An 83,137-nucleotide genomic window follows, 5' to 3' on the forward strand; every position below is an offset into this window, starting at 1 on the left:
GATACCTTTGTCAACTCGGTCTACGTCTTTGATGACCGGGTCGTGCTCAATTTCAACTTCACGGACGATTCCAAAACCATCTCCCGTGAAGAGGCGTTAGGTTCGAGTGCTGTGGACAATGCTCCACCAAACGAAAGCCTCTAACGAAAGTTAGGGGCTTTTTTCTTGTGTCTGCCACTGTCTCACGTCAGAGCAGGACGGTACAGGACTCGAACAGGGCGGCTCTGACGACGCCAAGTCGGCAGAGTAAGCAATCAGCCCGTTGGGCTGTTGCTTAGCCCGCGGTTCCTGGACCCGTAGGAATGTCTACCAAGGTCGTACGAACCCGATTCTCTATGAGAAAGGGTTCGGGTACGTTTTTTGTTTACAGGAGGTTTTGAGAAAGGGCTACTCGGCCCATAAGCCGGAATGTGAAAGGATGAGAAGATGATCTTTTTAGAAACAAATCGGCTCAGACTAAGAAATGTAAGTCCTAAAGATGCGATTCAGATGGTTGATTATCGAAATAACGAGCGATGCTCGAAATATCAACGAGGCCAGACGAAAGATTATAAGGATATTGTTGCTTTGATCGAGCGTAATAAAGACAATGCCCTGAATATCGCATCGCCGACTATGATTAGTGTTGCATTAAGAGAAACGGATGTCATGATTGGCGAAATTGTCGTTATGCCTAACGAGGGCACAATTTCTTTAGGGTACACATTTTCTTATAAAGTTCACCGAAACGGTTACGCCTATGAAGCCTTGTCCTCTTTAATTGAGTATTTACACAAGCACTATCCTCAGTGGGATTTTATCTGTTTTACTGGAAGAGAGAACATTCCAAGTATGAGCCTTTTGAAGAAGCTGGGATATACGAATTTGGGTTATCTGCCGTCAAAGAATTCTCAAGTATTTGGAAAGTGGCTTCGCCAGGACACATTAGAAGAAATCACAAGTGCGGTTCGATAACTCCTGGTTTATCGCAACCTCAGAAGCAGGGTTTGGGGCACCGCACGCCCCAACAAGAAGCTGTTCCAAAGGGAGCAAGAATTTTCAACAACTGAAAATTTGTGGCCACGGGACGGTTCTTGCTCTCACGCTTTCACTCTCTTTGCGATTTTCTTTCTTGAAAGTCTATCGTTCTTTCGTTATAATAAAACTGAAAGAAGGTGGGCATTATGACTTTGCAATATTTTGTCACAGCATCCGATACGGGCAATAGGATTCCGATTGAGGTTGACAAGTCAACTCCCGCTGACCTTGCTGCAACCAAAGAAAGCTGGCAGACCGACTGGACAAGTGAGTTCATCGGTGACCCCGCACTGGAAAAGTACACGGCTAAAACCGAAAACGGCGAAATCGTAGCATTGGGTGCTTACCGCGAAACAGAATCCAGCATGTTCGTTTATATTGAGTACATCGAAAGCCACCCGGAGAGCAACCCGACGCTGACCATTCAGAAAAAATATCTGGGCATCGGGCGTATGATGATCGCGTTCGGCATCCAGCTTTCCATTGATTCCGGTAAAAACGGCGTCGTCACTTTTGAAGCTAAGACGGATGAACTTGCAAAACATTATATCCGGGATTTTGGCGCGATCCGGGTCTTTGCCAAACAGTCCGGCGGGCCGATCATGCTGATGCTTGCCGACAATGCGGCGCTTTCGCTCTTCAATACGTATCTTTCCTGAAAGGTGGTGCTCCCATGGATATTGAAGTCAAACGAATGTCCCCTACTGCTATTGAAATGCTTGACCAACTCAGCGCAGTCTGCAAACGGTTCGGCGTTGATTACTATGCAGCTTCCCAAAATCAGCGTGATCTGCTGGACAGCATTGCCCTGCACGAATATCAACTGAAAAAAGCACACGAGCAAGGGCTGAAGCGTTCCGAAGTGCCTCCGTTTCTCGGTTTGAAGCGCTCTGACCGCAGCAACGATATGCCTGCCTAAAGGTTCGACTGCTGCTGACAATGCTCCACCACAAAAATCCCGAGTCAAATGACTCGGGATTTTTTGCGTGGGCGGGACAGGACTCGAACAGGGCGGCGGCACGAAGTGCCGTAAGCAATCAGCCCAGTGGGCTGTTGCTTAGCCCGCGGTTTCCACCGGCTAGGAATGTCTACCAAGAAAGCACCGCCTGCCGGAGCACCGTTTGTACTGCCTCAGTTGGACGGTACAGGACGAGAACAGCAAATCAAAATTTATGGAGGAAACCATGGGCGATTTTACGATAGAAGATATGCTTGCGATGCAGCAGGCCCTGCAGGAAAAATATAAAGACAAGTGGGAGCCGATCGGCCCGGAGGCCGGCAAGCACAAACTGTTATGGATGCTCGGTGAAGTAGGCGAAGTTATCGACATTATCAAGAAGAACGGAGACTAAAAGGCTGTTGAGGATGCAGAAGTCCGGCAGCATCTCGTGGAAGAAATGGCGGATGTGCTCATGTATTACAATGACGTCCTTCTGTGCTATGGAATCAGCGAGCAAGAACTGAAAGAGGCATATACCGCCAAGTTCAAGAAGAACATGACCCGCTGGTAATTCCCGTTTATCACGCTCTTCCGCAGCAGGGGTGGCCTCCTATCCAAACCTCCAATTTTCCGCACCAAAGGGGCAAAATCTTGGCCAGTATTGCCGTTGCGCCGCAGGGATTTTTGGATTATACTGTTGACTTGTATTTTATTTTGTATTTTCCTGTTCAGTCGAGCCAAAGGAGGCATCCTTACGAACTATCTGTTTCAATTTGCGCGTATTCTGGCATTCTGCTTTTTGGGCGAGATCTGCCACGCAGTGCTCCCGCTCCCCATCCCGGCCAGCATCTACGGCCTGCTGCTGCTCCTGGCCGCGCTCCGCTTCGGCATCGTGAAGCTCGAGCAGGTCAAGGAAGTGGGCCTGTTCCTCACCGGCATCTTCCCGCTGCTGTTTGTGCCTGCCGCCGCGGGCGTCATGGAGCTGTGGGCAGAGATGGGCGAGATGCTGCTGCCCATCGTCATCGCCATCATCCCGGTGACGGTGCTGGTCCTTGTGAGTGCAGGCCGCACCACCCAGGCCCTCACCAGCCGCCGCGCTGCAAAGAAGGAGGCTGAACATGACTGATCTCTTACAGGGCTTCCTCTCCGGGTCCGCCGCGTGGGGCGTACTGCTGACGCTGGCCGCTTTCGCGCTGGGTACTCTCCTCAACAAAGCCACCGGCAAGGCCATCTTCAACCCGCTGCTGCTGGGCAGCATCTTCGTCATCATCCTGCTGAGTGTGCTGAACATCCCCTACGCCGACTACAAGGCCAGTGCCGCCCCGGTGAACTATCTGCTGCTGCCGGCCACCATCAGCCTCGCTATCCCGCTCTATGAAAAGTGGGATTTGCTGAAAGAGAACGCCGCCGCCATCATCGCGGGCATCTCAGTGGGTACGCTGGTGAGCCTCGGCAGCGCTTTGGCTCTGGCCCTCGCGCTGGACCTCACTCGGGAGCAGTACGCCACCCTCCTGCCGAAGTCCGTCACCACGGCCATCAGCATGGACGTCGCCGCTGAGCTGGGCGGCATCGCGGCCCTGACGGGTGCCATCGTCATCCTCACCGGCATCGCAGGCAACCTGCTGGCCGAGGTGGTCTGCAAGATCTTTCACATCACTGACCCCATCGCAAAGGGCGTCGGCATCGGCACCTCGGCCCATGCCGTAGGCACCAGCAAAGCTCTGCAGATGGGTGAGGTCGAAGGTGCCATGAGCGGCCTGTCCATCGCCGTGGCCGGCGTCCTCACCGCCGTGCTCTGCCCCTTCTTCGTCGGCTTCATTCAGTAAAGATAGACAAAAAATCGCCCTCTGTACCGGCACAATGCCAATACAGAGGGCAATATTTTTTGCTTTTTAAGACCCGGCTTCTTTCCGCTCGGCTTTCTGGCGTTCCACCTCGGCGATGACCTCGGCGGCCTTTTCGTCGATGGCCCCCGGCTCTGCAGCCGGAGGGGCCAGACGGTAGCCCTGCAGCAGGTCTACACCCATCTCGAGCACCTTGCGCAGCTCCGACAGCGTTTCCACGCCCTCAGCCAGCACCTGCACACCGCGCGGGTGGGCGTAATCAATGAGCGTCATGAGGAACTGCTGTTTGTCGGCATCGGTATCAATGCCCCGGATGATGGCGATGTCCACCTTGACATACTTGGGCGCGATCGTCAGCAGGCTGTTGCCATTGCTGTAGCCGCTGCCGTAGTCATCCAGCGCAAAGACGCCGGACGAACCGGGGGCATTCCGCTTCCGTTCCAGCTCTCGCTCGTTCATCTCTTCCTCTTCGGTGATCTCCACCACCAGCTTCGGAAGGATGGCACTGTGGGCCTCGCAGTAGCTCGCCCAGTCCTCATCGCTCAGGCTGACACTGGCGATGCTGTTGACGAAGATGAGAGCGTCGGCGTCCAGTTTACCGGCAGCCTCCAGCTCCTCGTAGCACTCGCAGGCCCGGAAGAAAGTCAGCTTCTCAATATCATACAACCGGCCCATTTCGCTGGCCAGCTGCATTACCGTGAGCGGCGAACGCAGGGTCGGCAGCTGAGGCCGCATCAGGGCCTCGTAGGCCACCACATGGCCGTCGTGAGCCGAGACGATGGGCTGGAAGTGGTAGTCCACCCGCCGCTGCCGGATGAGCTTTTCAAAGTCGCTGCGCTGCTCCATCGCATAGACACCGGCGCGGTAGCGCTCCATGTCGAACTCCCGTACCTCGCCCTTGGTCGAGTGCTTGACTTCATACATTGCAAAGTCCGCATACTTCTTGAGGGTTTCGAGGTCCAGTGCATCCTCCGGATACCATGCCACGCCGCCGGACATCCGGATGCACAGTCTCTTGCCGTCCGGCAGAGTAGCACTGCTCTGGGCAAAGTTCTCTTCCAGCTTTTTGATGTCCGCCCGCAGGGCCTCCCGCGTCTCATAGCCGTAGAACAACAGCAGGAACTCGTCGCCGGAAAGGCGGGCCACCACAGTGCCGCTGGGCGAGCCCTGCTGTAAGCTGTGGGCCGTCTGCCGCAGATAAACGTCACCCCAATCGTGGCCATAAGTGTCGTTGATGGTCTTGAGGTTGTCGAGGTCGGTCATCATCAGGGCCGCGTGACGGAGAGTATCGGGCTTCTCGAACAGCTCCCCGCAGACCCGGAAGAAGGCCTGACGGCTGTACAGCCCGGTCAGGGCGTCGTAATCGCGCTCATGCTCGATGCGGCTGCGCTCGGCCACCGCCGCCTTGTAGTTGTCGGTGCTCAGGGTCACGATGGCTTCCGCCAGCTGGTCCAGCTCCCGGATGCCGGTGCGGGAAAATTCCGGCACAGCCTTGCGCTGTTCCTGTGCGTCCACCAGCTCTTTTGAGAGCTGTGCAACGGGCTGTGCCAGACCATAGCTGACGAAGAAGGCGCAGGCCAGACCGATGCCCAGTGTCAGCAGTACGGCAAGGCCCAGCAGCTTCGTCACCGACTGGGAGAAGCTGAACAGATCGTTCCCGCCCACCACGCCGACGAGCAGCCACCGCTCACCCGAGAAGGGGGCGTTGCGGCTGTACAGGCCGATCTGCCGGATGCTGGCGATCTGCTGCTTACCGTCCATCATGTAATACCAGCAGTTGTTGCTGCGCTGGAGCGTCAGTTCCCATTTCGCATTTCGCAGCGGTACGCTCTGCTCGCCGGTGTTGGAGGTGACATGAAGAGCCAGCACCTCGCCCCGCAGGTCGGAGGTGGTGGAGGCCAGCAGATAGCTGCCGTGATGGTCGTTCTGCAGCTCGTCCCACGGGAGTTTGGTGTCCATGTAGCTTTCCAGAAGCTCGACGCCCAGAACGCCGTAGACTGTGCCGTCGTCCAGGATAAGGGGCTGCGCGTAGGCGATGGCCTCGTGGTCGTCGCCCAGCAGCTTATACGGCAGAGTCGTCCAGCGGCCATAGTTTGCCGCCCCCATACGCTCGTCGTCTTCGTAGGCATTCTGGAAGGGACGGACATAAAACACATCCTGCTCTCCGTCCAGATACTGCAGTGCAGGCGACCACGCCTTATCCGTAGTGATGTCAAAGGTCTGCACCAGCTCCGACGGAGCGCACTCAAGCAAAATATCCGAGTTTACCACAGAGGGGACTGCATCCGGGTCGAGGTCGCGCAGGTAAACGCAGGGCAGGCGGTCTCCGGAGGTGCGGTCCGTGAAGTCGTGGGTATTCAGGATGAGGAAGATGCCCGAAATGCGCTTGGAGCGCAGCGTCTCAAGCATCCTGGGGGCTGCAGCCTGCAGCAGCGGCAGGCTGTCGCTGCTGCTGGAATCCAGCGTCTTGAGGGAAAGCGTTTCGTCGTCCAGCATCTGCTGGGCGGTCTCATTGATGTAGGTCGAAAGATCCGTCAGTTCCTGTGCCTGCTGGAGCTGGTCCTGAATGTAGCCTGCACGGTTCTCCACCTGCTTGTCCAGGATGTCCACCGCGTTCTTATCCAGTTGGAGGGTAACGCCGCTGACCGCAGTGGCCGAAGCCATCAGCATGACCACGATGGCCAGCATGACCATCAGCGCCGAGAAGATGGTAACGAAAATCGTATGCTCTCTTCCCTTCGCTTCATCCCGCATCAGCAGTTTCATGCTCTCCCCCTCCTTCCGCTCGTTTTTGTAAGATGCCTCAGCCCTCGTACTGGCTCAGTGCGTCACAGAGGCTCTGGTACCATGCCTCAAAATACTCATCCGTCAGGAATTCCGCCTCGGCCTCTTCCGCACTCTCGCCTGCTGCGAGACGCTCTTCCACCGTGGCGCGGTCTGCCGTGGCAAGGTCGCTCATGCTGTAGTTCAGCTTGCTGCGGGCGTCGGTGCCGCCCTCAAAGGCTTTGGTCGTGTACAGTTCATTGGTATTCACTGCGTCCACGGCCTCCATCAGGACGTTTTTCATGTTGTCGGTCAAGGCGAGGCCGCTGCTGTGGATAGCATCCATATCGTTGGCGGCATGGGTCACGGGCAGATAGCCGGAACCCACTGCAAATGCGATGTTGTTTTCCGGCTGGGTGAACCACTTGAGGAAGACCACGCTGGCTTCCACCTCGGCATCGGTGGTCTTTGCCACGGCCATACCGGCACCCTGCTGGACAGAGACTTTCTCGCAGCCCTCAAAGTGCGGCGTGGGCAGGACTTTCAGCTCGATGTCGTGGCTCTCGGTGTCGCTCAGCATCACCTGCGTCGGGAAGTAGGTCGCGCTGGAGTTGGAGCCGATGTAGGCCAGAATGCTGCCGATTTTAATATCGTCGCTGCGGAAGTGGCCGCTGGCGGCGGCCCAGCCCTTGATGTAGGGAACATAGTAGTTATCCCACAGCTTGCGGGCCACGTCCTCGCTCATGCCCATGGTCATCTTGCCGTCCTTGACGTCAAAGATGGTCTCGCCCAGCTCTTTTGCGCCGATGAGCATATAGTTTGCCATCGCGTCGCGGCCAAACAGGGCTTTGCCGTCGTTGGGCGTATCGGTCTGGGCATCCGTCCAGTTGTAGTAGGCTTCGGCGGTCTTGACCAGACCCTCCACCGTCTCAAGGTCGGAATACCGTGCGCCGGTGGCGGCAGCGAAGAGCTTCCAGTCGGTATCATTCAGGAACAAAAGCTCCGTGGACTTTGCCACCGGGAAGATCTTGATGCTGCCGCTGTCGTCGAAGTCGCCCTCGGTCAGGTAGCTGTCCACATAGGCGGCGCGCTCCTCGTCAGTGAAATAGGGAGCAAGGTCAGCCAGCTCGCCCATCTGGTCCATGGCATAGGCGGTGTCTGCATAGGCCATAAAGATGTTGGGCATAGCAGAAGCGCCCACCTTGCCCTGTGCCGCAACCATCACCTGCGTCTCGAGGTCGTTGACGCTGCCCTGGCTGTAGCTTTCCACGGTAATGTTCTTTTCCTTGCCGACGGTATTGTTGAAGGTATCCACCAGCTTATTGAAGCTCTCCAGCTGGTCGCCGTTGTAATATGTCCAGACGCTCAGATTCACCGGCTCGGTGTTACCCTGTGCAGTGCTCTGAGCGCCCCCGCAGCCCACGAGGCCCAGCACCAGAGCTGCAGCCGCTGCAAACGCGGCCAGACGGCGCATTCCGATTCGTTTCACCATGAACTTTCTCCCCATTATGAAGATTTGTTTATTCCCAAAGATATTTTTATCATACCACCACGCGGCCAGAGATGTAAACATATTCCGTCAAAATCAGCAATATCACAACAGCTCTTTTCGGATTTTGTCGATTTTTACGTTTTCCTTTTTCCACAAAAAAGCAGGGCAGGCCCGCGCCGTCCAAAGCTTCCAGCTTTTGGCAAAGCGCAGGTCTGCCCTGCATCGGATATTCAGATTACAGCTTGCTCAGCTGGGGACCCTGAGCGGTATCCTTCACGGCCCAGCCCATCTCGGTGAGCTGTGCGCGGATGGCGTCGGCGGCAGCCCAGTCCTTGGCCTTCTTGGCGGCGGCACGCTTCTCCACCAGTTCGGTCACCTCAGCAGGAACTTCGTCCTTCTTGCGGTTGTACATCAGGCCCAGCACGCCGGTGATCTCGTCGAAGGCGGCAGCGCCGGCTTCGAGAGCAGCCTTACTGGAAGCGGCAGACAGGGTGTTGATGTCCTTCACGAGGTCGAAGACAGCAGCCAGGGCATCGGGGGTGTTCAGGTCGTCGTCCATGGCGGTGCAGAATTTCTTCTTTGCTTCCTCGGCCTTCTCCTTCAGCGTCTCGTCGGTGCCGAACTCGGTCTTGCTCAGGGCAAAGTCGAGGTTCTCGCGGCAGGTGTAGAGACGCTCGAGGCTGTTCTTGCAGCTCTCGATGAGGTCCACGGTGTAGTTCAGCGGCATCCGGTAGCCGGCGGTCAGCATGAAGTAGCGGATGGGCTCGTAGCCGTAGAGGTTGGCCACGTCGCGGACGGTGAAGAAGTTGTGCAGGCTCTTGGACATCTTCTGATTATCCACGTTGATGAAGCCGTTGTGCATCCAGTAGCGGGCGAACTCGCAGCCGTTGGCGCACTCGCTCTGGGCGATCTCGTTCTCATGGTGGGGGAAGATGAGGTCCTGACCGCCGCAGTGGAGGTCGATGGTCTTGCCCAGATGGGTGCGGCTCATGGCGCTGCACTCGATGTGCCAGCCCGGACGGCCCATGCCGTAGGGGCTCTCCCATGCGGGCTCGCCGGGCTTTGCGGCCTTCCAGACGGCGAAGTCGGCGGGGTCTTCCTTCAGGTCGTCCTCCATCTGGCTGCGCAGCTCGCGGTTGCCGCTCTCGAGGTCGTCCAGCTTGAGGTGGCTCAGCTTGCCGTACTCGGGGTCGCTCTTGACGCGGAAGTAGACGTCGCCGTTCTTGGCGACATAGGCGTGGCCGCTCTCGATAAGGTCTTTCACGATGTCGAGGATCTGCTGGATATGCTCGGTAGCGCGGGGCTGGACGGTGGGCTTTTTGCAGTTCAGACCGGCGGCATCCTTGAGGTACTCGGCCTCGAAGCGCTGGGCGACTTCCTTCATGGAAGTACCCTCTTCCTGGCCCTTCTTGATGAGCTTGTCATCGATGTCGGTGATGTTGGAGACATAGATGACCTTGTTGCCGCGGTACTCAAGGTAACGGCGCAGGGTGTCGAAAACGATGAGCGGGCGGGCGTTGCCGATGTGGATATAGTTGTAGACGGTGGGGCCGCAGACGTAGATGCGGTACTCGCCCGGCACCTGCGGCACGAACTCTTCCTTCTGGCGGGTCAGGGTGTTGAAGATCTGCATAGTTGAATACTCCTTTTTGTGGGACAGACCGGAGCCGTGATTATAAACCTCTCCGTCTCGCTTTCGCTCGACAGCTCCCCTATCGAGGGGAGCCCTTGGCAAAGAGGGCCAGCTCCTGCGAGCCTGCCCGAAAAAGCAAAAGCCTCCAACGCCATGCCAAAAGCACAGCATCGAAGGCGGTCTTTTCTCAAAATCGCGGTTCCACTCCGGTTTGTCGCTCAAAGCCGATAACGGCGGCCATCCGCGCTGCGATACTCAGCTTCCCGCAGCGTGCTGTCCGGGCGCACTTCACGCAGCGGTCTGCAAACAGGCTTCCAGCCAACGGCCCGTTCTCTCTGCCCAGACGATGCAGCGCTACTCTGCCCGGATAAACGCATTTATCCTTTTACAAACTTATTATAATAGCCGCCGGGGCGTAAGTCAAGCGTTTGACTCCCCTGCCCGGCTTGTGCTACACTGGGCAAAAATGCAGCCCGGAGGTTTTATCATGCAGCTTATCACCGAACGTCTTTTTCTCATCCCCCTGCAGTCCGATGGGATGCGCGCCCTTCTGGCCCGCACCACCGACCCGGAACTCATCCAGCCCTACACCGATATGCTGGACCTTTCCCTCGCCCACCCCGAGCAGTGGGTCTGGTACACCGCATGGGGGCTTTACCAGAACGATTCCGGCGACTGGGTAGGCGACCTCTGCTTCAAGGGCCTGCCCGAAAACGGCCAGCCGGAAATTGGCTACGGCCTTCTGCCGGAATATGAACATCAGGGCTACGCCACCGAGGCTGTCCGCGCCGCCTGCCGCTGGGCCTTCGAACAGCCCGGCGTCACCGCCGTCGAGGCCGAGACCGCCCCCGATCATGCTGCCTCGCAGGCGGTGCTGCACCGGGTGGGCTTTGTTCCGACCGGGACTGTGGGCGCGGAAGGGCCGAGGTTTATTTTGCGCCAAAAGCCTTGACTCCATCGCCAAATCAGCGCTTTCCCCTTTACATCTCCCTCAACTTGTGCCATAATTTATTCTAATATAGCAGTTTGCGTTTTCAATGGTCTGGCAACATCCGCAAACTGCATATCGCAAATATGCTGTTACCCATAGGCATATCTGTGGAACTTGCGATTAAGGGAAGCTGTCCTCGGCGCGGCGATTCGGCGGCGCGGGGCAGCAAGAGAGGGGTAATCTGCTATGAGTAAGATCATCATTCCGGCAAACTACACGCCCGCGCTGAACCTGTACGACACCCAGCGCGCCATCGGCACCGTGAAACGGCTGTTCGCCGACACCCTGTGCGCCACGCTGAATCTCTACCGCGTGTCGGCACCGCTCTTCGTCGAGGCTTCTACCGGCCTGAACGACGATTTGAACGGCGTTGAGCGGAAGGTCACCTTCGACACCAAGGACAGCGGCATCGAGGTGCAGGTCGTTCAGTCGCTGGCCAAGTGGAAGCGCAAGGCCCTGAAAGATTACGGCTTCCGCGTGGGCAAGGGCCTCTACTGCGACATGAACGCCATCCGCCGCGACGAGGACATGGACAACCTCCACTCCATCTATGTGGACCAGTGGGACTGGGAGAAGGTCATCCGTGAGGAAGACCGGAACGAGACGTATCTGAAGAACGTCGTGCGCTCCATCGTGTCGGCGGTCTGTGCCACCGAGATGAACCTGCACGCCATGTTCCCCCAGCTGCAGGACCTGCCGCTCCACACCCCCAACGTCACCTTCATCACCACCCAGGAGCTGGAGGATAAGTACCCCGACCTGACCCCGAAGGAGCGGGAGAATGCCATCGTCAAGGAGAATGGCACCACCTTCCTGATGAAGATCGGTGCTCCCCTCAAGAGCGGCAAGCCCCACGATGGCCGCGCCCCCGACTACGACGACTGGGATCTGAACGGCGATCTGCTGTTCTGGAACGAGCCGCTGCAGTGCAGCTACGAGCTGAGCAGCATGGGCATCCGCGTCAGCCCCGAGAGCATGGACCGCCAGCTCACCGCCGCCGGCTGCGACGACCGCCGCGAGCTGCCCTTCCACAAGGCTGTGCTGAACGGTGAGCTGCCCTACACCATCGGCGGCGGCATCGGCCAGAGCCGTCTGTGCATGTTGCTGCTGGGCAGCGCCCACATCGGTGAGGTGCAGGCAAGCGTCTGGGACAACGCCACCCGCGAAGCCTGCGAGAAGGCAGGCATCCCGCTGCTGTAAGACTGTATACAAAAAGGACTGATGCATCCGCAGCAGTCCTTTTTCTTATGTCCTGAATTCCAGACCCACCTTGCTTTTTCTCCCGTTTCCGCCCAGCCACCAGAGCAGGAAGGCGTACAGCAGGTTCGTGACGAGGATGATGGTAAACCACATCAGCGTCTCCTGAATGGTCTGGTCGTATACCCGCATGAAGGGGTAGGGGCCGTCGATGGCTCCTGTAATATTGCCGTGCAAATCATACAGACCGTATAGGATCGTCGGTACCAGCGCCCACCAGACCTGCCGCAGCGGCAGGCGGGGCAGACGCTCGAAGAGCACCAGCGACAGAATCGCCAGCACCGGGTTGAGGAAATGGTGGTAGAGCATCGAGCCCGTGAAAAGCATGATGTACCAGCCGTTGCCGTCCTCGTACATGGGGGCCAGAATGATGACCACCGTCAGAAGGGTCATGGCGAGGCAGCTGGTGGAGATGAACTTGAGCCGCTTGAGCCAGAGGGGCAGTTCCCGCCCGGTGAAGATGCAGCCCAGCTGCCACAGACCCACCAGCAGACAGACCGCGCCATTGAAGATGTTGGACAGCTCGGTGTACATCGTAAACATGATGGTCCCGCCCATGGCCCAGCTCATGGGGACGGCGATGGTCTCGAAGTACACGATAAGGAAGTTCATTGCCGCCGAGGCCAGCTTCCGCAGGACAGTCAGGATGTTTTTCAGCACCGTTTCACTCTCCTATCTGTAATTTTTTGTTGGAATATCAAAGAAACGAGCGTTTTTTTCCGCTCGTTTCTTTTTTACACCCGGACGGGCGCTTATTTTGCCGTATTGATGAAGCTGCGGTTATCCCACAGGTACTTGATGCCGGAGATGGCGGTGACAGCGGCCACGACCCAGCACAGCACAGAGGCGATGTCTGCACACTGCTGGCCCAGCACATTGCCGGTCAGGGAGACCGTAAAGTAGTAGAAGATGATGGTCAGCATCTGAAGTACGGTCTTCACTTTGCCCCACATATTGGCGGCGATGACCTTGCCGTCCTTTGCACCGGCGGCCACCATGCGGAGGCCGGAGACGGCGAACTCGCGGGCCAGAATGATGCAGAGCACCACAGGACTGCACACGCCGTCCCGCATCATGTAGATGAAGGCTACCGTCGTCAGCAGCTTGTCGGCCAGCGGGTCGGCGAACTTGCCGAAGTCGGTGACCATGTTCCACTTGCGGGCCAGATGGCCGTCGAGGAAGTCGGTGAAGCTGGCCACGGCGAAGATGAGGCCGGCGATGAGGTAGTACCGCGGGTTGTAGCTCGGCGTGATATACTGGCCGAGCGAGACGAAGATCATGAACACCGGCACCAGCAGGATGCGGGTCAGAGTGAGTTTATTGGGCAGATTCATACAAAATTAACCTCCAATCTGTTATTTTGCAACAGTACCATACAAATCGTAAAGGTCGCTGTCGTCCACCAGCACATCATAGAACTCGCCGGGGTAGAGCGGCTCTTCGCTGGACACGCAGACGTTGCCGTCCACTTCGGGGGCATCGGCAGCGGTGCGGCAGAGGTAGAGGCCGCTCTCGTCGTCCACACCGTCGCAGAGGACGCGGACAGTCTGGCCCACCTTTGCGGCCTGCTTCTGGGCCATGATGCCGGTCTGGATCTGCATCACCAGCTCAGCGCGCTTGTCCTTGACTTCCTGATCGATCTGGCCGTCCATCTTGGCGGCAACGGTGTTCTCCTCGGCGGAGTAGGCAAAGCAGCCCAGACGGTCGAACTGCACTTCCTTCACGAAGTTGCACAGGTCCTCGAACTGCTCTTCCGTCTCACCCGGGAAGCCCGCGATGAGGGTAGTGCGGAGGGTGATGTTCGGGATCTCACGGCGCAGCTTGCCGATGACATCCAGCAGCTCGGCGCGGTTGGAGCGGCGGTTCATGTTTTTCAGGATCGTGTCGTTGCAGTGCTGGATGGGCAGATCGAGATAAGGCAGGACCTTCTCGTTCCGCTTCATGGCGGCGATGAAGTCGTCGGTGATGCGCTCCGGGTAAGCGTACATGATGCGGATCCACTCGAGGCCTGGGATCTTGTTCAGCTTGTCCAGCAGCTCACAGATGCTGCCCGGCTTGCCCCAGTCCTCACCGTAGGCGGTAGGGTCCTGGGCCACGATGATAAGCTCCTTGACGCCCTCACCGGCCAGCCAGCGGGCCTCGGCCACACAGTCGGCCATCTCGCGGCTGCGCAGCGGGCCGCGGATGCCGGGGATCGCGCAGTAGTGGCAGCGGTTGTTGCAGCCCTCGGCGATTTTTAAGTACGCATAGTGGGCAGGCGTACCGATGACGCGCTTGCCGCCCAGAGGAAAGTCCTTCTTGAGGCCGTAGCTCTCCAGATGTTCTTCACCGTTGAACAGACGGGCCACGATGGAGTCGATGGCCTTGTTGGAGGCACAGCCGACCACGGCGTCCACCTCGGGGATCTCTTCCTCGATCTGGCTGCGATAGCGCTCGGCCAGACAGCCGGTGACGACCACCTTCAGGTTGGGGTTTGCCTGCTTGTAGGAGCAGGCTTCAAGGATGTTCTCGATGGCCTCGGTCTTGGCGCTCTCGATGAATCCGCAGGTGTTGACGAGAATGACGTCCGCATCTGCGAGGTCAGCCACCGTCTCGTGGCCCGCCGACAGCAGGATGTGGACCATCACGTCCAAATCGACCTGATTCTTCGGGCAGCCAAGGGAAATACACGCAATTTTCATATGGGGTAATACTCTCTTTCTCTCTTGAGGGTCAATTTAACGATATAATTTTGAATGACTTTCGCCATCAGCAGAAACTTAAAATCTGCCGCAAAGCGGCGCTTTTCTGGTTCTCTTTTGGCGCGCAAAAGAGAACTAACCGTCCTCTTCCACTCGCCGAATCGCTTCTTTAATAACCAGATATGCAAACCCCCGCCGGGCCAGCGCAGCCACCACAAGGTCTTTCCGCCCTGCGGCCAGCTTGCCGCGGTACCGCCCTTCCACGAGGGCGGCGGCGGCTTCCAGCTCCGGGTCTCCGCCCGCTTCGTCCGGGGCGTAGACCTCTTCCAGCGCAGCCGAAATTTGCTGTGCGTCCAGTCCCTTCTGCCGCAGATTCTGCGCGGCAGCGCGGCGGCTCTTGCGGGCGGCCAGCAGGCCGTGCGCCCGGGTCCGGGCGTAGCGCTCGTCGTCCACATACTGCCGCTCCACCATCTCCGCCACCACAGCGGCGGCGGTGGGCTGGGTAAACTTCCGCCCCAAGCGCTCATAGAGCTGCCCGGAGGAAAGCTCCTGCCCGGCCAGAAGCTCCATGGCCCGGGCGCGGGCCTTGGCGGCGTCGGTGGACTTTTCTTCTTCGGCCAGCGGATGGCCTCTTCTCGAAAAGGACATTTAGTCCTCCACCATGATGTCCAGCTCGCTCTCGCTGCTGCGGGCCGGGGCCTTGACGACAGGCTCCTTGGAGGCAGAATCGGTCTCGCCGCCCTCTTCCTTCTCTGCCGCAGCGGCAGCAGCTTTGCCCACCGGGCGGCGGGTGGCGTAGAGCTTGTCCGCGTTGGCGCGGATCTGGCCCTCGATGTCGTTGGCGATCTCGGGGTTGTCCTTGAGGAACTGCTTGGCGTTGTCACGGCCCTGACCCAGACGGATGTCGCCGTAGTTAAACCATGCGCCGCTCTTCTGGACGATGCCCAGCTTGACACCCACGTCGATGAGCTCGCTCATCTTGGAGATGCCCTCACCGAACATGATGTCAAATTCAGCCTCACGGAACGGAGGAGCCACCTTGTTCTTGACGATCTTGGCGCGGGTGTGGTTGCCGATGAACTGGCCTGAAGAGTCCTTCAGGCCCTCGACGCGGCGGATGTCGATGCGGACAGAAGAATAATACTTCAGGGCGCGGCCGCCGGTGGTAACTTCGGGGTTGCCGTAGACGATGCCCACCTTCTCGCGCAGCTGGTTGATGAAGACACAGACTGTGTTGGTCTTGCCGATGACGCTGGTCAGCTTGCGCATAGCCTGACTCATCAGACGGGCCTGCAGGCCGACGTGGCTGTCACCCATCTCGCCCTCGATTTCGGCACGAGGCACCATAGCAGCGACGGAGTCCACGACGATGGCGTCGATGGCACCGGAGCGCACCAGCGCCTCGCAGATCTCCATGGCCTGCTCGCCGGTATCCGGCTGGCTGACCAGCAGCTCGTCGATGTTCACGCCCAGTGCGGAGGCATAGGCCGGGTCGAGGGCGTGCTCGACGTCGATGAAGGCCACCTCGCCGCCCTTTTTCTGGGCCTCGGCGAGGATATGGAGGGCCAGCGTGGTCTTACCGCTGGATTCCGGTCCGAACACCTCGATGATACGGCCGCGCGGCACACCGCCCACGCCCAGCGCCAGATCGAGGCCGAGGCTGCCGGTAGAGATGGCGTCCACCTGCATGGCGGTGTTATCGCCCAGCTTCATGATGGCGCCCTTGCCGAACTGCTTTTCGATTTGGGCCAGCGCAGTTGCCAGCGCATCCTTCTTTGCGCCCGGCTCCGTCTTCTGAGTGGCGGGGGCGACGTTGTTGTTCTGATTCTTTGCCATAGCGTGCTGCTCCTTTATCACATGGCCTGCGGGGTGCAGGCGGTACTATACAGATTCTTTCCTCTATAGTATATCACAGATTCCAAATATTACAACAGATAGTTGTAGATATTTTCACTTTTTCTCACGCTTATTTGGGTCTCCGGGCCGTCACGCAGCGGTCATTGCCGCCGAAGTCCTTCCGGCAGGCAATGTCTGCCCAGCCGTTTGCTTCCAGCAGGGCGGTCACGGCCTCCCGCTGCTGCCAGCCGATCTCCAGCGCCAGCGCACCGCCGGGGCGCAGAGCTTTCTGGTAGTGTTCCGCGATGGCCTTATAAAATACGAGACCGTCTTCCCCGGCTTCCAGTGCCATGGCCGGCTCTTTGGCCACTTCGGGCTGCAATTCGCTCATCTCCTGCGCTGTCAGGTAGGGCGGGTTCGAGACGATGAGGTCGAGCTGACCCTCCGGCAAGCTTTCCCAGTAGGTGAAGAGGTCACCCTCCACCGGCTCTGCGGCGCGGGTAGGCTTCATGCCCCAGTCGAAGGCCGGCTCTTCAAAAGGCGAGGCATCCAGCACGTTTTCGGTGCTGCCGCCCCGGCCTTTCAGGGCCAGACGGGTATTTTTCTCGAGATAGACGTAGGCTTCCGGGCTCTTTTCCACGCAGACGACCTGCGCCGCCGGGCAGAGCCGCTTGACGCCAAGGCCCAGACAGCCGGTACCGGCGCAGAGGTCCAGTGCCCGGGGCGCTTCCACGCCCGCCAGCATCTCGGCAGCCGTCTCAGCCACCACCTCGGTATCAGCACGGGGACAGAGCACGCCCGGCCCCACGGCCAGTTCAAAGTCGAGGAAAGGCCAGCTGCCGCAGAGGTATTGCAGCGGCTCCCGGGCCGCACGGCGAACGGTAAGTTCTTCGAGTTTTGCCGCTTCGGCGGCGTTCAATGGACGGTTTGAAAGGCGGACGTCCCGGCCTGTCGCCAGCCGGAACAGCTCCCGGGCGTCGAAATCTGCGTCCGGACAGCCCGCCGCCGTCAGCCGCGCTTCCACCTCTTTGACCGCTGCCCGGGGCAGCATCGCTTCGCTCACCATTTGCCATCCTCCGGGTCTTCGGGCAGCACCGGCGTCACGGCGGCGATGGCCACCTCAATCATGCTGTCGTCGGGTTCAAAGACAGTCAGCCGCTGCACCCAGAGGCCGGGCTGACGGATGATGCGGGTGGCGATGTTGTCCGAGCGGCCGCACCACTTGAGCAGCTCGTAGCTGATGCCCATGACCACCGGCAGGAGCAGCAGCTTGAACAGGACGCGGAGGCTGGTGCTGCTCCAGGGCAGCACGCTGTAGAGGAAAACACTGACGATGACCACCAGAATGAGGAAGCTGGTGCCGCAGCGGGGGTGGAAACGGGTGTACTTGCGGACATTCTCCACGGTCAGCTCGTCGCCGGCCTCGTAGCAGGCGATGGTCTTGTGCTCTGCGCCGTGATACTCGAAAACGCGGTGGATCTCCTTCATTTTGGAGATGGCCACCATGTAGCTGAGGAAAATGGCAACTTTCAGCACCGCCTCGAGGATGACTCTCGGCCAGCGGGTCAGGGTGACCACCTTGCCGAGGCCGCCCACAAGCACCGTCGGCAGAACGGTGAACAGCAGGATAGCGAACAGGCCGCCCACGAGGGCCGCACCGGCCATCAGGATGTCCTCGGCCTTCTTGCCCAGATGGTCGCCCACCCATTTTTCAAAGGCAGACTCTTCCTCTTCGGCGTCGTACTCGTCGCCCATGCTCACCTGGGCAGAGTACATCATGTAGCGGTAGCCGGTGATGAGGCTCTCTATCATCGAGATGGCTCCCCGCACGAGAGGGATCTTGGCCCAGATGCCGTGTTTCGGGGTATCTTCTATCTTCGTTTCGATGGTGCCGTCAGGCTTGCGCACAGCGCAGCAGATGTGCTCCGGGCCGCGCATCATGATGCCTTCCATCAGGGCCTGACCGCCCACACTGGTCTTGAAGCATTCCTTCTTGGGTTCGTGATTCATAAAATGGATTTCTCCTGTCAGTTTTTGACCTTTATTCTATCATATAAATATGACAAAATCTTATTTTTTATAGAGCGGCAGCCCCAGAGTGACCACCGTACCCCGGCCCAGAGTACTCTTGATGTCCATCGTGCCGTCGAGGGCGGTCATGATGGAGTCCACCAGCGCCAGACCGATGCCGCTGCCGCGCACCGAGTTGCTGCCCTTGTAGAACTTGGTCTTGACGTTCTCGAGGTCTTCGGGCGGGATGCCGCGGCCCTGGTCGATAAATTCGATAAAGGCTTTGTACTCGCCCGCCCAGAGCTTGACTGTGATGCGCCCGCCGGGGGCGGAATACTTGATGGCGTTGTCCAGGATGTTGATGAACACCTGCCGCAGACGGTCGGGGTCGGCGTAGACCGGGATCATCTCCTCCGGCTCATTGTACACCAGCACAAGCCCCTCCCGCTGGATGCGGGCCTCGCAGAAAAGCACCGCATCGGTCAGCTCGGCCACAAGGTCGAGGGGGCGGCAGGTCATCTTGAGACGGCCATTCTGCAGGCGGCTGAAATCCAGCAGCTCCTCCACCATGTTGTAGAGGCGGGCCGTCTCGTTGTTGATGATCTCGAGGCCCTTGCGGTAGTTCTCGTCGGAGGGGTCGTCCAGTGTGCGCAGCGTCTCCACCCAGCCCCGGATGGAGGTGAGCGGGGTGCGCAGCTCGTGGGAGACGGAGCTGATGAACTCGTTTTTCATCTTTTCCGTCTCTTCGAGGCCCTCGGCCATTCGGTTGATGGTGCCGCGCAGGCGGTCCACCTCATCCCGCTCGTCGCCGGTGACGGGCAGACGGACGTCCAGCTCACCCCGGGCGATGCCGGCGGCGGTGCGCTCCACCTGTCCCAGCGGCACCACGATGCTCCGCACGAAGTACAGGCCCGACATGATGGTAAAGGCCAACACCGCCGCACCCATGATGAGGGCCACCACCACGGTGCGTTTGAGCTGTTCTTCCACCAGTGTCAGACTGGTGACGAGACGCATGGCAGCCACATCTTCGGCTGCATAGGGTACGAGACAGCAGGCCGCCATGACCATCTCTCCGCTCTGGGTGCGGTAGATGGCGATGCCCTGCCCGTCCACGGCGTCCTGCGCCTGCTCAAAGTCGGTGCGGGTGACGATGCCCTCGGCATCGGTGCCGCTGGACGAGGCGATAACGCCGCCGTAGCTGTCCAGCAGCATAAATTCGTATTTGTCCTTATCGGAGAACTGCTCCACCATCCGACGCAGCGCCACGCTGCGGCTGGCGGCGGTCTTCTGGCTCGTTTCGCCGGTGTACATTTTGAGCTGACCGGTGATGGACGAAAAGCGACGGTACATGGTCTGCTGGACGCCGTTGTAGTAGCTGCGGGTGGCGCTGTAGAGGAACATGACCTCCACCAGCAGCACCAGCAGTACCGTAATGAGCAGACTGCCCCGCAGCCATCGCCGGGTGATACCGCTCCGCATGTCACTCCTCCCACCGATAACCATATCCCCACACGGTGAGGATATGTGCCGGATGGCTGGGCTCATCCTCCACCTTCATCCGCAGACGGCGGATGTTCACGTCCACGATCTTGACGTCGCCGAAGTAGTTTTCACCCCAGACACCTTTGAGGATGCGCTCGCGCACCAGCGCCACACCGGGGTTGCGGAAGAACAGCTCCATGATCTGGAACTCCACCTGAGTCAGCTCGATGGGCTTGCCCGCCTTGAGCAGGACGCGGCGGTTCTCGTCCAGCACGAAGCTGCCGCTCACCAGTGAGGCCGGTGCCTGCTCCCCTTCCTCGGCGCTGGCCGAACGGCCCACGCGGCGGCAGAGCGCCTCCACACGGGCCAGCAGCTCACTGACGCTGAAGGGCTTGGTCATATAGTCGTCGGCACCGATGGACAGGCCGCGAATTTTATCCTGCTCCTGCCCCTTGGCGCTCAGGATGATGATGCCGATCTTCTGGTCGGTGCGGCGGATGGTCTCGCAGAGCGAGAAGCCATTCATGCCCGGCAGCATCACGTCCAGGATGGCCGCGTCACAACCCGGGCGCTGCTCCAGAAGAGGCAGGGCCGCTTCGGCGCTGTCTGCCTCCACAGCCTCCATCCCGGCCAGACGCAGGTTCAGTGCTATCATCTCACGAATGCTGGCCTCATCTTCCACTACCAGAACCTTGACCATTTATCGTTCCTCCGTTTCTATCCGGTTTGCCTTATGCGCAAGGCCCGGCATGTTACGAAAAATCATTTTTATTCAGTCCGCTCAGACTCACCCTGCCTGCCAATGGCTCTCCCCTTGGGAGCAACGGCGACGACCGCCGCCAGTGGCGGAAACAGGGAGGAACTGTTGGGGCAGCGGCCAGCAGGATGCGAGCGAGAGCGAAGCAGATGCTGGGAGCCGCAACCCGACCTTGGCGCGAAGCGCCTGAGAGGGCTAATTCAGCCGGTACAGCGACCGGGAAAGCCGGTAATCCGGGTCCTCTATGGTCACATCCGGGCCGAGTTTTGCCTGCATCTGGCGGGACGCCACCACACCAAGGCGGGTCCATCCCACAGCATTCTCGCTGGACGAAGCCAGCCGCAGGGTAAGCACCAGCTTGTTCTCGTCTACGGTCCGCAGCTCCACGGCGTCTTCCTCGTCCGTGCTGTCCGTCAGCATCAGGTTGCCCTCCCACTCGATGGGCAGAGCGATATAGCAGCCGGTCTCCTCATCCAGCAGGCCGAAACTCTTTTCCGGCGCTGACGCCGTGTAGTCCATCCAGACGATAAAATCCATCCGTCGGCTCTGGCTCATGTTCAGCAGACCCGCTTCGTCGGGCTGGGTCGGTATCTCCACGGTGCCGTCGCCGTCCAAATCGCGGCTCACGAGGCTTGGGACATTGCGCAGCGAGGCATTGTACAGCTCCTCGCTGGCGATTTGTGAGGCCGGCACCATCTGCTGGCTCTCATCGTCGAACCGCAGCAGCACCGAGGCCAGATTATTGCCCGAGATGCCCGTCCAGCCGTCCAGCACCAGATAGTGCTTTCCGTCCGCGCCGAGGCCCGCCGCCACCGAGGCGCAGCCCGAGAACTTATCGCCCGACAGTGCCATAACGGCCACCTGCTGGAAGCTTCCGTCCTTATCGACGGTCAGCAGCTCGATTTGGACGCCGCTGTCTTCCAGCGTGGACATCAGGATAAGGTCTTCGCTGCCGCCGCCGGTGATGTCCTCCACGAGGTACTGCTCATAGGCCTGCTCAAGGATAGCCGACACCTCACCGTTCTCATAGGAGTAAACGGCCAGATAGTGGTCATCCTGCGAAGCCGCATAGCCCACGACGAGCTGGGCCGTGCCGCCCGCCTGAAGCTGAGCCAGCCGGACATTGTCCACCGAATCGGCCAGGCCCTCTACGGTCTGGCTCACCTGCCAGGCACCCCCGCTGTTCTTGCGTAAGAAAGCAACGCATACATTGGAGGTGAGGGCCGTGGTGTAGAACACCGCTGCGTCCTGTTCGCCGTCGCCGTCGAAATCCTGCAGCACAAAGGGCGACAGCAGGTCGCCCTGCAGCGGATATTTCAGCTGGGCGCTCTCCCCCAGCCAGTCGTTCAGGGCGGTCTGCAATGCGCCGTAATCGCCCGCAAGGCGGGGCGCACGCAGCAGTTCCTCCACCTGCACCGTTTCTTCCTGCATGGGGATGCTGCACCCGGTCAGCAGCAGGCAGAACGCCACGCACAGCGCAGCCGCCCGCAGCCATCCTTTGATTTTCAACATGTTCCCTCCTGCTCGTGGAAATCTGCATACCATAACAGTATCAGTATATCACGCAAGGAGGGCTCTGCCAAGCGGCGAAAACAGAAAAAGCCCTCTCCCAGACGGGAAAGGGCTTTTTGATACTGATTTATTCAGTCAGAGTCGATCAGACGAGCTCCAGAACTGCCATCTCAGCAGCGTCGCCGCGGCGAGCGCCGATCTTGATGATGCGGGTGTAGCCGCCGTTGCGGTCAGCGTACTTGGGGCTGATCTCATCAAACAGCTTCTTTGCAACATCTTCCTTGGTGATGTAGGCGTAGACCTGACGCTTGGTGTGCAGGTCGCTGGCCTTACCCAGGGTGATCATCTTCTCGGCCATGGAACGAACGTCCTTGGCGCGAGTGACAGTGGTCTCAATCTTGCCATTCTCTAACAGGTAGGTAACCATAGCGCGCATCATAGCGTTGCGGCTGTCGCTGGTTCTACCGAGCTTTCTGGTACCGGGCATCCCGTTTCACTCCTTAACTTTAATATTACTCATCGTCTGTGTTCAGCTTGAAGCCGAGAGAGTCCAGCTTAGCCATGACTTCCTCGAGGCTCTTGCGGCCGAGGTTACGAACCTTCATCATTTCGTCCTCGCTCTTGCTGACCAGATCCTCCACCGTGTTGATGCCGGCGCGCTTGAGGCAGTTGAAGGAACGGACGCTCAGATCCAGCTCTTCGATGGTCATCTCCAGAGCCTTCTCCTTATCGTCGTTGGTCTTCTCCACCATGATCTCAGCGCCAGCGGCCTCGTCGGACAGGTTGACGAACAGGTTCAGGTGCTCGGTCAGCACACGGGCAGCCAGAGAAACGGCCTCCTGTGCATTGATCGTGCCATCCGTCCAAACCTCGATGGTCAGCTTGTCGTAGTCGATGGCCTGGCCAACACGGGTGCTCTCGACATTATAATTCACCTTGAGCACGGGGGTGTAAATGCTATCAACGGGAAGAGTGTTGATGTCATTCTTCTCGATGATGGCCTGCTTGTTGCGCTCAGCGGGCACATAGCCGCGACCCTTATCGAAGGTCAGCTCCATGACGAGCTTGCCGCCCTCGCCCAGGGTTGCGATGTGCCACTCAGGGTTCAGGATCTCAATATCATCGCCCTGCTTGATGTTGTCGGCGGTGACCTCACAGGGGCCAACTGCCTCAACACGCACTGTCTTCGGACCGTCGGTGTACAGCTTTGCAGCGATACCCTTCAGGTTCAGGACAATCTCGGTAACGTCTTCCTTGACGCCCTCAATGGTGGAGAACTCGTGAACCACGCCGTCGATCTTGACGCTGGTCACGGCGACACCGGGCAGAGAGGAAAGAAGCACACGACGCAGGCTGTTGCCCAGTGTGATGCCAAAGCCACGCTCCAGAGGCTCTGCCACGAACTTGCCGTAGCGGCCGTCGGGAGACAGGCTTGCCGTTTCGATTTTGGGACGTTCAATCTCCATCATATCTATGCCCTCCTTGTCAAACCGATGTTGCCATCGGCCCATTATTAAATTCTTTCAAAGAAAAGAATGCGAAAACCGGCCATCCACACGGAAGGCCAGGCCTTCTTAATGGATTACTTGGAGTACAGCTCGACGATGAGGTGCTCTGCAACTTCGTAGTCGATGTCGCTGCGCTCGGGGAGCTTGTTGACGACGCCCTTCAGGGTGCCAGCCTCGCGGTCCAGCCAGGAGGGCAGAGCCACGACGGGAGCCTCGGGGCCAGTCAGCTTAGCGAACTTAGCAGAGCTGCGGCTGGACTCACGGACCTCGATGACATCACCGGCCTTGATGAGGTAAGAGGGGATGTTGACCTTCTTGCCGTTGACGGTGAAGTGAGCGTGAGAGACCAGCTGACGAGCGTCGCGGCGGGTCTGAGCAAAGCCCAGACGGAACACGACGTTGTCCAGACGGCGCTCCATGAGCTGAAGCAGGTTCTCACCGGTCTTGCCGGGCATAGCCTCAGCCTTCAGGTAAGCGTTGTGGAACTGCTTCTCCAGAACGCCGTAGATGAACTTGACCTTCTGCTTCTCCTTCAGCTGAGTAGCGTACTCAGACTGCTTCTTGCGCATGTTGCCATTGGAGTTGCGGGTAGTATTCTTCTTTGCATAGCCCATGACCGCAGGAGAAATGCCCAGGGCCTTGCAACGCTTTGCGATAGGCTGCGTATTCTTTGCCATAATTCAGTTTCCTCCTTCGATCAGACACGACGGCGCTTCGGGGGACGGCAGCCGTTGTGGGGGATGGGAGTCACGTCCTTGATGAGGGTGACTTCCAGACCGGTGGCCTGAAGCGCACGAATAGCGGACTCACGGCCAGCGCCGGGGCCCTTGACGTAGACCTCAACGGTCTTCATGCCATGCTCGATAGCGACCTTGGCAGCGGTCTCTGCTGCAGACTGAGCTGCAAACGGAGTGCTCTTACGGCTGCCGCGGAAGTTCAGGGAGCCAGAGGAGCACCAAGACACTGCATTACCCTGCAGGTCGGTGATGGTGACGACAGTATTGTTGAACGTAGACTGGATATGAGCCTGACCGGCTGCAATGTTCTTACGCTCTTTCCGCTTCATGCGGACGTTTGCGCCCTTCTTGGCGTTATTTGCACTTGCCATTTCTCAGAACCTCCTTACTTCTTCTTGTTAGCGACCGTGCGCTTGGGACCCTTGCAGGTACGTGCATTGGTCTTGGTACGCTGGCCACGGCAGGGCAGGTTCTTACGATGGCGGGTGCCACGGAAGGACTGGATCTCAACCAGGCGCTTGATGTCCAGAGCGACATTACGACGCAGGTCGCCCTCGACGATGATGTTAGCCTGATCGATGTAGTCACGGATCTTAGCCTCTTCTTCCAGAGTCAGGTCCTTGACGCGGGTATCGGGGTTGATACCAGTAGCTGCCAGGATCTTGTTGGCAGTGGTCTGACCGATACCGTAAACGTAGGTGAGACCCACCTGAACGCGCTTCTCGCGGGGCAGGTCAACGCCGGCAATACGTGCCATAGTAGTTTTCCTCCAAAAATCATCCCATGTCAGTGTCGGGGTCTGCGCCGGGACTCTACGCACTTGACCCCCAGGCGCCCGAATTAGCCCTGGCGCTGCTTATGCTTGGGGTTCTGGCAGATGACCATCACGCGGCCTTTGCGGCGGATGACCTTGCACTTTTCGCAGATGGGTTTCACGGAAGGCTTGACCTTCATGATGTTGAACCTCCTTTTGGTTGATACCCTGGTGCTTATTTGGAGCGCCAGGTGATGCGGCCCTTCGACAAGTCGTAGGGCGACATTTCCACGGTTACCTTGTCCCCGGGCAGGATACGGATGAAATTGGTCCGCAGCTTGCCGGAGATGTGCGCTAAGAGGATGTGACCACTGGGAGTGAGCTTCCCGGTGTTCTTGTCCTCGCTCAACATTTCCACCTTAAAGATGGCGTTGGGCATGGCTTCACGCACGATGCCTTCAATTTCGATGACGTCTTCTTTAGACAAGCTAATTGCCTCCTCATTGGATCTGCTCAGTTTGTCGTGTTGGGACGGACAGGCGGCGATGAAAGCCACATACTTCTTCTCCTGCGGCACAAAATCCGCAAAGTGGGCAGAAAATCCCTGTCCACCGAGAAAGCATCTGGCTGTCACGGCCATTTATAGATTATACACCTTTTGTGTCTATTTTGCAAGTGGTTTTTTCCGTATTTCCGATAAAAATTTCTTGCTTTTTCAAAATGGTCTTTTCCCGCCCTCTGCATTGCCATTTCCACCGTGGAGATGAATCTTTTTCACCAAAACTTGTCAGAATTGCATAAATAACGTCTTTCAAAACCAAAAAGACCTCCCCGGAAAGGGAGGTCTCGGTCTCAAGCCTTACTTGAAGCTGAAGGTATCGGGGTCAAAGCTGGGGTCATCCCAGCTCCGGGTCATGATCTCGGTGCGGTCCTTGAGGATGGCTATGGAATGCTCGAAGTGAGCAGCCAGACCGCCGTCCTTGGTCTTGACCGTCCAGCCGTCCTTGGCCTGAGTGATCTTGCAGTCGTACTGGCAGATCATGGGCTCGATGGCGATGGTCATGCCGGGGACGAGACGGGGGCCGCGGCCCTGATGGCCGTAGTTCGGCACTTCGGGGTCTTCGTGCAGCTCCCTGCCGGTGCCGTGGCCCACGAACTCGCGGACGACGGAGAAGCCGGCGTCCTCGCAGTAGCTCTGGACGGCATAGCCGATGTCGCCGATGCGGTTGCCGGCCACAGCCTGCTCGATGCCCTTGTAGAGAGCGGCCTTGGTGACGTCCAGAAGGCGCTGAGCCTCCAGGTCGATCTTGCCCACTGCATAGGTGCAGGCGTTGTCGCCGTTGAAGCCATCGACCTTTGCGCCGGTATCAATGCTCACGATGTCACCCGGGCGGATGACGATGTCATGCGAAGGGATACCATGGATGATGGTATCGTTCAAACTGATGCAGGCCGTTCCGGGGAAACCGTACAGACCCTTGAAGTTGGGGATGCCGCCGTGCTTCACGATGAAGTCGTAGATCAGCTTATCCAGCTCCCAGGTGGTCATACCTGCCTCGATATGTTCACCGCCGTATTTCAGGGCAGCTGCGCTCAGGGCATTCGCCTTGCGCATACCGTCCAGCTCTTTCGCATTCTTGATCTGAATCACTTTTATGCCTCCAAAGCCTTCATGATCTCTGCCGTGGTCGCCTCAATGGAATCGTTGAAGGGGATGACAGCCAGCTTGCCGCGCTGACGGTAGAAGTCCACCAGCGGCTCAGTCTGCTCATGATATGCCTTCAGACGGTCGAGCACGGTAGCGGGCTGGTCGTCCTTGCGGATGACGAGCTTGCCGCCGCAGCAGTCGCACACGCCCTCGACCTTGCTCTTCTTGTTGACGATGTGGTAGCTTGCGCCGCACTTTTCGCAGACGCGGCGGCCGCCCATGCGGTTGACGATGACATCGTCAGCGACAGACAGCTCCAGCACCTTGTCGATGCGGATGCCCATCTTCTCGATGGCCTCTGCCTGTGCGATGGTGCGGGGCACACCGTCCAGAATGAAGCCGTTTGCGCAGTCATCCTCGGACAGGCGGTCCTTCAGGATGCCAATGATGACCTCATCGGGGACCAGTGCGCCGGCGTCCATGAAGCTCTTTGCCTTCAGGCCCATCTCGGTGCCGTCCTTGACAGCAGCGCGGAGGATGTTACCGGTGCTGATGGCGGGGATGTTCAGCTTTGCGCAGATGATCTCAGCCTGCGTGCCTTTGCCTGCGCCGGGGGCGCCCAACAGAATCAGATTCATAGGAATTCTCCTCTCCTTATATAAAGGATGGTTTTTCATTGAGTCCGCTGCGGTTTGAAATCGCTAACGGCTCACCAAAGCAAAAAAGCACTGAAAAGTCCGAGCATGCTCTCCTTTCCAGTGCTTTCTTACATCAGTGCTTATTCTTTACAGATCAGCCGAGGAAGCCTTTGTGGCTGCGCATCGTCATGAAGCTGTCGAGGCTGCGGGTGGTATCGAGTGCCACACCGACCACGATCAGCAGACTGGTACCGCCCAGCTGGATGCTCATACCGGTCAGGTTGCCCAGAACGATAGGCAGCACAGCCACCACAGCGAGGAAGATCGCGCCGATGAGGGTGATCTTGTTCAGCGTGCGGGTGATGAAATCGCTGGTCGGCTTGCCGGGACGGAAGCCGGGGATCGAGCCGTTGTTGCGGCGCAGATTGTTGGCGATCTCAACAGGGTTGTACTGGATGGCCACATAGAAGTAGTTGAAGGCCAGGATCAGCAGCAGGTAGATGACGACGTAAAGCGGCGACGTATAGTTGAAGGTACGGAAGAATGCGTACCAGAACGGATGCGCAGCCTGGTCGACCTGCATGAGGCTGCCGATCGTGCCCGGGATCGAGACCAGAGCGGAAGCGAAGATGATGGGCATGACGCCGGTCATGTTCAGCTTCAGCGGCAGGTAGCTGTTCTGCCCGCCCATCTGCTTGCGGCCCACCACGCGCTTGGCATACTGGATGGTGATGCGGCGCTCAGCGTTCGTCATAATGACGATGAACACGATCACGACCAGTGCCAGAACGAGCAGCAGGGGCAGGAAGATGTAGAACTGGCTCTCGCCAGCAGCGGCGCGGGTCAGCAGACCAGCCACCGTGGTGTAGAGAGAAGACCAGTTGGAAACGATCGAAGAGAAGATCAGAAGGGACAGGCCGTTGCCGATGCCCTTGTCATCGATCTGCTCGCCGCACCAGGTGATCAGCTGAGCACCTGCGGTGAAGGTCGCGATGATGACCACGGCGGTAAAGATACCAGCCGCGCCGGAAGTGTACTTCAGTGCGCCCATGTTACGGACCACAAAGTAGTAGCCGAGGCTCATGATCAGAGCAATGATGCCGCCGGCATACCGGGTGATCTGCTGCAGCTTCTGCTGGCCGTCCGGTTCCTTCGCAATGTTTTCCAGCGAGGGGATGGCCACAGTGAGCAGCTGCACGATGATGGATGCGTTGATATAGGGTGTCACACCTAACGCGAAGAGCGTGCACCGGGACAGTGCGCCGCCGCTCATCATATCAAGATATGCGAGCATGTTGCCGTTCGAGAACATCTGCGTCAGCGCAGAGCTGGTCACGAAAGGCACCGGGATAGCACAGCCCAAACGATACACCACGAGGATCGCCAGCGTGAACAGGAGACGATTTTTAAGCTCGGGGATCTTCCATGCGTTACGGAATGTCTGGAACACCTTACATCACCTCAGCCTTTCCGCCTGCCTTTTCGATTTTCTCTTTGGCAGAAGCGGAATAGGCTGCGGCCTTAACGGTCAGAGCCTTGGTCAGCTCGCCGTTGCCCAGGACCTTAACGCCGTCCAGGGTCTTCTTGACCAGACCCTTTGCCTTCAGAGCCTCGGTGTCGACGACTTCGCCGGCCTCGAAAGCTGCCTCCAGATCGGCCACGTTGATGATGGCGTACTGGGTAGCAAAGATGTTGTTAAAGCCGAACTTCGGCAGGCGGCGTGCCAGAGGCATCTGGCCGCCCTCGAAACCAGCGTGCTTCACGCCGGAACGGGCCTTCTGGCCCTTGCTGCCGAAACCGGCAGTCTTGCCATTGCCGGAGCCAATGCCGCGGCCCTTGCGGGTCACAGCCTTGTTTGCGCCGGGAATCGCGTGCAGTTCATGAAGTTTCATTATGCGTATCCCCCCTGATTAGGCTTCGGTGACGCTGAGCAGGAAGCCGATCTTAGCGATCTTGCCCTGCGTAGCGGCATTGTCAGGCTGAACGGTAACGTCGCCCGGCTTCTTCAGGCCCAGAGCCTCAGCGGTAGCGATCTGCTTGGCGCCGCGGCCGATCAGGCTCTTCTTCAGCTCGATCTTGAGCATCTTATCTGCCATGGTTTGTTACCTCCTTAACCCAGAATTTCTTTCACGGTCTTGCCGCGCTTCTCAGCAACAGACTCTGCGCTGACCAGGCCGCACAGACCTGCGAAGGTAGCAGACACAACATTGATGGGGTTGTTGGAACGCATAGACTTCGCACGAATGTCCTTGATGCCGGCAGCCTCGATGACGGCACGCACGGGGCCGCCAGCGATCATGCCGGTACCGGCGGCAGCCGGCTTCAGCAGGACTGCGCCTGCGCCGTACTTACCGACGATCTCGTGGGGGATAGTGGTGCCCTTCATGGCAACCTTGTGCATATTCTTCTTAGCAGCAGCCTCGCCCTTGCGAATTGCCTCAGGCACTTCGCCGGACTTGCCGATGCCGTAACCGATGGTGCCCTTGCCGTCGCCCACGACAACCAGAGCGGCAAACTTCATGATGCGGCCGCCCTTGACAGTCTTGGAAACGCGGTTGATGGAGACAACCTTGGTGATCATGCCGTCGTCTTCACGGTTTCTCATAGCCATAATGTGTTTCCTCCTCTCATTACAGCTTCAGGCCGCCCTCACGGGCGCCATCAGCCAGGGCCTTAACACGGCCATGATAAACGTAACCGCCACGGTCGAAAACGACCTCGGTGATGCCCTTTTCCAGAGCCTTTGCTGCGATCTTCTTGCCGATCTCAGCTGCGGCCTCGACGTTGCCGCCGAAACCATTGAAGTCCTTGTCCATAGTGGACGCCGACACCAGAGTAACGCCCTGCTCATCGTCGATGATCTGAGCGTAGATGTGCTTGGCGGAGCGGAAAACATCCAGGCGAGGACGTGCTGCGGTGCCGCTGATCTTGTTACGAACGCGGCGATGACGACGAAGACGAGCTTCGTTCTTGTCGATCTGCTTAACCATTGTCTTTCACTCCTTACCTTATTTCTTGCCCTTGCCGGCCTTGCCTTCTTTGTGCTTGACGACCTCGCCCTCGTAGCGAATGCCCTTGCCCTTGTAAGGCTCAGGCGGCTTCTTGGCGCGGATCTCAGCAGCGTACTGGCCGACCTTCTGCTTATCGATACCGGTAACAGTGAAGTGGTTGGGATCCTGCCACACGATGGTGCAATCCTCAGTATCGGGGATGTTCACCTGATGAGAGAAGCCCAGGTTCATGACCAGGTTGGAGCCCTGCTTCTGGCAGCGCAGGCCGACGCCCACGATCTCCAGCTTCTTCTCGTAGCCGTTGACAACACCGTTCACCATGTTGGCGATGTTGCTGCGGGTCAGGCCGTGCAGGCTGCGGGCCTCGGGTTCGTCATTGGGGCGGGTAACCAAAACCTCATTGCCCTCGACCTTGACGGTCATGAGAGGATGATAGTTGGAATTCAGGCTGCCCTTGGGGCCCTTGACGGTGACGCTGTGTGCTGCCTCATCGACAGTGACAGTAACGCCGGCAGGAATGACGATGGGTTTTCTTCCAATTCTCGACATTGTCTTTTACCCCTTTCTTACCACACAAAGGCCAGGACCTCGCCGCCAACGTGCGCAGCACGAGCAGCCTTATCGGTCATGATGCCCTTAGAGGTGGAAATGATTGCGGTGCCCAGGCCCTTCATGACCTTCGGCATATCCTCGCAGTTGGTGTAGATGCGCAGGCCCGGCTTGGACACGCGGCGCAGACCAGCGATAACGGGCTCGCCGTTAGCCTGGTACTTCAGGGTGACAACGATGGTACCCTGAACGGTGTCGTTCTTCACCTGCATGCCCTTGATGTAGCCCTCGTCAACCAGGATCTGGCAGATAGCCTTCTTCATGTTGGAAGCGGGGATCTCCACAGAAGGGTGTTTGGCAGTGCTAGCGTTGCGGATGCGAGTCAGCAGGTCCGCGATAGGATCAGTAATCTGCATTTGCCACTAACCTCCTTAGATTAGCTCTCATTTGTTTTATAATGATACCGCCCCGAAACATCGTTGCCCCGGGGCGGAATCCGACTTGTTATCCAGCCCTCTGGTTAATTACCAGGAAGCCTTCTTGACGCCCGGGATCTCGCCCTTGTAGGCCAGCTCACGGAAGCACACACGGCACACGCCGTACTTGCGCAGCACGGAGTGGGGGCGGCCGCAAATGCGGCAGCGGGTGTATGCACGGGTAGAGAACTTAGCAGGACGAGACTGCTTGAGCTTCATAGACAGTTTAGCCATTGTAATCTCCTCCTTAGTTATTCTCAGCGAACGGAGCGCCCAGAGCCTTCAGCAGCTCCTTGCCCTCTTCGTCGGTCTTAGCGGTGGTAACGAAGCAGACATCCATGCCGCGGACTGCATCGACCTTCTCGAAGTCGATCTCGGGGAAGATGATCTGCTCCTTGATGCCGCATGCAAAGTTGCCGCGACCGTCAAAACCGTTGCCGTTGATGCCGCGGAAGTCGCGGACACGGGGCAGTGCGATGTTGAAGAAACGATCGACGAACTCGTACATACGCTCACCACGCAGGGTGACCTTGCAGCCGATGGGAGTGCCCTGGCGCAGCTTGAAGTTAGCGACGCTCTTCTTGGCACGGCAGACGACTGCCTTCTGGCCAGTGATCTGGCCCAGATCCTTCATGACAGCTTCCAGGATCTTCTCGTTGTCCTTAGCTTCGCCGCAGGCAACATTGATGACGACCTTGTCCAGCTTGGGGATCTGCATAACGCTCTTGTAACCGAACTTCTTGTTCAGAGCAGGAGCAATTTCATTGACATACTGTTCTTTCAAACGAGCCATTGTTCCTTACTCCTTTCTTACAGCTCAGCGCCGCACTTCTTGCAGACGCGGACCATCTTACCGTCCTTCTCGACGTGGCCCACGCGCACGGCCTTGCCGCACTTGGGGCAGATGGGCATGACCTTGGATGCGTACATAGCACCCTCAGCCTTGACGATACCGCCCTGCTCGCCCTGACGGCGGGGCTTGACGTGCTTGGTAACCATGTTCTGGCCCTCAACGATGACCTTGTTCTCAGAGGGGCTGACCTGCAGGACCTTACCAGTGTGGCCCTTGTCCTTGCCGCTGATGATCATTACGTTGTCGCCGGTTTTAACATGAAGATTATTCATTTTTAAAACCTCCTTACAGCGATTCCGGAGCCAGGCTCAGGATCTTGGTGTAGCCGGCATCGCGCAGCTCGCGAGCAACGGGTCCAAAGATACGAGTACCCTTGGGGCTCTTGTCGGCCATGACGATAACGGCGGCGTTCTCATCGAAACGGATGTAGGAGCCGTCGTCGCGGCGGACGCCATGCTTGCTGCGCACGATGACAGCCTTGACGACGTCGCCCTTCTTAACGGAGCCGCCGGGGGCTGCCTTCTTGACAGAGCAGACCACGACGTCACCAATGTTTGCGTATCTCTTGCGGGTGCCGCCCAGCACGCGGAAGCACATCAGCTCCTTGGCACCGGTGTTGTCGGCAACTTTGAGATAAGTTTGCATCTGAACCATTTCAGATATCTCCTTTCAAACTGTTCAAAGCAGCGGGCAAAGAAACTTACTTTGCCTTCTCAACGATACGGACCAGGCGCCAGCGCACATCCTTGGACAGGGGGCGGCACTCCATGATCTCAACACGGTCACCGATGCCGCACTCGTTCTGCTCGTCACGAGCCTTGAACTTGGCGGTACGCTTCAGGATCTTCTTGTACAGGGGGTGCTGCACGCTATCCTTAACGGCAACCACGATGGTCTTATCCATCTTGTCGGACACGACGACGCCGACGCGGGTCTTTCTCAGATTACGTTCTTCCATCGTTTAACCTCCTTACTGCTTCTCAGCCAGAACGGTCATCACGCGAGCGATGTCCTTCTTGACTGCTTCGATGCGGCCGGGGTTCTCCAGCTGGTTGATGGCATGCTGGAAGCGCAGGTTAAACAGCTCGGCCTTCAGGTCTGCCAGCTTGCTGGTCAGCTCTGCGGTCTGCATTTCGCGGAGTTCATTAGCCTTCATTGGTGCCATCCTCCTTCACGGAGTCCTCACGGACAACAAATTTGCACTTGATGGGCAGCTTGTGCATAGCCAGGCGCAGAGCCTCACGAGCAGTTGCCTCATCGACATCTGCCAGCTCGAACAGAACGCGGCCGGGCTTGACAACAGCGACCCAGTACTCGGGAGAGCCTTTACCGGAACCCATGCGGGTCTCAGCGGGCTTCTCAGTAACGGGCTTATCGGGGAAGATCTTGATCCACACCTTGCCGCCACGCTTGATGTAACGAGTCATGGCAACACGGGCAGCCTCGATCTGAGTGGAGGAGATCCATGCCGGCTCCAGAGCAACAAGGCCGTACTGGCCCTGGCACACCACGTTGCCGCGGGTAGCCTTGCCGGTCATGCGGCCGCGCTGGACGCGGCGGTACTTAACACGCTTAGGCAGTAACATTACTTGTTGCCTCCTTCCTTCTTCTGAGCGTTCTTAGCGCTCTTGAGGACCTCGCCCTTGTAGACCCAGACCTTGACGCCGATGCGGCCGTAGGTGGTGGCAGCCTCAGCGAAGCCGTAGTCGATGTCGGCACGCAGGGTCTGCAGGGGGATGGTGCCCTCGTGGTAGCTCTCGACGCGGGCGATGTCAGCGCCGCCCAGACGGCCGGAGCACATTGCCTTGATGCCCTTTGCAGGGACAGTTGCGCGATCGCGGGGGCTCATAGCGTTACGCATGCACTGCTTCATAGCGCGGCGGAAGGTAACGCGGTTCTCCAGCTGACGAGCGATGTCCTCGGCAACCAGCTGAGCGTTGGTAGCAGCGCTCTTGACCTCGATGACGTTGACGATAACAGTCTTGCCATACTCCTTGGTCAGCTTGTTCTGCAGAGCAACGCGCTCTTCGCCGCCCTTACCGATCACCATACCGGGCTTAGCGCAGTAGATGTTGACGGTAACGCGGGGAGCGGAAGTGGAAGGATCCACAGTGCGCTCGATCTCGATCTTGGGGACGCCAGCGTCCTTCAGCTGAGCCTTCAGCTCAGTGCGGATCTTGTGATCCTCGACGAGGTTATCGCTGAAATCCTTCTTGGAGGCAAACCAGCGGCTGTCCCAGTCTTTAATAACGCCGACACGAATGCCGTGCGGATTTACTTTCTGGCCCATTGTTTTCCCTCCTTACTCTTTCTCTTTCAGAACAACGGTCATGTGGCTGGTGCGCTTCAGGATGCGGTAGCCGCGGCCCTGTGCACGAGGCATCATGCGCTTCAGCGTCGGGCCGGGGCAGACGTAGCACTCGGCGACGTAGAGGTTGTTCTTGTCCATATTGAAGTTGTTTTCCGCATTTGCGGCTGCAGACTTCACCAGCTTCAGAAGGGGCTCACAAGCGGCCTTCGGGGTGTACTGCAGGATTGCCAGCGCTTCGTCCAGGGGCTTGTTACGGATCAGATCCATAACGATGGACACCTTACGAGGACTAATGCGGGCATAACGAAGAATTGCCCGAGCTTCCATGTTGTGTTCCTCCTTCTCTTACTTCGAATTACCGGTGTGGCCCTTAAAGGTACGGGTGGGAACGAACTCACCCAGCTTGTGGCCAACCATGTCCTCGGTCACGTACACAGGCACATGCTTGCGGCCGTCGTGGACGGCAAAGGTGTGACCAACGAATTCGGGGAAGATCGTGGAGGCGCGGCTCCAGGTCTTGATGACCTGCTTCTTGCCGGAAGCGTTCATAGCTTCAACGTGCTTCAGAAGAGCAGCCTGGACGAAAGGACCTTTTTTAATGCTTCTACCCATTGTCTTAAACTCCTCTCTTACTTAGCACGCTTCACGATGAGCTTATCGGAGCGCTTATGATGCTTGCGAGTCTTGAGACCCAGAGCAGGCTTGCCCCAGGGAGTCATAGGACCGGAGTGGCCAACAGGTGCGCGGCCCTCGCCACCGCCGTGGGGGTGGTCGCAGGGGTTCATGACGGTACCACGGCTGCCGGGACGGACGCCCATGTGGCGCTTACGGCCAGCCTTGCCGAGGTTGACGTTCTCGTGGTCGATGTTAGAGACCTGGCCGATAACTGCGGTGCAGTTGACAGGCACATTGCGCATCTCACCAGAGGGCAGACGAACCAGAGCGTAGCCATTCTCCTTAGCCATCAGCTGAGCCATGTTGCCAGCGGAACGAACCAGCTGAGCGCCGCGGCCAGGATACAGCTCGATGTTGTGGATGATGGTACCGACGGGGATGTTCTCGAAGGGCAGGCAGTTGCCGGGCTTGATGTCGGCGCCCTTGCCGCTGATGACAACATCGCCGACCTTCAGGCCGTCGGGAGCGATGATGTAGTTCTTGACACCGTCAGTGTACTCGACCAAAGCGATGAATGCGCTGCGGTTCGGATCGTACTCCAGAGTCTTGACGGTAGCGGGCATATCGGTCTTCTGACGCTTGAAGTCGATGACACGATACTTGGTGCGGTTGCCGCCGCCCTGATGACGGACGGTGATACGACCGGTGTTATTGCGGCCGCTGTGCTTCTTCATGGGCTCCAGCAGGCTGCGCTCGGGAGCGACCTTGGACAGGACGCTGTAATCCGTGACGGTCATGCCGCGGCGGCCCGGAGTAGTGGGGCCATACTTTTTGATAGCCATTGTGCTATTCTCCTTTGTTTATCTTATGAATTATTATCGGGGTCATATCCCCATAGAGGAACCCTCGGTGGGTTCTATCAGACCATGCTGTTGAAGAACTCGATCTCCTTGGAGTCCTTGGTCAGGGTCACGATCGCCTTCTTGGAAGCGGCGGTGTAACCAGCATGCATACCCTGACGGCGGAAACGACCGCGGACAGAGATGGTGTTGACCTTGGAGACCTTGACGCCGGGGAACAGGACCTCGACAGCCTGAGCGATCTCGACCTTGGTAGCATCGGTAGCGACCTTGAAGGTGTACTTCTTGTCAGCGATACCGGCCATGGAGTTCTCGGTAATGACCGGCTTCAGGATAATATCATGTGCGGTTTTCATTAGCCAAGCACCTCCTCGAGCTTCTTCGCTGCGTCGACGCTGATGATCAGCTTGTCGGCGTTCAGCACATCGTAGGTGTTCACGCTGCCTGCGAAGGTGGTCTTGACGCCAGCGATGTTGCCAGCGCTCTTGACGAACTTTGCATCGACAGTCTCATTGACCAGCAGGTTCTTCTTGCCAGCGCCGACGGCGTTCAGCATGGAGACAACAGTCTTGGTCTTGTACTCGTCGCAGGCGAACTTATCAACAACGACCATGTTGCCATTGGCAGCCTTGTCGGACAGGACGCTCAGCAGAGCCAGGCGCTTGACCTTGTTGTTGATGTGGTAGTTGTAGCTGCGGGGCTTGGGGCCCAGAGCGACGCCGCCGTGAGTCCACTGCGGTGCACGGATGGAACCCTGACGAGCGTGGCCGGTGCCCTTCTGGCGCCAGGGCTTCTTGCCGCCGCCGGAAACTTCCATGCGGATCTTGGTGTTCTGGGTGCCCTGACGCTGGTTGGCCAGGAAGTTCACCACAGCAATGTGGACAGCCTTCTCGTTCGGGGTGATACCGAACACGGCGTCGGAAAGCTCGATCTCGCTAACATGCTGACCGTTCATATCGACTACGTTAAACTTTGCCATTGTAGCTTTCCTCCTTACGCCTTCACGCTGTTGGCCAGAGTGACGATGGTGCCCTTGGAACCGGGGACCGCACCCTTGACAGCGATCAGATTGTTCTCGGTGTCAACCTTGACAACAGTCAGGTTCTGCACGGTGACGCGCACAAAGCCCATGTGGCCGGGCAGGCGCTTGCCGGGGAACACGCGAGCAGGGGTAGAAGTGGAACCGTTGGAACCTGCATGACGAGCAACAGGACCGGTGCCGTGGCTCTCACGCAGACGGTGCTGACCGTAGCGCTTGATAACGCCCTGGTAGCCCTTGCCCTTGGAGACGCCCACGACGTCCACCTTGTCGCCAGCTGCGAAGACATCAGCCTTCAGCACATCGCCGACGTTCATTGCGGAGACATCTTCCAGACGGAACTCGCGCAGGGTCTTCTTGGGGGCAACATTTGCCTTCTTGAAGTGGCCTGCAGCTGCCTTGTTGACCTTCTTGGCGGAAACCTCGCCGAAGCCCAGCTGGACAGCCTGATAACCATCGCTCTCGACGGTCTTCTTCTGCACGACGGTGCAGGGACCAGCCTCGATGACGGTCACGGGAATGACCTTGCCGCTCTCATCGAACAGCTGAGTCATACCGACTTTCTTGCCGATAATGCCTTTAACCATTTTCTTTTCCTCCTGTAAAGGTTATTGGTTGGCAGCGCACGTCACTGCCAACATGACCCCTCGGGAAACGAGGGCATCGAATTTGATCGAGTGTCTTTTACAGCTTGATCTCGATGTCCACGCCAGCGGGGAGCTGGAGGCTCATCAGAGCCTCGACCGTCTTGTTGGACGGCTTCAGAATGTCGATCAGACGCTTATGAGTGCGGCTCTCGAACTGCTCGCGGCTATCCTTGTACTTGTGGGTAGCGCGCAGAACGGTAACGATCTCACGATCGGTGGGCAGGGGGATGGGGCCGGACACGCGGGCACCAGTGTGCTTTGCGGTCTCCACGATCTTCTCTGCTGCGGCATCGATCAGCTGAGCATCATAGCTCTGCAGACGGATTCTGATTTTCTCTTTGACTGCCATTGCTTACGCCTCCTGAAAAATTGTTTTGCCCTAGGCGAGCCGATAAATTGCTCTACACAGTTCCGGGTGTTCCTCGATTTGGCACTAGAAAAACCGGTGAACCGCTCGGCAGTTCTCCCGGAAATATATTAGCAAATCAAATCCGAACATTGGTTCCGCCCGTTTCGCAGGTCGCCCTGCCGAGGGAACGTATTCCATCGCTGTCAGTAATTCTTTCGCCCGGTTCTAAGATCGGACATACTCCGCGGAAATAACCCATCTCAGCTATCGCCGGATGACAACCTCCCGCATCTACGCATATCGCTGGCCTGCACGACTTGTATCGCACAAGCCCTTTGCAGCCGAGAGATATTCTATCACATCTTCGTGCATTTGGCAAGTGTTTTTTCGAAAAAACGCAGATTTTCTTTTTTATTTGCTCTGTTTCATCTCCCGGGAGATTTTCTGTGCAGAATGCACAATCGGGTGGCAGTTTTTTCTGTGGAAAACCCCGCTCAGGGGATAGAATGCCCGTTCTCAGGTCGTTTTATACTAAAAATCTCTCCGTCCGGCGGCGACAAAAGACGAGCGGGAAGTGCAACGTGTTTTAGCCTTTTTGAAGAAAGCCGCCATGCAGACGCACAGCGGCTCAAATCGGGTCATTTTTTCGCGTTTGCTTTCAGCTCATCCAGAAGCTTCTCTCTCGGGGTGACGTACACGGTGGTATACACCTCGTAGAGCACCATGCCGGGCTTTGCCCCGTTGGCTTTCCAGATGTTCTTCACCTCGGTGGTGTCCACGGCCACCTTGGCGGCGGCACCGGCCTTGAAGGTGCTGGAATACACGACAGCCAGCTCTGCAGCCTCCTGCCTGGTGGTGTCGGGGATGTCCTCGCCCCGGCTCATGACCACAACGTGGCTGCCGGGGGCCTTCTGAACATGGAACCACAGATCCTTGCCCCGGGCCGTGTGGAGGGTGAGCTTGTCGTTCTGGGCGTTGTTGCGGCCTACCAGGATCTCGAAGCCGTCGCTGGACGTGAAGCGGAGGAAATCGGCGGGCTTCTGGCGCTTGTCGCGCTGTTTGTAGTATTTCAGATAGCCCTGGCTCTTGAGCTCGGCGCGTATCTCGTTCAGCGCCGCCTCGCCGGAAGCCGTCTCCACCTCGTAGAGCACCGTTTCCAGATAGGCGATCTCCTTCTCGCCCTCGGCCAGCAGGTCCACCAGCATCCGGGCTGCAGTCTGCTTCTTCTTGTAGTTCTTGAAGAAATTCTGCGCGTTCTGGCTGGGACTGAACCGCAAATCGAGCGGGATCGTGACCTCTTTGCCCTCATCGTACCAGTTCGGCACAGTGATGCTCTTCATGCCCTTTTCGGCGAGGTAGAGGTTGGCCGACAGCAGTTCGCCGTAGAGGCGGAGCTTATCGCTCTTGCCGCTGGCGGCAAGCTCTTCCTGACGGGCCGCCTGCTTGCGGACGGCACGCTCGTACATATTGTGGACGGCTTTGTGGAGTTCCTTGCTCTTGGTGCGCAGGCGCTCGGCGCGGTCTTTCTCGGCGTAATAGCCTTCCAGCATCGTGTTGAAGGAGGGCCACTCCTTGACGAGATATTTCTCGCCATACTGCTGGGGGCGGAAGAAGGTGTACTCCACAGGCTTGCCGTCCGGAGCGGTGACGCTGCACGGACAGCCGCCCGCGTCGTAGATCTCTTTCAACTCGTCGATGGCCGCCATCAGCCGGACCTTCTGGGCCTCCGTCAGCTCGTTGGCCAGCAGATGTTCTCCGTCAAAGGCGCGCCATGCGGCCTCGCGGCAGACCACCGGTCCGACACCGGCCACCGTTTTGTTCAGGGCGTCTGCCACCGGCAGATCGCGCTCGCAGGCCGCCGCCACGATGGACGCCGAGCTGACGGCCAGAAAATCAGGCCGGGCAGGCTTGGGGGGCGTCGTGTAGGGCAGGCCGGGCAGGAGCTGACGGACATCGCTGTCCTCGAAATCCACCCGCTTGAGGGCATCGATGATCTTGCCGTTCTGCACCAGCACCAGATTGGAGTAACGGCCCATCAGCTCGGCGCAGAGGATGTTGCGCACAAGGTCGCCCATCTCGTTGGTACACTGGAACTCGAAGTAGACGATTCGGTCGCCCGGCTCCATCCGGACATCCAGCAGACGCCCACCGGTGAGATGCTTGCGCATCAGCATACAGAAAGAAGGCGGCGTCTCGGGGTTTTCGAAGCTCTCCTCGGTCAGGCAGACTCGCGCTGAGCCGCTCCGGGCCGACAGCAGCAGGCTGTAAGTCTCCGTACGGGTGCGCAGGGTGATGACCAGCTCGTCGCGGGTCGGCTCAAACAGTTTTGCGATTTTGGCGTCAGCCAGCGTGGTCTTCAGCTCCGCCGCCGTCAGCGCCAGTGTCGCGGCATCCAATGCCATTTATATTACCTCGTTTTTTGCAGATCGGCAAGACCTGTCCAGCCCTGCCGATCTGCTTCTTTGTATTATAAATAAGTATAGGGGTCCCGGGCATCCTCGCTCACAAGGATTTCCAGCTCCGGAAAGGCCGTGCGCAGCTTCTCCGCCACTGCCGCCGTCACCGGGAACTCCGTAGCGTAGTGGCCCGCTGCGATGAGCGAGAGCCCCAGACGCTTTGCGTCGATGGCGTGGTGGTGGTTGGCCTCGCCGGTCAGCAGGCAATCCGCACCCCGTCCAATGGCGTCCTCAAAGAGGCTTCCGCCTGCACCGCTGATGACGGCCAGCCGCCGCACCACCTTGCCGGTGTCGGCGAACTTGACCTGCACCGCAGGGCCATTGAACGGCTGATTGCAGCGGGAGGCAAGCTCTTTCTGCGCCTTTTTTGCCAGCTCGGGAACTGTGACGGGCTCAATTCTGCCCACACGGCCGCAGCCCTCGGCGAACGCTTCCATCTCCCGCATCCCAAAGATACCGGCCAGCACCTCATTGACGCCGCCCTCGGCGGCATCGAGATTCGTATGCATACAAATCGCCGAGATACCGTTTTTCACCAGCTGGAAGGCCACGTCCTGCCCACTCAGCTTTTTGAGGGGCGAGAAGATGACCGGGTGGTGGGACACGATGAGCCCGCAGCCCTTCCGGGCGGCCTCTTCCACCACCTCGGGGGTGATGTCCAGCGTCACCAGCACACGGGACACCTCGCCGCCGCAGTCTACCAGCAGGCCAGGATTGTCCCAACTTTCGGCCAGAGCCAGCGGCGCGATGCGCTGCATCTCTTCGTATATCTGCTGTACCGTCGTCATGCTTTGCTCTCCCCTTTTATCAGTTCATCCATCTCTTTCGCCAGCTCTGTGCCGTCCGGCACACCGAGGCGGAGGCGAGGCAGCTTGGCTTTCTGCCATGCGGCGTAGCCTTCCCCCTCCGGCCACTGGCCGGTGAGGCCGAACAGGCACTCTTGGAACGTGGGCGTTTTCACCTCGCCGGTGTACTCGGCGGCCATGACCGCATACCAGCGGCCCGCTGCCTGCACCGGCCGGTCGGCCGCGAGGGCGAAGCCATGTTCCCACAGCCAGCGGCGCAGATCGCTGTGGCGGGTGGCTGGCACCATCACAAGGCGAGGTCCGCCCGGCGCAGATACCCACGGGGCTTTCTCTATGATCTCCCACGTTGTCTGGGCCGAGACGCCCGCCAGCACGATGGTGCTCACCTCGCCCGGAGACAACACAGAAAGACCGTCGCCGAGCCTCAGCTCAGCGCGGTCTTTGCATCCGGCATATTCCAGCGTCTGTTCTGCCTTTGCCAGCGGGCCGGGGCGCAGGTCGGCCCCGATGACTTTGGGGTACTTCCCCGAAGCGGCCAGCACCGCCGTCAGCTTGCCGTGGTCGCAGCCGATGTCGGCCACCGGCTCACCGGGGCGCACCAGCTCAGCGGCAGCGCTCAGACGCGCATCCAGTGTCGGCAGCACTCAGGACTTCTTGGAGGCCAGATGAGCGTTCAGCTTCTCCAGCAGCTCGTCACAATCCACACCGTGGACCTCGCAGGCTTCCTCGATGCTCTCGCCGCGGGAGGCGGGGCAGCCCAGGCAGTGCATACCGATCTCCATGAAGTAGGGAGCGGTGCTCTGGTCCATATCCAGAATGTCGCCGATGATGGTCTCACGGGTGACCTGCTTCACAGCCTTGGCTTCGTCCTTCTTGAGCATATTGAAAATATCAAACATGGTAGTTGTCCTTTCTGTCTCTTACGATGCGCCTTTGCGGCGCTCAGCTATAATATACCCCAATCATATCCTATATTTCAAGTAGTAATTGAAAAAAGCCCCCGCACTGCAAGCAGTGCGGGGGCCGTTAAGCTTCAGATTGTAGAATCAGCGCTTAGTTCTGCTTCATGCGAGCGAAGCAGTCAGAGCAGTAGACCGGACGGTCCTCACGGGGCTGGAAGGGAACCTTGCAAGCCTTGCCGCAAGCTGCGCAGACCGCGTCGAACATCTGGCGCTCACCGCCGTTGCTGCGTGCGCCGCCGTTCTTGCGGGCATCACGGCAGGGCTTGCAGCGCTGGGGCTGGTTCTCAAAGCCGCGAGATGCGTAGAACTCCTGCTCACCAGCAGTCCAAACAAACTCCTTGCCGCAGTCCTTGCAAACTAAAGTCTTGTCTTCGAACATAGTAGTATCTCCTCTTTGTTTAGTTCTTGCCCACGGAAGGATTGTAACCATACCTTTGGTTTTTAGGGACCATAGCGCTGATCGTAAGCTTACCAGGGGCTTGAATGAGTAAACGTCCTCTAGCTGAGGACTCCCTTATTGTACCGTTCTTTTTTTGATTTGTCAACCAAAAAACAACCCCTCGTCCGCTTTTTTGTGCATTCGGCATAATAAGACGGTCTTTGCTCGTGCAAAACAGCAAAAAGGCCACACCGCCCTTTGGGGGAGCGGTGCGGCCTTGAATGCCTTAAATGCAGAGATTACTTCTCGAGGACTTCCTTGGTGTCGCGGGCGATCATCAGCTCCTCGTCGGTAGCGATGACCAGAGTGCGGACCTTGGCGCCCCAGGCGGTGATGTCGCAGACATCGCCCACGGGATGCTCGTTCTTCTCGGTATCGATGCGGATGCCCAGCCAATCCATGTGGTGGCAGACCTTTGCACGGGCGATCTCGTCGTGCTCGCCGATGCCGCCGGTGAAGACGATGGCGTCCACACCGCCCATAGCTGCGATGTAGCTGCCGACGACCTTCTTGATCTGGTAGTTCAGCATGTCAGAAGCCAGCTGAGCGCGCTTGTTGCCGTGGAGAGCAGCCTCCTCGACGTCACGCTTGTCGCTGGAAACACCGGAGATGCCCAGCAGGCCGGACTTCTTGTTCAGGATCTCGTCCAGCTCGTGGCCGGTGATGTTCAGGGTGTACTTCAGGTAGTTGACCACAGAGGGGTCCAGGTCGCCGCAGCGGGTACCCATCATCAGGCCGGCCAGCGGGGTCATTCCCATGGAGGTATCAACGACCTTGCCCTGATCGACAGCGGCGATGGAGGAGCCGTTGCCCAGATGGCAGGTGATGAGCTTCAGGCGCTCAATGGGCTCCTCGAGGTACTCAGCAGCCTTGTGAGCAACATACTTGTGGCTGGTGCCGTGGAAGCCGTAGCGGCGGACGCCGTACTTCTCATAGTACTCATAGGGGATGGCGTACATATAAGCCTTCGGGGGCATGGTGCTGTGGAAAGCGGTGTCGAAGACAGCGACCATCGGGACGTTGCCGAAGACCTTGCGGGCTGCCTCGATGCCGAGGATGCCTGCGGGGTTGTGCAGAGGAGCCAGGGGGCTCAGCTCACGGATGGTGTTGATGACCTCGTCGGTGATCAGGCAGCTGGCCTTGAACTTCTCACCGCCGTGGACGACGCGGTGGCCGATGGCGCTGATCTCGCTGACATCGTCGATGCACTTGCCCTCGCCGGTGGTCATCTTCTTCACGACCTCAGCAAAAGCCTCGGTGTGGGTGGGGAAGATCGCGGGAGTGGTAGCCTTGTGGCCGTTAGCTTCATGGGTGATCATGCTGCTCTCCATGCCGATGCGCTCGCACAGACCCTTGCACAGCACCTTCTCACCGTCCATATCGATGAGCTGATATTTCAGGGAAGAAGAACCACAGTTGATAACCAGAATTTTCATCTTCTTGTTTCCTCCAGATATGTTTTTGTCCACCCCCGAAAGGGCAGAATTTTACAGATTCCTAGAATTATTATATAATAGGGTCGGCCGGTTTTCAAGCCGCAATGGCGGCAAAGCCTGCCACGAAGTCCCCGGGCTTTTTGTACATCCTGCCCAGAATCCTGTCATTCTGCCCCAGTTCTCCATGCAGTATGACAGATATTTCACAAACTTTTGAGGTCACGCCATGAAATTTGCCGGTATCATCGCCGAATACGACCCCTTCCACAACGGCCACGCATGGCAGCTGGCGCAGGCAAAAGCGCTGGGTGCAGAGCACGTTGCCGTCGCCATGAGCTGTTCGCTGGTGCAGCGAGGGGCGCTGCCCCTCCTGCCTGAAGCTGTCCGCACCCGGTCCGCCCTCACCTGCGGGGCTGACCTTGTGTTTGCCCTGCCTGCTCCCTGTGCCTGCGCGGGGGCAGAGGCGTTCGCCCGGGCGGGCGTGGCGCTGCTTGCCGCCGCTGGGTGTGACGGTCTGGTGTTCGGTGCCGAGACGCCCGACGCGGCCCTTCTGATGGAGGCCGCCGAGCTTCTTGACAGCGACTCCTACCGCGCCGCCCTGAAAGCCCAGCTTGCGGGCGGCGCACGGAGCTTCGCCGCCGCGCGGCAGGCCGCCGCGGCGGAGCTTGCATCTGACGAGCGGGTCGCCGCCCTGCTGGACAAGCCCAACAACAACCTCGCTGTCGAATACTGCCGGGCCATCCGCAGCCTTGCGCCTCGGATGGAGGCTTATCCCCTGCCCCGGCAAGGCGCGAACCACGGTGAGGCGCTCCACTCTGCCCACGGGCAGTTCGCCAGCGCCAGCGCACTTCGCAAGCTCTGGGCCGAGGGCGGAGCGGACGCCGTCGCGCCTTACGTTCCCGAGGCGGTCTTCCCGCTTTATCAGGAGGCTTACGCCGCCGGGCAGTACACCGATTTTTCCGCCGCCGGGCGGTGCGAGCTGGCCCTTCTCCGGTCTGCCTGCCGGGGCAAAGCGCCCTTTGCAGACATCCGCGGCGTCTCCGAAGGGCTGGAGCACCGTCTGGAAGCCGCCGTCCGTACCAGCACCACCTACGACGAACTGCTGGACGCTCTCACCACCGTCCGCTACCCCCGGGCGCGGATGCGCCGCCTCGCCATGGACGCCGCGCTGGGCTGCACCGCCGACAGTCTCCCCGCCCTTCCGCCCTATCTCCACCTGCTGGGAGGGAAGAAGGACGCCCTTCCTTTATTAAAAAATTGCACCCTCCCTGTCTCCCACTCGCTGGCCCGTCTGCGGGGATCAGGCGGTGCCTCCGCTCGGATGGCTGAGGCGCAGCTTGCCGCCGCCGATTTTGGTACGCTCTGCCGCGTTTCACCCGAGGCAATGGGCGGTCTACTTCGTCAAAAAAATATCTTTTTGACGTAATGACAGAAATTTTTCTGCAAATTTTGTCATTTCGGCACTTGTATGCCGAGGCAGTTTCGGTGTATTATAGTAAAGATACTTGTATACAACGCCGCCTGTTCGACAGGCACAAGGAGGAACCATGGCACTTCACGTTCTGGACGAAGCCAACCGCTGCCTCGGCTGCAAAAAGCCGATGTGCCAGCAGGGCTGCCCCATCCACACCAACATTCCCGAGGTCATCCGCCTGCTCAAGGACAATCACCTCGACGACGCCGGCCGGATGCTGTTTGAAAACAACCCCCTGACCACTGTGTGCAGCCTCGTGTGCAACCACGAGAACCAGTGCGAGGGCCACTGCATCCGCAACCGGATGCCCAGCCACGACCCCGTCCACTTCTCCATCATCGAGGACTACATCTCCACCACCTACGCCAACAAGATGACTTCCGGCCCCGCCCCCAGGAACGGCATGAAGGCCGCTGTCGTCGGCTCCGGCCCTGCGGGCCTGACCGTCGCCGTCCTGCTGGCACGCTGGGGTTACGATGTCACCATCTTCGACGCCCGCGACAAGATCGGCGGCGTCATGCGGTACGGCATCCCCAACTACCGCCTGCCCGACAGCGTGCTGGACGACTTCCAGTACCGCCACCTCGAGCTGAAGGGCATCCACGTCCGCCCCAATACCGCCATCGGCAAGACCATCACCATCGACGACCTCTTCCGGGACGGCTACAAGAGCGTCTTTATCGGCGCTGGTCTGTGGAAGGCCAACGCCATGCACATCAAGGGCGAGACGCTGGGCAACGCGGCCTTCGGCATCGACTATCTGGCCAACTCCAAGGCCTTCCAGCTGGGCGACGACATCGCCGTCATCGGCGTGGGCAACTCCGCCATGGACTGCGCCCGCACTGCCATCCGCAACGGCGCACGCCACGTCACCTGCTACGCCCGCCGCGACGAGGAGTGCATCAGCGCTTCCGAGCATGAAGTGCGGTACGCCAAGCTCGAGGGCGTGGGCTTCCGCTTCTGCAAGGCTCCGGTGGAGATCCGTGAGAACGGCATCATCTGCCGCGACACCGTGAAGGGCGAGGACGGCAAGTTCACCCAGGTAGAGGGCAGCGAGACCTTCTATCCCCACACCGGCGTCATCGTCTCGGTGAGCCAGGGTTCTGAGAACTCCCTCGTCAAGACCACCACCGGCATCGAGACCAACCAGCGCGGCCTGCTCACTGTCAACGAGGACGGCAGCACCACCCGCGAGGGCGTGTTCGCCGGCGGCGACGCCGTCATGGGCGCGCGCACCGTCGTGGAGGCCGTGGCCATCGCCAAGAAGGTGGCCGAGTCCATGGACGCCTACATGAAGGCTCTGCCCGCCGACAACACTCCCGACCCCTACGCCGATATTCCGGTGTTCTCCACCCCGACTTCTGACGTTCTGGCAAAGCAGGGCATCTAAATCCTGATCTCCAAGGCTGCTGTGCAAAAGCGCGGCAGCCTTTTCTTTTTGTAACATTTCTGTTTCTTTGCCAATCTTAGCCGCTCTTTTGTTGACGGACTTTTGTCTGTTTTTGTATACTTGATAAGGAAATATCTCTCAATTCCAACGCCCGGCGGCACTGCTTCTGGGCGGGAAAGGCTGGTGGACATCATTATCAAATCATCCATCCCCAAACTTCGGGAGAAGCTGCTGGAGGCACTGCAGGCCGTCCTGCCCATCGCGGCCATCGTGCTGGTGCTCTGTTTCAGCATCGCCCCTGTTTCTCCGAGCATCCTGCTCTGCTTTCTGCTGGGCGCTGCCATGATCATCGTCGGCATCATGTTCTTCACTCTGGGTGCCGAGATGAGCATGACCCCCATGGGCGAGCGGGTCGGCTCCATGCTCACCCGAAGCCAGAACCTTTTTCTCATCATCGGCGTGGGTTTCCTGCTGGGCTTCCTTATCACCATCTCAGAGCCTGACTTACAGGTGCTTGCCAATCAGGTACCCTCCATCCCCAACATGACCCTCATCCTCTCGGTGGCTGCGGGCGTGGGCATCTTCCTCGTCATGGCCTTCCTGCGTATGCTGCTGGGCATCCCGCTGCCCCGGCTGCTGGTCATCTTTTACGCTGCCATCTTCCTTCTGGCTGCATTTGTGCCGAAAGAGTTTCTGGCCGTGGCCTTCGACTCCGGCGGCGTCACCACCGGCCCCATGACCGTCCCCTTCATCATGGCGCTGGGCGTCGGTGTGTCGGCCATCCGCTCCGACCGCCATGCAGCGGACGACAGCTTCGGCCTCGTAGCCCTCTGCTCCGTAGGTCCCATCCTCGCCGTCCTCATCCTCGGCATCGTCTTCAATGCCAGCGAGAGCAGCTACGTGCCGCCGGTCATCCCCGAAGTGGGCGACTCGGTGGAGCTGTGGCAGCTGTTCAGCGAGGGCCTGCCCACCTATCTGCACGAGATTGCCACTTCCCTGCTGCCCATCGTCGTGATGTTCGGCATCTTCCAGCTCGCCGCCCTTCACATCGACCGGCGGACGCTGGGCCGCATCGGCGTAGGCCTCGTCTATACTTACATCGGCCTCGTGCTCTTCCTCACCGGGGCGAACATCGGCTTCATGCCCGCCGGCAACTACCTCGGTCAGGTCCTGGGCGGCCAGAGCAGCCGGTGGCTGCTCATCCCCATCGGGATGCTCATCGGCTACTTTATCGTCCGGGCCGAGCCGGCGGTCTATGTCCTCAACAAACAGGTCGAAGAAGTCACCGACGGTGCCATCTCCGCCGGGACGATGGGCGCGGCCCTCTCGGCCGGCGTTGCCCTCTCGGTGGGCCTTGCGATGGTGCGCGTCCTCACCGGCATCTCGATTCTGTGGTTCCTCATCCCGGGCTACCTCTTCGCCATCAGCATCTCCTTTGTGGTGCCGAAGCTCTACACCGCCATCGCCTTTGACGCCGGCGGCGTGGCCTCCGGTCCCATGACGGCCACCTTCCTGCTGCCGCTGGCGCAGGGTGCCTGCATCGCCGTAGGCGGCAACATCGTCACCGACGCCTTCGGCGTGGTGGCCATGGTCGCCATGACGCCCCTCATCACCGTCCAGCTCATGGGCCTTGTGGCCCAGCTCAAGACCCGCAAGGCCCGCAGCGCCCAGCCCCTGCTGGATACTGCCGCCCTGCTGGCCGAACTGCCGGACGACGCCATCATCGAACTGTAAGGAGGCTTTGCCGTGAATACGCTTTACTGGCTGGTCACCATCACCGACCGCCCCACGACAGACGCCTTTCTGAAGCTGTATAAAAGCTTCGGCGTCGATGTCAGTCTGCGCACTGTGGGTGCCGGCACCGCCGTTCAGGAGACGCTTTCCACCCTCGGGCTGGAAAAGACCGAAAAAGCTGTGCTCTTTGCCATCATCACAGCGGACAGCTGGCCCCGCATCCAGAAAGCCTTGCGCCGCCAGATGCGCATTGATGTGCCGGGTACCGGCATTGCATTCATCGTCCCGGTAAGCAGCATCGGCGGCAAACGCGCCCTGCTGTTCCTCACCGAACACCAGACCCTTGAGCTGAAGGAGGAAAGCACCTTGAAAGATACCCGTTACGACCTGCTGCTGGTCATCGCTAATCAGGGCTACACCGGCTCTATCATGGACGCGGCCCGGGCCGCAGGAGCCGGCGGCGGCACCGTCATCCACGCCAAAGGCACCGGCATGGAGGGCGCGGCCAGGTTCATGGGCATCGACCTCGTGAACGAAAAAGAGCTGGTGCTCATCGTCAGCCGCACTTCCGAGAAGAACGCCATCATGAAAGCCATCATGGACAACGCCGACAAAAAGGCCGGCTCCATCGTCTTCTCGCTGCCCGTCACCGACACTGCCGGCCTGCGCCTGCTGGACGAAGAGTAAAAAATCAAACTTTCATCTGTCAAATGAACAAAAATCCACGCTCCGGCAGGCCGCCGGGCGTGGATTTTTTTACCGTTTTCCGGTATGATAGAAGGGATATGGGAGGAAACGCTATGAATCAGAATCCGCACTGGAAGCAGCTTATCTGGAACTGGGCTTCCATCATCTTCGGCAACGCGCTCTACTCGCTGGCCGTTGCGCTGTTCCTCGAGCCGGCGGGCCTCATCACCGGCGGCGCGACCGGCATCGCACTGGCCATCGGGCGATTGACGGGCCTGCCCGTCTCGGGGCTGCTGTTCTTCATCAACCTCGCCATGCTGGTCTGGGGCTGGGTGGTCCTGGGCCGGGCCTTCGCCCTCAATACGCTGGCCAGCAGTGTTCTCAGCCCCGCCTTCCTCGCCCTGTTCGAGGGGATGGCGAATGGCCGGGTGCTGACGGAGGACATCTTCCTCTGCACCGTCTTTGCGGGCCTCGGCATCGGCGTCTCACTGGGCATCGTCATCCGCTCCGGTGCATCCACCGGCGGCCTCGACATCCCGCCGCTGGTGCTCAACAAATGGTTCAAGCTGCCGGTGTCGGCCACCATGCTGGCTTTCGACATCATGGTCCTGCTGATGCAGGCTGTGTTCAGCCCGATGCCGCAGGTGCTGTACGGCATTGTGATGGTGCTCATCCACACCATCGTCATGGATAAGATGCTGATGATGGGTGCCAGCCGCACCGAGGTAAAGATCATCAGCAGCCAGTCCGACGCCATCTGTGCCGCCATCCTCGAGCAGCTGGACCGGGGCGTGACCATCCTCCACGGCGAGGGCGGCTACACCCACGAGTCCAGCGCCGTGCTTCTGAGCATCGTGTCCAACCGGGAACTGCCCCGGCTGGAAAAGCTGGCCCACAGCATCGACCCCACCTGCTTCCTCATCGTGAGCCATGTCACCGAGGTCAGCGGCCGGGGCTTCTCGATGGATAAGGATTATTTGTAAAACAAAGGGGAATGCCGAACGGCATTCCCCTTTGTTTTACAGTAATGGTGCAATAACTTTCAGTAAAATTCCTGCCAGATGGAGCAGCACTTTGCCCTCCCAGATGCTCTCCCGGGTGGGCTCGACGTCGCGGCAGAATTCCAGCGTCTTCTGGAAATCCTTCTCGATGGCGGGGATGCAGGCGGTATCCTTCATCCAGACCGCATTCTCGAAGTGGTGGTAGAGGCTGCGGTAGTCGAGGTTTATGGTACCCACCACGGCCTCGCTGTCGTCCACCACAAAGACCTTCGCGTGGACGAAACCGGGCAGCCACTCGCTGATCTTCACGCCCGAGTCCAGCAGAGACTTGTAGTGCGTCTTCGCCAGCGCATAGGCGAACTTCTTATCCGGCACATGGGGCAGGATGAGGTGGACGTCCACGCCCCGCTCTGCCGCGAACTTGAGGGCCGTTTCCAGCTCGCCGTCGAGGATGAGGTAGGGCGTCATGATGTGGATGTAGCGCTTGGCGCGGTTGAGCAGGTCGATATAGACCATCTCCCCCACCCGCTCACCGTCCAGCGGGCAATCGCCGTAAGGGGCCGCGAACCCCTTCGCCGGGACGGAGTGGGGCGGCACGGAGAGGAACTTCTCAAACTCCGGCTCCCGGAGGATGCTCCACATCTCGAGGAAGAGGATGGTCAGCGGTCGGACAGCCTCGCCTTCCAGCATGACGGCGGCGTCCTTCCAGCGGCCATACTTCTCGATGTGGTTGATGTACTCGTCGGCGAGGTTCACGCCGCCGGTAAAACCCACCTTGCCATCAATGACGAGAATTTTCCGGTGGTCGCGGTAATTATAATGGGTCGAGACAAAGGGCTGCACCGGCGAGAACACCCGGCACTGGATGCCCAGCTTTTCGAGGCGGCTGGGGTAATCCCGGGGCAGGGTGGTGAACTCGCAGGTGCCATCGTACATCACCCGGACGTCCACGCCCTCAGCGGCCTTGCGGGCCAGCACTTCGAGGATCTTGCCCCACATGAGGCCCTCGTCGATGATGAAGTACTCGAGGAAGATGTACTTCTCGGCCTTTTCCAGTTGGCGCAGCAGCTCTTCGAACTTGGCCTCGCCGCCGGGGAAGTAGGTAACTTCCGTGTTCCTGTAGACCGAGAAGCCGCCGCCCTTTCCGTGGAGATACCGCGCCAGCGAGGCCGCGCCGGGGTCGGCTTCGGCCAGCTCCTGGGCCGCAGCCAGTGGCTGGGGCTGTAAGCCCCGGGCCTCCTCAGTGAGGTGGGTCACCCGCTTTTTCAGGGCGTTGTGGCCGATGTTGCTCTTGACGTAGAAAAACAGCGGTACGCCCACGACCGGCAGGATGGCGATGGTGACCATCCATGTGATCTTAGCACTGTTGTCCATCTCGCTGTTGAGGATGTAGACCACCATGAAGGCCGACATGGCCACACTGCCGCCGAAGTAATGGGGCAGCAGTCCGCCGAACCACCGGAACACGCTCCACAGTACACCGACCTGCAACAGCATGAGCAGCAGCACCAGCCCGAAGCGGCTGAAAATCGCGTGGACGATGCCCTTCTGACCCTTTTTCAGGAGGCGGAGGCCGCCGTCCTCGAACTGCTGCATCCTGTCTTTCATGTTCTGCTGAAGTTCTTCTTTTTTCATGCTTCTCCTTTCGGGCGGAGGGTGACGGCGAACAGCCCCTGGGCCGCGTGGCAGTCCTCCACCAGCTGCTTCGGCTGCGGGCAGACGCCGTGGTCATGCCACGGGTCGTTGAACCAGTAGTTTTTGTCATCGTAGCCCACCAGCAGCAGGCAGTGCTCGTTGCACTTCCATGCAAAGTCGGTGCCATCGGCCAGCAGCCAGTGGTCGCGCTTTTCCGGCACGGGCTGGAAATCCAGCGTCGCCCAGAACACCACCGGCATCCCGGCGTCGATATAAGAGCAAAGCTCTGCCGCCGTCTTGCCGCTCTCGTCCACGACTTCGAACCTGTCGGCTGCGCCCTCGTGCTCCAGAGCGCTGTTCAGGGCCTTGACGATACAGGGCGAATAGCAGCCGTAGCCGGTGTGGTCGTGGGGGTCGCCGGGGTAGACCTGCCACGGGTCAGGGCCGTAGAGTTTTCCGTCCTGTTCCCAGTAAGGGGCGTGGGGCAGGTCGCGGGCGATGAAGGTATCCGGGTCGATGTCGATGCCCACGGCCTGGAGCAGCATGACGCTGCTGATGCTCTCGCAGCCATTGACCCAGCGCTCAGTCTGGTCGATGTACGGGGCAGGAACGATTTTTTTCATCAAAATGCCTCCCAGCAGAGATTCGGCCCTGTCAAAACAGAGCGAAGTGTGTTATTATGTAGGATAAGAATATTATACCCTACTCTGGGGATTTTTTCTACAACAATCGGCACGCGGAGGTTTTTGGAACATGAATAATCTGATCATCGGCATCGCAGGCGGCTCCGGCAGCGGCAAGACCACACTGGCCTGTCGGCTCAAGGCACTTTTCGGGGAGGACGAGGTGCGTCTCATCTCCCACGACAGCTACTACAAGCGCCACGACGAGCTGCCCTTTGAAGAACGCTGCAAGCTGAACTACGACCACCCGGACGCCTTCGACAACGCCCTGCTCATCTACCACTTACAGGAGCTGAAGGCAGGCCGCGCCATCGACTGCCCGGTGTACGACTACGCCGACCACAACCGCAGCAACGAGGTCCAGCACATCGAACCGGCCCCCGTCCTCATCGTGGAAGGCATCCTCCCCTTCGTGGAGCCGGAGCTGTGCGCCATGTTCGACTACAAAATTTTCGTGGACACCGATGCCGATGAGCGCATCCTGCGCCGTCTGGTGCGGGACGTCAAGGAGCGCGGCCGCTCCCTCGACAGCGTCATCAACCAGTACCTCACCACCGTCAAGCCCATGCATGAGGCTTTCGTTGAGCCCAGCAAGCGCAACGCTGACATCATCGTCCCCAACGGCGGCGAGAACACCACCGCCATCGAGATGCTGGCTCACCACATCCGCAGCCTCATCGAGAAGGCAAATATGCTCTAAAAGCTTCTAATACAGCAAAAGCCGGAGCCCCCGCGGGGGCTCCGGCTTTTGTTTCAGCTGTTACTCCTTGATGGAGGTGCGCACCAGCGCGCGCTTGAGGCGGGCCTGTGCCATCTCGTACTCGCGGCGGTCGAGGTCTTTGCGGGCCAGGATCTCTTCGGCGCGCTTTTTTGCGGCCTCGGCGCGGGTGTGGTCGATCTGCTCAGCCCACTCCCATGTGGTGGCTACCAGACGCACCTCACCGTCCAGCACGGTGAGCATCCCGCCCATGCAGGCGGCACGGCGGCGGCTGCCCTCGGCATCAACGATGTGGGCCTCGCCCATGCCCAGCGCGGTGCAGTAGTCGCCGTGCTTGGCCAGAATGGCAAGGTCACCGTCGATGGCGCGGCAGACCACACGCTCGGCCTGCCCTTCAAAGGCGCAGCCGTCCGGTGTGACCACCGTCAGATGAAAGGTCGTCATGGTTTACCCCTTCTTCGCCTTAGCGAACACATCGTCGATGGTGCCTGCGAACAGGAAGGCGCTCTCGGGCAGGTCGTCGCACTCGCCGTTCAGGATCATGCGGAAGCCGCGCAGCGTCTCTTTCAGCGGGACGTACTGGCCGGGCATACCGGTGAACTGCTCTGCAACGTGGAAGCTCTGGCTCAGGAAGCGCTGCACCTTGCGGGCGCGGCTGACGGTGCGCTTGTCATCCTCGCTCAGCTCGTCCATGCCCATGATGGCGATGATGTCCTGCAGCTCCTTGTAGCGCTGCAACACCTTCTGGACCGCACGGGCGATTTCATAATGCTCCTGACCCACGACCTCCGGGCTGAGGATACGGCTGGTGGAGTCCAGCGGGTCCACAGCGGGGTAGATGCCCTGAGAGGCAATGTCACGGCTCAGAACCGTGGTAGCGTCCAGATGGGTGAACGTCGTTGCAGGAGCGGGGTCGGTCAGGTCGTCGGCGGGGACGTAGACAGCCTGCACCGAGGTGATGGAGCCCTTGCGGGTGGAGGTGATGCGCTCCTGCAGAGCGCCCATCTCGGTAGCCAGCGTAGGCTGGTAGCCGACGGCGGAGGGCATACGGCCCAGCAGAGCCGACACCTCAGAGCCTGCCTGGGTGAAGCGGAAGATGTTGTCGATGAAGAGCAGCACGTCCTGATTCTTGACGTCGCGGAAATACTCCGCCATGGTCAGGCCGGACAGTGCCACGCGCATACGGGCTCCTGGGGGCTCGTTCATCTGGCCGTAGACCAGCGCCGTCTTGTTGATGACGCCGCTCTCGGTCATTTCACCGTAAAGGTCGTTGCCCTCACGGGTGCGCTCGCCGACACCGGTGAACACCGAGTAGCCGTTGTGCTCGGTGGCGATGTTGTAGATCAGCTCCTGGATAAGGACGGTCTTGCCGACACCGGCACCGCCGAACAGGCCGATCTTGCCGCCCTTGGCGTAGGGGCAGATGAGGTCAACGACCTTGATGCCGGTCTCCAGAATTTCGGTGGTGGACTGCTGCTCCTCATAGCTGGGAGCGGGGCGATGGATGGGCCAGTAAGCCTCCGGGGTGGGGGCGGGCTTATTGTCCACCGGCTCACCCAGCAGGTTGAACACGCGGCCCAGGCACTGGTCGCCGACGGGGACCTTGATGGACTCGCCGGTGTCCACGGCCTCGGTGCCGCGCACCAGGCCGTCGGTGCTGCTCATGGCGATGCAGCGGGCGACGTTGTCACCGGTCAGCTGCGCCACCTCGACCACCAGCTTCTGGCCGTGGTTGTCGATCTCGATGGCGTTGAGCAGGTCCGGCAGCTCTCCATCCTTGAACTGGATGTCCAGCACCGGGCCGATGACTTGGATCACCTTGCCGATGTGTTTTTCGGACATAGGCTACAACTCCTTCTCTTAAACCTCTCCGTCATCGCTGCGCGATGCCACCTCCCCTACCGAGGGGAGGCCTTGGCATTCCGCAAAGCTTCATCTCTTCGCCAGAGGCTCCCCTACCAGGGGAGCTGTCGAGCGATAGCGAGACTGAGAGGTTGGTTCATTTTTTAATTTTCCGCACCAGCCACGATCTCGGTGATCTCCTGCGTGATGGCGGCCTGACGGGCGCGGTTGTAATACAGATTCAGATGCTCTATCATCTCGCCGGCATTCTTGGTGGCGGCATCCATGGCGGTGCGGCGGGCGGCCAGCTCACTGGCCACGCTCTCGCACACGGCGCCGTAGAGGACACCAGCCACATACTCGGGGATGATAGCGCCGAACACTTCCTCGCAACTGGGTTTGTACAGGATCTGGCTCCGACGGGCCTCAGCCTTCTGGGCCTCGGTGGGCTCGATGGTCAGGGGCAGCACCTCGAGGGTGGTGGCCGTCTGGGTCATCATGGAGTCAAAGCGGGTGTAGCAGAGCTTCACCGCGTCGTACTCGCCCTTGAGGAAGCCTTCCGTTATCTGGTGGGACAGGGTGAAGCACTCGCTCACCGACACATCCGCCGCCATCAGCACCTCGGGGGTGAAGAGGCCGGCCCCGTGGTGGGCGAAATACTCTGCGGAGCGCTTGCCGATGGGCAGCACGGTGACGGGGCCTTCGGCGGCGTCGGCCTGCTTGAACACATTGGCGTTATAGCCGCCGGCCAGGCCGCGGTCGCCCGCGATGACTACCAGCAGAGTCCGCTTGATGTCGTCCCGGCGCAGATAGGGATTGCGGGCGCGGGGGTCTGCCGCCGCTATCTTGGTCAGCGATTCGTACAGCGTCTCAAAGTAGGGGCGGCTGTGCTCCACCCGCTCCTTGGCACGGCGCATTTTGGAGGAAGCCACCAGCTCCATAGCCTTGGTGATCTGCATGGTACTCTCTACGCTTTTGATGCGCAGCTTGATGTCCTTCATGGAACCTGCCATGCGTTACGCCTCCTTCCTGTCAGTGTGCCTTGATAAAGTTCTCGGTGTAAGCGGACAGCACACCCTTCAGAGCTTCCTCGGCGTCCTTTTCCAGCTTGCCGGTGGTGCGGATGGTCTCCATCACGGAAGCACCGGCTGCGTCGGTATCGAGATACTCGTACAGGCCCTTCTCGTACTCGGCCACGGCAGGCACCTTGATGTTCACGAGGTAGTCGTGGATGGTCGCGTAGAGGATGGCCACCTGCTTTTCGACCGCAACGGGAGCGGAGCGGTTCTGCTTGAGCACCTCAACGATGCGCTCGCCCTGTGCCAGACGGGCCTTGGTGTCGGCGTCCAGGTCGGAGCCGAACTGCGCGAAGGACTGCAGCTCACGGTACTGAGAATAAATCAGCTTCAAAGTACCGGCGACCTTCTTCATGGCCTTGATCTGGGCGTTGCCGCCGACACGGGAGACCGAGATGCCGGGGTTGACGGCCGGCATGACGCCCGAGTGGAACAGCTCCGTCTCAAGGAAGATCTGGCCGTCGGTGATGGAGATGACGTTCGTGGGGATGTAGGCGGACACATCGCCCGCCTGCGTCTCGATGATGGGCAGTGCCGTCAGGCTGCCGCCGCCCAGCTCGTCGGAGAGCTTGGCCGCGCGTTCCAGCAGACGGGAGTGCAGATAGAAGACGTCGCCGGGGTAAGCCTCACGTCCCGGAGGACGGCGGATCAGCAGCGACAGGGCGCGGTAAGCGACAGCGTGCTTGGACAGGTCGTCGTAGATGATAAGGACGTGCTTGCCCTTGTGCATGAAGTATTCGCCCATGGCGCAGCCGGAGTAGGGAGCGATATACTGCAGGGGCGACAGCTCGGATGCCGTTGCCGACACCACGATGGTGTAGCTCATGGCACCGGCCTCGGTGAGGCTCTGCACGAGGTTTGCCACGGTAGAGCGCTTCTGGCCGATGGCGACGTAGATGCAGATGACGTCCTTGCCCTTCTGGTTGATGATGGTATCGGACGCGATGGTGGTCTTGCCGGTCTGGCGGTCGCCGATGATCAGCTCACGCTGGCCGCGGCCGATGGGGATCATGGAGTCGATGGCCTTGATGCCGGTCTGCAGCGGCTCCTTGACGGGCTGGCGCTCGATGATGCCGGGAGCAGGGCTCTCGATGGGGCGGAACTCCGTCGTCTCGATGGGGCCTGCACCGTCGATGGGCTGGCCCAGTGCGTTGACGACACGGCCGATCAGTGCCTCGCCCACAGGGACGGACACGACCTTGCCGGTGCGCTTGACGGTGCTGCCCTCTTTGATTCCGACGTCAGAGCCCAGCAGAACGATGGAGACGGTGTTCTCCTCGAGGTTCTGGGCCATGCCGTACTCGCCGTTCTCAAACTGGAGCAGCTCGCCTGCCATGCACTTTTCCAGACCGCTGGCGCGGGCGATGCCGTCGCCCACCAGAATGACCGTGCCGACCTCGCTCTGCTCGATGACATTTTCGTAATGCTTGATCTGAGCACGGATGATCTTGGAGATCTCTTCAGGTTTCAGTTGCATTGTTGTGTCTTCACCACTCAATTCTTTGTAAACTTTCGGGTGGATAGCCCTCTCAGGCACTTCGGTCCAGCTTTGCCTTCTCGCCTTGCGGCTCCGAGAGCAGCCGGGCTTCGCGTTTACCCGAGGGCTTCGTATTCGTTACAGTGTTGCTGCTGCGATGCTGCTGCGCAGGCCGGCGAGACGGCTGCGGACGGTGCCGTCCAGCTCGGTGCCTTCGATGTCCAGCCGGATGCCGCCCAGCACAGCAGGCTCGACCTTCGTTTTGAGGTCGATGTGCCTGCCGGTGACTTTTTCCAGCTTTTCGTGCAGGCGCCTGGTCTGCTCTGCCGTGAGAGGCACAGCGGAAACAGCAGTCGCTTCCAGAATGCCGTGAGCCTCATTGTAGCGCAGGCGGTAAGCCCGGGCGCAGCCCGGCAGCTCCCGCAGAGCGCCTTTTTCGCACAGCAGCTTCATAAAGTTGAGCACATAGAGGTGGACCTGCCCGCGGAAGGCTTCGTCCAACAGCGCACAGCGCTCTTTCTTGGGGATGCTGGGGATGCTGAGCAGATGCAGATACTCGGCGTCCCCGTTCAGCAGGGCGGTCACGCCATCCAGTTCGCCCAGAATGCGCTCGTCCAGCCCTTCCTCCGCGGCCAGGTCGTACAGGCTTCCGCCGTACATCCTTGCAGTCTCGGTCATGATGCTTCACCCACGTTTTTGATAAATTCGTCGATCAGGTCCTGATGGTCAGCCTCTTTGATCTCGCGCTCGACCACCTTGGAGGCGATCTCCATTGCCATACCGCCGATCTCGTCCTTGACCTCGTTGACAGCCTTCTTGCGCTCCTGCGCAATGTCGGCCTCGGCCTTCTGCTTGAGGGCAGCGGCCTGTGCGCGGGCCTCGCCCAGCAGCTCTTCGCTGCGGGCAGTAGCCGTCTTCTGGGCGGCGGCCACGATCTGGTTGGCCTCGGTGCGGGCATTCTGCAGGTTCTGCTCGTACTCCGCCTTCATGGCCTCGGCCTCGGTGCGCAGCTTTTCGGCGTCCGCGATCTGGCTGTCCGCCTTGGCCTTGCGCTCGGCGATGACTTTTTTGACCGGGTTCAGCAGCAGCTTTTTGAAGATCACCAGCTGGATCATCAGGTTGCAGATCTGGGCCAGAAACGTCCAGCCATCCAGCGTGATCAATGCCTGATAAAGTTGCATAAGCGTCTCCCCTTTCTCTTGAAATCAAGCTCTGAAAGGAGCGCTTACTGCAGGTAGTTCATGAACATACCGGGTGCGAGGAAGATGAGCAGCAGACCGGTGACGAAGCCGTAGATACCGGTGGTCTCAGACAGTGCGACGCCGAGGATGAGGGTGCTGGTCACGTCGCTCTTGCACTCGGGCTGACGACCGACAGCCTCACAGGCAGCAGCGGCAGCGTTGCCTTCGCCGATACCAGGGCCGATACCTGCGATCAGTGCGCAGCCTGCGCCGATGCCGCAGCCAGCCAGAGCGATACCACGAGCAAGGAATTGAAAGTCAGTCATAGTTTGTGTCCTCCTGAAAATGTTTGTTTTTGGGGGATGCCGGGGTGGGATGCTTACTCCTCACCGGCAGCACGTTTGATGAAGATGGTGGTCAGGGTACAGAAGATGAACGCCTGAATGCAGCCGCCGAACCAGTCGAAATACAGGCCCGTGAAGGCCGGGATGCCGATCTGGAACAGCTGAAGCTGGCTCAGGAATCCGGGCAGCCAGCCAAAAATGACGTGGCTCAGGCTCGCCAGCGCCCAGTACAGCAGGGTGGAGATAACGGTACCGGACAGGATGTTGCCGAAGTGACGGAAGGCCATGCTGACAGGGGTGGACACCTCCGACAGCACATTGATGGGCGCCATCAGGAAGATGGGGTCCAGCAGGCCCTTCAGATAGGCGAGGATGCCGTTGGTCTTTATCTTGTAGTACATGATGATGATGAACACCACGATGGCCCAGGCCGCCTCGGTGTTCAGGTCTGCCGTGGGGCTCCACAGGCCTACCACACTGATCAGGTTGCAGCCGATGCTGAGTGCGAAGATAGCACCCACCAGCGGGATGAACTTATCAAAGTGCCAGCCCATGTTGTCGTGGACGAACTGGTCCAGCCGTTCCACGATGAACTCGGCGGCGGCCTGCCGTTTGGAGACGTTTTCCAGTTTGAGGTCACGCCCCAGCCAGAAGGCCAGAGCCGAGAGCAGCGCCATGACGATCCATGTGCTCACAAGAGTCTGGGTGATCTTGAAATCGCCCAGCACAGGGATATTGGTATGGATGGTATACAGGATCTTTGCGCCGTTCAGTTCCATTTGTTACGTTTCACCCCCTTTTTCATCGGGTGCGGACTGCTGCGCGTCGGCAGGTTCGGGGTCGTCCTCCACCGAGACGTCCACCGGCTCTGCCTTCGGCGTGAGCGGTTTGTACTTGCCCGTTATTTGCAGGTAATAAATGGTAACACGGGGGAAAAACAGCGGCAGCACACTGGCAAAGGGCTGGAAGCAGGGGGCCGCGACGGCCACCACCACCCACAGCGCCTGCAGCAGCATCCGGCTGTTGTAGGAAAGCTGTAATGTTGCCTTGCGGCGCTTCTCATCCGGCTCGTCGATGATTTTTTGGACCACGAAGCAGATGCCCGCAAAGTTGCCGATGGCGACGGCTGCGCCCACGAGGCTGCCGAGGACGACCGTATAGTCGAACTTCACCCAGCCCACCAGATGCAGCGCCGCGAAAAGCACCCACATGATCGCGGTGCAGAATGCCGTGCCGCCCGCGATGCGGAGCAGCTCCTTTTTGGATTCCGGCTGTAATTTCATAGATGTAGCTCTCCCTTATCTCATAAATGCGAGTTAAAGCCTGTCCGGCGGGGCTTGTCCTTTTTGGAGCGGTCGAGCCGCTCTTTGACGAAGACCCAGAAGTTCTGCGCCCCGGCGGCAAGCCCCAGCAGCACAGCGGGCAGATACACCCACATGGGCCAGCCCCAATGGCTGACGGCCCACCAGCAGCCGCCCAGACACATCACCAGCGGCAGCAGCATATTCAACCCCAGCTGGGTCAGCCAGACCAGGTCTTCCAGTGCCTTGTACCAGCCCTTCACGGTCCGGCTCCCCTCCCTCTGCGTGCGCTCCGGGCCGCTCTGTCTTTTTTGCCCGATCTGCACGTTAAACTTTGAACAAAGGCTCTTTACTCTCCATTATACTCAAAACGGCTGTAAAATTCAATCAATTTTCTACTGCTTTTTAGCAAAATTCTATAAACGCAGAGAAGTTCGTCGCTTCTAACCAAAAGTTTTTCGGTTCAACCGCTGTTCTTCTCCGTGTCATTTATCATTCTGCCCCGTTTGAGAAAGAAAAAGCGTTTCCTTTTGGGACGATTTTGCTGAAAGGCACAAAAAGCCCCGGCGGGCGCTGTCCTAAAACAGTACCCGCCGGGGCGTAAATCGTGCTTTGGTCTATCTTTTACCAGAGGTTTGCAGTCTCATTGTAGAGGCCCTCATAGCTCTTGGCAGAGACATCCCAGCTGAAGTCGCACTCCATGTCGTACCTGATAAGGTTGTTCCAGTTTTCCTTGCTGTAGTAGCGGTCCTGTGCGCGGCAGCAGGCATCGTACAGCTCGTGGGCGCTGTAGCCCGCGAAGGTGAAGCCATTGCCCTCGCCGAGGGTGCAGTCGTGGATGGAGTCGCGCAGACCACCGGTCTCGCGGATGATGGGAGGCGTGCCGTAACGGCAGGCGACCATCTGGGCCAGACCGCAGGGCTCGCTCTTGGACGGCATGATGAAGGCATCTGCGCCGGCATAGATCTCCTGCGACAGGGTGGGTTCAAAGCCGATGTAGGTGCCTACACGGCCCGGATGACGGCCGCACAGGTCGGAGAAGAAGTTCTCGTACTGGCTCTCGCCGCTGCCCAGGATGACCAGCTCGATGCCGCGGTCCACGAGGCCGTCGGCCACGCTCTGCACGAGATCGAAGCCCTTCATGCCGACCATGCGGCTGACCATTGCAAAGACGGGGCTGCCGTCCTTGTTGAGGCCGAACCTATCCTGCAGAGCCTCCTTGCACTTTGCCTTGCCCTCTTCGAAGTTGTTGACATCGTAGTTGAAGGCGATGTGGGGGTCGGTAGCAGGGTTGTTGGCGTCCATGTCGATACCGTTCAGGATGCCGCAGAGCTTGTACTGCTTCTCGCGCAGCAGAGCGTCCAGACCGTAGCTGAACCACGGGTCGAGGATCTCCTGTGCATAGGTGGGGCTGACGGTGGTGATCTTGTCTGCCGTCTCGATGGCACCCTTCATGAAGTTGGCGCAGCCATCGTACTCCACGATATGCTGGTCGCGGCGGCCGATGCCGCAGGTGTCTTCCAGAATATCAGTGCCGTACTTGCCCTGATAGGCGATGTTGTGGATGGTGAAGATGGTCTTGATGCGGTTGAACTTGTCCAGATGACGATAGTACAGGTTCAGGTACACCGGCACCAGAGCGGTCTGCCAGTCGTTGCAGTTGATGATGTCGGGGGTAAAGTCGATGTAGAACAGGGTCTCCAGCACTGCGCGGGAGAAGAAGGCGAAGCGCTCGCCGTCGTCGTAGAAGCCGTAGAGGCCGCGGCGCTTGAAGTAATACTCGTTGTCGAGGAAATAGTAGGTCACGCCATCGACCTCAGCCTTGAACAGGCCGCAGTACTGGCTGCGCCAGCCCACAGGGACCGAGTAGTTGGTAACGTATTCCAGTTTGTCGCGGAACTTCAGGTCACCATACAGTGGCATGATGACGCGGGCATCCACGCCGTCCTTGACCAGCGCTTTGGGCAGGGAGCCGGCCACATCGGCCAGACCGCCGGATTTTGCAAAGGGGGTTGCTTCCGAAGCAGCATACAGGATCTTCATAAGATTCGCTCCTTCCTGATAAAACGGATTTATATCTCCTCCCGCTGCGGCAAAAAGAGCGGGCGGGGGTACACACAGTACCCCCGCCCCTCTTTAAGAGGGGCTACCGGGGAGGGAGCCGCCCCTATGGGAGATTCTCAAACGGTTCAGACGATGTGGTTCTTCTGAACGTAAACAGGGAAGCTCTTGGTGCCGCTCAGCTTCTTTTCTGCGGTGATGCGGACGTTCTTGTCCGTCACGACGCAGTCCAGCTCAGCGCCAGGCTCCACCACGGTGTCCTGCATCAGGACGCAGTTCTTGACGACGGCACCTTTCTTGACCTTGACGCCGCGGAACAGCACGCAGTTCTCCACGGTGCCTTCGATGACGCAGCCGTCAGCCAGCAGAGAGTTGCTGACGCTGGAACCGGTGACGTAACGGGTGGGGTTGTCGTCGCGGATCTTGGTGTAAACGGGGTTCTTCTTGGGGAAGAGGGCGTTCAGATTCTTCTCATCAATGAGCTTCAGGTTCTCGTCGAAGTAGCTCTTCATGTCGCAGACATGAGCCACATAGCCGGTGTACTCCAGCGCATGGATGTTCAGGATGTTGACGTTGTGAGCCAGGATGTCGCGCTCGAAGTAGATGAGGCCGCGGGCGGTAGCGTCCTTGACCAGCTTGATGAGGGTCTGGCGCTCCATGACATAGATGTTCAAATCGAGGTTCTGCTTGCCGGGGCGGTAATCGTTGAACAGCAGCTCGGTCACACGGCCATCGGCATCGACGGTCAGGGTGTAGTTGTCGTTCTTGCGGCCCTCAGGGATCTCGGTCTTCTGGTAGGCCACGGTGACGTCTGCGCCGCTGGCCTGATGAGCAGCCAGCAGGGCGTTGAAGTCGTAGTTGATGGCGATGTTGGCATCGCTCATGACCACATAGCGCTCCTTCTGGTTCTCGAGGAAGCTCAGGATGGAGCCAAGAGCCTCGACGCGGCCGGAGTAGATGCGCACGCCCTTCTCAGCAAAGGGAGGGACGATGTTCAGGCCGCCGTGACGGCGGGCCATATCCCACTCGCGGCCGGTACCCAGATGGTCCATCAGGGAATGGTAGTTCTTGCGCACCACGACAGACACGTTGGAGATGCCGCAGTTGGCCATGCTGGACAGGACAAAGTCCACCATGCGGTAACGGCCTGCGAAGGGGATCGAGGCCATTGCGCGCTCGGTCACCAGCTCAGGCACGGTGTTATCATAGCTGTTGGGGAAAATGATGCCCAACGCATTGTTGTTCTGGCTCAGCATACTTCCTCGCCCTCCTTGACGGAATCAAATACTTTGGCGCCCTCTTTGACGGCAGCGCCTGCGCCGATGGTCAGACCGATGCCGACATGTGCGATGGGGCCGTCGCCGCCGATCTTGGCGCCTGCGCCCACCACGACGTTCTCAGCGAGGATGCAGCGCTTGACCACTGCGCCTGCCTTGACCACGACGCCATCCATCAGGACGGCATCCTCGACCGTTGCGCCCTCTTCCACGACGACGCCTGCGCTCAGCACAGAGTGCTTGACGCAGCCGTAGATCTGGCAGCCCTCAGTGACCAGCGAATCCTGCACAACAGCGCGGGGGCCGATCTTCTGGGCGGGCAGCACGGGGTTGCGGCTGTAGATCTTCCACTTCTCGTCGAAGATGTCGATGCCGGAGTTCTCGGGGTCCAGAACCTCCATGTTGGCTTCCCACAGGCTGTCGATGGTACCCACGTCACGCCAGTAGCCGTTGAAGTGGTAAGCATACATCTTGCGGCCGTCGCGCAGCAGTGCGGGGATGATGTTCATGCCGAAGTCGTTCTTGGAGTTGGGGTCTGCCTCGTCCTCTTCCAGATACTTCTTGAGGACATCCCAGTTGAAGATGTAGATGCCCATGGAAGCCAGATTGGACTTCGGCACAGGGGGCTTCTCCTGGAACTCGGTGATCCTGTCGTCCTCGTCTGCGACCATCAGGCCGAAACGGGAAGCTTCCTTCCAGTCAACTTCCATGACGGCCACAGAGAACTCTGCGCCCTTCTCCTTGTGGAAGCGGAGGAAGTCGGCGTAATCCTGCTTGCAGATCTGGTCGCCGGACAGGATGATGACGTACTCCGGGTCATAGCTGTCGATGAAGCTGATGTTCTGGTAGATGGCGTTTGCAGTGCCTTTGTACCAGTCGGTACCCTTTGCCTGCTCATAAGGAGGCAGGGTATGGACACCGCCGTACAGACGGTCCAGGTCCCAGGGCTGGCCGTTGCCGATGTACTCGTTCAGCTTCTGGGGCTGATACTGCGTTGCGATGCCAACGGTATCGATGTTGGAGTTGACGCAGTTGGACAGCGGGAAGTCCACGATACGGTATTTGCCGCCAAAGGACACCGCCGGTTTTGCCGTTTTCTGTGTCAGCGCGTACAAACGCGAGCCACGTCCGCCGGCAAGGATCATTGCCACGATTTCTTTTGCCATAGCTTTATTCTCCCCTTTAACATTTCCTGATATTTGGTGGAAATGGTTCAACAATGTTGGTTCGGCCCGGCCTTATTTTTCGGCCTTGTCCGCCTTCTTGGCGCGGGGCTTGCGGGCGGGCTTTTCAGCCGGTTCCGCTGCCTTTTCTGCCTTGGGCTTACGGCCCCGTTTTGCAGGAGCCTTTTCTTCCGCAGGTGCAGCTTCTGCCTTCGGTTTGCGGCCGCGCTTTGCAGGGGCTTTTTCCTCCGCAGGTGCAGCTTCTGCCTTGGGTTTGCGGCCACGCTTTGCAGGTGCCTTTTCCTCAGCCTTTTCGGCCTTTGCGGTCTTGGAAGCCTTCTTGGGTGCAGCCTTTTCCGCTGCCTTCTCCTCGGCGGTCTTGCGGGTGCGCTTTGCAGGCACCTCGAAATAAAGCACGCTCATGGGAGGCAGAGTGATGGTGATGCTCTGCTCGAAGCCGTGGAGCGGCTTCTTCTTGGAGCGGACAGCCTTGTTGTGGACAGTGCCAGCACCGCCGAACGCCTCGTCGTCGCTGTTCAGGATCTCCTTGTAAGTGCCGGAGTTCGGTGCGCCCAGGGTGTATCCCTCGCGCAGGACGGGGTTGAAGTTGCAGACCACAAGGATCTGCTTGCCGTTTGCATCCTTGCGCAGGAAGGCCACGACGCTCTGACGGGAGTCGTCGGGGACGATCCACTGGAAGCCCTCCCAGCTGTAGTCGATCTGCCAGAAAGCGGGATGGTCCTTGTAGAACTTGTTCAGGGTCTTGACGTAGGTCTGCAGCTCGGTGTGCTTGTCGTAGCCCAGCAGCATCCAGTCCAGAGACTTGGTCTCGTTCCACTCAGTGAACTGGCCGAACTCCTGACCCATGAACAGCAGCTTCTTGCCGGGGTGAGCCATCATGTAGCCAAAGAAGGTGCGCAGGTTTGCAAACTTGGCCTCATAGTCACCGGGCATCTTGTTGATGAGGCTGCCCTTGCCGTGGACGACTTCGTCGTGGCTGATGGGCAGCACGAAGTTCTCGCTGAAGGCGTAGAAGAAGCTGAACGTGACCTTGTTGTGGTTGCCCGAACGGAAGAGTGGGTCGGTCTTCATGTAGCTGAGCATATCGTTCATCCAGCCCATGTTCCACTTGAAATTGAAGCCCAGGCCGCCGTCGGAAGCGGGTTTCGTGACCATTGGCCACGCGGTGGACTCCTCTGCGATCATGTACTTGTGGGGGTGACGGCCCAGAATCGTATCGTTGAGCTTGCGCAGGAATGCCACAGCCTCAAGGTTCTCCTTGCCGCCGTCCTTGTTGGGCTCCCACTCGCCCTGCTTACGGTTGTAGTCCAGATAGAGCATGGAAGCCACAGCGTCCACACGCAGGCCGTCGATGTGGTACTGCTCCAGCCAGTAGAGAGCGCTGGAGATGAGGAAGCTCTGCACCTCGCTGCGGCCAAAGTCGAACACCATGGTACCCCACTCTTTGTGCTCGCCGCGCTTGGGGTTCGGGTCTTCGTAGCAGGCTTCGCCATCAAAGTTGTACAGGCCGAACTGGTCTTTCGGGAAGTGAGCCGGCACCCAGTCCATGATGACGCCGATGCCCGCCTCATGCATCTTGTCCACAAAAGCCATCAAATCCTTCGGGGTGCCGTAGCGGCTGGTGGGGGCGAAATAGCCCGTCACCTGATAGCCCCAGCTGCCATCGAAGGGGTACTCCATGACGGGCAGCAGCTCCACGTGGGTGTAGCCCATCTCGGTGATGTACGGGATGAGCTCGTCGGCCAGCTCGGAGTAATTGTAGGGCAGACCGCCCTCTTTCATCTTCCAGCTGCCGGCGTGCATCTCGTAGATGTTCATAGGGCCGTTGATGACATCGGCCTTCTTCTGGGCGTTCTGCCACGCCTCGTCGTGCCAGACAAAGCCGTTCAAATCGTAGACTTTGCTGCCGTTCGAGGGGCGGGTCTCTGCGTGGAACGCATAGGGGTCAGCCTTGTAGACAAGGTCGCCCGCCCGGGTGGTCACGCAATATTTGTAAACATCGTATTCCTTCATGCCCGGGATAAACAGCTCCCACACAGAGTCATTGTCCACCTTGCGCATCGGGTGGCTGCCCGGTTTCCAGCTATTGAAATCGCCTACTACGCTGATGGCCGTCGCGTGCGGTGCCCAGACGCGGAACACCACGCCTGTCTCCCCGGCCCGCTGCTCGATGTGTGCGCCAAAATAGCGGTACGCTTCACAGTTATTGCCCTGCTTGAACAAATACACCGGAAGGTCCGATGGATTGCTGCGGGTCTTTTCCTCAGTCGGTTTCATAAACAGCTCCTCCCCGCACAGGCCGCATGGGCAGTCCTGTGCCTTTTACTCTCTTATATTAAAGAATTTCGTCGGATTTTTCAAGAGTTTTCTTGTAGAATATACCATAATCTTTTCGTCGATATTTTTCTTATATATACAACATCTCCAATTTTAGACAAGAAATATCAGCAGACTTAACAGAATAAAGACAAAAAAGAAACATCCGCCCCGAATTTTGCACATTTGGCAAAAAATCAGAGCGGATGTTTTTCCACTATTTTACTTCAGTTTTTCAAAGGCGCATCAGCCCACGACGTAGACGTTGACGTTGATAGCGCCGTTGATGACAGACTCCGCATAAGTCTCATAGAACAGGTCCACAAGGATGCGGCCATCCTGCACGGCGATGCCGGTGTCGGTGGCTACTGCGTAGCCATAGACGAAGCTGCCGTCGGTGGAGGTGATATACAGCAGGGTGCCGTAGGGGATGACATCGGGGTCAACGGCCACGGTGCCGTAACCCAGACCCAGACCGGAAGAACCCTTGCCCGACTTGGAATAATAGCCGGTGGCCTTGCCGGTAAGGACCTTGCTGTAGCTGGCGGGGGCGTTGGTGGTGCCGTCCGGGCCGGTCAGGGGCGAGACGGGCGCACCGGCGCCATAGGTCTTGACCACATGGTCGGTAGGCTCCACGGTGGTGGTCACATCGGTGACGACGCTGTTTTCCAGCTCGCCGTCCACCCAGCGCTCCCGGGTGGTGACGGTCTGTTGGCCCTCAGAGCCATGCTGCAGGGTGGTAGCACGGTTGGTGTTGCGGAAGTAGAGGCTGGTATAGACGTACTCCGTGTCGTAGGGGACAGCCTGCGTCTCCACCTTGTCCTGATACTCGACGCGGTGGACTTCAATCTTGCTGCCAGCCGTGACCATCGCGCTGAGGGCGGGTTCGGTATAGTCGTCCCCCTCCAGAGTGATGCCAGCACGTTCCAGAGCATCGGCGACGGTACCCACCACCATCTTGACGGGGTACTCCTGGCCTTCAGCCTCAATGGTGACGCTGAAGGCGCGTTCGATGTTCAGGGATGCCAGACTGCCGGCAAAGGCAGTGTAATAGACTTCGTCTCCCTCCTCGGCCTCGATGCCGGAAAGGCTCATAACGCGGGCAGGGTCGCTCTCGGAAGTGAGGACCACCTGCCGCGCACCGTGGGAGTCTGTGACGTAGGTCAGCCGCAGATTCGCGGCGGTCACAGCCAGCGTGAACACGAGACACGCAGCCATGACGCAGAACGCCAGCACACGGGATGAGGCTGCACGGGTGCAGCCGGGCAATGCTTTCTTAAATTTGACGGAAGCGATACGAGACAACTCCTCTCTTTTCAGATTTTGGAATGGACAGCGAGCCTGTATCTCAAGGCCCGTCAGACTGTGCGTAAATGCCCCGCACAGCGGGCGCCGCAAAAGCGGCTTTTCACTTCACCGTGATGAATTTTATGCGCTGCAACGTGTGTTGAGCGGACGTTATTTTAGCAGACTGAGGCCGTTTTGTCAAATCGAAGGTCAGGCGCTCGTCAATTCCTTCACATAGTTTTTTGTGCATTCTGTACATAGTTTGCTCTCGATTTCATGAAATTCAATGATTTCTCTCCGATTTTTTCGCAAAAACAAAGTCATACTTGTTCATATATTTTTAACATTTGAGTTAACATTTCCGAGGTGTTTTTTGCAGTATTTCCAGCCCGCTTTGCGACGTCAAACCGGCCATAACCGGCTTATTTTCGACACAAATCATGGACTGTTTTCTGACTGTTTTCAAGAGAAAAAACGGGGTCTATTTCTCTCCGATTCTCTCCGAAAAAGGCCGTTTGGCAAAATGCCTAACCCGCCAAATTCTCAATAAAAAAGTATGTACTTCCGCCCACTGCCGTTCTGCGCTACAATCGGGCCAGATGCAAACGCAAAACCAAATGAAAGGAGTTTTTACCATGCAGATCAACATCACAGCCCGGGACTTCGGCGGCACAGAATTCCTCGCTCAGCCCCACCGGCTGCATCTGGGCGCACAGAAAGCCGAGGGTGTGGACCAGCTGGAATTCAGCCTGCCGGAGCAGTGGAACGGGTGTGTCGTCACCCTCCACATCCGGCACGCGGACGGCACGCTGGCCGAGCCGCTGGCACTGGACGAAGCAGGCTGCGTCAGCGTGGGCCGGAGCTTTACCGGCTGGGCCAGCGGCGAGTGGATGCTGGCCGCTGCCAACGGCAATGGCTACACCGCCTACACCCGTCCCGGCCAGTACGACGTCCACGGCATCCTCCCCACCGAGGGCGGCGGTGAGGAGCTGACGCCCTCGATCTACGAACAGTTCATCGCCCGGGTGGTGGACAGCGCCAATGCCGCCGCAGAGGCCGCCAAACGTGCCGCCTCCGGCGAGGCAAACGCCAAACAGAGCGCCAGCGAGGCCGCTTCTTCTGCCCAGCAGACCGCCGCCAGCGCCACCCTGGCCGCAGGCTATGCCGAGCAGGCCGAAGCCGCTGCCGACCGTGCCGCCTCCTATGCCCCCACGGAGGGCGCTGTGCTGAGCGTCAACGGCAAGAGCGGTGCCGTCCGGCTGAACGCACTGGACGTCTGGGCCTTGCCCCGCCCTGTCTCACCGAAAGTCGGCCAGCTGGTGCGGGTGGTGAAGGTCGATGCCTCCACCGGCGCACTGACCGTAGACACCATCAGCACCGACAGCCTCAGCGGGCTGGGCAGCGAAGAAAAAGAGCTTCTGCTCAAGCTGCTGGGCTCTGTCAGCTACACCGACAGCAGCGCCAAAAATGCCCTTGAGGCCCTCAAAAAACTGTGGGACACCACGCCGCCCACTCCCCTGCCCGACCCGGACATCATCCCGGTGGAGAAGGTGACTCTGAGCCAGCACACGCTGGAACTGAGCCGGGGCAGCACTGCCGACCTCAGCGCCTCCATCGCGCCCCCGGACGCCACCGACCAGACGGTATTGTGGAGCGTTTCGCCGACGAACATCGTCTCGGTGGATGCGGGCCGCGTCACTGCCCTCAAGAAGGGTTCTGCCGTCGTCACTGCCACCTCCGACAGCAAGAGCGACAGCTGCACCGTCACAGTGACTCCCGCCGTCTACCGCATCGAGACGGCCCACACCGACAGCGGCGACATCCCCGCGTGGGACACTTATCCCGCCAAGTCCGAGTTCTTCATGCCATTGACTGCTAAGAAAGCGGGCCTGCTGCTCCGCTCGCTGGAATTCCGCGTCAAGGGCTATATGCCGGGCAAAATGCGCACCGTCCTGCGCAAGTACGGCACCACGACCGCCCTGGCAGACAAGTCCATCGACCTTGTCCGCGGCTACAACGATGTAGTGCTGGACATGGGCAGCATCGCGCTGGAAAAGGGCGTCGAATACCAGCTCTATTTCGCCGCCGCCAACAACTTCTATCCGCCCTCTGTCGATTCCTCCTGGGTCGCCGCAAACGACTGCATCGACATTGCACACGGCAGCGCCTACTATGGTGATAACACCACCCTCATCTTCTCGGGTACCGTTGTGCTGCAGGAGACCTGAACCACACCGAACACATATCCTGAAACAGAAAGAGAGGTACTGACTATGACCCATCACAAAATTTCCGCATCCACTCTGGCCCGCACCGCTGCGCTGGCGCTGGCCCTGACCAATCAGGTGCTCAGCGCCGTGGGCAAGCCCATGCTGCCCATCGAGAGCGCCCAGCTGGAACAGCTCATTTCCAGCGGCCTGACCGTTGCCGCCGCCCTCGCCAGCTGGTGGAACAACAACAGCTTCACCCCTGAGGCCATCGAGGCCGACGACTTCATGACCCGCCTGAAGCAGCAGAAGCGATAAACACTTAAACGAACACAGCGCCCCGGAGCAGTCTGCTCCGGGGCGCTGTGTTGTGTTTGAAGAAAAGTTTACCTCAGGCGTTCCACTGAACATCCTCTGCGGCCACATGGCCGTCCTGCACACTGATAACAGCGGCGCGGGCATCCATGCCGGATGTCTTTTTGAAAAGGCCCGTGTAGATGGTCATGCCAGCCATCAACAGGACAGCCAGTGCAAGGCCGACCAAACGAATCATCATACCGTCAACATTCTCGTTCATGATACCTTCTCCTTTTCCTCTTTGCGGCCCGGCAGACACCATTCTGCCGCAGCCCGCATCCCAATTTTCCGCTGCGGACCCCCTCTATCGGCCCGCAGTGATGCATTTCCCAAGACATTCCAAAGAAAAAAGCCTAGGGTAAACACACCCCAGGCTCCATTGTCTGTCTGCTTAGTATAATAGTCTCTTTTGCAGTTTTTGTCAAGAGGGAGATGAAGGAATCTCAACCGCCGGATATGCGCAGCCGTGCTCCCCAGTCCGCTGGGAAACTCCTGTTAAACAAAAACGGCTCTGCCGAAGCGGCATCGTACGGCCAACTTCCCCGGGTTGCGGCTCCCAGCGTCTATTTCGGCCCTTGGGCGGGCCTCATATCCTGCTGGCCGCGGCCCCAACAGCTCCTCCCTGTTTCCGCCGCTGGCGGCGGTCGTCGCTGTTGCACTTGCTGAACTGGGAAGCATCGCTGGGGCGGCTCCGCCGCCCACGCGATGCTTGAGCAATTATTCGAAATGCGCATCCGGCTCGCCCCTCCGGGGCAACCGCCGGATATGCGCAGTCGTGCTCCCCAGTTCGCTGGGAAACTTCTGTTAAACAAAAACGGCTCTGCCGAAGCAGAGCCGTAAAAGCCGTAATACGGTAAAATCAGCGCTTGCTGAACTGGGGAGCACGACGTGCAGCCTTCAGGCCGTACTTCTTGCGCTCCTTCATACGAGGATCGCGGGTCAGGAAGCCTGCCTTCTTCAGAGCAGCGCGGTTCTCATCGCTCTGCTGCAGCAGGGCGCGGCTCAGACCGTGGCGGATAGCGCCAGCCTGGCCGGAAACACCGCCGCCGGAAACGCGGACGACGACGTCATACTTGCCCTCGAGGCCCAGCAGGACCAGCGGAGAGCGGACGATCAGCTTCAGGGTCTCCAGACCGAAGTAGTTGTCGATGTCACGGTCGTTGATGGTGACCTTGCCAGTGCCCTGGTAGACGCGCACGCGGGCAACGGAATCCTTACGACGACCAGTGCCGTAGAAATAAGGTTTGGTTTCGTACATGTTCGATTGCCTCCTTCTTAGAACTCGATCTTCTCGGGCTTCTGAGCTGCGTGAGCGTGCTCGGCACCCTGGTAGCAGTGCAGGCGGGTCAGAGCCTTAGCACCGATGGTGTTGGAAGGGATCATGCCCTTGACAGCGTAGGTCATAGCCAGGTCGCTGTTCTCAGCCATCAGCTTGCTGTACTGGACCTTCTTCAGGCCGCCGATGAACTTGCTGTGGGTGATGTGGAACTTCTGCTCGGCCTTCTTGCCGGTCAGAACAGCCTTGTCGCAGTTGATGACGACGACGAAATCGCCGCAGTCAACATTGGGGGTATAATCGACCTTCTGCTTGCCGCGCAGCAGAACAGCAGCCTCAGCAGCGACGTGGCCCAGGCTCTTGCCGGCAGCGTCGAGCAGATACCACTTGCGCTCGACTTCAGCGGGCTTGACGAGAGTAGTGCTCATATCTATTTCCTCCTGATAAGTGTTTCAACGGTTCAATGCGCCTTTTGGGGCGCGAGTGTCAGTATACATCACAAGAACGCCCCTGTCAACATCATTTTTCGATTTTTTCGGCTCAGTTTTTTGAATCTATTGTTTTCTCTTGTTTTCTCTTGAAATCTCGCATTTTCTCCAATCGCATTTTCGTTTCTGTTTTTGCGGCAGAGCGCTACAATTTCAGTCCCGAGTATGTTATACTAATAAAGATGCAGCCCCCACCCCCGGGGCTGAGCCTTACATTTATAAGGAGGACATTCCTTCATGCCGAAAGACATCCACCAGCGCGACACCGCGCAGCAGCGCTCTTCCCGCCTGCTGCTGGCCATGGGCATCATCGTCCTGCTGGGCGCACTGGCCTATTTTGTACTGACCCTCGTGGTCAACCGCCGCACCCCCGCTTCGCCTGACACCCACTACACCGCCGAGAACGGCATCTCCGTCTACTACGAGTCCGCCGTCTGGCCGGTGTGCGAGATGACCGAGGACGCCACCCTTGGCCGTGCGCTGGAACTGGCCTCTGCCCAGAGCAGCGACGACGCCAACTATCAGGTCGTGCTCTTCCAGAAAGGCACGAAAGACACCTATGAGGACTTCATCGGCCAGTCGGAAAAAGAGCTCAAGCAGGCTTACGGCGTCATCAGCCCCCGAAAAGTCAATCTGAGCATCGACGGTGCCGCCGTCACTGCCGTGCGCTGTGATATTCAGGCTTACTACGCCGTGCTGGCCACCATCGAGTACGACAACGGCGACGTCATCTATGTCTCCGGCCTGACCAAGCTGGCCTCCATCAGCGACATCGTCAACCTCGTGGAGAGCGTGAGCCTGTCATGAGCGACACGAAAGCGATGCAGCGGCTCTGCGGCCTGATGCGCAAAGCCGTCCAGCAGTACGAGATGCTGGCCCCCGGCGACCGCGTTCTGGTGGGCGTTTCGGGCGGCAAGGACAGCGTAGCTTTGACCATCGGTCTCGCGCGGCTGCGGCAGTACCTCGGCTTTCCGTTCGAAGTCGTGGCCGTCACCCTCGACCCCCAGTTTGGCGGCAAGCCGGTGGATTACTCTGCGCTGGAAGCGCTGTTCCGGCAGTATGATGTTTCCTATGAGGTGCGCCGCACCCTTATCGGCCCCATCGTCTTCGACTACCGGAACGAGAAGAATCCCTGCTCCCTCTGCGCCAAGATGCGCCGGGGCGCGCTCCACGCCGCTGCCGAAGAGCTGGATTGCAACAAGGTGGCGCTGGGGCATCATCTGGACGACGCCATCGAGACATTTTACATGAACCTCTGGCGGGAGGGCCGCATCGGCTGCTTCTCGCCGGTGACAGAGCTGTCCGATCGGGGGCTGACCCTCATCCGGCCTCTGCTGCTCGCCACAGAGCAGGAGGTGCGCTGTGCAGTGAAGGAAGAAGGTTTTCCCATCGTCAAGAGCCGCTGCCCGGCCGACGGCGTGACCACCCGGGAGGACACGAAAAACTTTGTCCGGGAGCGGTGCCGCACCGACCGTGCTTTCCGGCAGAAGACCCTTCACGCTCTGCAGGAGAGCGGCATCGACGGCTGGCGTCCTTTGCACCCGGCCCGTACATCAAAAAAGGAGGACACAGCCCATGCAGATGCCCGCATTTGAAAAACACGTCTGGGCCGAGATAGACCTTGACGCCCTGCGCCACAATTTCCGCGCCGTGAAGGCCCGGGCCGGGGAGATGCCTCTGTGCGCTGTCGTCAAAGCCGACAGCTACGGCCACGGTGCCGTAGAGTGCGCCAAGGTCTTTGCCGAAGAGGGGGCCGCGTGGCTGGCTGTGAGCTGTCTGGCGGAAGCCCGTCAGCTGCGCAAAGCCGGGCTGACGCTGCCCATCCTCATTCTGGGCCATGTGGAGCCGAGCCGTGCGCCCGTCCTCATCCAGGAGGACATCACCGCAGCCTGCTACTCCCTGCCCCAGGCCAGGGCCCTCAGCGAGGCCGCCTGTGCCGTCGGCGGGAAGGTCAAAGTCCACCTCAAGGCCGACACCGGCATGGGCCGCATCGGTTTTGCGCTCCGCACCGACTTTGACGCGGCGCTGGCCGAGATGCTGGATGCCTGCCGCCTGCCGGGTCTGGACGTGACCGGCCTGTTCCAGCACTTCGCTGTGGCCGACGACGACAGCGCCGACAGCGTGGCTTATACCAGCCAGCAGCACGAGCTCTTCGTCCGGGCCTATCAGGGCCTTGCCGAGGCCGGTTTTGAGCCTGCCGTCGTCCACTGCGACAACTCCGCCGGGGTGATGCTCCACCCCGACTGGCCCGCCGGACTGCCCCGCACCCACTGCATGGCACGCCCCGGCATCATCCTCTACGGCTTCGACCCCAGCGATGAAGTCCGCTTCGGCATCTTCCGCCCGGTGATGAAGCTCAAGACCATCATCAGCATGGTCAAGGAGATGCAGCCCGGCCAGTCAGCCAGTTACGGACGCCGCTTCACTGCGGAAAAGCCCACCAAGGTCGCCACCCTCTGTGCCGGTTACGCCGACGGCTACCCCCGCCTTTTGAGCTGCGGCAAGGGCATCGTGGAGATAAAGGGTATGCCCTGCCCGGTTCTGGGCCGGGTCTGCATGGACCAGATCATGGTGGATGTCTCGGCTCTGCCCGACGTGCAGGAAGGGGACGAAGCCATCCTGTGGGGCGGCGAAGTGAGCGACAGCGCCGAGACCATCGCCCATAAGACCGATACTATTTCTTACGAGGTGCTCTGCGGCGTTTCCCGCCGGGTACCCCGCGTTTACCTGGAAAACGGCGGCATCAAAGCCGTCGAGGACTGGATCCTATAAATTTCGGAGGAACTACATGGCAAGAGACAACATCCGCAACTTCTGCATCATCGCGCACATCGACCACGGCAAATCCACCCTCTCCGACCGCATCCTCGAGCTGACCAAGAGCGTGGACGAGCGGACGATGGAGGACCAGATCCTCGACAACATGGACATCGAGCGGGAACGCGGCATCACCATCAAGGCCCGCGCCGTCACCATGAACTACACCGCCAAGGATGGCAAGGTGTACGAGTTCAACCTCATCGACACCCCGGGCCACGTGGACTTCGCTTACGAAGTCAGCCGCAGCCTCGCCGCCTGCGAGGGCGCTATCCTCGTGGTGGACGCCACCCAGGGCGTGGAGGCCCAGACCCTCGCCAATACCTATATGGCGCTGGAGCACGACCTCGAGCTGGTGCCTATCCTGAACAAGATCGACCTGCCCTCTGCCCACCCGGACGAAGTAGCACAGGAAGTGGAGGACGTCATCGGCCTTCCCTGCCTCGACGCGCCCCGCGTCTCGGCCAAGACCGGCCTGAACATCGATCAGGTGCTGGAGCGTGTGGTCAGCGACATCCCCGCCCCCACCGGCGACCCGGACGCCCCCCTCAAGGCCCTCATCTTCGACAGCATCTACGACAGCTACAAGGGCGTCATCGTCTATATCCGCGTCTTTGAAGGTACGGTCAAGCCCGGCGACACCATCCGCCTGATGGCCACCGGCGCACAGTTCACGCTGGTGGAAGTGGGCCACATGGGCGCTACCAGCCTGACCCCCTGCGACCAGCTGCAGGCTGGTGAGGTCGGCTATCTGACCGCCAGCATCAAGACCGTGCAGGACACCCGCGTCGGCGACACCGTCACCCTGGCGAATAACCCCACCCCCGAGGCTCTGCCCGGCTACCGTCAGGTCAAGCCCATGGTCTTCTGCGGCATCTACCCCGCCGACGGCGCAAAGTACCCCGATTTGAAGGACGCGCTGGAAAAGCTGCAGCTCAACGACGCCTCCCTGACCTTTGAGCTGGAAACCAGTGCCGCGCTGGGCTTCGGCTTCCGCTGCGGCTTCCTTGGCCTGCTCCACATGGAGATCATCACCGAGCGTCTGGAACGCGAGTTCGACCTCGACCTCATCACCACCACACCCAGCGTCCGCTATCGTCTGACCCTGACCGACGGCACCGTGGAGATGATAGACAACCCGTCCAGCTACCCCGACCCCTCCAACATCGTCAAGCAGGAGGAGCCCTTCGTGGACGTCCACCTCTACACCCCCAACGAATACGTCGGCAGCCTGATGGACCTGTGCCAGAACAAGCGCGGCGTCCTCATCGACATGAAGTATATGGATGATGTGCGTGTGGACCTGCACTACGCCCTGCCGCTGGGTGAGATCGTCTACGACTTCTTCGACGCCATCAAGAGCCGGAGCCGCGGCTACGCCAGCTACGACTACGAGTTCAAGGAGTACCGCGAGAGCGACCTCGTCAAGCTGGACTTCCTGCTCAACGGCGACCCCGTGGATGCTCTGTCCATGATCGTCTTCCGCGACAACGCCTACGCCAAGGGCCGCCGCATCTGCGAGAAGCTGCGGGACAACATCCCGCGCAACCTCTTCGAGATCCCCGTTCAGGCGGCCATCGGCGGCAAGATCATCGCCCGCGAGACGGTCAAGGCCATGCGCAAGGATGTGCTGGCCAAGTGCTACGGCGGCGACATCTCCCGCAAGAAAAAACTGCTGGAAAAGCAGAAAGAGGGCAAAAAGAAGATGCGCCAGCTGGGCAGCGTCTCCCTGCCCAGCGAGGCGTTCACCGCCGTGCTCAAGCTCGACAGCGACGACGATTGATATTGATTTTTCCGCTCCCCTCCCGCCCAGAGGGGAGTTTTTTTCATGTCTGGCGCAAGTCAAGAAAATAACGCAATAGGATAACAGCATATTTGCGATATGCAATTCAACGCTGTTGCTGTTGCATTAAAAAGTTGAATTGCTATGTCTGGCGGCTAAGAATCTTAGCTAAAATCGTCCCCAAACACAACTGTTCCGTCATCTTTCGCATCCGAACTGCCCGTTTTTCTTTTCTTCCCGCCCCAAAAAGGACAAACAAGAAACCCCCGCCTCCGGGAGTGCCGGAGGCGGGGGTTTCGCCGAACTGTGGCTTATGAAGAAGGTTTTCGGAAGGACCGCTTATCAGGCAGGCTGTGCCTTGTTGGCGTTCTTCTTGCCCGTCATGAAGCAGTAAGCCATGATGAGTGCACATCCAGCAATGCCGATAATATCAGACATGGAGCTGGGCAGGATGAAGATGAAGGCCACGACATAGCAGGCGATGCGCTCCCACATCTTCAGGGGACGGAACAGGTAGCCAGCGATGCCGCAGGCCAGCAGATAGGTGGCTGCAATGACGATGAAGTATGCAGTGACGATCTCCACCACAGTGCCCTCCAGCAGGATAGCGGGACGATACACGAATGCAAAGGGGACGATGAAAGCGGTGATGGCGAAGGAGAATGCCTTCCAGCCGGTCTTCCATGCGCTTGCACCCGCGATGCCTGCCGCAGTAAAGGATGCCAGACAGACGGGAGGAGTGATCTGAGCCACGACACCGAAGTAGAAGATGAACATATTGGTGACCAGAGCGGAGATGCCCAGACCCTGGATAGCCGATGCGAACAGAGTGACAGCGATCAGGTAAGCGGCCACGGTAGGCAGTGCCATGCCCAGCAGCAGGCAGCCCAGAGCGGCGATGAGCAGTGCGATGAACAGGCTGCCCTCACCAGAGGTACCGATGAGCTTTGCGATCTTGACGGCAACGCCGGAGTTGACCACGATGCCGATCATGATGCCGCAGGCAGCGGTGGGGATCGCAATGTTTGCGGCCTGACGGACGCCGTCCATCAGAGTCTGGAGCAGCTTGCGGGGACCCATGCGGGTCTCAGGAGAGATCGCTGCGATGATGATGGAGAAGATGGTGCAGTAGATCGCGGAACGGGGCAGAGAGTAGCCCATGATGATCATGATGACCAGAACGATGATGGGCAGCAGACGGTACACGCGGGGCAGGATGGGCTTGCCTTCGTAATGTACGCCGGAGTCTTTGCCCAGACCCTTCTTCTTTGCGATCATGTGGACGAGGATGAACACAGCGAGGAAGTAGGCCACAGCGGGCAGGACGGCTGCTGCTGCGATCTGCGCATACTGCACACCGATGATCTCGGCCATGATGAATGCGCCAGCGCCCATGATGGGGGGCATGATCTGGCCGCCGGTGGAAGCAACAGACTCGACTGCTGCCGCCTCTTCGGGGGCATAACCGGTCTTTTTCATCAGGGGGATGGTCAGAACGCCGGTGGTGGAAACATTTGCGATCGCAGAACCAGAAACCATGCCCAGCAGGCCGGAAGAGATGACAGCTGCCTTTGCGGGGCCGCCGACCGTCTTATCGCTGAGCTTCATGCCGCCGTCGATCAGGACACCGCCGCCGCCGCAGTTGGAGAAGAAGGTGCCGAAAACGAGGAAGTAGAACAGGGTGCCCAGAGAAGTGACCAGCGGAGAGCCGAAGATGCCATTCTCGCCGTACATCAGGACTTCCATCAGTTTGGGGAAGCTGATGCCGGAGAAGCGGAACAGGCCGGGGATATACTGGCCGAACCATGCATAAGCAAGGAAGAAGCAGATGACCCAGAACAGGGACATACTGACCACGCGGCGGACGGCCTCCATGACATTGATGACCAGAAGCACCGCCACGATGACCTCGGTGGTGGTCATAACATCAACATTGAAGATGCGGTAGTTGAGCTGTTCTGCGTGGCTCAGGAAGAACCAGCAGATAAAGCAGCTGGACGCGATGAGGAAGATGTCGTAAATCCACCACAGCTTATTGTGGCTCTTGGATTTCTCGACCATCGGATTGTACAGCCACACCACGACCAGTGCAAGGCACATATGGAGCGGCAGTTGGAACCACGGGTCAAGGGGCTTGACCAGCTTGATGTAGAGCTGGAACACCGTCCAGATAACGGTAAGAACTGCCAGCGAATAGAAGCGCCATTTCGGCATATTCTTCAGCAGCTTGGCGATTTTGGTATCTTCGTCCTCTTCGTTTGCCAGAGCCTTGGCCTTGGCGTCGAGAGCCGATACCTTGGTTTCTTTTTCGTTGCTCATATTTCCCTCCGTATTATCCCTTGTGAAAGCAGAGGCCGGACACCGCAAAGCGTCCGGCCTCTGCCTACGGTCAAAGGATAGATCTGATGTCGTGCGGAGCGCCTCCGCCGAAAGCTTTCAAAGCCGGAACTTACTTCATGTAGCCTGCTTCCTTGTAGTACTTCTCAGCACCGGGATGCAGCGGGCAGCCGCCGCGCTTCATCTCTTCCCAAGCGGTCTCAGGCTCCCACGGAGACAGGGAATTGTACTCGGCCACCAGAGCGTCGCGGTTCTCGCTCAGGCTCTTGGTGATGGCGTAGACGACATCCTCGCTCAGGCTCTCTTTGCAGAAGACGCAGTCGGGAGTGCCGGGCAGCGTCAGCTCCTTATCCTGACCCTTGAAGGAGTTGGCCGGGATGGTGATGAGGTCGAAGCCCTTTTCGCTGACGAACCAGCTGCACAGGTCATCGCCCCACTGCAGGAAGGTGACATCCACGCTGGTAGCGATCTGAGCCATGGTGGAAGAAGCAGAAGAGGTGTGGTCGATGTAGAAGTCGATCTGGCCGTCCGCGATGGCGTCTGCGTTGGCATCGCCGCCCTGGTTGGTGATGGAGCCGCCCCAGCTCTTCAGGTCGTCCTCGGTCACGCCGAAGTACTCGAGCAGCAGGTAAGCGCCCTCAGCATCCATGGAGCCCTTTGCGGAGCAGCCGATGCGCAGGGGTAGCTTCTGCTCGAAGATCTCCTCGATGGTGGAGACATTGTACTTCTGCAGGAATGCGTTGGACACGCAGTTGATGTAGCAGACAGCAGTCAGGCCGCCGATGACCGCTGCATAGCCGCTGGTAGCAGGCTTGCCCAGAGTGCCTTCCTCCATTGCCCACTTTGCAGGAGCACCGTTGATGAAGGCCAGATCGGTGTTGCCGGAAGCAAACAGATAAGGAGCGCCCATACCGCCCGGAGAGTCAGGGTTGACGTTGACAGTCTGGAAACCGCCAGCCTTCTCCAGCACCTTGGACATTGCAACGATCATATTGTAAGAGCCAGAACCGACCTTATCGGAGCTGAAGTTCAGAGTCTCTTTGCTCATATCGGGCAGACCGTCCACAGCCTTTGCCTCAACGGAAGGAGCTGCCTCACTGGAAGCTGCGGTGCTGGTGGAGGAAGAGCCGCCGCAGGCTGCCAGAGCACCAGCCGCTGCCATAGTACCAGAAACCTTCAGAAAGCTGCGACGAGAAATCTTTTTCATAATCTTGTTCTCCTTTTCTCTTGGGGTTCTCGTGTAGCGAACCGGACTGTGTACTTCATGCCTTCTTCTGCGGCGTCGCCGCTTTTCACAGTCTTTGTTCGTTTTTGTTGTCTAAATTATATTCAAAATAGCAGGCCCTTACAACGGCTAAATCGCCTTGTTTCCGTTTCATTCTGAAACATTTCCAGGATATTTCATGAATGTTCTATTAAAAGCGTAACATTTTAGAACATTTCAGCAGCCTTTCCCGGATTTATCCGTTTCAGGATAGAACTTTTCTTTCAGCCTGTTAAGCAAAAAAACACCCGCCTCGCAGCAAAGCTGCAAAAGCGGGTGTGCAGGGAGCTATTGGAAAATTTACGCCTCGCGGCCGGTCATCTTGACGGCATACTTGATGGCGTTGACAAGGCTCAGCTCATTGCCGTTGCCCTTGCCTGCATGGTAGAAGTCGGTGCCGTGGTCCACGCTGGAGCGGATGATGGGCAGGCCCAGCGTGACATTGACGCCCTCCACAGCCTTCCACTCCTGCTTTTCACGGTCGTAGACGAAGCCCACGGTCTTGAGGGGGATATGGCCCTGATCGTGGTACATGCAGACCACGATGTCGTACCAGCCGCCGATGGCCTGAGAGAAAACGCTGTCCGGCGGGCAGGGGCCGACAACGCCGGTGATGCCCTCGGCCTTAGCAGCCTCGATGGCCGGGGTGATCTCCTCGATCTCCTCGCGGCCGAACAGGCCGTTCTCGCCGCAGTGGGGGTTCAGGCCGGCCACCGCGATGCGGGGGTTCTCGATGCCCATATCCTTGCAGGCTTTATTGGCGATCTCGATGACTTCCAGCACGCGCTCTTTCTTGACCCGGTCGCAGGCTTCGCGCAGGGAGACGTGGGTGGAGACGTGGACCACGCGCAGGTCGTGGTGGGCCAGCATCATGGTGTACTTCTTGGTGTGGGTGTAGGTGGCGTAAATCTCGGTGTGGCCGTCGAAATGGGTGTAGCCGTCCGACTTCTCGCCGTGATAGTATTCCAGAGCCTTGTTCATGGCTTCCTTGTTCAGGGCGTTGGTGCAGGTAGCATCCACCTCACCGGCCATGGCCAGCTCGATGACCTTCTTGACGCACTGGAAGGCTGCGTTGCCGCCCTCCACGCTCACCTTTGCCATCTCGAACTTGTTGATGTCCTCGATGAGGTCGAGGTGCAGCACGTCGATGGTTCCGGGGGTGAACAGAGCATCCGACACCTTGTCGCAGCGGTGGATGACGATGTCCTCACGGCCAACGAACTTCCTGGCCTGCTCGAACACCTTCACGTCGCCCACAACGATGGGGCGGCAGTAGGTATACTGCTCCGGATCTGCCAGAGCCTTGATGGTGATCTCCGGGCCGGAGCCGGCGGGATCGCCCATCGTAATGCCAACGATAGGTTTATTCATAACAGTGCTCTCCTTGCTCTTCTCAGTTCAGGCCCTTGGCAGCGTTCTCGGCCAGGACCTTCTTGATGGCTTCCAGACCCTCTTCGGGAACGTAGTTGAAGGGGGCGCGGCACTTGCCGATGTTGTGGCCCTGCAGGGCCACAGCGGTCTTGATGATGGTGTGGGGATTGCCGTACTTGTAGGTCTGCTGCAGGATGGCGATAGCGTCCTGAGCGGCCTGTGCGCCCTCGAGGTCGCCAGCCTTGAAACAGTCGTAG

Annotated in this window: 95 protein-coding genes and 1 pseudogene; 21 read left to right on the forward strand and 75 right to left on the reverse strand. The window is 59.1% G+C overall.

The genetic code is table 11. The features are described 5' to 3' along the window. Window positions 1-426 precede the first annotated feature (426 nt). The 7 genes from AAAU26_RS05560 (at window position 427) to AAAU26_RS05590 (ending at window position 3,783) form a co-directional block, all read left to right on the forward strand. On the forward strand, window positions 427-954 hold the full coding sequence (locus tag AAAU26_RS05560; protein ID WP_158395182.1) for a GNAT family N-acetyltransferase: 528 nt from the start codon (window positions 427-429) through the stop codon (window positions 952-954). Between the two features lie 209 nt (window positions 955-1,163). After that, window positions 1,164-1,676: a hypothetical protein gene (locus tag AAAU26_RS05565; protein ID WP_005943478.1), complete on the forward strand. Its 513-nt coding sequence runs from the start codon at window positions 1,164-1,166 to the stop codon at window positions 1,674-1,676. 14 nt (window positions 1,677-1,690) lie between these two features. Beyond that, the gene (locus AAAU26_RS05570) at window positions 1,691-1,936 is read left to right on the forward strand and encodes a hypothetical protein (RefSeq protein WP_005943479.1); all 246 of its coding nucleotides are present in this window, start codon (window positions 1,691-1,693) and stop codon (window positions 1,934-1,936) included. 265 nt (window positions 1,937-2,201) lie between these two features. Continuing rightward, on the forward strand, window positions 2,202-2,369 hold the full coding sequence (locus tag AAAU26_RS05575) for a hypothetical protein (RefSeq protein ID WP_320443569.1): 168 nt from the start codon (window positions 2,202-2,204) through the stop codon (window positions 2,367-2,369). Window positions 2,370-2,405: 36 nt separating this feature from the next. Beyond that, window positions 2,406-2,528: a dATP/dGTP pyrophosphohydrolase domain-containing protein gene (locus tag AAAU26_RS05580; RefSeq protein ID WP_320443570.1), complete on the forward strand. Its 123-nt coding sequence runs from the start codon at window positions 2,406-2,408 to the stop codon at window positions 2,526-2,528. 228 nt (window positions 2,529-2,756) lie between these two features. After that, window positions 2,757-3,083 carry a CidA/LrgA family protein gene (locus AAAU26_RS05585; RefSeq protein WP_227618569.1) on the forward strand — a complete coding sequence of 109 codons (327 nt, stop codon included), beginning with the start codon at window positions 2,757-2,759 and terminating at the stop codon, window positions 3,081-3,083. After that, window positions 3,076-3,783, forward strand: coding sequence for an LrgB family protein (locus tag AAAU26_RS05590; protein ID WP_227618570.1), 708 nt, complete (start codon window positions 3,076-3,078; stop codon window positions 3,781-3,783). The genes AAAU26_RS05585 and AAAU26_RS05590 overlap by 8 nt, the downstream gene beginning before the upstream one ends. A 66-nt stretch (window positions 3,784-3,849) precedes the next feature. On the opposite strand, the gene AAAU26_RS05595 is transcribed toward AAAU26_RS05590, so the two are convergent. From AAAU26_RS05595 to cysS, 3 genes are all read right to left on the reverse strand, one after another. After that, a complete protein-coding gene (locus AAAU26_RS05595; RefSeq protein ID WP_227618571.1) occupies window positions 3,850-6,567 on the reverse strand; it encodes a bifunctional diguanylate cyclase/phosphodiesterase in 2,718 nt (905 codons plus the stop codon). Between the two features lie 37 nt (window positions 6,568-6,604). Next, entirely contained in the window at window positions 6,605-8,056 is a 1,452-nt protein-coding gene (locus AAAU26_RS05600) for an extracellular solute-binding protein (protein ID WP_227618572.1), read from the reverse strand. Window positions 8,057-8,291: 235 nt separating this feature from the next. Next, on the reverse strand, window positions 8,292-9,689 hold the full coding sequence (cysS, locus tag AAAU26_RS05605) for a cysteine--tRNA ligase (protein ID WP_158389392.1): 1,398 nt from the start codon (window positions 9,687-9,689) through the stop codon (window positions 8,292-8,294). A gap of 487 nt (window positions 9,690-10,176) precedes the next feature. On the opposite strand from cysS, the gene AAAU26_RS05610 reads away from it, so the two are divergent. Next, window positions 10,177-10,641, forward strand: coding sequence for a GNAT family N-acetyltransferase (locus AAAU26_RS05610; RefSeq protein ID WP_227618573.1), 465 nt, complete (start codon window positions 10,177-10,179; stop codon window positions 10,639-10,641). Window positions 10,642-10,866: 225 nt separating this feature from the next. Beyond that, complete coding sequence (gene asnA, locus AAAU26_RS05615; RefSeq protein WP_158402002.1) at window positions 10,867-11,880, forward strand: aspartate--ammonia ligase; 1,014 nt, start codon at window positions 10,867-10,869, stop codon at window positions 11,878-11,880. Between the two features lie 45 nt (window positions 11,881-11,925). Here the strand turns inward: asnA and AAAU26_RS05620 are convergent, their stop codons facing one another. From AAAU26_RS05620 to AAAU26_RS05855, 48 genes are all read right to left on the reverse strand, one after another. Next, window positions 11,926-12,597 carry a hypothetical protein gene (locus tag AAAU26_RS05620; RefSeq protein ID WP_227618574.1) on the reverse strand — a complete coding sequence of 224 codons (672 nt, stop codon included), beginning with the start codon at window positions 12,595-12,597 and terminating at the stop codon, window positions 11,926-11,928. A gap of 92 nt (window positions 12,598-12,689) precedes the next feature. Beyond that, window positions 12,690-13,271, reverse strand: coding sequence for a CDP-diacylglycerol--glycerol-3-phosphate 3-phosphatidyltransferase (gene pgsA / locus AAAU26_RS05625; RefSeq protein WP_015564657.1), 582 nt, complete (start codon window positions 13,269-13,271; stop codon window positions 12,690-12,692). 21 nt (window positions 13,272-13,292) lie between these two features. Next, entirely contained in the window at window positions 13,293-14,618 is a 1,326-nt protein-coding gene (gene rimO, locus AAAU26_RS05630; RefSeq protein ID WP_217210009.1) for a 30S ribosomal protein S12 methylthiotransferase RimO, read from the reverse strand. Window positions 14,619-14,753: 135 nt separating this feature from the next. Next, window positions 14,754-15,266, reverse strand: coding sequence for a regulatory protein RecX (locus AAAU26_RS05635; RefSeq protein ID WP_227618575.1), 513 nt, complete (start codon window positions 15,264-15,266; stop codon window positions 14,754-14,756). Continuing rightward, entirely contained in the window at window positions 15,267-16,454 is a 1,188-nt protein-coding gene (gene recA, locus AAAU26_RS05640; protein WP_227618576.1) for a recombinase RecA, read from the reverse strand. Between the two features lie 130 nt (window positions 16,455-16,584). Continuing rightward, complete coding sequence (locus tag AAAU26_RS05645; protein WP_227618577.1) at window positions 16,585-17,520, reverse strand: N5-glutamine methyltransferase family protein; 936 nt, start codon at window positions 17,518-17,520, stop codon at window positions 16,585-16,587. Beyond that, window positions 17,514-18,464 carry a DUF1385 domain-containing protein gene (locus tag AAAU26_RS05650; RefSeq protein ID WP_158402007.1) on the reverse strand — a complete coding sequence of 317 codons (951 nt, stop codon included), beginning with the start codon at window positions 18,462-18,464 and terminating at the stop codon, window positions 17,514-17,516. Before AAAU26_RS05650 ends, AAAU26_RS05645 begins: the two co-directional genes overlap by 7 nt. Before the next feature lie 60 nt (window positions 18,465-18,524). Then, window positions 18,525-19,946, reverse strand: a complete 1,422-nt coding sequence (locus AAAU26_RS05655) for a sensor histidine kinase (protein WP_158395197.1) — start codon at window positions 19,944-19,946, stop codon at window positions 18,525-18,527. Window position 19,947: 1 nt separating this feature from the next. Further along, window positions 19,948-20,649 carry a response regulator transcription factor gene (locus AAAU26_RS05660; protein WP_227618578.1) on the reverse strand — a complete coding sequence of 234 codons (702 nt, stop codon included), beginning with the start codon at window positions 20,647-20,649 and terminating at the stop codon, window positions 19,948-19,950. 252 nt (window positions 20,650-20,901) lie between these two features. Continuing rightward, entirely contained in the window at window positions 20,902-22,218 is a 1,317-nt protein-coding gene (locus tag AAAU26_RS05665) for a hypothetical protein (RefSeq protein WP_227618579.1), read from the reverse strand. A 145-nt stretch (window positions 22,219-22,363) separates the two neighbouring features. Further along, a complete protein-coding gene (gene rplQ, locus AAAU26_RS05670; protein WP_005934891.1) occupies window positions 22,364-22,705 on the reverse strand; it encodes a 50S ribosomal protein L17 in 342 nt (113 codons plus the stop codon). Between the two features lie 25 nt (window positions 22,706-22,730). Next, entirely contained in the window at window positions 22,731-23,687 is a 957-nt protein-coding gene (locus AAAU26_RS05675; RefSeq protein ID WP_015564649.1) for a DNA-directed RNA polymerase subunit alpha, read from the reverse strand. Between the two features lie 113 nt (window positions 23,688-23,800). After that, a complete protein-coding gene (gene rpsD / locus AAAU26_RS05680) occupies window positions 23,801-24,403 on the reverse strand; it encodes a 30S ribosomal protein S4 (protein WP_015564648.1) in 603 nt (200 codons plus the stop codon). A gap of 20 nt (window positions 24,404-24,423) precedes the next feature. Next, window positions 24,424-24,834 (reverse strand): 30S ribosomal protein S11, encoded by a 411-nt coding sequence (rpsK, locus tag AAAU26_RS05685; protein ID WP_005934894.1) that lies wholly within the window; start codon window positions 24,832-24,834, stop codon window positions 24,424-24,426. Between the two features lie 14 nt (window positions 24,835-24,848). Continuing rightward, the gene (gene rpsM, locus AAAU26_RS05690) at window positions 24,849-25,220 is read right to left on the reverse strand and encodes a 30S ribosomal protein S13 (protein ID WP_015564647.1); all 372 of its coding nucleotides are present in this window, start codon (window positions 25,218-25,220) and stop codon (window positions 24,849-24,851) included. An 83-nt stretch (window positions 25,221-25,303) separates the two neighbouring features. Next, window positions 25,304-25,417, reverse strand: coding sequence for a 50S ribosomal protein L36 (gene rpmJ, locus AAAU26_RS05695; protein WP_005921832.1), 114 nt, complete (start codon window positions 25,415-25,417; stop codon window positions 25,304-25,306). 35 nt (window positions 25,418-25,452) lie between these two features. Beyond that, entirely contained in the window at window positions 25,453-25,704 is a 252-nt protein-coding gene (gene infA, locus AAAU26_RS05700) for a translation initiation factor IF-1 (protein ID WP_005937979.1), read from the reverse strand. 160 nt (window positions 25,705-25,864) lie between these two features. Further along, complete coding sequence (locus AAAU26_RS05705; protein ID WP_160141213.1) at window positions 25,865-26,032, reverse strand: hypothetical protein; 168 nt, start codon at window positions 26,030-26,032, stop codon at window positions 25,865-25,867. Between the two features lie 44 nt (window positions 26,033-26,076). Further along, the gene (gene map, locus AAAU26_RS05710; RefSeq protein WP_158400510.1) at window positions 26,077-26,868 is read right to left on the reverse strand and encodes a type I methionyl aminopeptidase; all 792 of its coding nucleotides are present in this window, start codon (window positions 26,866-26,868) and stop codon (window positions 26,077-26,079) included. A gap of 2 nt (window positions 26,869-26,870) precedes the next feature. Beyond that, a complete protein-coding gene (locus tag AAAU26_RS05715) occupies window positions 26,871-27,503 on the reverse strand; it encodes an adenylate kinase (protein ID WP_227618580.1) in 633 nt (210 codons plus the stop codon). Window positions 27,504-27,657: 154 nt separating this feature from the next. After that, window positions 27,658-28,953: a preprotein translocase subunit SecY gene (gene secY / locus AAAU26_RS05720; RefSeq protein WP_227618581.1), complete on the reverse strand. Its 1,296-nt coding sequence runs from the start codon at window positions 28,951-28,953 to the stop codon at window positions 27,658-27,660. A gap of 1 nt (window position 28,954) precedes the next feature. Continuing rightward, the gene (gene rplO, locus AAAU26_RS05725; protein ID WP_227618582.1) at window positions 28,955-29,395 is read right to left on the reverse strand and encodes a 50S ribosomal protein L15; all 441 of its coding nucleotides are present in this window, start codon (window positions 29,393-29,395) and stop codon (window positions 28,955-28,957) included. Window positions 29,396-29,413: 18 nt separating this feature from the next. After that, window positions 29,414-29,599, reverse strand: a complete 186-nt coding sequence (gene rpmD / locus AAAU26_RS05730; RefSeq protein WP_005921851.1) for a 50S ribosomal protein L30 — start codon at window positions 29,597-29,599, stop codon at window positions 29,414-29,416. 14 nt (window positions 29,600-29,613) lie between these two features. Continuing rightward, window positions 29,614-30,114 (reverse strand): 30S ribosomal protein S5, encoded by a 501-nt coding sequence (gene rpsE / locus AAAU26_RS05735; protein WP_149795235.1) that lies wholly within the window; start codon window positions 30,112-30,114, stop codon window positions 29,614-29,616. Between the two features lie 19 nt (window positions 30,115-30,133). After that, window positions 30,134-30,493, reverse strand: coding sequence for a 50S ribosomal protein L18 (rplR, locus tag AAAU26_RS05740; RefSeq protein ID WP_015564643.1), 360 nt, complete (start codon window positions 30,491-30,493; stop codon window positions 30,134-30,136). A gap of 18 nt (window positions 30,494-30,511) precedes the next feature. Further along, entirely contained in the window at window positions 30,512-31,063 is a 552-nt protein-coding gene (gene rplF / locus AAAU26_RS05745) for a 50S ribosomal protein L6 (protein ID WP_158395200.1), read from the reverse strand. 17 nt (window positions 31,064-31,080) lie between these two features. Further along, window positions 31,081-31,479, reverse strand: coding sequence for a 30S ribosomal protein S8 (gene rpsH, locus AAAU26_RS05750; RefSeq protein WP_005934908.1), 399 nt, complete (start codon window positions 31,477-31,479; stop codon window positions 31,081-31,083). Between the two features lie 108 nt (window positions 31,480-31,587). After that, on the reverse strand, window positions 31,588-31,773 hold the full coding sequence (locus tag AAAU26_RS05755) for a type Z 30S ribosomal protein S14 (RefSeq protein WP_005921866.1): 186 nt from the start codon (window positions 31,771-31,773) through the stop codon (window positions 31,588-31,590). A gap of 13 nt (window positions 31,774-31,786) precedes the next feature. After that, a complete protein-coding gene (rplE, locus tag AAAU26_RS05760) occupies window positions 31,787-32,332 on the reverse strand; it encodes a 50S ribosomal protein L5 (protein ID WP_015564641.1) in 546 nt (181 codons plus the stop codon). Between the two features lie 17 nt (window positions 32,333-32,349). Continuing rightward, on the reverse strand, window positions 32,350-32,664 hold the full coding sequence (rplX, locus tag AAAU26_RS05765) for a 50S ribosomal protein L24 (protein ID WP_005934911.1): 315 nt from the start codon (window positions 32,662-32,664) through the stop codon (window positions 32,350-32,352). Between the two features lie 13 nt (window positions 32,665-32,677). Continuing rightward, on the reverse strand, window positions 32,678-33,046 hold the full coding sequence (rplN, locus tag AAAU26_RS05770) for a 50S ribosomal protein L14 (protein WP_005938014.1): 369 nt from the start codon (window positions 33,044-33,046) through the stop codon (window positions 32,678-32,680). 46 nt (window positions 33,047-33,092) lie between these two features. Continuing rightward, a complete protein-coding gene (gene rpsQ, locus AAAU26_RS05775; RefSeq protein ID WP_005938017.1) occupies window positions 33,093-33,350 on the reverse strand; it encodes a 30S ribosomal protein S17 in 258 nt (85 codons plus the stop codon). A gap of 12 nt (window positions 33,351-33,362) precedes the next feature. Next, window positions 33,363-33,548 (reverse strand): 50S ribosomal protein L29, encoded by a 186-nt coding sequence (gene rpmC, locus AAAU26_RS05780; protein ID WP_005921879.1) that lies wholly within the window; start codon window positions 33,546-33,548, stop codon window positions 33,363-33,365. Next, window positions 33,538-33,978 (reverse strand): 50S ribosomal protein L16, encoded by a 441-nt coding sequence (gene rplP / locus AAAU26_RS05785; RefSeq protein WP_005938020.1) that lies wholly within the window; start codon window positions 33,976-33,978, stop codon window positions 33,538-33,540. Before rplP ends, rpmC begins: the two co-directional genes overlap by 11 nt. Continuing rightward, on the reverse strand, window positions 33,978-34,682 hold the full coding sequence (rpsC, locus tag AAAU26_RS05790) for a 30S ribosomal protein S3 (protein WP_015564639.1): 705 nt from the start codon (window positions 34,680-34,682) through the stop codon (window positions 33,978-33,980). Before rpsC ends, rplP begins: the two co-directional genes overlap by 1 nt. 12 nt (window positions 34,683-34,694) lie before the next feature. Then, complete coding sequence (rplV, locus tag AAAU26_RS05795; protein ID WP_005921882.1) at window positions 34,695-35,030, reverse strand: 50S ribosomal protein L22; 336 nt, start codon at window positions 35,028-35,030, stop codon at window positions 34,695-34,697. Window positions 35,031-35,048: 18 nt separating this feature from the next. Next, window positions 35,049-35,315 carry a 30S ribosomal protein S19 gene (gene rpsS, locus AAAU26_RS05800; protein WP_005934915.1) on the reverse strand — a complete coding sequence of 89 codons (267 nt, stop codon included), beginning with the start codon at window positions 35,313-35,315 and terminating at the stop codon, window positions 35,049-35,051. A 17-nt stretch (window positions 35,316-35,332) separates the two neighbouring features. Further along, on the reverse strand, window positions 35,333-36,160 hold the full coding sequence (gene rplB, locus AAAU26_RS05805) for a 50S ribosomal protein L2 (RefSeq protein WP_158395201.1): 828 nt from the start codon (window positions 36,158-36,160) through the stop codon (window positions 35,333-35,335). 77 nt (window positions 36,161-36,237) lie between these two features. Next, a complete protein-coding gene (rplW, locus tag AAAU26_RS05810) occupies window positions 36,238-36,534 on the reverse strand; it encodes a 50S ribosomal protein L23 (protein ID WP_015564637.1) in 297 nt (98 codons plus the stop codon). Then, window positions 36,534-37,157, reverse strand: a complete 624-nt coding sequence (gene rplD / locus AAAU26_RS05815) for a 50S ribosomal protein L4 (protein WP_158395202.1) — start codon at window positions 37,155-37,157, stop codon at window positions 36,534-36,536. Before rplD ends, rplW begins: the two co-directional genes overlap by 1 nt. Before the next feature lie 14 nt (window positions 37,158-37,171). Further along, the gene (rplC, locus tag AAAU26_RS05820) at window positions 37,172-37,804 is read right to left on the reverse strand and encodes a 50S ribosomal protein L3 (RefSeq protein ID WP_158395203.1); all 633 of its coding nucleotides are present in this window, start codon (window positions 37,802-37,804) and stop codon (window positions 37,172-37,174) included. Between the two features lie 97 nt (window positions 37,805-37,901). After that, complete coding sequence (gene rpsJ, locus AAAU26_RS05825) at window positions 37,902-38,213, reverse strand: 30S ribosomal protein S10 (protein WP_005934923.1); 312 nt, start codon at window positions 38,211-38,213, stop codon at window positions 37,902-37,904. A 638-nt stretch (window positions 38,214-38,851) separates the two neighbouring features. Continuing rightward, complete coding sequence (locus AAAU26_RS05830; RefSeq protein WP_227618583.1) at window positions 38,852-40,615, reverse strand: Rqc2 family fibronectin-binding protein; 1,764 nt, start codon at window positions 40,613-40,615, stop codon at window positions 38,852-38,854. Window positions 40,616-40,680: 65 nt separating this feature from the next. Further along, window positions 40,681-41,457, reverse strand: a complete 777-nt coding sequence (locus AAAU26_RS05835; RefSeq protein ID WP_227618584.1) for a Nif3-like dinuclear metal center hexameric protein — start codon at window positions 41,455-41,457, stop codon at window positions 40,681-40,683. Continuing rightward, window positions 41,454-42,119 carry a class I SAM-dependent methyltransferase gene (locus AAAU26_RS05840; RefSeq protein ID WP_227618585.1) on the reverse strand — a complete coding sequence of 222 codons (666 nt, stop codon included), beginning with the start codon at window positions 42,117-42,119 and terminating at the stop codon, window positions 41,454-41,456. The genes AAAU26_RS05835 and AAAU26_RS05840 overlap by 4 nt, the downstream gene beginning before the upstream one ends. Next, complete coding sequence (locus tag AAAU26_RS05845) at window positions 42,120-42,374, reverse strand: DUF1858 domain-containing protein (RefSeq protein WP_015564630.1); 255 nt, start codon at window positions 42,372-42,374, stop codon at window positions 42,120-42,122. Between the two features lie 154 nt (window positions 42,375-42,528). Next, window positions 42,529-42,816, reverse strand: coding sequence for a zinc-ribbon domain containing protein (locus AAAU26_RS05850; protein WP_117535946.1), 288 nt, complete (start codon window positions 42,814-42,816; stop codon window positions 42,529-42,531). 299 nt (window positions 42,817-43,115) lie between these two features. Then, entirely contained in the window at window positions 43,116-44,312 is a 1,197-nt protein-coding gene (locus AAAU26_RS05855; RefSeq protein WP_158395207.1) for an acetate/propionate family kinase, read from the reverse strand. Between the two features lie 226 nt (window positions 44,313-44,538). On the opposite strand from AAAU26_RS05855, the gene AAAU26_RS05860 reads away from it, so the two are divergent. The 5 genes from AAAU26_RS05860 to AAAU26_RS05880 all read left to right on the forward strand — a co-directional run bounded on the left by AAAU26_RS05860 (window position 44,539) and on the right by AAAU26_RS05880 (window position 50,580). Continuing rightward, entirely contained in the window at window positions 44,539-45,738 is a 1,200-nt protein-coding gene (locus AAAU26_RS05860) for a nucleotidyltransferase family protein (RefSeq protein WP_227618586.1), read from the forward strand. A 121-nt stretch (window positions 45,739-45,859) separates the two neighbouring features. Next, entirely contained in the window at window positions 45,860-47,176 is a 1,317-nt protein-coding gene (locus AAAU26_RS05865; RefSeq protein WP_207676679.1) for an NAD(P)-dependent oxidoreductase, read from the forward strand. Window positions 47,177-47,359: 183 nt separating this feature from the next. Beyond that, window positions 47,360-48,910, forward strand: a complete 1,551-nt coding sequence (locus tag AAAU26_RS05870; protein WP_158395210.1) for a DUF1538 domain-containing protein — start codon at window positions 47,360-47,362, stop codon at window positions 48,908-48,910. Window positions 48,911-48,922: 12 nt separating this feature from the next. Continuing rightward, on the forward strand, window positions 48,923-49,597 hold the full coding sequence (locus AAAU26_RS05875; protein ID WP_149795335.1) for a P-II family nitrogen regulator: 675 nt from the start codon (window positions 48,923-48,925) through the stop codon (window positions 49,595-49,597). Window positions 49,598-49,710: 113 nt separating this feature from the next. Next, window positions 49,711-50,580 (forward strand): YitT family protein, encoded by an 870-nt coding sequence (locus AAAU26_RS05880; RefSeq protein WP_227618587.1) that lies wholly within the window; start codon window positions 49,711-49,713, stop codon window positions 50,578-50,580. A gap of 36 nt (window positions 50,581-50,616) precedes the next feature. On the opposite strand, the gene AAAU26_RS05885 is transcribed toward AAAU26_RS05880, so the two are convergent. Beyond that, window positions 50,617-52,233, reverse strand: a complete 1,617-nt coding sequence (locus AAAU26_RS05885; RefSeq protein WP_227618588.1) for a phospholipase D-like domain-containing protein — start codon at window positions 52,231-52,233, stop codon at window positions 50,617-50,619. Further along, window positions 52,230-52,856, reverse strand: a complete 627-nt coding sequence (locus AAAU26_RS05890) for a C39 family peptidase (RefSeq protein WP_227618589.1) — start codon at window positions 52,854-52,856, stop codon at window positions 52,230-52,232. Before AAAU26_RS05890 ends, AAAU26_RS05885 begins: the two co-directional genes overlap by 4 nt. Before the next feature lie 130 nt (window positions 52,857-52,986). Between AAAU26_RS05890 and udk the strand changes: the two genes are divergently transcribed. Continuing rightward, window positions 52,987-53,616 carry a uridine kinase gene (gene udk, locus AAAU26_RS05895; RefSeq protein ID WP_149795331.1) on the forward strand — a complete coding sequence of 210 codons (630 nt, stop codon included), beginning with the start codon at window positions 52,987-52,989 and terminating at the stop codon, window positions 53,614-53,616. A gap of 60 nt (window positions 53,617-53,676) precedes the next feature. Here udk and atpC read toward each other — a convergent pair whose 3' ends face one another. From atpC to AAAU26_RS05970, 15 genes are all read right to left on the reverse strand, one after another. Beyond that, on the reverse strand, window positions 53,677-54,078 hold the full coding sequence (gene atpC, locus AAAU26_RS05900) for an ATP synthase F1 subunit epsilon (protein ID WP_158402025.1): 402 nt from the start codon (window positions 54,076-54,078) through the stop codon (window positions 53,677-53,679). A gap of 3 nt (window positions 54,079-54,081) precedes the next feature. Beyond that, a complete protein-coding gene (gene atpD, locus AAAU26_RS05905; protein WP_149795328.1) occupies window positions 54,082-55,476 on the reverse strand; it encodes a F0F1 ATP synthase subunit beta in 1,395 nt (464 codons plus the stop codon). 164 nt (window positions 55,477-55,640) lie between these two features. After that, window positions 55,641-56,489 carry an ATP synthase F1 subunit gamma gene (gene atpG, locus AAAU26_RS05910; RefSeq protein ID WP_015564619.1) on the reverse strand — a complete coding sequence of 283 codons (849 nt, stop codon included), beginning with the start codon at window positions 56,487-56,489 and terminating at the stop codon, window positions 55,641-55,643. Between the two features lie 19 nt (window positions 56,490-56,508). After that, window positions 56,509-58,029 carry a F0F1 ATP synthase subunit alpha gene (gene atpA / locus AAAU26_RS05915; RefSeq protein WP_158395215.1) on the reverse strand — a complete coding sequence of 507 codons (1,521 nt, stop codon included), beginning with the start codon at window positions 58,027-58,029 and terminating at the stop codon, window positions 56,509-56,511. 138 nt (window positions 58,030-58,167) lie between these two features. Continuing rightward, window positions 58,168-58,707, reverse strand: a complete 540-nt coding sequence (gene atpH / locus AAAU26_RS05920) for an ATP synthase F1 subunit delta (protein WP_015564617.1) — start codon at window positions 58,705-58,707, stop codon at window positions 58,168-58,170. Then, complete coding sequence (gene atpF, locus AAAU26_RS05925; RefSeq protein ID WP_158395216.1) at window positions 58,704-59,210, reverse strand: F0F1 ATP synthase subunit B; 507 nt, start codon at window positions 59,208-59,210, stop codon at window positions 58,704-58,706. Before atpF ends, atpH begins: the two co-directional genes overlap by 4 nt. A 44-nt stretch (window positions 59,211-59,254) precedes the next feature. Beyond that, on the reverse strand, window positions 59,255-59,536 hold the full coding sequence (atpE, locus tag AAAU26_RS05930) for an ATP synthase F0 subunit C (protein WP_015564615.1): 282 nt from the start codon (window positions 59,534-59,536) through the stop codon (window positions 59,255-59,257). Window positions 59,537-59,589: 53 nt separating this feature from the next. Next, window positions 59,590-60,333 carry a F0F1 ATP synthase subunit A gene (locus AAAU26_RS05935; RefSeq protein WP_158395217.1) on the reverse strand — a complete coding sequence of 248 codons (744 nt, stop codon included), beginning with the start codon at window positions 60,331-60,333 and terminating at the stop codon, window positions 59,590-59,592. Between the two features lie 3 nt (window positions 60,334-60,336). After that, window positions 60,337-60,837, reverse strand: coding sequence for an ATP synthase subunit I (locus tag AAAU26_RS05940; protein WP_149795324.1), 501 nt, complete (start codon window positions 60,835-60,837; stop codon window positions 60,337-60,339). A gap of 20 nt (window positions 60,838-60,857) precedes the next feature. Next, window positions 60,858-61,118, reverse strand: coding sequence for an AtpZ/AtpI family protein (locus AAAU26_RS05945; protein ID WP_149795323.1), 261 nt, complete (start codon window positions 61,116-61,118; stop codon window positions 60,858-60,860). A 361-nt stretch (window positions 61,119-61,479) separates the two neighbouring features. Then, window positions 61,480-62,898 carry a glycogen synthase gene (locus tag AAAU26_RS05950; protein WP_227618590.1) on the reverse strand — a complete coding sequence of 473 codons (1,419 nt, stop codon included), beginning with the start codon at window positions 62,896-62,898 and terminating at the stop codon, window positions 61,480-61,482. Between the two features lie 146 nt (window positions 62,899-63,044). Then, window positions 63,045-64,172: a glucose-1-phosphate adenylyltransferase subunit GlgD gene (glgD, locus tag AAAU26_RS05955; protein ID WP_227618591.1), complete on the reverse strand. Its 1,128-nt coding sequence runs from the start codon at window positions 64,170-64,172 to the stop codon at window positions 63,045-63,047. Further along, window positions 64,166-65,359, reverse strand: coding sequence for a glucose-1-phosphate adenylyltransferase (locus AAAU26_RS05960; RefSeq protein ID WP_227618592.1), 1,194 nt, complete (start codon window positions 65,357-65,359; stop codon window positions 64,166-64,168). Before AAAU26_RS05960 ends, glgD begins: the two co-directional genes overlap by 7 nt. 72 nt (window positions 65,360-65,431) lie before the next feature. Next, entirely contained in the window at window positions 65,432-67,654 is a 2,223-nt protein-coding gene (gene glgB / locus AAAU26_RS05965; protein ID WP_227618593.1) for a 1,4-alpha-glucan branching protein GlgB, read from the reverse strand. A 285-nt stretch (window positions 67,655-67,939) separates the two neighbouring features. After that, the gene (locus AAAU26_RS05970) at window positions 67,940-68,998 is read right to left on the reverse strand and encodes a resuscitation-promoting factor (protein ID WP_223386327.1); all 1,059 of its coding nucleotides are present in this window, start codon (window positions 68,996-68,998) and stop codon (window positions 67,940-67,942) included. Window positions 68,999-69,615: 617 nt separating this feature from the next. Between AAAU26_RS05970 and AAAU26_RS05975 the strand changes: the two genes are divergently transcribed. Both AAAU26_RS05975 and AAAU26_RS05980 read left to right on the forward strand, forming a co-directional pair. Further along, on the forward strand, window positions 69,616-71,208 hold the full coding sequence (locus tag AAAU26_RS05975) for an Ig-like domain-containing protein (RefSeq protein ID WP_227618594.1): 1,593 nt from the start codon (window positions 69,616-69,618) through the stop codon (window positions 71,206-71,208). Window positions 71,209-71,253: 45 nt separating this feature from the next. After that, window positions 71,254-71,505, forward strand: a complete 252-nt coding sequence (locus AAAU26_RS05980) for a phage holin (protein WP_015564607.1) — start codon at window positions 71,254-71,256, stop codon at window positions 71,503-71,505. Window positions 71,506-71,578: 73 nt separating this feature from the next. Here AAAU26_RS05980 and AAAU26_RS05985 read toward each other — a convergent pair whose 3' ends face one another. The 3 genes from AAAU26_RS05985 to rplM all read right to left on the reverse strand — a co-directional run bounded on the left by AAAU26_RS05985 (window position 71,579) and on the right by rplM (window position 73,248). Next, window positions 71,579-71,764 carry a hypothetical protein gene (locus AAAU26_RS05985; protein WP_227618595.1) on the reverse strand — a complete coding sequence of 62 codons (186 nt, stop codon included), beginning with the start codon at window positions 71,762-71,764 and terminating at the stop codon, window positions 71,579-71,581. Window positions 71,765-72,403: 639 nt separating this feature from the next. Next, window positions 72,404-72,802: a 30S ribosomal protein S9 gene (rpsI, locus tag AAAU26_RS05990; protein ID WP_015564291.1), complete on the reverse strand. Its 399-nt coding sequence runs from the start codon at window positions 72,800-72,802 to the stop codon at window positions 72,404-72,406. A 17-nt stretch (window positions 72,803-72,819) separates the two neighbouring features. Continuing rightward, complete coding sequence (rplM, locus tag AAAU26_RS05995) at window positions 72,820-73,248, reverse strand: 50S ribosomal protein L13 (protein ID WP_015564292.1); 429 nt, start codon at window positions 73,246-73,248, stop codon at window positions 72,820-72,822. Window positions 73,249-73,545: 297 nt separating this feature from the next. On the opposite strand from rplM, the gene AAAU26_RS06000 reads away from it, so the two are divergent. The 4 genes from AAAU26_RS06000 to lepA are packed head-to-tail and all read left to right on the forward strand — an operon-like array spanning window position 73,546 to window position 77,908. Then, on the forward strand, window positions 73,546-74,115 hold the full coding sequence (locus AAAU26_RS06000) for a hypothetical protein (RefSeq protein WP_158395225.1): 570 nt from the start codon (window positions 73,546-73,548) through the stop codon (window positions 74,113-74,115). Further along, the gene (locus AAAU26_RS06005; RefSeq protein WP_158395226.1) at window positions 74,112-74,903 is read left to right on the forward strand and encodes a tRNA 2-thiocytidine biosynthesis TtcA family protein; all 792 of its coding nucleotides are present in this window, start codon (window positions 74,112-74,114) and stop codon (window positions 74,901-74,903) included. The genes AAAU26_RS06000 and AAAU26_RS06005 overlap by 4 nt, the downstream gene beginning before the upstream one ends. After that, complete coding sequence (gene alr, locus AAAU26_RS06010) at window positions 74,884-76,080, forward strand: alanine racemase (RefSeq protein WP_227618596.1); 1,197 nt, start codon at window positions 74,884-74,886, stop codon at window positions 76,078-76,080. Before AAAU26_RS06005 ends, alr begins: the two co-directional genes overlap by 20 nt. Window positions 76,081-76,096: 16 nt before the next feature. Beyond that, a complete protein-coding gene (gene lepA, locus AAAU26_RS06015) occupies window positions 76,097-77,908 on the forward strand; it encodes a translation elongation factor 4 (RefSeq protein WP_015564296.1) in 1,812 nt (603 codons plus the stop codon). A gap of 342 nt (window positions 77,909-78,250) precedes the next feature. Here lepA and AAAU26_RS06020 read toward each other — a convergent pair whose 3' ends face one another. The 4 genes and pseudogenes from AAAU26_RS06020 to AAAU26_RS06035 form a co-directional block, all read right to left on the reverse strand. Beyond that, complete coding sequence (locus AAAU26_RS06020) at window positions 78,251-80,227, reverse strand: TRAP transporter permease (protein ID WP_227618597.1); 1,977 nt, start codon at window positions 80,225-80,227, stop codon at window positions 78,251-78,253. 130 nt (window positions 80,228-80,357) lie between these two features. Continuing rightward, entirely contained in the window at window positions 80,358-81,452 is a 1,095-nt protein-coding gene (locus AAAU26_RS06025; protein WP_158395229.1) for a TAXI family TRAP transporter solute-binding subunit, read from the reverse strand. Between the two features lie 357 nt (window positions 81,453-81,809). Beyond that, window positions 81,810-82,880, reverse strand: a complete 1,071-nt coding sequence (gene pdxA / locus AAAU26_RS06030; RefSeq protein WP_227618598.1) for a 4-hydroxythreonine-4-phosphate dehydrogenase PdxA — start codon at window positions 82,878-82,880, stop codon at window positions 81,810-81,812. A 22-nt stretch (window positions 82,881-82,902) separates the two neighbouring features. Further along, window positions 82,903-83,137: pseudogene (locus tag AAAU26_RS06035) on the reverse strand (dihydrodipicolinate synthase family protein); the annotation flags it as partial.

The organism is Faecalibacterium longum (genome assembly GCF_040094125.1).
Classification (GTDB): domain Bacteria; phylum Bacillota; class Clostridia; order Oscillospirales; family Ruminococcaceae; genus Faecalibacterium; species Faecalibacterium longum.

Excerpts from the sequence above, each read along its gene's own strand:
- rplC (WP_158395203.1), bottom strand. The coding sequence starts at position 37,804 with ATGGTTAAAGGCATTATCGGCAAGAAAGTCGGTATGACTCAGCTGTTC.
- pdxA (WP_227618598.1), bottom strand. The coding sequence starts at position 82,880 with ATGAATAAACCTATCGTTGGCATTACGATGGGCGATCCCGCCGGCTCC.
- AAAU26_RS05860 (WP_227618586.1), top strand. The coding sequence starts at position 44,539 with ATGAAATTTGCCGGTATCATCGCCGAATACGACCCCTTCCACAACGGC.
- AAAU26_RS05835 (WP_227618584.1), bottom strand. The coding sequence starts at position 41,457 with ATGACGACGGTACAGCAGATATACGAAGAGATGCAGCGCATCGCGCCG.
- rplF (WP_158395200.1), bottom strand. The coding sequence starts at position 31,063 with ATGTCGAGAATTGGAAGAAAACCCATCGTCATTCCTGCCGGCGTTACT.
- rplD (WP_158395202.1), bottom strand. The coding sequence starts at position 37,157 with ATGGCAAAGTTTAACGTAGTCGATATGAACGGTCAGCATGTTAGCGAG.
- rplR (WP_015564643.1), bottom strand. The coding sequence starts at position 30,493 with ATGGTTAAGCAGATCGACAAGAACGAAGCTCGTCTTCGTCGTCATCGC.
- rpsI (WP_015564291.1), bottom strand. The coding sequence starts at position 72,802 with ATGTACGAAACCAAACCTTATTTCTACGGCACTGGTCGTCGTAAGGAT.
- alr (WP_227618596.1), top strand. The coding sequence starts at position 74,884 with ATGCAGATGCCCGCATTTGAAAAACACGTCTGGGCCGAGATAGACCTT.
- AAAU26_RS05880 (WP_227618587.1), top strand. The coding sequence starts at position 49,711 with ATGAATCAGAATCCGCACTGGAAGCAGCTTATCTGGAACTGGGCTTCC.
- AAAU26_RS05635 (WP_227618575.1), bottom strand. The coding sequence starts at position 15,266 with ATGTCCTTTTCGAGAAGAGGCCATCCGCTGGCCGAAGAAGAAAAGTCC.
- asnA (WP_158402002.1), top strand. The coding sequence starts at position 10,867 with ATGAGTAAGATCATCATTCCGGCAAACTACACGCCCGCGCTGAACCTG.
- lepA (WP_015564296.1), top strand. The coding sequence starts at position 76,097 with ATGGCAAGAGACAACATCCGCAACTTCTGCATCATCGCGCACATCGAC.
- AAAU26_RS05950 (WP_227618590.1), bottom strand. The coding sequence starts at position 62,898 with ATGAAGATCCTGTATGCTGCTTCGGAAGCAACCCCCTTTGCAAAATCC.
- AAAU26_RS05830 (WP_227618583.1), bottom strand. The coding sequence starts at position 40,615 with ATGGCATTGGATGCCGCGACACTGGCGCTGACGGCGGCGGAGCTGAAG.
- AAAU26_RS05885 (WP_227618588.1), bottom strand. The coding sequence starts at position 52,233 with ATGAAAAAAGAAGAACTTCAGCAGAACATGAAAGACAGGATGCAGCAG.
- AAAU26_RS05650 (WP_158402007.1), bottom strand. The coding sequence starts at position 18,464 with ATGAATCACGAACCCAAGAAGGAATGCTTCAAGACCAGTGTGGGCGGT.
- AAAU26_RS05975 (WP_227618594.1), top strand. The coding sequence starts at position 69,616 with ATGCAGATCAACATCACAGCCCGGGACTTCGGCGGCACAGAATTCCTC.
- atpH (WP_015564617.1), bottom strand. The coding sequence starts at position 58,707 with ATGACCGAGACTGCAAGGATGTACGGCGGAAGCCTGTACGACCTGGCC.
- AAAU26_RS05960 (WP_227618592.1), bottom strand. The coding sequence starts at position 65,359 with ATGGCAAAAGAAATCGTGGCAATGATCCTTGCCGGCGGACGTGGCTCG.
- AAAU26_RS05590 (WP_227618570.1), top strand. The coding sequence starts at position 3,076 with ATGACTGATCTCTTACAGGGCTTCCTCTCCGGGTCCGCCGCGTGGGGC.
- AAAU26_RS05600 (WP_227618572.1), bottom strand. The coding sequence starts at position 8,056 with ATGGTGAAACGAATCGGAATGCGCCGTCTGGCCGCGTTTGCAGCGGCT.
- rpsC (WP_015564639.1), bottom strand. The coding sequence starts at position 34,682 with ATGGGCCAGAAAGTAAATCCGCACGGCATTCGTGTCGGCGTTATTAAA.
- AAAU26_RS05570 (WP_005943479.1), top strand. The coding sequence starts at position 1,691 with ATGGATATTGAAGTCAAACGAATGTCCCCTACTGCTATTGAAATGCTT.
- rpsQ (WP_005938017.1), bottom strand. The coding sequence starts at position 33,350 with ATGGAAGAACGTAATCTGAGAAAGACCCGCGTCGGCGTCGTCGTGTCC.
- atpA (WP_158395215.1), bottom strand. The coding sequence starts at position 58,029 with ATGCAACTGAAACCTGAAGAGATCTCCAAGATCATCCGTGCTCAGATC.
- glgD (WP_227618591.1), bottom strand. The coding sequence starts at position 64,172 with ATGCTGAGCCAGAACAACAATGCGTTGGGCATCATTTTCCCCAACAGC.
- AAAU26_RS05565 (WP_005943478.1), top strand. The coding sequence starts at position 1,164 with ATGACTTTGCAATATTTTGTCACAGCATCCGATACGGGCAATAGGATT.
- AAAU26_RS05890 (WP_227618589.1), bottom strand. The coding sequence starts at position 52,856 with ATGAAAAAAATCGTTCCTGCCCCGTACATCGACCAGACTGAGCGCTGG.
- rplP (WP_005938020.1), bottom strand. The coding sequence starts at position 33,978 with ATGTTACTGCCTAAGCGTGTTAAGTACCGCCGCGTCCAGCGCGGCCGC.
- rimO (WP_217210009.1), bottom strand. The coding sequence starts at position 14,618 with ATGAAAATTGCGTGTATTTCCCTTGGCTGCCCGAAGAATCAGGTCGAT.
- rplW (WP_015564637.1), bottom strand. The coding sequence starts at position 36,534 with ATGAAAACCGCACATGATATTATCCTGAAGCCGGTCATTACCGAGAAC.
- rpmC (WP_005921879.1), bottom strand. The coding sequence starts at position 33,548 with ATGAAGGCTAATGAACTCCGCGAAATGCAGACCGCAGAGCTGACCAGC.
- rpsH (WP_005934908.1), bottom strand. The coding sequence starts at position 31,479 with ATGCAGATTACTGATCCTATCGCGGACCTGCTGACTCGCATCCGCAAC.
- rplO (WP_227618582.1), bottom strand. The coding sequence starts at position 29,395 with ATGAAACTTCATGAACTGCACGCGATTCCCGGCGCAAACAAGGCTGTG.
- rpsD (WP_015564648.1), bottom strand. The coding sequence starts at position 24,403 with ATGGCAAAGAATACGCAGCCTATCGCAAAGCGTTGCAAGGCCCTGGGC.
- atpE (WP_015564615.1), bottom strand. The coding sequence starts at position 59,536 with ATGACTGACTTTCAATTCCTTGCTCGTGGTATCGCTCTGGCTGGCTGC.
- AAAU26_RS05595 (WP_227618571.1), bottom strand. The coding sequence starts at position 6,567 with ATGAAACTGCTGATGCGGGATGAAGCGAAGGGAAGAGAGCATACGATT.
- AAAU26_RS05755 (WP_005921866.1), bottom strand. The coding sequence starts at position 31,773 with ATGGCTAAACTGTCTATGAAGCTCAAGCAGTCTCGTCCTGCTAAGTTC.
- AAAU26_RS05560 (WP_158395182.1), top strand. The coding sequence starts at position 427 with ATGATCTTTTTAGAAACAAATCGGCTCAGACTAAGAAATGTAAGTCCT.
- AAAU26_RS06000 (WP_158395225.1), top strand. The coding sequence starts at position 73,546 with ATGCCGAAAGACATCCACCAGCGCGACACCGCGCAGCAGCGCTCTTCC.
- rplQ (WP_005934891.1), bottom strand. The coding sequence starts at position 22,705 with ATGCCCGGTACCAGAAAGCTCGGTAGAACCAGCGACAGCCGCAACGCT.
- AAAU26_RS05645 (WP_227618577.1), bottom strand. The coding sequence starts at position 17,520 with ATGGTGAGCGAAGCGATGCTGCCCCGGGCAGCGGTCAAAGAGGTGGAA.
- AAAU26_RS05845 (WP_015564630.1), bottom strand. The coding sequence starts at position 42,374 with ATGTTTGATATTTTCAATATGCTCAAGAAGGACGAAGCCAAGGCTGTG.
- atpG (WP_015564619.1), bottom strand. The coding sequence starts at position 56,489 with ATGGCAGGTTCCATGAAGGACATCAAGCTGCGCATCAAAAGCGTAGAG.
- AAAU26_RS06025 (WP_158395229.1), bottom strand. The coding sequence starts at position 81,452 with ATGAAAAAGATTTCTCGTCGCAGCTTTCTGAAGGTTTCTGGTACTATG.
- AAAU26_RS05855 (WP_158395207.1), bottom strand. The coding sequence starts at position 44,312 with ATGAAAATTCTGGTTATCAACTGTGGTTCTTCTTCCCTGAAATATCAG.
- AAAU26_RS05660 (WP_227618578.1), bottom strand. The coding sequence starts at position 20,649 with ATGGTCAAGGTTCTGGTAGTGGAAGATGAGGCCAGCATTCGTGAGATG.
- cysS (WP_158389392.1), bottom strand. The coding sequence starts at position 9,689 with ATGCAGATCTTCAACACCCTGACCCGCCAGAAGGAAGAGTTCGTGCCG.
- AAAU26_RS05665 (WP_227618579.1), bottom strand. The coding sequence starts at position 22,218 with ATGTTGAAAATCAAAGGATGGCTGCGGGCGGCTGCGCTGTGCGTGGCG.
- udk (WP_149795331.1), top strand. The coding sequence starts at position 52,987 with ATGAATAATCTGATCATCGGCATCGCAGGCGGCTCCGGCAGCGGCAAG.
- rpsM (WP_015564647.1), bottom strand. The coding sequence starts at position 25,220 with ATGGCACGTATTGCCGGCGTTGACCTGCCCCGCGAGAAGCGCGTTCAG.
- AAAU26_RS05655 (WP_158395197.1), bottom strand. The coding sequence starts at position 19,946 with ATGCGGAGCGGTATCACCCGGCGATGGCTGCGGGGCAGTCTGCTCATT.
- rpmD (WP_005921851.1), bottom strand. The coding sequence starts at position 29,599 with ATGGCAGATAAGATGCTCAAGATCGAGCTGAAGAAGAGCCTGATCGGC.
- AAAU26_RS05610 (WP_227618573.1), top strand. The coding sequence starts at position 10,177 with ATGCAGCTTATCACCGAACGTCTTTTTCTCATCCCCCTGCAGTCCGAT.
- rplB (WP_158395201.1), bottom strand. The coding sequence starts at position 36,160 with ATGGCTATCAAAAAGTATGGCCCCACTACTCCGGGCCGCCGCGGCATG.
- rplE (WP_015564641.1), bottom strand. The coding sequence starts at position 32,332 with ATGGCTCGTTTGAAAGAACAGTATGTCAATGAAATTGCTCCTGCTCTG.
- AAAU26_RS05675 (WP_015564649.1), bottom strand. The coding sequence starts at position 23,687 with ATGATGGAGATTGAACGTCCCAAAATCGAAACGGCAAGCCTGTCTCCC.
- rpsJ (WP_005934923.1), bottom strand. The coding sequence starts at position 38,213 with ATGGCAGTCAAAGAGAAAATCAGAATCCGTCTGCAGAGCTATGATGCT.
- AAAU26_RS05850 (WP_117535946.1), bottom strand. The coding sequence starts at position 42,816 with ATGTTCGAAGACAAGACTTTAGTTTGCAAGGACTGCGGCAAGGAGTTT.
- atpD (WP_149795328.1), bottom strand. The coding sequence starts at position 55,476 with ATGTCCGAAAAACACATCGGCAAGGTGATCCAAGTCATCGGCCCGGTG.
- rplN (WP_005938014.1), bottom strand. The coding sequence starts at position 33,046 with ATGGTTCAGATGCAAACTTATCTCAAAGTTGCCGACAACACCGGTGCC.
- AAAU26_RS05935 (WP_158395217.1), bottom strand. The coding sequence starts at position 60,333 with ATGGAACTGAACGGCGCAAAGATCCTGTATACCATCCATACCAATATC.
- rpsS (WP_005934915.1), bottom strand. The coding sequence starts at position 35,315 with ATGGGTAGAAGCATTAAAAAAGGTCCTTTCGTCCAGGCTGCTCTTCTG.
- AAAU26_RS05980 (WP_015564607.1), top strand. The coding sequence starts at position 71,254 with ATGACCCATCACAAAATTTCCGCATCCACTCTGGCCCGCACCGCTGCG.
- glgB (WP_227618593.1), bottom strand. The coding sequence starts at position 67,654 with ATGAAACCGACTGAGGAAAAGACCCGCAGCAATCCATCGGACCTTCCG.
- rplX (WP_005934911.1), bottom strand. The coding sequence starts at position 32,664 with ATGAATAATCTTCATGTTAAAACCGGCGACAACGTAATGATCATCAGC.
- rpsK (WP_005934894.1), bottom strand. The coding sequence starts at position 24,834 with ATGGCAAGTGCAAATAACGCCAAGAAGGGCGCAAACGTCCGCATGAAG.
- AAAU26_RS05865 (WP_207676679.1), top strand. The coding sequence starts at position 45,860 with ATGGCACTTCACGTTCTGGACGAAGCCAACCGCTGCCTCGGCTGCAAA.
- rplV (WP_005921882.1), bottom strand. The coding sequence starts at position 35,030 with ATGGAAGCTCGGGCAATTCTTCGTTATGCCCGCATTAGTCCTCGTAAG.
- atpF (WP_158395216.1), bottom strand. The coding sequence starts at position 59,210 with ATGCAACTTTATCAGGCATTGATCACGCTGGATGGCTGGACGTTTCTG.
- AAAU26_RS06005 (WP_158395226.1), top strand. The coding sequence starts at position 74,112 with ATGAGCGACACGAAAGCGATGCAGCGGCTCTGCGGCCTGATGCGCAAA.
- AAAU26_RS06020 (WP_227618597.1), bottom strand. The coding sequence starts at position 80,227 with ATGAGCAACGAAAAAGAAACCAAGGTATCGGCTCTCGACGCCAAGGCC.
- atpC (WP_158402025.1), bottom strand. The coding sequence starts at position 54,078 with ATGACGACCTTTCATCTGACGGTGGTCACACCGGACGGCTGCGCCTTT.
- recA (WP_227618576.1), bottom strand. The coding sequence starts at position 16,454 with ATGGCAAAGAATCAGAACAACAACGTCGCCCCCGCCACTCAGAAGACG.
- AAAU26_RS05985 (WP_227618595.1), bottom strand. The coding sequence starts at position 71,764 with ATGAACGAGAATGTTGACGGTATGATGATTCGTTTGGTCGGCCTTGCA.
- rpmJ (WP_005921832.1), bottom strand. The coding sequence starts at position 25,417 with ATGAAGGTCAAGCCTTCCGTGAAACCCATCTGCGAAAAGTGCAAGGTC.
- rpsE (WP_149795235.1), bottom strand. The coding sequence starts at position 30,114 with ATGGCTATGAGAAACCGTGAAGACGACGGCATGATCACCAAGGTTGTC.
- AAAU26_RS05575 (WP_320443569.1), top strand. The coding sequence starts at position 2,202 with ATGGGCGATTTTACGATAGAAGATATGCTTGCGATGCAGCAGGCCCTG.
- AAAU26_RS05715 (WP_227618580.1), bottom strand. The coding sequence starts at position 27,503 with ATGAATCTGATTCTGTTGGGCGCCCCCGGCGCAGGCAAAGGCACGCAG.
- pgsA (WP_015564657.1), bottom strand. The coding sequence starts at position 13,271 with ATGAATCTGCCCAATAAACTCACTCTGACCCGCATCCTGCTGGTGCCG.
- rplM (WP_015564292.1), bottom strand. The coding sequence starts at position 73,248 with ATGAGCACTACTCTCGTCAAGCCCGCTGAAGTCGAGCGCAAGTGGTAT.
- AAAU26_RS05940 (WP_149795324.1), bottom strand. The coding sequence starts at position 60,837 with ATGAAATTACAGCCGGAATCCAAAAAGGAGCTGCTCCGCATCGCGGGC.